We start from the raw sequence: 114,922 nt of genomic DNA, 5'->3' as shown, positions 1-114,922 counted from the left end.
CCGGTTTCAACAGCCAGGTTCACCAGCTTGCGCGGGTTCAGGTAACCCGCCAGTGGATCTTCACCGATGCTGTGCGCTTCGTCTGCACGCTTGACGTGCAGTGCATGGCGGTCGGCCTCGGAATAGATGGCGACCGAGCGGATGCCCATCTCGGCGCAAGCACGCACGATGCGGACGGCAATCTCACCACGGTTGGCGATCAGGATTTTCTTGATCACGGTTCGAATCCTCAGCGCAAAGCTGTCAGGGGCGGCGGCCAGTACGCCGAACGCCCCGCTAACCTAGCCGGCTAGACGAATTAACTAAAATCAATAATTATTTGATCAGCCATAAGCAATTACTTATAGATTGATCACAAGGGGACGAAATCGTGCGTAAAACCCTGCTGCGCATGACATTGCGCCAGCTGCAGGTGTTCCGCGCCGTATGCGAACACGGCTCCTATAGCCGCGCCGCAGACGAAATGGCGCTCACTCAGCCGGCCGTGAGCCTGCAAATTCGCCAGCTGGAAGAGCTGGTCGGTCAGCCGCTGTTCGAGTACGTCGGCAAGAAGCTCTACCTGACCGAAGCCGCCGAAGCCCTGCGTCGCGCCAGCAGCGACATATTCGGTCGCCTGGAAAGCCTGGACATGCAGCTGTCGGACTTGCAGGGGTCGCTGCAAGGCCAGCTCAATCTGTGCGTCGAATCCAGCGCCAAGTACTTCATTCCCCACCTGTTCGCCGAATTTCGCCAGCGTTACCCCGAAGTCAGCTTGAACCTCACGGTGGTCAATCACAGCCTGGTCGTACGCCGCCTGACCCTGAGCCGCGACGACCTGATGATCATGAGCCAGGTGCCACAGGACATGGCGCTGGACTTCCTGCCTTTTCTCAACAACCCGATCATAGCCGTCGCCTCGCCGGATCACCCGCTATGCGTGGAAGGAAGTCTGCAACTGCAGGATCTCACCAGTTACCCGCTGCTGATTCGCGAAACCGGCTCGGGCACCCGCCGTGCCTGCGAGGAATACTGCCATCAGAAGCGCGCGCACTTCCCACAGGTTCTGGAAATCGGCTCACTGGAATCCCAGCGCGAGGCCGTACTGGCAGGGCTTGGCCTGGCAATGCTGCCGCGTCATGCCGTGCGTCTGGAGTTACAACACGGCCTGCTGCGCGAGCTGCCAGTAGCTGAGCTGCCGCTGCAACGCAGCTGGTGCGTGGTGAATATCCGTGGACGGCGGCTATCACCCGTGGCGCAGGCATTCGTTGACTTCATTCGCAGCGAACGGGCAACTATCGCCGAGCTGGAAGCACGCTTCCAGAACGGCAGCACAGGATCGGGCAAGAATCTCGCAGGATCGGCCTAACCCTTCTTAACTGACATGCGGGACATTGCCACCCTGGGATCGCTCCAACAAAACCTGCCTGGGAGAAACCTATGCTGTCGGGAACCAGCGCCCTGCTCAGCGCCGTCACCGCGCTCGAACGCGAAAACGGCCAGGCCGTGCTCGCCACGGTGGTCAAGGTCGAAGGCTCGGCCTATCGCCGTCCCGGCGCGCGCATGCTGATCCCACTCTACGGCGGCACGGTGGGCACCATCAGCGGTGGCTGCCTGGAGTCAGAGGTGGCGAAGAAGGCCTGGTGGCTGACCGATAGCGGCGAAGCGGTGGTACGCCGCTACAGCACCGCGACCCAGGACGACGATGACGATCAGGACGCCGCACTGACCTTCGGCCTTGGCTGCAATGGCACCGTGCACGTACTGCTCGAGCGTCACAGCCCTGAAAAACCGCTGCCCGTACTCGACCTGCTACGCCAGGTGCGCGATAGCGGCCAGGCCGGCGCCGTGGCCACGGTGATCGCCAGCTACCGCAACGCACGCGTGCGGGTGGGCGATCGCCTGTCACTGCACCCGTCGCTGCACGACAGCGGCCGCTTGATCGAACCCGCGCTCGATGTACAGGTACGTACCGACCTGGCCGACACCTTGGCGCAGTGCCGCTCCTCGTTACGCACCTACCGCGACGAAAGGGGCGAGGTAGAAGTGTTCTGCGAATACCTGGCACCGCAGCGGCGCCTGGTGATCTTCGGCGCCGGTCACGATGCCCAGCCGCTGAGTCATATGGCCAAGCTGCTGGACTGGCATGTGACGGTGGTGGACGGTCGCGCCCATTTCGCCCGCGCCGAGCGCTTTCCGGACGCCGATCGGGTGTTGCAGGCCGATGCACGTCCGCCCTACGGGTTAAGTGATCTCACCGACGGCGCGATGGTGGCGATCATGAGCCATAGCTACAGCCAGGATCGTCACTGGCTGGGCAGTGTGCTGCAGGGCAAGCCCGCCTATATAGGCCAGCTGGGGCCACGCGATCGTACCGAACGCCTACTTGTCGAGATACGCCAGCAGACCACACAACTGCCAGCGCTGGAACGCCTGCACTACCCCATCGGCCTGGATATCGGCGGCGACACGCCGGAGAGCGTGGCCACAGCGATTCTCGCGGAGATGACGGCAGCACTGAATCAACGTAGTGGCGGCATGCTCAAGCATCGCCAGGCAGCGATCCATGCGCCGACCCCGCAAGACTCCAGCGAGCTCGAAACGATAGCGAGACTGACCGTCTCCTGAGCGCCCGGATTGCATCCGGATACAAACTTGCAGCGCGTAGGGTGGGCTGAAGCCCACCCTACGCGCTGGATTACACCCGGGATACTGCTCGCCACCTTCGTAGGAGCGGCTTCAGCCGCGATCCATCGCCAAAGCTCGCCGCTGAAGCGGCTCCTACATAAGAAAACGGCTGATCTACCCCTGTGGGAGGGGCTTTAGCAGCGACGCCGTTGCAGCAATCTCGCCGCTAAAGCGCTTCCCACAGCCCCCACAAACAAAGCGCCCGGGCAGTTGCCCGGGCGCTTTGTTTGCTGCAGCCAGCCTCAGGCCTTGATCTGCGCCGGGAACGGCAGCTTGCGCAGACGCACCCCGGTCGCCGCGAACAGGGCATTGGCCAGAGCCGGTGCCAGCGGCGGCACGCCCGGTTCACCCACACCGCTCGGGTTGGCAGCAGAAGGCACGATGTGCACTTCGACCTTGGGCATCTCGTTCATCCGCAGCACCTGGAAGTCGTGGAAGTTCGATTGCTCGACACGCCCCTCCTTCAAGGTGATCGCGCTATGCCGAGCCATCGCCAGGGCGAAGCCGATCCCACCTTCCATCTGCGCCTTGATCACGTCCGGGTTGATGGCGATGCCACAATCCACGGCGCACACCACGCGATCCAGGCGATAACTGCCATCGGCCTTCACCGTGACTTCGGCAACCTGCGCCACGAACGAGCCGAACGACTCGTGTACGGCGATACCACGGCCCCGTTTCTCGCCATCCGCACCGGCGGCCAGCGGTTTGTCCCAGCCGGCCTGCTCGGCAGCCAGCTTGAGCGCACCACGGTGGCGCGGATGCTTCTCCAGCAGCGCATCACGGAAGGCATAAGGGTCTTTGCCGGCGGCAACGGCGGCTTCGTCGATCATGGTCTCGGCGACGTAACCGGTATGGGTGTGGCCCACCGAACGCCACCACAGCACCGGCACCTTGATATTGGTCGGCGTGCTCAACTCCACCTGCAGGTTGGGCACCGCGTAGGACAGGTTGGAGACACCCTCGACCGAGGTATGGTCGATACCGTCGTGCACCAGCGCGGCCTCCAGTGAAGTACCGGCGATGATCGACTGGCCGACCAGGCGGTTATGCCAGGCTTGCAGGTTGCCCGCCTCGTCCAGCCCGATGCGCACACGGTGCAGATACAACGGTCGATAAGAACCGGCACGGGTATCGTCTTCGCGCGTCCAGACCAGTTTGACCGGCGCATCGACGCCCTTGCCACGCGCGGCCTTGGTGATCGCCACTGCCTCGAGCAGGTAATCCGACACCGAGCTGGCGCGACGACCGAAGCTGCCGCCGGCGTAGAGCTGATTCAGCGTGATCTTCTCCGGCGGCAGCCCCAGGTAAGCGCCGATGAGGTTCTGATCCACGGTCTGGAATTGCTCACCGTTCCAGATCTCGCAGCGGTCATCCGATAGTTTCACCAGGCAGTTCATCGGCTCCATCGCCGCATGCGCCAGGTAGGGGAATTCGTAGTCGGCTTCAACCACCTTCGCCGCCTTGGCCAACGCGGCTTCGGCGTCGCCATTGCGCGTCGCCGGCAAACCCGGCTTACCGGCACTCTCGCGGTATTGGGCAAGGATTTCCTCGCTGCCGAGGGTAAATGCCTGGCTTTCGTCCCAGTCGATCACCAGCGCATCACGGCCCTGACGCGCAGCCCAGGTGTTCTTCGCCAGTACGGCGACGCCGGTGCGGCCATGGGGCAGATCACGCAACTCCACCACGTCGACCACATCGCGCACGGCCTTGGCCTTGCTGCTATCGACCGAACGCGGCACGCCGCCAAAACGTGGCGGATAGGCAACCATCGCCACCAGCATGCCCGGCAGCTTGAAGTCCTGGGTGAAGACGGCGCTGCCATCGGTCTTGCCATGGCTGTCCTTGCGGCGCAGGTCGAGCTTGCCGATCAGCTTGAAGTCCTGCGGATCCTTCAGCTGCACCTGCTGCGGTACCGACAGTTGCGCAGCGGCATCCACCAGTTCGCCGAAGCCCGCCTGGCGTCCCGAACCGGCGTGGCTGACCACACCCTGGCTGACGCTGATCTCACTGGCCGGCACGCCCCAGCGCTGCGCCGCAGCGGCGACCAGCATGGCCTTTGCAGTAGCGCCAGCGTTGCGCATCTGCTCCCAGGAGTTGGCCATCGCGGTACTGCCGCCGGTGCCCTGCATCGGGCCGAAGGCCGTGTTGTTGTAAAGCTTGGCGTCGGCTGGCGCACCGTCCACCCGCACCTTGCTCCAATCGGCGTCCAACTCTTCGGCCAGCAGCGTGGCCAGGCCGGTGTAACTGCCCTGGCCCATTTCCAGATGCTTGGCCAACACGGTCACCATGCCATCACTATCGATGCGCACGAAGGCGTTGGGGCCGAATGGCTGGCTGGCGGTCGTCGCCAGCGCCTCGCCACCGCGCATCAAGGGCGCCAGGAAAAAGCCCAGCGCCAGACCGCCGGTACCCTTGAGCAGACTGCGACGACTGACGTTGAGAATGCCGCGAGCGGCGCTGTCGGGGGTTTCGATCTTGCCCATGATGACGTGCCTCCTCAGGCCAGTTGCCCAGCAGCTTCGTGGATGGCGGCACGAATCCGCACATAGGTGGCACAGCGGCAGATGTTGCCGCTCATGGCCGCGTCGATATCGGCATCGGTCGGCGCCTTGTTGCTGCTCAGCAGGGCCGTCGCCGCCATGATCTGACCGGACTGGCAATAGCCACACTGCACCACATCGAGCTGGCGCCAGGCCTCCTGCACCACCTTGCCCACGGCGTCCTCGCCAACGGCCTCGATAGTGGTGATGCGCTTGCCTGCCACTGCCGACACCGGCGTCACGCAGGAGCGGGTCGGTTGCCCCTCGACATTGACCGTGCAGGCGCCGCACAGCGCCATACCACAGCCGTACTTGGTTCCGGTGAGATTGGCAACGTCGCGCAAAGCCCAGAGCAGCGGCATGTCGCCGGCCACATCCAGCTCATGGTCGGTGCCATTGAGATTCAGGGTAATCATGATCTGCCCACCTTATTCCGATGGTGTCTGATGGTTCCGGCATGGCCTGCCGGCGCTCACGGTCGACCCCGCACACAGGGGCCAGACACTAACTGTAGTGGGCACGAAAGGTGCTGTCGCGGTGAGCCGGACAGATCAGCAGAAGCGGGCAATAAGTTCGTAGAATCGGGCAAGCGCACCGCCCTGCCAGTCGCGGAGCGGTGCTCGCCAATCAGGCAGCGTTGCGTTGCACTCGGTCGACAGCCTGCATACGGCCGGCAGAAATCAGCTCGGGATAGTCGGCCAGCTCACGCTGCAACTGGCATTGTTCGGCGTAGTCCTCAATGGCCCGTCGGTAGGCCATGCGCCGTTGATCCTGCAATTTGCGACGGGTCTTGGCATCAGGCTGATCATGCAATTGCGCGTCATCGAAGATACGAGGCATCTCGGTTCTCCCGGAACGAAAGGCTGGAGTCCCCAGCATCGCTCAGGCAGATGACGCTTTGGCGGCAGCGCTATGAAGCCTCGGTGACACCTGGTACCGCACTGGTTTCAGACTTTTTCTCCGAGTCGTCGCGATTGAGCAGACGCACCGTATCGACCGGTAGCAACAGCGTATCCAGTGCAACATCCACAGGTAGAGAAACCAGCACAATCGGACAAGCCAGAAAATACCAACACCACAGATCGCCAGTTAGCTCGAGTGCGGTATTGGTCGCTGGATACAGATCAGAAGGCCTATCCGGGCCCAACCTGGAGGCCACGGTACTGCATCCCATAACGAGCACGGTGAGCACAATCAGCGCTCCTTGTCTCACCATGTCTTTCATCCTTGAAAGCATCCGCTAATCGCTCTACTCAGTCTTCGCTGTTACGCAGCGACTTCGGCGACAGGCGCAGGCTACGCAAGCTGCGCTTGACGCTCTTGAGGTGGTTGACCAAGGTCGGGCCGCGCGCCATGGCGACCCCCATGGCCAGCACGTCGATCACTACCAGGTGGGCGATACGCGAGGTCAGCGGGGTATAGATCTCGGTATCTTCCTGCACGTCGATGGCCAGGTTGACGGTGGCCAGATCGGCCAATGGCGTCTGGCTCGGGCACAGGGTAATCAGGCTGGCACCGGCCTCACGCACCAGGTTGGCACTGATCAGCAGATCCTTGGAACGCCCGGACTGGGAAATGCAGATGGCCACATCACCCGGCTTCAGGGTCACGGCACTCATCGCCTGCATGTGCGGGTCGGAATACGCCGCCGCATTGAGCAACAGGCGGAAGAACTTGTGCTGGGCATCGGCCGCCACCGCACCGGAGGCGCCAAAACCGTAGAACTCGACGCGCTGCGCCTGCGCACAGGCAGCGATGGCACGTTGCAGTGCTTCGGGGTCGAGCTTCTCGCGCACCTCCATCAGGGTGTGCAACGTGGTGTCGAAGATCTTCAGGCTGAAGTCGGCGACCGAGTCGTCCTCATGGATGGCGAACTGGCCGAAGCTGGCGCCAGCGGCCAGGCTCTGCGCCAGTTTCAGCTTGAGATCCTGAAAACCGGTGCAGCCGATGGCACGGCAGAAGCGCACGATGGTCGGCTCGCTGATGCCAACGCTATGCGCCAACTCAGCCATGGAGCTGTGCATGACCGATGCAGGGTCAAGCAGGACGTGATCGGCCACCTTGAGTTCCGATTTGCGCAGCAGGTGGCGCGACTGGGCGATGTGTTGCAACAGATTCACTTAGATTGGCTCTATGCAGAAAAGGGTCTACCGCGGGCACTCGACTGACCATAGCTCGGTTATGATCAGCGGTCGGCGGTTGTAGTGACCTTGTAGTTATACTACATGGCTTGCATTCACGCACAGCCAACAGGCAGTTTAAAACCGATACGCGGTGGAAAAGACGCCCTGAAGCACCCAGCCAAGCGCAGCAGATGGATGCTGCCGGGCCGTTTCCCCATGATTGCAGCTAGCCTGCAAAAACGAGTCGGAGTGTTTCCCTTGAGTATTCCCTGCGACATGCTGGTCTTCGGTGGTACGGGCGACCTGGCCCTGCATAAGCTGCTGCCAGCGCTCTATCACCTGCACCGCGAAGGTCGCTTGCATAGCGATATGCGCATCCTCGCCCTGGCTCGCAGCAGCCACACCCGCGAGGCCTACCAGGCCCTGGCCGAGCGTCACTGCCGCGCTCAGGTCGCTCGCGCCGATTTCGCCACAGACACCTGGGCCAGCTTCGCCGAGCGCCTCGACTACTTCGCCATGGACGCCGCGCAAAGCGCCGACTTTGGCCGCCTGGCCAAACGCCTGGGGCGCGACGAAGGCCGCGTACGGGTCTACTACCTGGCCACCGCACCAAACCTGTTCGAAGATATCGCCGCCCACCTGGCCAACGCCGGCCTGGCCGGCCCCGAAGCGCGCATCGTGCTGGAAAAACCCATCGGCCATTCGCTGGAGTCGGCCCGCGCAATCAACGCCGCCATCGGTGCCGTATTCGATGAGGCACGGGTGTTCCGCATCGACCATTACCTGGGCAAGGAAACTGTGCAGAACCTTATGGCGCTGCGCTTCGCCAATGCCCTGTTCGAACCGGTGTGGCGCGCCGGGCATATCGACCATGTGCAGATCAGCGTCTGCGAAACCCTGGGCGTGGAAAACCGCGGCGCCTACTACGACAACGCCGGCGCCATGCGTGACATGATCCAGAACCACCTGCTGCAGTTGCTCTGCCTGGTGGCCATGGAGGCGCCGGTACGCTTCGACGCCGAGGCGGTGCGCAACGAGAAGGTGAAAATCCTCGAAGCGCTGAAACCCATCAGCGGCCTCGACGTGCAGGACAAGACCGTGCGCGGCCAGTACACCGCCGGCAAGATCGGCGGCCACGACGTGCCCGCCTACTACTTCGAGAAGAACGTCGACAACGACAGCGACACCGAAACCTTCGTCGCCGTGCAGGTGGAGATCGACAACTGGCGCTGGGCCGGCGTGCCGTTCTACCTGCGCACCGGCAAACGACTGGCGAAGAAGGCGTCGGAAATCCTCATCCAGTTCAAGCCGGTGCCGCATCGCCTGTTCAACGGTGGCGAAGCCAACCAGCTGCTGATCCGCCTGCAACCGGAAGAACGCATCAGCCTGCAATTGATGGCCAAGAACCCCGGCAAGGGCATGCACCTGAAACCGGTGGAACTGGATCTCAACCTGGCCAACGCCTTCAATCAGCAACGCCGCTGGGACGCCTACGAGCGCCTGCTGCTCGACGTGATCGAAGGCGACTCCACCCTGTTCATGCGCCGCGACGAAGTCGAAGCTGCCTGGCAATGGGTCGACCCGATCCTGCAGGGCTGGCACCAGCACTACCAGAGCCCGCGTCCCTACCCGGCCGGCAGCGATGGCCCGGAGCAACTGCAACACCTGCTGGAACGCCACGGTCGACACTGGGCCGAGTGATCGACCTGGCAAATTCTTGCGCAGAGCGCTGTGGATAAAACCGCGCTCAAGCGGGCACAAGCCAGGAAATACGCGCCATTCAGCACCCTGCGCAACAACCTGCACAGCACTGCGCAACTTGCTGCACAGTTTTGCGTGACCTAACACTCATCATGACCACCACCAGTCATCAGGTCACATCAACTCTTTGTTTTTATTGATCTTTAAATTTCTGGCATGCCGCTCGCTATAACCCTGGCTCCCGGATCGAACACGATCCATGACCCAGGCAAGGAGAGCACTCATGCCAACACCCGCGTATCTGTCCCTCGAAGGCACCAAGCAAGGTCTGATCACCGCTGGCACCTTCACCGAGGACTCGGTCGGCAACATTTTCCAGGAAGGTCATGAAGACCAGATTCTGGTTCAAGCCTACAACCACCAGGTCATCATCCCGCGTGACCCGCAGTCCGGCCAACCGACCGGCCAGCGCGTACACAAGCCGCTGATGATCACCAAGGTCTTCGACAAGTCCTCGCCGCTGATCTTCAACTCCCTGACCTCCGGTGAGCGTCTGAGCAAGTGCCGCCTGGAGTGGTACCGCACCTCCTCCACCGGTACCCAGGAGCACTACTTCACCATCGAACTGGAAGACGCCGTGATCGTCGACGTGCAGTCGCGCATGCCGAACTGCCAGGATCCGAACATGGCGCACTTCACCCACCTGGAAGACGTCTACTTCACCTACCGCAAGATCGTTTGGACCCACGAAGTCTCCGGTACTTCCGGCTCCGACGACTGGCGTACCCCGATCTCCGCGTAAGCCGGGATCGCGTCCGCGTCACCGCAGCGGCCAGGCATCGTCCTGGCCGCTGCGTTTCGGCAAGCAGCGCATAGAACGCGCCGGCAGATCGCCGAAAACCTCGACCGTTGCCAGCACGGCGCGGCCGATTCGGTTACAACCTGGAGCGCGCCACGCGCCCATCATGGAATGATCGAGAGGAACAACGAATGTTCGCCCAGGCCAACCAGACCCATTTCAGTCTCAGCATCGAAGGCGTCGAGCACGACCTGCAGGTGCTCGAGTTCAGCGGGCGCGAGGCGGTCAGCCAGCCTTACGCCTTCGACGTGGAACTGATCAGCGAACGTCCCGACCTCGACCTGGAAAGCCTGCTGCATCAGCGCGCCTTTCTCGCCTTCGACCAGAATGACACCGGTATCCACGGCCTGATCCACCGCATCGCACAAGGCGAGTCCGGCAAGCACATGACGCGCTACCGACTGACCCTGGTGCCGCAGCTGGCCTACCTGGCTCATCGCACCAACCAGCGCATCTTCCAGCATCTGACGGTGGAGAAGATCATCGGCCAGGTGCTCGAGGAACACGGCATCCAGGCCGACGCTTATCAATTCCAGCTCGGCTCGATCTATCCCGAGCGCGAGTATTGCGTGCAGTACGACGAGAGCGACCTGCACTTCATCCAGCGCCTGTGCGAGGAAGAAGGTATCCACTACCACTTCCAACACAGCAACGAGGGCCACGTGCTGACCTTCGGCGACGACCAGACCGCCTTCCCGCGCCTGGCACCGTTGGCCTACCAGCAGGACACCGGCCTGGTGGCCGACGACCCGGTGATCAAGCATTTCGGCGTACGCGTGGAAACCCGCACCAGCCAGGTGACACGCCGCGACTACGACTTCGAGAAGCCGCGCCTGCAACTGGAAGCCAAGGCCGAAGGCGACGCCCAACCCAAGCTGGAAGACTACGACTATCCCGGACGCTACACCGACCGCGAACGCGGCAAGCACTTGGCCAAGCGCGCTCTGGAACGGCACCGCCACGACTTCGAGTTGGCCCAGGGCGACGGCGACTCACCGACGCTGGTCAGTGGTCACTTCCTCGACCTGAGCGAACATCCACGCCAAGAGTGGAACCAGCTCTGGCTGCTCACCGAAGTCCTTCATGAAGGTAAACAGCCGCAGGTGCTGGAAGAGTCGGTGACCAGCGACACCCAGCCTGCCGACGGTTTCACCCAGGGCTACCGCAACCGTTTCACTGCCACGCCCTGGGACGTGCCCTATCGCCCATCCCTGGCCCACCCGAAACCGCGCATCCTCGGCAGCCAGAGCGCCGTAGTCACCGGCCCGGCTGGCGAAGAGATCCATTGCGACCAATACGGCCGGGTGAAGGTGCAGTTCTTCTGGGATCGCGAGGGCCAGGCGGATGAAAAAACCAGTTGCTGGTTACGCGTCAGCTCCAGCTGGGCGGGTGATCGCTACGGCGCCATCACCATCCCGCGTATCGGCATGGAAGTGCTGGTCACCTTCCTCGAAGGCGACCCCGACCAGCCCCTGGTCACCGGCTGCCTGTACCACGCCGAACACGTGGTGCCCTACGAGCTGCCGGCGAACAAGACCCGCAGCGTATTCAAGACCCTCAGCAGCCCCGGCGGTGGCGGCTACAACGAACTGCGCATCGAAGATCGCAAGGGCGTCGAGCAGATTTACGTGCATGCCCAGCGCGACTGGGACGAGAACATCGAGCACGACCAGAAAATCCGCGTCGGCAACGAGCGCCACGACACCGTCGAGGCCAACGCCTACAGCCACTTCAAGGCCGAAGAACACCGCACCACCCACGGCGACCGCAAGACCGAGATCAAAGCCAACGATCACGTCACCGTTGGCGACAGCCAGCACATCAAGCTCGGCAACGGTCAATTCATCAAGGCCGGCCAGGAAATCCACCTCTCCAGCGGCTTGAAAGTCGTGCTCGAAGCCGGCAGCGAACTGACCCTCAAAGGCGGCGGCAGCTTCATCAAACTCGACGGCGGCGGCGTGACCCTGGTGGGGCCGGTGATCAAGATCAACTCCGGCGGTGCGCCGGGCAACGGCTCGGGGGCAGCGCCCATCATGCCGGGCGCAGCGAAGCCAGCGGATGCGGATGTACCGGGAGCATTGCTCAAACAGCGCCTACGTGAAGAGTTGCCCATCGTCGAGCTATGCCAGAAGCCCAAGGGCGGCACCCCGCTGCAATGCCCGCTGTCCGACTGTCCCTGCCGTAAGGCCATGACTGCTGGAGCCAGCGCATGAACACTGGGCGTTGGCTGCTGCTGGAGCGCACGGAGCATTTGCTGCCTGAGCTTTACAAGCTGGGAGAAGACCCGAATCCGATACGCCTGTTCGACAATACCGAGCTGGTCGCCTGCGAGGAAGAAAGCCCCCTGCTGATCAATGCACAGGCCAATCCCTCATTGCTGGCCGCCATGCAGGGCGAACCACTCGCCTGGCCCGGCCTGCTCCTGGAAACCCCAGCCATTGCACAAGACCTGCTGGCCCACCTACGCCATATCCTGTTCATTCGTTTCGACCAGGAGCGCCGCGGTGTACTGCGCTACTCTCGGCCTCGCACAGCCAGTTACTTCTTCTCGGAGTGCAATGCCGAAACACTGGCCACCTGGCTTGGCCCCATACAACGCCTGAGCTGGTATGGCAGCACCTGGCAGCAACACGCCGATGGCCAGGCAGCCTGGCGACACGTCGAAAACCAGCAAGCAAGCCTCTGGCGTCCGGCAACTGGCACGCCTGAACTGCACTTGAGCGCCTCTCAGGAACAGGCTCTGCAACGCCAACAAGGTGAACACTTTCTTTACCAGTGGTGGGAACGCCAGCACGGTATTGGCTTCCAAACGGCCTGGGATTATCTGAGTGCTGGCATGCAGGCCGGCTTCGTGACGGCTGAATCGCTGAGCGCCTACCTCGACCTGCGCCACGCCAACCCTCACACGACAGCGCCAGACGCGCTGCCACCCGGCACCGATCAGGAGCGCCTTGATGCCCTCGCCAGGCACCTGACCCAAAATACGACCGACAAGGAAAGCAGCGTATGAGCAACAACGTATGCGCACTGAGCAAAGGCGCCGCCTGCGAGGCCGGCAAGCTCATCGTCCAGGTAGTGGGCAAGGATCACCCAACTACCCAGAAGCTGGTCATTTATGACGAAGCCAACGCCACTCAGCTGGAATGGTTGACGCAACAGGACAAACCGGAAACCCAGACCAGCGATAGCTTCAGCAGCGTGCTGCATGTGTGGGACTGGGAGAGCCAGCCCAAGCGCAACCTATGGCTGGAAATCGCGGCGAGCGAAGGCGGGCCTATTCGCGTTCCGCTACATGAAGAACTTCGCGCCACGCCACGCCAACCCGAGCATGGCATGCAATGGAACCAGATCGTGCCCGTGGTTCCCATGACCGCCTTGCCAGGTTGCAGAAGCGAACAAGATCTGGGGGCTCCTGTCTTAGTACGCGCCGGCTTTGTCTATGTCTTCTATCGCAACAAGCTTTGGCGTGAACTCGAGGTTCGACAAACAGATGGCAAGACCACCTATCACGATGTGAATGTCGCACGATACCGGGACGGGACGGGCTTTCGCACTGGACTACGCAGAGCCAGCGGCGTCGCGCTCGATGATATCTGGCTCCCCGTGCAGTGGAACAATAGACACACTGTCGATGTACAGATGTGCTTCTCCGAAATCCAGCTCAGCGCCGCACGCCTTCAACGCCTGGAGCAGGATAGCGGCCTGCGTCGCAGCCGCTGCCAGAGCTTTGACCTACGGGCCACACGGGAAAAACTCCAGAGCCTTTACCAAGGCAAGCCCAACGGCCAGGCCATGCTCGAGGCTTTCTCCCAGTACGACATTCACGATTACGCCAAAAAAGGGGCAGCAGAGCGGGCCACCCCTACACGCCGCAATCTTTCCCTACATGTATTTCCAGTTTCCCTGGCAGCGCAACAACGGGTGCGTCGTCCGGGTTACGAGTGGCTGCTGGATCACCCTGGTCGTTATGTCTGTGATCTCACCGGAAAAATGCCGGAAGAAGCGCAAAAAGTAGCTCAAGCGTTCTCCGACAGTTGCGAAAATGCCAATCCGAGCAAGCCGGATACGCTGCTGGAAAGCGCTACGCTTCAAGCCTGCGTCGAAAAGCATCTGCCCAGCTCCCCATTGGGGCCGGACAAAACGGCGGCGCAGCCTGCAGCAGAGCTCTGGCAGGCACAAGCCGCCGAGCCGGACGTGCTGCTGAGTGCTCGCACACGTCAGCTCTGTGCGGTATTGCTCGAAGACCCGTTCTACCGTCTACGTCATCTGAAAAAGTGTGTGGAGACCCAGCAACAGCTACTACAAACCTGCATCAACCGGGCATCCCAGCACCCCCACCATGGCAGCGCACTGCTGGTTCAACAGATGGTGATTCCTCCCACCGTAGGTGGCCAGAAGAACCCGCTGCACGAAAGCATCAAGAAAATCAGTGATCGCGGCAAACGTGATATCAACCACTTCACCGCAACCCCCGAACGCATGCTGACCTGGAGCAATCTGGAGTATTGCCAGCGATTGCTCAGCCGCTGCCTGGATATCCCCCTCCACCAACAAGCACTGGCCGACCACCTGAGCCTCGATGGTTTCGAGTACCTGGCCGAATTCCACTTTGCCAGCCAGTTGCTGCCATTGCTCGCTACATCGCCTACGCAATTGGATCCACTCGCGGCCAGTGGCTGCATTACCGACGCGGTCAATAACCGTATGGTTTTCGCTCCAAACGAGACGCCAGGCCAGAAGCTGATCAGCAAGATCGCCAATGAAACAGCGCACCCGCTGCATAGCATGTTCTGGCCGGAGGTCACACCGGAAAAACTGATGGCTCCCTACCAGAAGCCAGCCCAACCCCAGCCCAATTCGGGCGATGGGAAATTTCGCCCGGAGGAACTGGCGAAACTGGAGAATCAGGAGGCCCCTGGTAGCGAACCCGTCACCCTGAATGCGGCCCTGCTGGCTGGGTTGCTTAAGGGCGGTAGCCTGCAGAGTGCATTGGTGGCCAATGCCAAAGCCTGTGCCAATGCGCTGCACGAAATTTACGGCAACTTTGCTGGAGCGGTTGAGGCCGCAGAAAGCGCGCTCAGCCAGGCACAGGAAAAGCAACGCAATGCCGAGCAGGATCGACGCCATGCTCAGCAGACTCGCAGCGACAGCCGACGCGATCAGGCGCAGGCCAGGCAAGAGCGGCAGGCAGCCGAACAGAACCAGCAACAAGCAGAAACTGCTCAACGTCAGGCCAATACAGACGCCCAACGCAGGAACCAGGAACTGGGTCAGGCTCGCCAGGCAGAACAAAACCAGCGCGCAGCCTTGGGTAGCGAAGCACGCCCCGCCGCGATCCGCCTCCATGGCCAGAGCATCGAACAGCTACGGGGCATGATGCGCGACAGCTTCGGCGAGGCGGTTCTCATACGCCGTAGCGCATTTAACGCAGGGGCTCACTACCTGTTTGGCCTGGAGGAACTGCCCAATAATGGCCAGCGCCCCGTCCGTATGTATGGCGAATATCAGGACGGCCAGGGCAATCTACTCGCCTCCAGCAACCAGCGCACCGCCCGCAGTGCTGGTCTAGAACAGGTAACGGGCGATCACCTGGTGCTGGTCATGCCGCGTAACCATCGTACAGCCCAAGGCGTGAGCCGCCTGAACCAGGCCATACGCGACGTGATGCAGGCGGAGCACGCCCAACGCAGCGCCCAGGCGGCACAGCGCCAAGCCTCGACACGGGCCAGCAGTGCAGCCCAGGAAACGGCCAGAGCGCGCACAGTCGAAACAGCGCAGAACAATCGAGCGCAAAGTGCGAACAGCACAGCTAAGGCTGCACGGCAAGCAGGGATAGAGGCCAGAAGCGGCCTGCAAGAAGCCGTTAATAACCTGCAAGGTCAACAGGGCAACCTGTATTACCGAGCGCTCAATGGCAAGGTCTTTCCGGCGTCGGTGCTGATGTTGGAGCTGTATAACGTCCAACTTGAATTGAACGCTAGAGGTACGACATCAGTAGAGAAAGGTAAGGAGAGAATGCGCCTTGGCGTCACTGGAGCTGTTTTGGATTTGCTGGTTGCGATGGAGACTCTTGGTTATAAATTAGCTGGCAATAACTCAATACTAGCTACCGCGCGTATAACTCTTTTCTCTGTATCAGAGCGTACCGCTACCCGCTGGCTGGGTGCGAAGCTTGGCGAACGCTTTATCGGAGCCATTACTGCTCGTCTGATCACCCAAAGTGCTGCCGGACTGATAATGGTCGGCATCTGCTTGTACGACGCCTGGTATGCATGGCGCTGGAACGACGACGCCATGTGGGGCTACCTGCTGATGGCCGGTGGTGCAGCAATAGGCGTGGTCAGTGGTTTCTTCGCAGGAACTGCCACCCTGCTGGGCCCCGCAGGCTGGTTGGCTTTGCTGCTGATCGGCAGCGGGGCCGGTATCGTCTACTGGCTCAGCAGCACCCCTCTAGAGGACTGGCTGGGCAACGGCCCCTTCGGCGACAACCGTAAGCACCCTCATCTGCAGGAACCCAAAGAGGCCTTCTATCGCCTGTTGGGCCTGTTCGCTGGCCCTACGGTCAAGGTAGAAACTAATCCCGCGTACACCCCTGGCGCCAAACTGGACAATAGCGACCCAACACCCCATGTGGTCAGGACGGCCAATACCGTGATCCGCATCGAGACCCACCTGCCCGGTCTGCTCGGCACTCAGGAGGGCGGCAGCATCCGCGCTGAATGCCGTTTGCGTAGTACCGAAACACTGTACCAGCACGGCCCGACGATCATGGCACCGGACATAATGGAAACCGACCTGCCCACCACTCAAGCCGTTACCCCGCTCGCCCAGATTGCCTGGCCCGGCTCGCTGACGCTCTATGTACACACACCGGAATCGCGCCGCTGGACGGGCAACACCCGCGACAGCAGCCTGTACCATGAATGGGGCGTACGCATGCAGGCTACCCTGCAGTTACCAGACGATACCTGGATCTTTCCTGCACCTTCACCCAAGACGCCCCGGCGCGATACCGCCAGCCAGGCGTTCTCGGCTCAACCGGAAGTTTTCTACCCTATCAAACCTGCCCTGGAATTATGAAGACCGACACCTACGCCCCTACCGCCTATCGCCCGGATCGCATTCCCCGGCAACAGCCCTCTGCCGAGCGATCCTGGCTCGGCAAGTTCGCCAAGATGCGTTTGCCTTGGGGCAATACCCGGGAACTGGCGCCGGCCAGCTCCTTTTATCAAGACAGTCCTGAAAGGTTACGTTTCAGAGCACAGGTGGAACGGGAGGATGCAGAAAAAAAAGCCCAGGGTACTTATGAGCCACGTATCACCGAAACAGTGGACTTTCATTATGTATACGATCATCAGCGTCATCGTTTTGCCCAGCTATCCATGGGGGGGCGCTTCTGGATGAATCTTTATGCGTTTGGAAAGTGGGGAGCCATTATTGTAGTGCCCATATATCTTCTAATTTGCATACTTCTTGCACTCGAATCAGAAATTGGCTTTGCTTCTGAGATGATCGATAGCATTTCAAGTGGCGCTTATATATTTTCACCGCTATTAATTAGCTGGGCGGTTGGTGGAATTATCACCCATAAATTCCCCAAACTCTGGGTCAAACCTTCCCGCGGCCCGCTCTGGGAGTTCAATCGCCAGACCGGCATGGTCACCGTCTTCGATTACGACAACAACGGTGAGTACAAGAAGAACGGCACCATCGGCGAACTGACTGCACCATTCCATGAATTCGACGCCTACCTCAGCAGCAGTCCTGATCGCCAGGGTCTGCCCATGAACGTGCTGCACCTGGCACACCGCTATCGCGATATCCATTTCTCCCTGGCCCCACTGCTGCACCAGAGCGACGATGCCAACGAGCACTTCGCCCTCTGGGACTATCTGCAGAACTATATGGACGTCAGCCGCCCACTACCGGATATCCCTTATCTGGAACAATATCGCCATCTCGACCCCACCACCGCCGAGCATGACCAGCGCACGGGGCGCGACCCGCGCTACTGGATCGATATGGACGACGCCACCTTCAAGACCAAGGTCGACGACATCCTTACCGACATCCGCCGGATCGATACCCTGCGCCGGCCCAATCTGATGGCCCAGTACTGCCAGTACATCGACTGATGACCGAAACCTACGCCCCTACCGCCTATCGCCCGGATCGCATTCCCCGGCAACAGCCCTCTGCCGAGCGATCCTGGCTCGGCAAGTTCGCCAAGATGCGTTTGCCCTGGGGCAATACTCAGAAACTCAAGGTATGAGCAACGAGACTTACGGATCTGCTGCCTATCGTGGCCAGGCACTACCCGCACTGCCACCAGCGATTCGCGACAGACAAGGGCTGTTCGACACTGCCTTGAAATGGGGACATTGCGCCAACCTGGATTCGATATTCGAGATCGAAGGCCAACTGATGAGCGAAGCACATCTGGCCTATGAGAGGCAAACCAAGGAGAGGCGTAAACAGCAGATCTATTGTGATGCTCAGAGATGGAACTTTGAAAACAGTGGCAAAACACTGCATTTCTTATTCATATTGAAAATCCTGAGCGTAACGTTGTTCTGTTTGCCATGGACAATCGAGCTGGCCGTGATCTCTGATCATGGCAGCATTATCATCCCCATCGGAGTGATAGCCTCCATATCAGCATTATGCTTGCATGCCACTTCAAGACCTTGGCTGACCTATATATTGGGTGGTGTACTTGGCGTAATAACTGCCGGTGTCATTGCCTGGCATCAAGGTGCGCTCTGGGGATACTGGAGTGAGCAAACGGCCTTCTGGTTTGGTGCCGCTCTACTTTTCATGGCCATCATCGGCGTCGACCTGCTGATCGGCCTTTATTCCCTGATCTATAACCACGACGGCAGCGGCTTCAACCGACGTGACGGCATGGTGCGTATCGGCAGGCGCTTCCGCTCTCCCTTCATCGCACCCTTCTATGAATTCGATCCGGTCATGCAACTGCAGATCACGCCTCATGGTGGGCATGACTACGTGCTCTGGCTGCATCATCGCTACACCGATAACCAGGTCTGCCTGGGCATGAAGATGCACAGCCTGGGCCTCGACAAGGCCAACCTCTACGCCTTCTGGGATACCCTGCAGCGTTACATGGATGTCGAGCAGCCGCTGCCCGACCTGCCCGTGCTGGAACAGAGTCGCCACCTTGACCCCGTTACCGCCGCCCATGATGCCGCCATCGGTCGCCCCGAGCGTTACTGGCGCGATCGCACCTTCGAGGACTGGAAGCGCAGTTCCGCGTCCCGGAATCTGAAGGAGAAGCTGACCAGCCCCCCCTGGCAACAGCAACCTTGCACCCTGCGGAACAAGATCGACCCGGCCCTAAACATCGAGACCTACTACCGCCGCCAGGAAGCCAGGGGCACCCAGGTTCCACCAAAGGGTAGCGGGGTCAACGAGGCTCTTCAGGGCTCATAAGCTACGCGTAACACATCCACCACCTGCACGGGCATCAGTGACAACCAGGCCCCGTGCTTCCTTAATTGCTGTTGAATGCACCAGCAACGCCTGCTCTCCGGGCCCTTATCAGCCCTGAACACGGCGCCCATACCTCAGGACGACCACCAGCACCAACATCCCCACCCCACCCGCAACTACGAACAACCCCTCATACCCCAACGCCTTGGCCAGCACCCCGCTGCTGGCCCCGACGAAGCCTGACAGCAGCAGCTGCGCCGAAGCCTGTAGAGTGAAGTCGGCGCCTTCGTGTTCCGGGCGGCACATGCGCATCATGGCGGCGAACAGGGCGACGGTGGACATGCCATCAGCCACCTGTTCGAACAGGGTCACGGCATAGACCAGGCCGGTGTTGGCGCCTTGCCCCACTAGCAGCGCCAGGGCGGCGATGCCGATGGCCTGCAGGACGCCGAACAGGATCAGTGCACGCAGCACGCCGATGCGTGCGTAGAGCAGGCCACCGAGCAAGGCGCCGCCGATGCCGGCCAGGCTGCTGATCAGGGTCAGCTGGCCAAGCGCTGCGGTACTCCAACCCTGATCCACCAGCATCGGTTTGATCATCGGCGAGCCCAGCGAGTCGCCCAGCTTGAAGGTCAGCACTACCGCCAGCCACAGCAGCATGCCGGGCTGCGCCAGCAGTCCGCGGTAGTGACTCAGCAGCAGGCGCGGGCCGAGGGCGGTTTCCGCCAGGGCCGGCTGGAACGGCAACACCCGACGCTCGGGAAACAGCCAGATCGGCACGGTCATCAGCAGGATCAGGCCAGCCACCAGACCGACCGCCAGGTTCCAGCCCAACGGGTCGATCACCAGCAGCAGGCCGCTGCCACTGACGATCATGCCAACCTTGTAGCCGCCCACCTGCAGGCTATTGCCCAGGCCGCGCCAGCGCTCCGGAAGCAGGCGCACGGTAAGGCCGTCGGTAGCCACATCCTGAGTGGAGGCCAGCAGGTTGATCAGCAGCAGCAAGCCGAGCAGCCACCACAGACCTTCGCTAAACAACGTCTGTGGTGCCAGCAGCGCCAGTACGGTCACACAGACAATCACTCCGCTTTGCAGCGGCAGGATCCAGCCACGATGGTGGCCCAGGCGCCTTGATGCCAGGCGGTCGATCCAGGGCGCCCAGAACACTTTCAGCAGCCAGGGTAACGCCAGCAGTTTGAGCAGGCCGATCAGTGCCAGATCTACGCCATGCTGACGCAGCAAAACTGGCAACGAGTGAGCGATCAGCCCGGAAGGCAAGCCCTGAGCGCAGTACAACGACGCCAGCAGCACCAGCGTGGCGTTGGACGGGCGAGGTGCAGTTGGCGACATGGCGAGCGCTCGCGGCAAAAGCGCAAGCCTAGTGGTTTGCGCCCGCAAGCGGCAACGTGAGGATGGTTACAGTTCGTAGGCTGGCGTGCACCGACCGCTGTCTGCGGTGCGTATGGCGCACCCTACAGATTACTGAGGCACTGCGTCAGGCCGGAGGCCAGATTCTCCAGCAGTTGTTCGTACCCGGTGGCGTTGACCGGCAAGGTGCCGCCCAAGGCATCGAGTTCGGCCAGCTTGACCGGCAGACCGGCCGTAAGGGTTTCGGCCAGGCGCGGGCGCAGCGGCGGCTCACTGAATACGCAGCTCGGCCCGGCCTGCTGCAGGGTCTTGCGCATCGCAGCGACATGACGCGCGCCGGGTTGCACTTCGGTCAGCACGCTGAATACACCGGCATGCTTGAGGCCGTAGACGGCTTCGAAGTAATCAAACGCCTCGTGGAAGACGAAATATGGCTTGCCTTGCAAGGCAGTCAATTGTGGGCGGATGCGGCCATCGAGCGCGTCCAGACGCGCCTCGAAGGCTTTCAGGTTGGTGGCATAACGCGCAGCGTTGGCAGCATCCAGCTTAGCCAGATCGGCAGCCATGCGCGCCGCGATCACACGGGCATTGTCCGCAGCCAGCCACAGGTGGGCATCCAGGCTGCCGGGACGGTGGTCGTGGTCATGACCCAGCTCATCAGCAGCATGCGCGTGCTCATCGGCATGCTCGTCGTGATCATGCTCGTCATGGCTGTCGCCAAAGTGACGCAAGGTCATGCCAGGCAGATCCTGCACCGCCACCTGCGGCTTGTCGCGGCTGCCCAGCACACGCGGGAGGAAGGCTTCCATGTCCGGGCCAATCCAGTACAGCAGGTCGGCATCGCGCACGCGGCGCACATCGGACGGCCGCAGCGCGTAATGATGTGGCGAGGCGCCGGGCGGCAGCAGCACCTCGGGTTCGCCGACACCGTCCTGCACCGCTGCGGCGATCAGTTGCAGCGGCTTGATGCTGGTAAGCAGGCGCACCTCTGCCTGGGCATTGGCGACGAAAAACAGGGCAAGCAGACAGAAAAGACGCGACACGGGGCATACTCGGATTGGATTGAAAGGCACCTCTAAAAACGTAGGCGAGGCAGTCAGCGCAAGGCGCAACGACCAACGGGAGTAACAGCCAAAGGCTGGCCCGAAGGGTGAGCGCCAGCGAATCAAACAGACGAAAAAGCGGAGTTTACGAGCTGTAAATGAGCATTTTGAGTCTGTTTTTAACGCAGCGATGGCAACGCAGGTAGTTTTTAGAGGCGCCCTGAACGGGTAACATAATAACGTCTCTTCCCAGCGCCGTCCTTGCCCATGACCGACATGCCCCTGGCTTCACGTCCCCACGACCATTCCCGCTGCGTCAGCCATGCACTGGCCGAGGCCGAGGCCATCTGTACCCGTCAGGGCTTGCGCCTGACCGCCTTGCGCAAGCGTGTGCTGGAGCTGGTATGGGCCAGCCACAAACCACTGGGCGCATACGACATCCTCGGCGTGCTGAGTGACGAGGATGGTCGCCGCGCCGCGCCGCCGACGGTGTACCGCGCTCTAGACTTTCTTCTGGAAAACGGCCTGGTACACCGCATCGCCTCACTCAACGCCTTCGTCGGTTGCAGCCACCCGGAACATGCGCACCAGGGCCAGTTCCTGATCTGCCGCAGTTGCCATGCTGCCATCGAACTGGAACAGCCGGCCATCAGCCAGGCCATCGTCGACGGCGCTGCAGGCGTCGGTTTCAGCGTGGAGAGCCAGACCGTCGAAGTCGTCGGTCTCTGCGCCGGTTGCAAGGCAGCAGCATGAACGACGCCCTGATCCGTCTCGACGGAGTCGCGGTCAGCTTCAACGGCCAGGCTGTGCTCGACGACGTTCAGCTCAGCGTGCAACCGGGCGAGATCGTCACCCTGATCGGCCCCAACGGCGCCGGCAAGACCACCCTGGTGCGCGTGGTACTCGGCCTGCTGCAACCGGAACGCGGCAACGTACGCCGCGCACCGCGCCTGCGCATCGGCTACATGCCGCAGAAGCTGCATGTCGATGCCACCCTGCCGCTGTCGGTGCTGCGCTTCCTGCGCCTGGTGCCGGGGGTGGATCGCAAGCTCGCACTGGCAGCACTGGCCGAGGTCGGCGCCGAGCAGGTGATCGACAGCCCGCTGCAGAGCATTTCCGGTGGCGAGATGCAGCGCGTGCTGCTGGCCCGCGCCCTGCTGCGCGAACCGCAACTGCTGGTGCTCGACGAGCCGGTACAGGGCGTCGACGTCGCTGGTCAGGCCGAGTTGTACCGACTGATCTCGCGGCTACGCGAGCGCCACGGCTGCGGCGTGCTGATGGTGTCGCACGACCTGCACCTGGTGATGAGCGCCACCGATCAGGTGGTCTGCCTCAACCGCCATGTGTGCTGTTCCGGTCACCCGGAGCAGGTCAGCTTTGATCCCGCCTTCATCGAGCTGTTCGGTCAGGATGCCAAGAGCCTGGCCGTCTATCACCACCATCACGACCACGATCACGACCTGCATGGCGGCGTGGTCAAGCCCGGCCTGACCATCCACGGCCCGGCCCACGTTCACGGCCCTGGTTGCAAGCACTGATGCCCGATTTTCTTCTCAACGCCCTGCTCGCCGGCCTGACGCTGGCCCTGGTAGCCGGCCCACTCGGCTCCTTCGTCGTGTGGCGGCGCATGGCCTATTTTGGCGACACCCTGTCCCATGCCGCCCTGCTCGGCGTAGCGCTGGGCCTGATGCTCGACGTCAGCCCAACCCTCACCGTGACCGTCGGCTGCGTGCTGCTGGCTGTGCTGCTGGTGACCTTGCAGCAGCGCCAGCCGCTGGCCTCCGACACCCTGCTCGGTATCCTCGCCCACAGCACCCTGTCACTGGGCCTGGTGGCGTTGAGCTTCATGCACGACGTGCGCATCGACCTGATGAGCTATCTGTTCGGCGACCTGCTCGCCGTCAGCCCTACCGACCTGGCCTGGATCATGGGGGGGAGCGCGCTGGTGCTGGCAGTGCTGGCCTGGCTGTGGCGCCCCCTGCTGGCAATCACGGTGCATGAAGAGTTGGCGCGGGTCGAAGGCCTGCCGGTAGCAGCGATTCGCCTGGCGTTGATGCTGCTGATCGCCGTGGTGATCGCTGTGGCGATGAAGATCGTCGGCGTGCTGCTGATCACCTCGTTGCTGATCATCCCGGCCGCTGCTGCCCAGCGCCATGCGCGCACGCCGGAGCAGATGGCGATAGGCGCCAGCCTGCTCGGCCTGGTGGCCGTGTGTGCAGGGCTCAGCCTGTCCTGGTACCAGGACACACCCGCAGGTCCGTCCATCGTGGTCAGCGCAGCCGCGCTGTTTCTGGCCAGCTTCGCGTTGCCCAAGCGCAACACCTGATGGCGTGCTCTGCGTAGCCCGGATGCAATCCGGGCTACGGCGCGGCCGATCGAGGTGAAATCAGCGGTACGAACCTGTATGATTGCGCGTTTTTTGCACAATTCGAGACGCGTAGTCATGAAGTCGTTCGCTTTTCGTGGTCTTCCTCTTTTTCTGGTTCTGCTGCTGGTCGGCTGCCAGAACACGCCGTCGCCCAGCGTGCCGCCTGTCGATGATCTGGTCATCGCCTTCCGCCAGCTCGACCTGAGCCTGGCCGAAGAACGCCTTGACGATGCGCGCGGTCAGCTCAGCGCGCTGCAGCAACGCGCCAGCCGCGACACGCGCCTGGAGCAGTACCAGCGCCAACTGGCCGAAGCCTACATGCAGCAAGGCCAGGAAGCGCTGCAACAGGGTGATCTGGATCGCGCCGCGCAGGCGCTGGGCCAGGCTCGCAGCCTGATGCCGCAAGCCCCGGCCCTGAGCCATGACCTCAACCAGGCCATCGACAGCGCCCGCTCTGCCCGCCAGGCAGCAGCCGAGCAGCAGGCCCGCGAAGCGGCCGCCAAGCTCGATGCCGAGCGCATGGAACAACTGCGCCAGCAACGCCTGGCCAGTGAACGCCAGGCCGCGGCCAAGACAGCAACCGCTCCCACAGCTGCGAGCCAGCCGACACCCGTGGTCGAGAGCACACCCAAAGCACGCCTGATCGACCCGAGCGCCGCCACCAGCGTCGTGGCGTTGCCTATGCTGGACAGCCAGGACAACGAAAACCTGCGCCGGCTGCTCGACGGCGTGGCCGCCGATGTCGTGACCTTTCGCTGTGCGGTGCGCATCGAAGTACGCGAGGCCAAGGATTACCCCTGGGTCGCGGCGCTGCTCTCGGCGCGGATCAAGAAGCTCGACCCGAGCTTCCGTCCGCAGTTGAGCCAGAAGATCGCGCCACAACAGGTACCGCGCCTGCTGTTGAGCCCACAACGCAACTAAGGAAGGGCGCTCGCACTACCGCTGATCGGTAATGCCATTTTGTAATAAACATAGGCCTACAAAGATTTTCTCGGCCTAAACACTGCCGGGTAAACTAGCGCACTTTTGCGCCCTACCCGGCGCTCGATGGCCGGCTCGACAACCCTCTGGAGCCGGCGACTGAACACACCCAAAAGGTCGTTCGCGTGATCCAGTTTCAATCCGTCCACAAGGCCTACCGCGTCGCAGGCCGCGAGATTCCGGCACTGCAGCCCACCACGCTGCAGGTCGGCAGCGGCCAGGTGTTCGGCATCATCGGCCATTCCGGCGCCGGCAAGAGCACCCTGCTGCGCCTGATCAACCGCCTGGAGGAACCTTCCGGCGGTCGCATCGAGATCGACGGCATCGACGTCACCGCACTCGACGCAGGCGGCCTGCGCCGCTTCCGCCAACAGGTCGGGATGATCTTCCAGCACTTCAACCTGCTGTCGTCGAAGACCGTCGCTGACAACATCGCCATGCCGCTGCGCCTGGCCGGCGAGCTGAGCCGCGCCGAGATCGACGCCCGCGTCGCCGAGCTGCTGGCCCGCGTCGGCCTGCAGGATCACGCCAACAAATACCCAGCGCAGCTCTCCGGTGGGCAGAAGCAGCGCGTTGGCATCGCCCGTGCGCTGAGCACGCGGCCAAAGATCCTGCTGTGCGACGAGGCCACCAGCGCCCTCGACCCGCAAACCACTACTGCCGTGCTGCAGTTGCTGGCCGAGATCAACCGCGAGCTGGGCCTGACCATCGTACTGATCACCCACGAAATGGACGTGATTCGCCGCGTCTGCGACCGCGTGGCGGTGATGGATGCCGGCGTCATCGTCGAGGAAGGCCCGGTAGCCGAGGTGTTCCTGCACCCGAAGCACCCGACCACACGGCGCTTCGTGCAGGAGTCCGAGCACGTCGACGAGGCCGAACAGCGCGATGACTTCGCCCATGTCGAAGGCCGCATCCTACGCCTGACCTTCCAGGGCGACGCGACCTACGCGCCGCTGCTGGGCACCGTGGCCCGTGAAACCGGAGTGGACTACAGCATCCTCGCCGGGCGCATCGACCGCATCAAGGACACTCCCTACGGCCAGCTCACCCTGGCCCTGACCGGTGGCGACATCGACGCCGCGCTGGCGCGCTTCGGCGCCGCCGACGTGCATCTGGAGGTACTGCGCTGATGCTCGAACAACTGCTGCCCAACGTGTTCTGGCCGGAAATCTGGCAGGCCAGCCTCGACACCCTGAACATGCTGCTCGGCTCGATGCTGTTCACCGTGCTGCTCGGCCTGCCGCTTGGCGTGCTGCTGTTCCTCACCGGCCCGCGCCAGCTGTTCGAGCAGAAGGCCCTGTACGGCGCGCTGTCGCTGGTGGTGAACATCCTGCGCTCGGTACCCTTCGTCATCCTGCTGATCCTGATGATTCCCTTCACCGAGCTGTTGGTCGGCACCTCGCTGGGCGTCGCCGGCGCCATACCGCCACTGGTGGTTGGAGCCACGCCGTTCTTCGCGCGCCTGGTGGAAACCGCCCTGCGTGAAGTGGAACGCGGCATCATCGAGGCGACCCAGGCGATGGGCGCCACCACCTGGCAGATCATCACCCGCGCGCTGCTGCCCGAGGCGTTGCCCGGCCTGCTCGCGGCCACCACCGTCACCGCAATTACCCTGGTGTCCTACACCGCCATGAGCGGCCTGATCGGCGGCGGCGGCCTCGGCGACCTGGCGGTGCGCTACGGCTACCAGCGCTACCAACCGGACGTCATGGCCGTGACCGTGATCCTGCTGTTGATTCTGGTGCAGGTGTTGCAGATGGTCGGTGATCGACTGGTCGTACATTTTTCTCGTAAGTAATGATGAAAAGCGGCGACTCGCCACCCGCGAGACCCGCGCCAACCTTCCCAAAAGGAACCTTAATATGAAGAAACTGCTGACTGTCATCGCCGCCTGCGCGGCCTTCTCGGCCCAGGCCGAAACCCTCAACGTCGCCGCCACCCCGGTGCCGCACGCGGAGATCCTCGAGTTCGTCAAACCGGCCCTGGCCAAAGAAGGCGTGGAGCTGAAGGTGCGCGTGTTCACCGACTACGTGCAGCCCAACCTGCAAGTGCAGCAGAAGAACCTCGACGCCAACTTCTTCCAGCACCAGCCGTACCTGGACGAGTTCAATGCCAGCCGCAAGACCGACCTGGTCAGCGTTGCCGGCGTGCACGTCGAGCCCTTCGGCGCCTACTCCAGCAAGATCAAGAACCTGAGCGAGCTGCCGCAAGGCGCTACCGTGGCCATCCCCAACGATGCCACCAACGGCGGCCGCGCCCTGCTGCTGCTGCAGAAGGCCGGCGTGATCAAACTCAAGCCGGAAGCCGGCATCCTCGCCACGCCGAAAGACATCGTCGAGAACCCAAAGGCGATCAAGGTGCGTGAACTGGAAGCAGCCACCCTGCCGCGCGTACTGAGCCAGGTCGACCTCGCCCTGATCAACACCAACTACGCCCTGGAAGCCAAGCTGAACCCGACCAAGGACGCCCTGGCCATCGAAGGCAGCGACTCGCCGTACGTGAACATCCTGGTCACTCGCGCCGACAACAAGGACAGCGAGGCCGTGCAGAAGCTGGTCAAGGTCCTGCACAGCGCCGAGGTGAAGCAGTTCATCGAAGAGAAGTACCAGGGCGCCGTCGTACCGGCGTTCTGATCGCCGGCTAGCCAGCCTGTAGCACCCGATGCCGCGTAGCGTTCGACTACGCGGCATTTTTATTGGGCGAGATTTGCAGCAAGTAGGGAGTACCGAACGGCGATCCGATGGGACGTCGTGATGCCGGACTTGGCATGGCCCGGCGGACTGTTCGCTGGCGCTCCTGAGTCCGCCCTACGAGTTGCCCCCGATGCCGCGCCGCTGAAGAGCCGCGCGGCATTTTCATTTCTGCGTGATGAACAGGCCGCTCACGACGGGATAAAGCGCAGCACGCCGGCTTGCCGCGGCCCGGCGCCGGTAGGATCGTCACTGGGATGGGCGATGCCATCGCTGACCGGCACCTCAGCGAAGTCGAACGGGCTGATGCCCTCCAGGCAAGCCACATTGACGCCGTACTGATGGGGATTGGAGCGGCGCTGGTGGTGGGTGTAGATGCCGCAGCGCGAGCAGAAGAAGTGCTTCGCGCTGTGGGTGTTGAAACTATAGGTGGTCAGCAGGTCTTCGCCCTGCAGGATACGAAAACCGGCCAGCTCGGCCGAGACCGCCACCGCCCCACGCATCCGGCAGTAGGAGCAGTTGCAGCGCCGCGCAGTATGCAGGCCATCGCTCAAGGTCACGTGAAAGCGCACACCGCCGCAGTGACAGGCACCGTTGATCTCGCCGATATCCTTGTTCATCGCCATCCTCTCAGTTCGATCGGGCACGACAGCATAAGCCAAACATCGAGCGAACAGCCTTGGGCGCCGGGAGAGGCGACATTCGGCAGCGTCGCCCGTAGGGTGCGCCGTGCGCACCTTGCAGGCACCGCATATGCCCAGGTGCGCACGGCGCACCCTACCTCATCAATACCGCGGCTTCCTTGCCCAGCTCCTCCAGCAACCCCTCCAACGCATCACTGGCCCCTTCGTCTGGGCGCGTCAACGCATAGAACTTGACCGGCAACATAGGCCGCAACGCCCGAACCTGAATCGGCGCCCCCGGGCCATAACCGGTCAGCGGATCGACCACGGCCAGCCCCAGCCCTTCGGCGACCAGCGAGCGCGCCAGCAGCCAGGTCTGCACGCGCGCGACCACCCGTGGCGGCTGCGGCGTCTCGCCCAGGTGGTGATCGAGCAGGCTGCCCAGCGCGTCACGGGTGTCCAATGCCAGCAACGGCTCGCCGCCCAGTTCCTGGATATCCAGCGGCTCGTCCAGGCTGGACACAGGCCAGTGCCCGGGCGGCGCGATCACCACCATCTGCCCCTGCGCCAGGGTGCGCATGCTCAGGCCGGCATGCTTGGGATCCTGCAACGTCAGCGCCAGATCACTCTCGTGCAGTAACAGATTCTCCACCAGCTCCGGGGTGTGGTGAGTCGCCAGCTCGTATGGCACGCCCGGAAAACGCTTCATCCAGCGCGGAATAACCTTGGGTAATAGTGATTGTGCCAGGCTCGGCGTGGCCACCACCCGCAAGCTGCGCGCGCTCTGCTGACGCAGCCCACCGGCCAGGCGCCGGGCGCGCTGCAGCTCTTCGAATACCCGAGCCGTAGACTGCTCGAGGATTCGCGCTTCCGGGGTCGGCAATAGTTGACCACGCACCCGCTTGAACAGGGTAAAACCCAACTGCGCCTCGGCGTGCTGTAGCGCTTTGCTCGCCGCCGGCTGAGAGACATTGAGCAGGCTGGCGGCACCGGTCACCGAACCGGTCTGCAGGATCGCCTGGAAGATTTCGATATGGCGCAGGCGCACGGCGTAACCCTCAAGAACATAACCAAAGGTAATACTCTAGGGCCATCTATTCATTGGTTCCAGCCTGCGAGGCGCCGCTACAGTCCGACGCATGTTTCATTGGTCGAGGCTGTGACATGTCCAAGCAGGTTGCCATCATTGGCGGTGGCGTCATCGGGATGGCCAGTGCCTATGCACTGGTGCGCGCCGGGCATCAGGTAACCCTGATCGAGGCGCAGCCCCAACCTGGCCTGGAGACCAGCTTCGCCAATGGCGGCCAGCTCAGCTATCGCTACGTGTCGCCGCTGCCGGATGCCGGCGTGCCACTGAAAGCCATCGCCTGGATGTTGCAGGGCGCCAGCGCGCCCCTGCAGTTCCGCCCACGCCTGTCGACCGAACAGTGGCAGTGGTGCCTGAATTTTCTCGCCGCCTGCCGCAGCTCGGTGAACCGGCGCAATGGCAGCCACCTGCTGCGCCTGGCCCTTTACAGCCAGGCGATACTGCAACAGTGGCGAGAGCAGGATGGCCTCGACGGCTTCGCTTGGAAGCGCAACGGCAAGCTGGTGGTGTATCGCTCACCAGCCACCTTCGCTGCTGCCGCCAGCAAGATCGCAGAAGGCGACGAACAACGAGCGCTCTCGGTCGACGAATGCCTGGCGCTGGAGCCCGCGCTGGCCAATGTGGCCGGCAAGCTGGCTGGCGGCATCTTCAGCGCATCCGACGAGGCTGCCGACTGTTTCCTGTTCTGCCAGGCACTGGAGCAGAACCTGCAAGCCAGCGGTCGTTACTGGCGCCTGCGCGATCAGGTTACCGGCACCCGCCGCGAGGGTTCCCATATCCAGGCCCTGACTCTGGCCAACGGCTCGGAGCTGGAAGCGGACGAGTTCATCCTCGCCGCCGGCAATGGCAGCCAGGCGATCGCTGCACCGCTGGGTATCAAGCTGGGGCTCTATCCGCTCAAGGGCTACAGCCTGTCGCTGCCTGCCGCCAACGGCGATGGTTGCCCGCAGATCAGCGTCACCGATTTCGACCGCAAGACGGTCTACGCCCGCCTCGATGGCCAGCTTCGAGTGGCCGCCATGGTCGACATTGGCGCCCGTGACAACCAGGTCGACCCACGGCGCATGCAGGCGCTACGCGCCAATTGCGCAGAAACCTTTCCCCGCGCCGGTCGTTACGCCGAAGCGCGCGAGTGGGCCGGCCAGCGTCCGTCCACCGCCACCGGCACGCCGCTACTGGGTGCCACGCCTTACGACAACTTCTGGCTCAACGTCGGCCACGGCAGCCTCGGTTTCACTCTGGCCTGCGCCAGCGGCCAGATTCTCGCCGAACTGATCGGCGGCGCAGCCAGCCCCATCGACCTGACCGGCCTGAGCCCAAGGCATAGGCCGTAGGGTGGGCCGGGCGGCGATCCGCTTCAGCCCACCGAGTTGGCCTTGAAACGGTGGGCTGAAGCCCACCCTACTTCAACTTCCAGCATGAGGTAATCACATGAGCATCCAGCGTATCGACAGCAACCCTCGCCTCAGCGGCGCGGTGATCCACGGCGGGCTGGTCTACCTGTCCGGTCAGGTGCCAACCGACCGCAGCCAGGACTGCGCCGGACAGACCCGCGAAGTCCTGGCCAAGATCGACGATCTGCTGGCCCGCGCCGGCACCGACAAGACTCGTCTGCTCACTGCGCAGATCTGGCTGAAAGATATTGCGACAGACTTTTCGGCCATGAACGAGGTATGGGCTGCCTGGTTGCCGCAAAATAGCGCACCTGCCCGCGCCACCCTTCAGGCTCCGCTGGCATCCGAGGATGTACTGGTGGAAATCATGCTGACCGCCGCCCTCCCGGAGTGAGCCTGAGACTGTTCGGAATTTCGCGAGCCGAAGCCTGCTCCTGATGCAGCAGTGCTGAAGCGCAGCGAGCCTTGAACAGGGTTAAGTGGCGCGGTGATAGCCATTGGATAGGCAAGGCCTGCGGTTTGGGCCAAGCACAACAATCGACTAGAACAACAGGAAGCATCCCATGAAGAAATTCGCGATTTCCGGTGTATTCACCTCCGTGGCAGCGGCATTGGCCCTGTCCGCCACCAGCTCGCTCAGTCATGCGCAGGAGCGCTTCGTCACCATCGGCACCGGCGGCCAGACCGGCGTCTACTACGTTGCCGGGCAGTCCATCTGCCGTTTCGTCAACCGCCTGGGCACCGACCAGGGCGTGCGTTGCAACGCACCGTCCACCGCCGCCAGCGTGTACAACATCAACGCCCTGCGCACCGGTGAATTCAACTTCGGCTTCATCCAGTCCGACCACCAGTACAAGGCCATGAACGGCCTGGCGCCGTTCGACAAGCAAGGCCCGATGGAAGAGATGCGCAGCGTGCTGTCGATGCAGACCGAGGTGCTGACCATCCTCGCCAGCGTCGCCTCCGGCGTGGAAAGCTTCGATGACCTGGCCGGCAAGCGCGTCAACATCGGCGTACCGGGTTCGGGTAGCCGCGACACCTTCGAAGAAGTCATGGAAGCCAAGGGCTGGACGCGCTCCAGCTTCGCTCTGGCCGCTGAACTGCGTCCTGCCGAAATGGCCTCGGCCATGGCCGACAACCGCCTGGACGTGATGACCTATGTGGTTGGCCACCCCAACGGCGCGATCCAGGAAGGCCTGAGCGTGGTCTCCGGCAAACTGATCCCGGTGGAAGGCCCGGACATCGACAAATTCCTCGAAGAGAAAACCTACTACATCAAGACCGAAGTGCCTGGCGGCCTCTATCCGGGCGTCGACCAGCCGGTGCCGTCGCTGGGTGGCAAGGCGCTGCTGGCAGCCAGCAGCAAGACCGATCCGGAGCTGGTCTACCTGGTGGTCAAATCGATCTTCGAGAACTTCGACCGCTTCAAGCGCCTGCACCCGGCCTTCGCCAACCTCGAAGAGAAGGAGATGATCTCCGCCGGTCTGAGCGCCCCGCTGCATGAAGGTGCCGAGCGTTACTACAAGGAGCGTGGCTGGCTCTGACAGAGTCGCCACCCCGCCTGCTGCGGCCTGAGCCGGGCAAGCGGAGAGACCACTCGCGCACTGCCGCGAGTGGTGCTCGCGTCACCGAGATTACCGGCCGATCCTTCAGGATCGGCCGTTTGATTTGGAGCTGCACCCATGAATCAACAGAGCGCTGCCGAACTCGCGGCCCAGGAAACCGGTGCTCGATCCCCGAGCGGGGTGATGGCCGGGCTGATTGCCGCCCTAGCCCTGAGCTGGTCGCTGTTCCAGTTGTGGCTGGTTTCACCCCTGCCGTTCATTTTCAGTTTTGGCATCTTCAATGATGCCGAAGCCAGGGCCATCCACCTGGCCTTCGCCCTGACCCTGGCCTTTCTGGTCTACCCCGCCTTCAGTCGTTCACCGCGCAGCCACGTGCCCTGGCACGACCTGCTGTTCGCTCTGCTGGCTGGCGCGGCGGTGCTCTACCTGTTCATCTTCTACCGCGAACTCTCCAGCCGGCCAGGCACACCGACCAGCCTCGACCTGCTCACCGCGCTGATCGGCATCCCGCTGTTGCTGGAAGCCACGCGCCGCAGCCTCGGCCCTGCGCTGGCGGTGATCGCCCTGGTGTTTCTCGTCTACTCCGTCGCCGGCCCGTGGATGCCCGGCATGCTGTCGCACCGCGGCGTGTCCTGGGAGGCGCTGGCCAACCACCAGTGGCTGAGCAGCGAAGGTGTATTCGGCGTGGCGCTGGGCGTGTCCACGGCCTTCGTCTTTCTCTTCGTGCTGTTCGGCGCCATGCTCGACCGCGCCGGCGCCGGCCATTACTTCATCCAGCTGGCGTTCTCCATGCTCGGGCACATGCGTGGCGGCCCGGCCAAGGCCTCGGTGATCGGCTCGATGCTGACCAGCCTGATGTCCGGTTCGTCGATCGCCAACGTGGTCACCACCGGCCCCTTCACCATTCCGATGATGAAGAAGGTCGGCTACCCCGGCACCAAGGCCGCCGCCATCGAAGTGGCCGCCTCGACCAACGGCCAGATGATGCCGCCGGTGATGGGCGCTGCGGCCTTTCTGATGATCGAGTACGTCGGTATTCCCTATGTCGAGGTGCTCAAGCACGCCCTGCTGCCGGCGACCATTTCCTACATCACCCTGCTCTGGCTGGTGCACCTGGAAGCAGTCAAGCTGGGCATGACCGGCCTGCCACGGCCGACGCCGAAGCCCCTCCTGCTGCGCCTGATGACCCTGAGCTTCGGCATCGCCCTGGTCAGCGCCCTGGCCCTGGCCGTGTACTACGGCCTCGGCTGGCTCAAGCCGCTGTTCGGCAACAATGCCGGCTGGGTGATCGCCGGGCTGATCGCCGTTGCCTACCTGGTGCTGATCCGCATCTCCGCCGGGGTCGAACAGCTCGCGGCAGAAGACCCGGAGACCGCCCTGACCCAGTTGCCGGACACACGCAAGGTGTTCCTCTCCGGCCTGCACTTCCTGCTGCCGATGGTGATCCTGGTCTGGTGCCTGATGGTCGAGCGCCTGTCCCCCGGCCTGTCGGCCTTCTGGGGCGTGCTGTCGCTGATCGTCATCCTCATCACCCAGCGCCCGCTGCTCAACCTGATGCGCCGCGACCCGCTGCGTCGCGCCGGCACCCTGCGCAATGGTCTGCATGACCTGTACGCCGCGCTGCAGGCTGGTGCCCGCGGCATGATCGGTATCGGCGTGGCCACCGCCACCGCCGGCATCGTGGTCGGTGCCATCTCGCAGACTGGCGTCGGCATCGTTCTCGCTGACCTGGTGGAAACCCTGTCGATGGGTAACCTGCTGCTGATGCTGGTGCTCACCGGGGTGTTCTGTGTGGTGCTCGGCCTCGGCCTGCCTACCACTGCCAACTACATCGTGGTGTCGTCGCTGATGGCGCCGGTGATCGTCTCGCTCGGCCAGCAGCATGGTCTGGTGGTACCGCTGATCGCGGTGCACATGTTCGTCTTCTACTTCGGCCTGCTGGCCGACTCCACACCACCGGTGGGGCTGGCCTCGTTCGCCGCAGCGGCGATCGCCAAGGACGACCCGATCAAGACCGGTATCCAGGCCTTCATCTACGACGCGCGCAGCATCGTCTGGCCGTTCATGTTCATCTTCAACACCGACCTGTTGTTGATCGACGTGACCGTCACCCAGGGCATCATCACCTTCTTCAGCGCCACGCTGGCGATGCTGGTGTTCGCCTCGGCCACCCAAGGCTGGTTCATCACCCGCAACCGCTGGTTCGAACTGCCGCTGCTGCTACTGATCTCCTTCACCCTGTTCCGCCCGGACTTCTGGCTGGATCGCATCACCCCGCCCTACCACAGCGAACCACCGGCACGCTTCGCCGAAGCGCTGGAGCGGGCCGGACCCGGCGACGATCTACGCCTGGTGGTGCGTCAGGAGGAAGTGGATGGCAGCACCCGCGACCTGACGGTGATGTTCAAGGTGCCAGACAGCGTGCCCGAGGAACGCCTGGAGGCCCTGGGTCTGACGCTGTATGAAGAAGGCGAACGCACCCTGATCGACGCGGTGAGCTTCAGATCGGCAGCCGAACGCGCCGGCCTGCAGTTCGACCAGGAGATCCTCGAGCTGCAGATGGAAACCCACCGCCCTCCCAAGGAGATCATGTGGATTCCAGCGGTTCTCCTGCTCGGCCTGATGGGCTGGCTGCAACTGCGCCGGGCGCGAGCGCAGCAACTGCCACAGACCTTGTTCTGAACGAAAAAGGCGCTCCGCTGGAGCGCCTTTGGGTAGGGTGTGCCACCGCCGGTGCGCACGGCGCACCCTACGGAGCCACAGCCCTGTAGCCCGGATGCAATCCGTGGCATCGCGCCGGACCGTCCCGGATTGCATCCGGGCTACGGGATCTTGAAAACGCCCTACCCGGCCTTCGGTTTCTCCGGCCGCGTCCAGATGAACAGCGCACCGCAACTCATGCCGGCCGCGGCGAACAGCACCGACGGCAGGTGATCGACCGTCAGCAACAGGATGGTCAGGGCCACCAGCATGCTCAGGCTGGCCACCCACTTGGTGCGTCGGGCGATCAGGCCACCGTTCTTCCAGTCACGCAGCAGCGGGCCGAAGATACGATGGTTCTCCAGCCAGGCGGCCAACCGAGGTGAGCTGCGTGAAGCCGCCCAGGCGGCAAGCAGAACGAACTCGGTAGTGGGCAGCCCCGGCAGTATCACGCCGAGCATGGCCATGCCGATGCTCAGGTAGGCCACCAGCAACCACAACCAGCGCTGCCAGGCCGAACGCGCCAGCGTGGCTTCAGGCAAAACAACGTTCCAAGTGCACGGTGAAACGCTCGAAAGCGGCAATCGCCGCCGCCTCGGCCAGACGCTCCTGCTCGGCATCCAGCTCGACGCTATCGAGCACCGCCGTGAACGCTTTCCAGCCTTGTGCGCGACCACCTGCCGGCTCACCGAGATGACGCGCGCCGAAGGTTTCGCTCAGACCCAGCGCCGGCATGCGCTTGAGCAGGAAAGCTGCGCCCAACTTGGAACCTTCGGACACGAACAGCCAGGCCAATGCCTCGCCGGTGCCCATGGTCTTGTTGCGGATACTGTCATCACCCTCGGGCAAGGCGCGGTTCAGATCGGCCAGATCCAGCCTGGCCTGGTCGACGCGGCAACGCTGCGGCAGATCCGGCACCAGTTTGGTCAGCTCGGGGTCGTTGTAGAGTTTTTCCAGATCACGCTGGAACAGGTACTGGGCCGCCACGAAGTGGGAGAACCGCTCCGGGCTGCCGAACGGATCATGGCTCTTCACCAGATTGTCGAGCTTGCTGTGCGGCTCGTGAGTGACCTGGTTGAGGCGCTGCGAACGCAGCGGATGGGAAAGTTGCGAAGAAGCGTTCATGAAAAGCTCACTGATGACTGGCATGAAGTTAGACCGATCTGACGCCCTGAACAGCTGCGCGAGATGCGCAAGGCGTTCGACCACCACTGCCTTATAAAGACGAACGAACCTGCCCAGCTCCGTAAAAATAACGGTGAATTACAGCGAGGTATCGCTCGAACGACGCGCCATGGCCCCGCTCGCTAGTCGACCTTATTAAAAATGATTATTATTTATTTTGTAGTCGGCGAACCGAGCTTGCCAGTGACCATTTCCAACCTAGACAGCGTATTCATCAGCCAGCGCACCCCGCTGCTGCGTACCCTGGTGAAAATCGTGAAGAACGCCAGCATCGCCGAGGAGCTGGTGCAGGAAACCTACCTGCGGGTGGCCCGTAGCCTGCGCGAAAAACCGGTCGATCATCTCGAACCCTTTCTGTTCCAGACGGGGCGCAACCTGGCGCTCGACCACCTGCGCCGCGAACGCATGCAGTCGCGCACCATGCTCGATGACGTGCCGGACGCCATCATGCAGGCCGTCCCGGCACCAGGCTCATCCAGCGAGGACAGCCTGCATGCCGAGCGCCTCCTGCAGCGCCTGGGCAGTGCACTGGAGCAATTGAGCGAGCGCCAGCAACGCATCTTCATTCTCAGCCGCCTGCATGGCCAGGGCTATGCCGAGATCGCCGCCGAGCTGGGTGTTTCACCCAGCACGGTACAAAAAGAGCTCAAGTTGATCATGGCCTTGTGCATGACTCTGCTCGACCGCCTGAGCCCGCCGACATGAGCGACTATCGCTCACTCACACCTTCGGCCAGAATATTGCCCCCCGGTTTCGAGAACAGCCCGATGCATCAGCAGCAGGGATCACCCATCGACAGCGACACGCCGTTGAGCCAGGCGCTGGACTGGCTGCTCCTGCTGGAAAATGCCGACGACGATTGCCGGGCGCGATTCGCCGAGTGGCTGGCCGCCTCCCCGGCCAATGCCGAAGCGTTCGAACGCGCCCAGCGCTGCTGGCAAGCGCCCACACTGGTGACAGCCGCCGCTCGCCTGGAGCGCAGCAGACAGACAGCACCCAAGCGTGCGCGGCGTATCGGCAGAACCCTGGCGATTGCCGCCTCACTGTTGCTGGTAGTCGGTATCACCCTGCAAAGCGACCTGCTGCTGCGTTTGCGGGCCGACCATGTCACGGCCATCGGCCAGCGACAAAGCCTGGATCTGGCCGACGGCTCGCGCGTACTGCTCAACACAGGCAGTGCCTTCTCCAGCCAGATCGACGAGCACCAGCGCGTCACGCAACTGCTGCGTGGCGAAGCCTACTTCGACGTTGCCAAGGACAGCAGCCGCCCCTTCCAGGTTGCCGCCGGGCCCATTCTGATCTCGGTACGCGGCACCGCATTCTCCGTCCGCTATCTCGGCGACGAGGCCGAAGTCAGCGTCGAACGCGGCGAGATCGAGGTGCACACACGGGGTAACGACAGCCGCATCTACCTGGCCAGCGGCGACAGCATCCGGGTCGGCCCGGACGGTATCGGCAATCGTACCCACGGCGTCACGGCCAACCAGCTCGCCTGGGTTCAGGGCCGCCTGATCTTCGATGATCGCCCTCTGCACGAAGTGCTGGACGAGCTGCGCCGCTACTATCCCGGCTGGATCATCAGTGGCAATTCCCGCCTGGATGACCTGCGCATCACCGGAAACTACCGCCTGAGCGAACCCGCCGACATCGTGCGCTCGCTGGCACAGGTGACCTCGGCCCAGCTTCACGAATACCCGTCGCTACTGATTCTCAACTGAGAAGAATAATTTTTACGCTCTCGCAGGAGTCGTTCGTCTCGTCAGAACAATGCAAACAATTCGCATTAACTGACCGACGCACACAGAGAGCTTACCCATGTCCCTTCACACTCGACGCCAGCGTTCCCTGCGGCTGTCCAGCGCCAGCCTGTCGCTGCTGGCACTCTCCATTTCCTGCGCCAGCCTGCCACTGCTGGCTCAAGCCGCCGATGGCTCACTCGTCGCAGAACAGCAGAGTCAGAGCGGTTACCGCTTCGCCATCGAGCGCCAGCCCCTGGTTGCCGCGCTGAACGCATTCAGTGAAGTCACGGGTTGGCAAATTGGTCTGTCGGCGCAACTGGCCGACGGCATCGAGTCGCCCGGTACCAATGGCCGTCTGTCGCCAGAGCTGGCCCTGGCACGCCTGCTCGAAGGCACCGGCCTGAGCTACCGCAGCATTGGTGAGCGCAGTGTGGTGCTGGTGAAGAACCCGTCTCAATGGCTCGCCCTGCAAGCGATGACGGTCACCGCCACGCTTCACGCGCAGGATGTAAACGCCGTTCCCAGCACGGTCAGCGTGCGTGATCGAACCGTTCTGGATCGCAACAACATCAACACCATCAAGCAGCTGTTACGCGACGAGCCAGGCGTCTCCGTCGGCGGAACAGGTCAGCGCTCAGGCCTCACCGGCTACAACATCCGCGGTATCGATGGTAACCGGGTGCTGACTCAGGTCGACGGCGTCGAAATCCCTGCCAGCTTCTACTACGGCCCCTATGCCAATACCCAGCGCAACTATGTCGATCCGGAAATCATCAAGCGGGTGGAAATCCTCCGCGGCCCGGCCTCAGCGCTGTATGGCAGCAATGCCATTGGCGGGGCGGTCAGCTATTTCACACTCGACGCGAGCGACATCATCAAGGACGGCCGCGATGTCGGTGCCCGGCTGAAAAGCGGCTACAGCTCCGCAGACGAAAGCTGGCTGAATTCGGCGACCGTCGCAGGCCGCTATCAGAACTTCGATGCCCTGCTGCATCTGTCTCAGCGTAACGGCCACGAGACCGAGTCCTACGGCAATACCGGCGGTACAGGCCTGGGCCGCACCGAAGCCAACCCCGAGGACGTACGCACCACCAACGTTCTGGCCAAGCTGGGCTGGAACTACAACGACAGCGACCGCCTGCAACTGACCTACGAGAAGTACAAAGACGATCGCGACAGCAATCAACTCAGCGCCGTCGGCGGGCCGTTCAATGCCCCGACCATCGGTGTAGGACAGAACTACTACGCGGGCCGCAACGGCAACGACACAATCACCCGTGAGCGCTTCGGCCTGGAGCACAGCCTGGCCCTGGACAGCCTGCTGGCCGACAGCCTGAAATGGAGCCTGAACTACCAAATCGCCAAGACCGACCAGAGAACCCAGGAGCACTACACCGCCAGGAACTTCTTTACGCAGGCCATCACCCGCGACGTGATGCGCTATCGCAGCACCGACTACAAGGATCGCCAGTGGGTGTTCAACGCACAGTTGGACAAGGCCTTCGCCCTGGGTGAAACGGATCACCTGCTGACCTACGGTTTCAACATCAAGCACCAGGATGTGACCGGCCAGCGCAGCGGTTATGGTGTCTGCCTGCAGGCACTGGGCGCCAACTGCCCCAGCGTCGGGGCGATCAGCAACAACACGGGCGATACCCTCACCACCCAGAGCGATTTCCCAGACCCAACCGTCGATGTCTACGGCGTGTTTCTGCAGGACGAAATCCGCTGGAATCAGTGGACCTTCCTGCCAGGTCTGCGCTACGACCGCACCAAACTCAAGCCCGACCTGACCGACGAGTACCTTGCCAGCGCCCCGCCCACCAGCACCTTCGAGCCCACCGAGGCAAGCAAGACCTGGCAGCGCGTCTCGCCCAAACTCGGCGTGACCTATGCCTTCGATGAGCAATACACCGGCTTCGCCCAGTACGCAGAAGGCTTCCGTACGCCTACGGCCAAGGAGATGTATGGTCGCTTCCAGAACAACAACCCGCCCTACATCGTGGAACCCAACCCGAACCTCGACCCGGAAACCAGTCGCAGCCTGGAAGCTGGCCTGCGCGGTAACTTCGAAGGCGGCAACTTCAGCCTGGCGGTGTTCTACAACCGTTATCGCGACTTCATCGATGAAGATGCCGTAGGTGCCAATGGCGGCCAGACCATATTCCAAAGCCGCAACATCAGCCGCGCCACCATCCGCGGTGCCGAGGCCAAGGGTCGTTTGAATCTGGACAGCTTCGGCGCGCTGCCAGGTCTCTACACCCAGGGTTCGATTGCCTATGCCCGCGGTCGTGACGAAGAAAGCGGCGAGCCGCTGAACAGCGTCAACCCGCTGACCGGCGTATTCGGTCTGGGCTACGAGCAGGAGCGCTTCGGTGGCTTGCTGAACTGGACGCTGGTCAAGCGCAAGAGCCGTATCGACAACAGTGGATTCAACTCCCCGACCGGCGACGGCAGCCAGTTCGCCACGCCCGGCTACGGCATCCTCGACCTGACCGGTTACTACAAGCTGACCGACGATCTGACCATCAACGCCGGCCTGTACAACCTGACCGACAAACAGTACTGGCTGTGGGACGACGTACGCGGTTACGACGGCAATGGTGAGGCCGGTGTTACCGCTCCAGCCAACCTCGACCGCCTGAGCCAGCCCGGTCGCAACTTCGCGATCAACCTGGTCTGGGATATCTGACCTGCTCCACGCAGGGGCGACCGCAGTTGCGGCCGCTCCTGCCTAGCGGCCCACGATGCCCTGCTCGGGTACACCGAATTCAGCTTTCAATCTCGCAGCTCAAGACAACTCAACAAACAATCCAAAGCCGGCTGCCGCTGGGCCCGCCGCAACAGGGCGACCAACTCGCGGTGGAAGGTCAGCTCGCCCAGCTCGATCACCCGAAGTCTGCTTGGCCTTTGCAACCACAGCCCGGCGCGCGGCACCAGGGAGACGCCCATGCCGTTTTCCACCAGCCGCACGATAGCTTCGACCTCATCGAGTTCCAGCGCTTCACGCACGTTCAGGCGCTGCTCGCGGAGAAAGCGGCTGACCTGACGCCCACCGAACGAGGCACGGTCATAACGCACGAAGGGCTGTTCGGCGAGCAGGCGCAGCGGGTCATCACCGACCACCTCCAGCGGCGCTATCAGCACGAAAGGCTCGCGCGCCAGCGGCACTTCCAGCAGTTCCTTGGGCAAGGCGAAAGGCGGCTTGATCAGCAGGGCCAGATCCAGCTCGCCGGCATCCAGTTGGCTGAACAGCTGCAACGACACGCCCGGCACCAGTTTCAGCTCCACAAGCGGAGCCAGCTGGCGAAAACGCGGCAGTGCCTCGGCCAACAGCCCGGTTTGCAAGGTGGCGATGGCACCGACACGCAACTCCCCCTGCCACTGATCGGCCGCCTGCGGCAGCGCCATTTGTGCGTACAAGGCGAGCATCTGCTCGGCCAATGGCAGCGCATGCCGGCCCGCCGCGTTGAGCACGGCGGCCCGGCCGCTGCGGTCGAACAGGCGCACGCCGAGGTGCTGTTCCAGCACGCGCATCTGCGCACTGACCGCCGACTGGGTCAGGCCAACCTGCTGGCCGGCGGCGGCAAAAGTACCCAGGCGGGCGACGGTGATGAAGGTTTTCAGCTCGCGCAGCATCGACACCTCAATTGATCAAAAATATTTTAGCTTGCGAGCAAGGATATTCGCTTTCAATCAATTCTGCTGTTGTTAGGCTGGTGCGAAAAATCAACAGAGGTATGCCGTGATGTCCCTTGCTCCCTTTCACCTGGCGATTCCCGTCTACGACCTGGCTGCAGCGCGTTTTTTCTATGGCGAGGTGTTCGGTTGCGCCGAAGGCCGCAGCAGCGAGCACTGGGTGGACTTCGATTTCTTCGGCCACCAGTTGGTGATTCATGAAGCGCCGAAGATGGCCTATCAGGAATCCGCCGTCAGCAATCCAGTGGACGGCCACGACGTACCGGTACCGCACTTCGGCGTGGTGCTCGGCTGGAATGACTGGGAGGCCCTGGCCGAGCGCCTGCGCAGCCGCGAGACGAAGTTCGTCATCGAGCCCTACGTGCGCTTCAAGGGCCAGGTCGGCGAGCAGGCCACCATGTTCCTCCTCGACCCTTGCGGCAATGCCCTGGAGTTCAAGGCCTTCAAGGATATTGGCCAGCTGTTCGCCAAGTGAGCCACGCCCCTACAGCGCGGCCGTTTCCTGCACGCGCTCGGGCAACAGCTCGCGCAGTTCGTCGTTGGCCTCAAGCAGCAACGGCAACAGCGCGCGCAACACCGTAGGCTTGAGGTGGGCGCAAACATCGGCCTGGCGTGGCAGCGGCAGCCCACCGAGCACCCGCGCCGAGATAGCCACGTTGTCATCGGCGGCGGCGGCTTCGGTCAACCTGCACAGATACCCGGTGGAGAAGCTGCGCAGGCTCTGCACGATCAGGTCGATGTCGACGATATGCCGGGCGATCTGCAGCACGTGGTCGGCGTCGTTGATGCCGTAGATCAGCACCTTCACCTGTTTGGCCGACAGGCACTCGGCGTAGCGCGCAGCCGTGGCGAAGGCGCCGATCACGCAGAGCTGGCGGGCCACCTGTAGATGCACCTCGTCCGGCAGGGCAAGGTAGGCGTCGAGGATCAGTCGCGGATCGAGATGGGTGGTGACCTGGGCGAGAAACTCGATGGGCAGTTCGAGAATCAGCTCGCGCAACTGCTCTGCCGGCATATGTGGCGACAACTGCGCGGCCTGTACCGGGCCGAGCTTCTGCACCAGCGCCGCTTTCACCGCCACCGGCGCCATGCTCTGTGAGGCCAGCAGCAGACGCTGCGCCATGCTCAGGGAGGGGGCCTTGGCCATCGGGGTGCTCCTTCACGACAGGGGACGTGCAGCATCCCGCAGCGCATCAGAGCAGCGCAGCCATCTTTGCTCCGGTCAGCACCACGCGCGCGTCACGGGCTGGGTAGAGAGGAAACGCCGTCACCCCAGCGGGCGGTCGATCTGCGCGCGCAGCAGTTCGGCAAAGGCGCTGGCTTCGATCGGCCGGCTGATCAAAAAGCCCTGGATCTCGTCGCAGGCCTGGCTCTTGAGGAAATCCATCTGCGCCTGGGTCTCGACACCCTCGGCCACCACCTTGAGTTCCAGGCTGTGGGCCATGGCGATGATCGCGCGGGTGATGGCGGCATCCTCACCACCTGGCGACAGGTCGCGAATGAAGGTCTGATCGATCTTCACGTAGTCCACCGGGAAGCGCTTGAGGTAGCTGAGCGAGCTGTAACCGGTACCAAAGTCGTCGATGGCCAGTTTCACCCCGAGGTTGCGCAGTTGCTGGAAGGTGGCGATCACGCTGTCGACGTTGTCGAGCATCTGGCTCTCGGTCAGCTCCAGCTCCAGCCAGTGCGGCGCCAGGCCGGTCTCGTCGAGCACCTGACGCACCAGGCTGGCGAGGTTGCCCTGGCGTAGCTGATGCACCGACAGGTTGACCGAAACACGGATATTCGCCAGCCCCTGGCGCTGCCATTCGCAGGCCTGGTAGCAAGCCTGGCGCAGGACGAACTCGCCGATGGGCACGATCAACCCGGTTTCCTCGGCCAGGCCGATGAACTCGCCCGGCGCAATCAGCCCCTGCTCGGGGTGGCGCCAGCGCACCAGCGCCTCGGCGGCACTGAGACTGTCATCACGCAGATCCAGCTTGGGCTGGTAGAACACCTCCAGCTGGCCATCGTCGATGGCCTTGCGCAGGCGGTTCTCCAGTTGCAGGCGCTCCAGGGTGCAGGCCTGCAGGTTGTCGGTGAAGAACTGGAAGGTGTTGCCGCCCAGGTGCTTGGCATGTTGCACGGCCATGTTGGCCTGGCTGATCAGGGCGCTGATCTCACGGGCGTAATCCGGCAACAAGCTGATACCCAGCGAGGCGCTGACCACCAGTTCGTGGCCGCCGACGGTCATCGGCACGCGCAGTTTGGCCAGCAACCGACTGGCTACCCGCGCCAGGCTGGACAGGCTGCCGTAGGCGTCAAGGATGATGGCGAACTCATCGCCCGACAGCCGCGCGATGCAGTCCGCTTCCGGCACGGCCTGAGTCAGGCGGCGGCTCATCTGCCGCAGCAGCTGGTCGGCGACTTCATGGCCGAGGCTGTCGTTGAGCAGCTTGAAGCGGTCCAGGTCGATATGCACCAGGGCAATGCTGCGACCGCTCTGCCGTGCTCGCTGGCTGGCCTCGTGCAGGCGTTCCTTGAACAGGCTGCGGTTGGCCAGGCCGGTCAGTTCGTCGTAATGCGACAGGTAACGCAGGCGCTCTTCGGCCTCGCGCCGTGCGGTCAGATCGGCAAAGAAGCCGACGATATGGCTGGGCCGGCCGGCTGCATCACGAACCAGGTTGAGCTGCAGCCACTGCGGGTAGAGTTCGCCACTCTTGCGTGTCTCGATCAGTTCACCCTGCCAGGTGCCGCTGCTGTCCAGCTCCTGGCGGATCATCTGGTACTGCTGACGCATCTCACGGCTGCCGATCAGGCTGGTGACCCGGCGCCCGAGCACGTCCTCGCGGCTGTAGCCAGTCACTGCGCTGAACGCTCGGTTCACGGCGAGCAGGCGGTAGTCCGGATCGAGGATGCAGATACCCTCGCTGGCGGCTTCGAATACCGTCGCCGCCAGACGTTGCTGTTCTTCCTGCTGGCGGCGCACGCTGATGTCGCGTCGCGTACCGAGCATCCGCAGCACCCGACCATTGGCGTCGCGCTCGACTGCGCGGCCGCGGTCTTCTATCCACACCCAGTGGCCATCGGCATGCCGCACGCGGTACTCGATGTGGTAATCCTCGCTGCGCCCTTTCATGTGCGCCACCAGCGCCCGGCGCAGTGCCGGCAGATCGTCCGGGTGCAGCCGCGGGGTGAGATCGCGCAGCATCACCTGTACCTGCTCGGGCTCCAGGCCGAACAGCTCGCGCAGGTGCGAGTGATGCACCTGGTCGCTCTGCAGATCCCAGTCCCACAGCCCCAGTTCGCTGGCCTCGAGCGCCAGGCTCAGGCGCGCCTGGCTCTTGCCCAGGGCGTGGGTCGCCTCATCCAGTTCCAGGGTGCGCTCGGCGACACGCATCTCCAGTTCACCATGGGCGCCACGCAGCTCGCGCTCGGCACGGCGGCGCTGCTCCACCTCGCGTGCCAGCTCTTCGTTGAGGCCTTCGGCCTGCTGCTTGGCCTGCTGCAGATGGGCGATCAGCGCCAGGTTGTGGAAACGCCGCACCAGGCTGCGCTGCACCAGGCGGTTGACCTGCCAGGCCACCACCAGCAGCGCGAGAAAGAGGATGACGCTGAGCAAGCCCCAGCCGCGTTGCAGGCTGTTATCGCTCAGCAGTAGGAAGGCCGCCGATGGCACCAGGCATGGCAGGGCGAAGGTAAGGAAGGCCGAGAGGCTGACGGCGTAAGCCACACTGGCGGAGAGGATCGCCGCGGCGATCAGGCCGTAGACCAGTGCCTGCTGGTAGAACACATCGGCGGGCACCAGGGCGATCACGGCGAAGGCCAGGGTCAAGCCGGAGGCGCCGGCGCCGAACAGGAAGATACGCCGCCAGTAGGATTCGGCCTGACGGCTGGGCAAGGCCTCGCTGAACGCGTTCACCTGGGTCAGGCGCAGCAACACCAGCAGCACCACCCAGCCCAGCCATCCGGCCAGCAACGGCGTGCTCTGCTGATCCCACAGCAACAAGGTGCCCGCCAGCCCGACCAGCAGCATCAGCATGGTCGGCAGGCGCGAGCCCTGATAAAGCAGGCGGGTACGCTCGGCGGCAATATCCGTGGCGAACTGACGCTCGGCCAGCTGCGGATCCAGCGTCACCTCTTGTACTACGGCGCTAGGAGTGGCGGTCATAGGCGATGTTCTTGTAATGGTTGCCTGAGGGTCTGCGCCACGTTTTGGCAGCGGTCACAGCCCTGACGTGGCCGGAGAATACCCGAGACAGACGCGGTGCCCAACCAGCATGTGACCAATTTCACGGGTTGACGCCTAACTTTTGGCGCAATGATGGCCTTTCGCCTGCCTGCAGCCGCCATTTGCGGCCTGACCTGCCGGTCGTCGGCTGCTCGCCAGCGCTTTGCAGGTGTCGCTCGAACTGCCTGCGAGACGCTTGCGGCACCCCGGCAACAGCTCCTAGGATGGGCACCTTTCGCACTCAGGGACGAACGGCCCACTCCCCATGGACGACCTGCAACAACGCTGGCTTTTGGCCCTTTCCGCACCGATGGTGGCGATCAACGCCAACTCGGGCGCGCAATACGCGCTACCTAATTTCTATCCGGACAGCGAGTTCATCGATCTCAGCGAGTCCTGGGATATCGCTGACCGCCCCGCACTGCTGGCGATGATCCAGCGCATGACCGACGACGGCCATGCGCGCGACCTCAGCGGTGCCTACTGGGACAACGCGCGCCTGCTGCCGAGTGAATGGCAGGCGCTGGTCGACAGCCTGGACGCAAGCCAGCAGGTGGCTTATCGCTACGTTGCCGACACCATCCTGGTCTGCGGCTCGGGCGGCATCCGCGCCTGGGATCTGGGGCGCATGAGCTTTCTCGCCCGCATCGGGCAGCTCAACGGCTGGCTGAGCTTCGAGGAAAACCTCTGGCTGCACAGCCGCCTGAGCCTGCGCGCCCGCTACTACTACCAGGGCTGGCACAGCTACCTGGCCGGTTTTCTCATCGGCCGCTGCTACTGGAACTGCCTGGGCCACGAGCAACCAGACGAACAGGCGCTGTGCATCAGCCGCCAGGGCAGCGACCCGACGCACCGCGCCCTGGTGCGCGAACTGACACTGAACCCGGCCGCAGGCTTCGATGAACTGCCCTGGGACATGGAACTGGATCTGCCGGAAAAACCGGCATCGCTGGAGGCGTTCGACTGGTCATGAGTTGCTGGGAACGCCTCGGCATAGAGCCGACCGACGATCAGAACACCATCCGCAGCGCCTACCGCGCACGCCTGCCCGAGGTGCACCCGGAGCGCGACCCCGAGGGTTTCCAGGCGCTACGCAGTGCCTATGAAGACGCCCTGCGCCACGCCCGCGGTGAAGCATCCACCCCCCATGAGCAGGCCGCCCTGCCCAGCGCCAACGAGCAGGCCGTCCAACAGCTCGTCGAATTGCTGCAGGATGCCGCCCGACGCTTTCGCCCCGAGGCCTGGCAGGACTATTGCCGGATGCTCGACCAGTTGCCGCTGGACGTGCTGGAAAGCATCGACGGCCCGCTGCGCGGCCTGCTGCTGAGCAACGGCCCCCTGTCGCACCGCTGCGTGACCCTGCTTACCGAGCGCATGGCCTGGGCCAATCACCTGATGCAGCTGCCCTTCGAGGAGGCCGAGGCGCTCGACCAGTTTCTCCAGCGCATCGCCGAGCCCGACCCGTTCGACCTCGCCACGCTGTCCGAATGGCCGGGCGTCGCCCAGGTGGAAAACCTCTGGTACGTACGCACCCTGGAGCACCTGTTCAACAATCGGCCGCTGCAGGAATTTCGTGGCTGGTGCTCGCTCGATCTGTGCCTGCCGATGCCAGCCGACCCGGCCTACTACCCACGCCTGTATCGCCAGTGCACCCTGGCCGGCGTGGCACTCGGCGATGCGCTGGATTACTACCAGGCCCAGCATGACGCCACCCCGGACGATCTCGACACGCAGTACCTGCTGGCCTTGCAGAAGCAGCACCATGACCAGGATGCCCTCGACCTGTGGAGTCGCCTGTGGCAGGAACGCGAGATGCCCGAGGCCGCCGCCTGGTTGCTGGCCTGGTGCGCACACCACTCGCCTGAGCGCCTGCCGCTGTTGATCCTGGCATTCAACCGCAGCCAGAGCGCGCTCGGCCATCAGCACCCGCTCGACGCCTATCATCTGGCCGATGGCGAACCGGCGCAGAACCCGCAGACCCTGGCGCGCTGGCAACGCGCCGCCAAGACCGAGCTAACGCCACTGGCGCGCACCTTCGTCGCCTGGCAACTGGGCGACAGTGAATGGCCCTTTCTCGCCGAACTGCTTGGTGCAGCGGACGAACCGCTCACCCGCCTCTACCGCCAGGCCTGGCTGCTGCAACGTGGTGACGACGCCGATCTCGAGCCGCTGTTGAACCTGCAAGCCGGCGACCATCCGCTCGATGCCGTACTGGTACACGGGCTGCAGCACCAGGCCCGGCAACAGCGCCAGTGGCTAAGCGAGTCGCCCGCCTTGCAGGCGCTGCAGCAGGCACTGAGCACGCCAGGCGCCGTGTTGCCAGAAGCTCTGCGCGACAACACCGTGGCCCGCGCGCAGATGTTGCGCGGGCTCAGACGCTTGCGCCGATATGACCAAGCGACGCTGCAACGCCTGGGCGAGTTGCTCGCGCCGCTGCCCAGTTGGCTGCTACCGTCCTGCCTGCAGTTGCAACTGACCCTGCAGCGTAGCGCCCGCAGCCTGCCAGCGATTCCTGACGATGCCGCTGCCCGCTGGCACTGGCAGCGCCAGACACTGTTGCTGCTGGGCCTGCTGGAGCAGCCTGAACAATGGCTGGAGCAACTGGAGCAAACCCTCGCCGAGCTGCCGACCGATACCGAGCACCCGGCACATACGGCCAAGGCCCAATTGCTGGCAGCGGCCACCACGCCACGTCGCTGGATACTGAATCTCGATGAAGGCGATCCGCTGCAAGGCCTGATCGCGGCCGGGCAGGTCAGCCCGGATATTCTCCTCGACAGCCAACGCCTGCCATCGGTCGCACGTCTCGAGGCCTGCGCCCAGCAATACAGTGACGAGCTGACCAGCGACCCGTTCGGCCAGATGCTGCTCGACGCCCTGCTTCATCACGATCCGGATCTGCCGCAGGAACAGCGTAGCCAGGCCTTGCAACGGCTCCTGGCGTTCACCTGCCCAGGCACCTGGTTCGAACCGTTTCGCGAGGGACTGGTCAAGGGACGGCCGCAGAACCTGGCGCAATCGATCTGCACGGACAACGGCCTGGTGTTCGCCACCATGCAGGCGATCTTCGATGGCATGCGCGACCTGCTTGGCAACACCAAGCCGCATTTGCCCGCGACCAGCCTGCTGCGCAAGTTGCAGAAAGCCAAGGACTCCAGCGCCACACCGCCGGCAGTGCGCCTGGCCATCACCCTGCTGCTGTCGCGCTGCGAGCGCCTGCTGCCCGAGCACGCGCCGACGACCTGGCGGTCGCAGTGGCAGTTCTGGCGCCTTGGCGGCCGGCTGAACCGGATCAACTTCAGCCTGCAGGCGGTTGCCGTGGTGGGGGCGGCGCTGCCCCTGACCTTGCTCGCGGACAAACTGAGCAGCAACCTGGCACTGGCGGTGCTCGGCGGCGCCTTCCTCGTCCTGGTCACCTGCCTGCTGCGCCGCCTGCATGACATGAGCCGGGGCATCGGCACCCTGCTGATGTTGCTGCTGGGCAGTTTCCTGCTGCCCTACATGTTGCTGACCCTGTTCTTCTGGCCAGGCGATCCGCTGCCCAACCGTTACGGCCCAGCAGGTGGCAAGGCGAAGACCGCCACGCAGGGCTTGCAGGCGAGCTTGCGCCACCTGAACGGGGTTCGGGACTGATACCCAGGCCGTGCGCGCCGGTTTTGCGGTGCGCGCGGCGCACCCTACCCGCTCGCGTCAGAAGCGCAGCGCGTCCAGTTGCTGCTCCAGGCGCTGACGCGCGGCGGCGATCGGTTGCTCCTGCTGGGCACCGAGCACGCTCTGGAACTCGTCCAGCCACAGGCCGATCTGCTCGCGTTCCGCACCCAGAGTCTGCATCCAGGCACGCTCCAGACGCGCCAGCAGGGTACGGTTGGGCAAGGTATCGCGCGGGTGGATCTTCAGCCCGGCCAGGCGCGCCTGACTGGTGGCACGGGCCTCGGCGCTCAGGCCAGTGGGACTGCGGTCGATCACGTGACCATGACGCTGGCCACTCTCCAGGGTCACGTCCACTTCCAGCAGGCCGTTGATGTCGTAGCTGAAACGCACGTCCAGCGCCTGCACCTGACCGGTCTGCGCCAGCTTCACTTCGAAGGCATCGACGAAGATGTTGTCACGCACCCACGGACGCTCGCCCTGGTAGACCTCGATACGGATGTATTCCTGCTGCGCATGGGTGGTGTAGTAGCGCTGCACGCGCGACGCCGGGATCACCGTGTTGCGCTCGATGATCGGTGAGAAGGCGCCGGGCTGCTCGTCGCTGCGCCGCGAGGAAATACCCAGCGTATAAGGGCAGACGTCGGTGAGGATGAGTTCCTCGATGGCCTGGTCACGCGCCTTGCAGGCGGCCTGCGCGGCAGCGCCGAGGGCGACGATGGTGTCCGGGTCGAGGTGGCGGTAGGGCAGACGACCAAACAGGGTGGCGACCAGTTGCTGCACCGCGCTCATCCGCGTGGCGCCGCCGACCAGCACCAGGCTGTCGAGATCGCGCGGGTTGAGCCGGGCGTCACGCAAGGCCTGCTCGATCGGCTGGCGCAGGCGAGTCAGCAGCGGCGTCCAGATCTGCTGCGCGCGGGCGTCATCTAGTTGCCACTGGCGCCCGTTCCAGTCGAGGGTCTGCGGCCCTTCGGCGAGACGCCGCTTGAGCTGCTCCAGGGCGTCTTCGAGACTGGCCAGTTCCTGGCCTTCCAGCTCGCTACGCGACAGTCCCCAGTCGCTCAGGCAGGCCTTGAGCAGAGCTTCGGTGAAGTCCTCGCCGCCGAGGAAGTTGTCGCCGGTGGAGGCGTGCACCTCGATCAGCGGCAGGGCGTATTCCAGCACGGTCACGTCGAAGGTACCGCCGCCCAGGTCGAAAATCAGCGAGCGCTGCAGCGGTTGCTCGTGCAGGCCATAGGCCATGGCGGCAGCAGTCGGCTCGTTGATCAGGCGCTCGACACTGAGCCCAGCCAGCTCGGCGGCGAATACCGTGCGTTTGCGCTGCTCGTCGCTGAAATAGGCCGGAACCGAGATCACCGCAGTCGTCACCGGCACACCGAGATACGCCTCGGCATCGGCCTTGAGCGACCCCAGCACCAGCGCCGAGAGCTCTTCGGGGGTGAACTGGCGATCACCCAGGGTGAAGCGCTTGTCACTGCCCATGAAGCGCTTGAAGGCGGCCACGCTGCGCAGCGGGTGGGTGGTCAGGCGCGCTCGGGCGGCAGCGCCGACGAGAATGCTGCCGTCTTCGTCCAGGCTCACTGCCGAGGGCGTGAGCACATCGCCAAGGGCGTTGGGGATGAGTTCGGCGCGGCCCTCACGCCAGACGGCGATCAGGCTGTTGGTGGTGCCCAGGTCAATGCCCAGCAGCGGGCTGTGCGTGGCGAGGGTAACGGTCGACATCGACTGTGCGGCTCTCTCAAATCCATTGAAGGGCGCAGTCTACCCCGCGCACAGGCCCCGGCAAACCGCCTCGTCGACGCGACTTCAGGGCAATCGGATGAGCACTCCGAATCCGGAGAGCATCGTCATTCCCGCGCAGGCGAGAATCCAGTGAGAACGGTGACACCGAACACCTGGATCCCCGCCTGCGCGGGGACGACGGGAAACCTCTGCGATGCGCCCATGGCTCCAGGCCTTTCGCTTGATCCTGTTTCAGACGACAACCCTGAGCGCGGTTTGCCCTCCCCTGTCCGGCCCCCTAGAATGCCGCGATGCAAAACGACCTCGAACAGAAACTCAAGACTCTCAATCCAGCCCAGTACCACGCGGTCACCACACCGCCGGGCCATCAACTGGTGCTGGCCGGTGCCGGCTCGGGCAAGACCCGCGTGCTGGTGCACCGCATCGCCTTCCTGATCCAGAGCCTGAATGTCTCGCCGCACAGCATTCTGTCGGTGACCTTCACCAACAAGGCCGCCGCCGAGATGCGCCATCGCATCGAGGACATGCTCGGGCAGAACCCGGCCGGCATGTGGGTCGGTACGTTCCACGGCCTGGCCCACCGCCTGCTGCGCGCACACTGGCAGGAGGCGAAGCTGGCGGAGAACTTCCAGATTCTCGACTCCGATGACCAGCAACGCCTGATCAAGCGGGTGATACGCGAGCTGGGCCTGGACGAGCAACGCTGGCCAGCCAAGCAGGCGCAGTGGTTCATCAACGAGCAGAAGGACGAAGGCATCCGTCCGCAAGGCATCCAGGCCAGCGGCGACCTGTTCCTGGCCACCATGCGCAGCATCTATGAAGCCTACGAGGCGGCCTGCGCACGCACCGGGGTGATCGACTTCGCCGAGCTGCTGCTGCGCGCGCTCGACCTGTGGCGCGACAATGCCGGCCTGCTGGCGCATTACCAGAAGCGCTTCCGCCATATCCTGGTCGACGAATTCCAGGACACCAACGCCGTGCAGTACGCCTGGCTGCGCTTTCTCGCCAAGGGCGGCGAGAGCCTGATGGTGGTGGGTGACGACGACCAGTCGATCTACGGCTGGCGCGGCGCGAAAATCGAGAACATCCAGCAGTTCGACAGTGATTTCGCCGATGCCGAGATCATTCGCCTGGAGCAGAACTACCGCTCCACGGCCAATATCCTCAACGCGGCCAACGCCCTGATCGCCAACAACCAGGGGCGTCTTGGCAAGGAGCTGCGTACCGACGTAGGCGATGGCGAGCTGTTGAGCCTGTATTCCGCCTTCAACGAACACGATGAAGCGCGCTACGTGGTCGAGACGATCGAGGACGCCCTGCGCAAGGACGGCCTCAAGCGCAGCGAAATCGCCATTCTGTATCGCTCCAACGCCCAGTCGCGGGTGCTGGAAGAGGCGCTGCTGCGCGAGAAGATTCCCTACCGTATCTACGGCGGCCAGCGCTTCTTCGAGCGCGCCGAGATCAAGAACGCCATGGCCTACCTGCGCCTGCTCGACGGCCGCGGCAACGATGCGGCGCTGGAGCGCATCATCAACGTGCCAACGCGCGGGATTGGCGAGAAGACCATCGAGACCATCCGCGAGTACGCCCGCGCCCATGATGTACACATGTGGGAGGCGATCCGCCTGATGCTGGCGGTCAAGGCCCTGCCGGGTCGGGCGTCCGGCGCACTGGCCGGTTTCATCGAGCTGATCGAGAACCTGGCCGAGCAGGTGCTGGCCATGCCGCTGCACCAGATGACCCAGGTGGTCATCGAGAAAAGCGGCCTGCTCGCCTATCACGAAGCGGAAAAGGGCGAGAAGGGCCAGGCCCGAGTAGAGAACCTTGAGGAACTGGTCAGCGCCGCGCGTACCTTCGAGAACGACGAAGACGACGAGCTGACCCCGCTGCAGGCCTTCCTCACCCACGCCTCGCTGGAGGCCGGTGATACCCAGGCCGCCGAGAACGAGGACAGCATTCAACTGATGACCCTGCACAGCGCCAAAGGCCTGGAGTTCCCTCTGGTGTTCCTGGTTGGCATGGAAGAGGGTCTGTTCCCGCACAAGATGAGCCTGGAAGAACCGGGCCGACTGGAAGAAGAACGCCGCCTGGCCTATGTCGGCATTACCCGTGCCATGCAGAAGCTGGTGATCAGTTACGCCGAGACCCGGCGTCTCTACGGTAGCGAGACCTACAACAAGGTCTCGCGCTTTGTCCGCGAAATTCCCGCGCCGCTGATTCAGGAAGTGCGTCTCTCCAACAGCGTCAGCCGCCCCATGAGCAACAGCTCGATGAGTGGCAGCAGCCTGTTCGCCGGCAGCGCCGTGCCAGAGACACCCTTCAGCCTGGGCCAGCGCGTCTCGCACAGCCTGTTCGGCGAGGGCACCATTCTCAATTTCGAGGGTGCCGGCGCACAGGCAAGGGTGCAGGTGAATTTCGAAAGCGAAGGCAGTAAATGGCTGATGCTGGCATATGCCAAGCTGCAAGCCCTGTAGGGCCCATTCCAAGTAACGACACGACCGCATCTGGAGAATATTGATGAATCGCCGCAACCTGTTCGGCGCTGCCCTGGCCCTGATGGCCGCCATTGGCCTGGTCGGCTGCAAGGACGACAAGGCAGGCAGTGAACCAGCCGCCGCCAGCGCAGCCCCGGCGCAGACTTTCCACTGGAAAATGGTCACCGCCTGGCCGAAGAACTACCCGGGCCTCGGCACCGCAGCCGAACGCCTGGCCGACCGTATAAACGCCATGAGCGCCGGGCGCCTGACCGTCAAGGTCTATGCCGCCGGTGAACTGGTTCCCGCCCTCGAAGTGTTCGACGCGGTCTCCCGCGGCACCGCCGAGATGGGCCACGGCACCCCCTACTACTGGAAGGGCAAGGTACCGGCCGCGCAATTCTTCAGCAGCGTGCCGTTCGGCCTCTCCACCCTGGAAATGAACGCCTGGCTCAGCCACGGCGGCGGCCAGGCCCTGTGGGACGAGACCTACGCGCCGTTCGGCGTGAAGCCGCTGTCGGCCGGCAACACCACCATGCAGATGGGTGGCTGGTTCAACAAGGAAATCAACACCCTGGCCGATATCCAGGGCCTGAAGATTCGCATGCCGGGCCTCGGCGGCGAAGTCTGGAGCAAGCTGGGTGCGATCACCGTCAACCTGCCCGGCGGTGAAATCTTCACCTCGCTGCAGACCGGTGCCATCGACGCCACCGACTGGGTCAGCCCCTACAACGACTTGGCTTTCGGCCTGCACCAGGCGGCCAAGTACTACTACTTCCCGGGCTGGCAGGAGCCGCAGGCAGTGGTCGAGTCCATGGTCAACCAGAAGGCCTTCGACGCCCTGCCAGCCGACCTGCAGGCCATCGTCGTCGAAGCCGCCCGCGCCTCGACTCTGGACATGATGGACGACTACGTCTTCAACAACGCCAAGGCGCTGCAGAACCTCAAGGATCACGGCGTGCAGTTCAAGCGCTTCCCTGACGACGTGCTGCAGGCCATGCGTCAGCAGTCCGAAGAGGTGCTCGATGCCCTGGCAGCCGAGAACGACCTCAACGCGCGCATCCTGGCCTCGCAACGAGCCTTCCTGAAAGAAGCCAGTGCCATGCACGAGCTCTCCGAGAAAGAGCTGTACAACTGGCGTTGATCGCCTTGCTACGGGGCCGCTCTGGCCCCGTTTTTCTTTGTGGAAATACTGCCCATGCGCCTGACTGCCCTGCTGCTTCTGCCCCTGCTCGCCTTCGGCCTGATCGGCTGCAAGGATGACGCGAAACCCGCCACGGCGGCCGCCGCGCCTGCGCAGAGCTTCCACTGGAAAATGGTTACCACCTGGCCGAAGAACGCGCCGGGTACCGGCATGGCCGCCGAGCGGCTGGCCGAGCGCATCAACGCCATGAGCGCTGGTCGCCTGACCGTCAAGATCTACGCTGCTGGCGAACTGGTACCGGCCCTCGAAGTGTTCGATGCCGTATCGCGCGGCACCGCCGAGCTCGGCCACGGCACCCCCTATTACTGGAAAGGCAAAGTGCCCGCCGCGCAGTTCTTCGGCGCCGTGCCCTTCGGCCTGTCCACCCTGGAAATGAACGCCTGGCTCAGCCACGGCGGTGGTCAGGCCCTGTGGGACGAGGCCTACGCGCCCTTCGGCCTCAAGCCGCTGACCGCCGGCAACAGCACCATGCAGATGGGCGGCTGGTTCAACAAGGAAATCAACAGCCTGGATGACATCAAGGGCTTGAAGATCCGCATGCCGGGCCTGGGCGGCGAAGTCTGGAGCCGACTTGGCGCCACCACCGTGGTGCTGCCGGGCGGCGAAATCTTCACCTCGTTGCAAAGCGGCGCCATCGACGCCACCGACTGGGTCAGCCCCTACAACGACCTGGCCTTCGGCCTGCACAAGGCAGCCAAGTATTACTACTACCCCGGCTGGCAGGAGCCGCAGTCGGTGCTGGAACTGCTGATCAACCAGAAGGCCTTCGACGCCCTGCCGGCCGACCTGCAGGCCATCGTCACCGAAGCGGCGCGCGCGGCCACCCTCGACATGATGGATGACTATGTCTTTCACAATGCCCTGGCGCTGGACGAGCTGAAGAAGAGCGGCACGCTGCTCAAGCGCTTCCCCGACGAAGTGCTGCAGGCCATGCAGCGCGAAACCGATCAGGTACTGGGCGACCTGGCCGCGCAGAGCGAATTGAACGGTCGTATCTGGGCCTCGATGAAAGCCTTCCAGGCGCTCGCCACCTCGATGCACGCCTTGTCCGAGAAAGAGCTGTACGACTGGCGCTGAGCCTGACGGCTCGCGACATTGGCGGTGCGCACGGCGCACCCTACGCCAATACCCCATGCATACGGAGCCTTCAGGCTCCGTTTGTCGTTCAGGCCTGCAGTTCAGGCCCTGGCGACCATACTTCCCGGATGAAGAAAAAGCCGACCGACCCCGCCCATATCCTCGATACCGCCCTGCAACTGGCCGACATCTGCGGCTGGGAGCGCCTTCATCTGTTCGACGTGGCCGCTGCCCTGGAAATTGGCCTCGACGATATCGCCCGCCACTACCGCGACAAGGATGACCTCGTCGAGGCCTGGTTCGACCGTGCCGACCTGGCCATGCTCAGCCACGCCAGAAATCCCGAGCTGAAAGCCCTGAACGCCGAACAACGCCTGGAAAGCTGCCTACTGGCCTGGCTCGACAGCCTCGCAACGCATCGCGCCGTCACCGGGCAGATGCTGTTGTACAAGCTCGAGCCTGGTCACATTCACCTGCAGGTACTCGGCCTGATGCGTGTCAGCCGCACCGTGCAGTGGTGGCGCGAAGCCGCCGGAAGGCAATCCCTGCACCTGCGCCGCATCGCCGAAGAAACCTTGCTGACCAGCGCCTATCTGCGCAGCTTCGTACACTGGCTGCGCCATCCCGAAGAAGCGCATGCCGACTTCCGTGCCTACCTGCGCCGCCAACTGCGCTGCGGCCCTCTACCCCTGCTGCTGCAACGCCCGTAAGGTGCGCCATGCGCAGCGGAGGCTACGTCAGTATTAAACCGGTGCGCACGGCGCACCCTACTGCGGGCAAAAGCTGGAAACATTCTGTCACTGGTCATGCCTGCCCATGACGGGCAAGATGCCGACCAAGCTTTTCCACAAGAGAGAAAACCGTGATGCAGCGTTTCCTCAGTATCGCCATGGTTCTGTGCCTGGCACTGACCTTCAGTTTCGAAGCCCACGCCAAACGTTTTGGCGGTGGCAAATCCTTCGGTTCCGCCCCCAGCCACCAAACCCGCCAGGCCACTCCGCCGGCGCAATCGGCTGCTCAGGCTCCTGGTCGTCAACCTGCCGCTGCCGCCAGCGGTGCTTCGCGCTGGCTCGGCCCACTGGCTGGCCTGGCTGCCGGTGGTCTGCTGGCTTCCATGTTCATGGGTGACGGCTTCGAAGGCCTGCAGATCATGGACATGCTGATCTTCGGCCTGATCGCCTTCCTGCTGTTCCGCTTCCTCGCCGCCCGTCGTGCCCGCCAGCAGCCGCAAGCCGCAGCCGCCGGCGGCGCTCCGTACCAGCGTGAAATGCCGAGCGCAGCCAACGCTCCGGCAGCTGGCAGCAATATCTTCGGTGGTCGCCTGGCTTCGGCCGCTCCGGTGATCAACGCGCCGGCCTGGTTCAACGAGCAGAGCTTCCTGGCCGCTGGCCGTGAGCACTTCATGAACCTGCAGCAACACTGGGACGCGAACGAGATGGACAAGATCGCCGAGTTCGTCACCCCGCAGCTGCTGGACTTCCTCAAGCGCGAGCGCGCTGAACTGGGTGATGGCTTCCAGTCCACCTACGTCGATGACCTCGACGTGCAACTGGATGGTGTCGACGATAACGCCGAGAAGACCATCGCCACCCTGACTTTCAGCGGCGTATCGAAGACCTCGCGCTTCGACCAAGGCGAGCCGTTCAGCGAAAGCTGGCGCCTGGAGCGTGCCCAGGGCGACAACCAGCCTTGGCTGATCGCGGGTATTCGCCAGAACTGATCGCACCGCGCACCAACGAAAACCCTGGGCTTGCCCGGGGTTTTTCATTTCTGCCGCTCAGCCATCAGGTGGTGCGCTCGGCCGCACGGCGCATGCCGACATGCGGGATGTCGTCCTCCAGGTAGACCTCGGTCACCGCGGCGAAGCCATAGCGCTCGTAGTAGCCCTGCAGGTGCGCCTGCGCCGACAGGTAGACCGGCACACCCGGCCAGCGCTGACGGCACTCGGCCAACGCACGCTCCATCAACTGGTGGCCCAGACCAGTACCCCGCGCCACCTCGGCGACCAGCACGCGGCCGATCACCACCTCGCCCTCCATGCGCTGCGGGTCGAGCAGGCGCAGGTAGGCCACCAGGCCACGCTCGTCACGCGCCAGCAAATGATGGGTATCCCCGAGCAGATCCTGCCCGTCGGTTTCCAGATAAGGGCAATGCTGCTCCACCACGAACACCTGGGTACGCAGCGCCAGCAGCTCATACAGCGTGGCGGTATCCAGTTCGCGGTGATGCAGGCAGCGCCAGACGATAGACATGGGGAACTCCACAAAAGCCTCAGTATGCGGTGGCGGCAACATGTTTTCATTCTGCCGGCCAGCTACTGTATAAAGCCGATCCCATGCCATGAGGAGCCAACGCCGTGGAAGAAGTCATCGAACAGCTGCGCGAACTCAACGAGCCGGTACCGGTGCCGCTGGAGCTGCCGGACGAGGAAACCCTGGTGGAAATTCAGGAGCAGATTCTCATCCACCTGCCCTTCGAACTGCGTGAATTTCTGCTCAAGGTCAGCGACGTGGTCTACGGCCGCCTGGAGCCGGTGACCGCCACCGACCCGCATTCGCACACCTACCTGCCGGAAGTGGCCTCGGTGGCCTGGGATCTCGGCCTGCCCCGCGACCTGGTGCCGCTGTGCCAGGACGGCCGCGACTATTACGCCGTCGACGTGGAAGGCCAGGTCTGGCTGTGGGACGGCGACGAAGGTGAACTGACCGACGAGAGCTGGGACTCGGTCTGGCACTGGTGCCGCGACGTCTGGCTGGAAAGCTGAGCGCGCGCCTGAAACCTGGTGGGGTGACGTCGCCAGGTTTCAGGGCAGATAGATGCGAAACTCGCCACCGCCGAGCGGGCCGCCGTTGCTCAGTTCGACGCGCCCGCGACGGCCATCGCGCTGGTGCAATTGGGCAATGCGTGCGGCGAAATACAGGCCCAGCCCGGTGCTGCCACTGCTCTGGCTGAGGCCGAGGATGTAGTCGCCCTGGCGCTTGAGCATTTGCTGGGGATAACCGGCACCATCATCGTTGACGTACAGCAGCAACTCGCCGTCCTGTTCGCTGGCGCTGATCAGCAGGGCGCTACGCGCATAGCGAATGGCATTGGCGATCACGTTGCCCAGCACCGAGCCCAGCAGCTCCTGATCGAAGAAGCCCATCAGATCGAACTCGCTCACCTCGCCGCGCGCCTGGATGCCACGGCTGTCGAGCACGTCGCGATGGCGCGCCAGCTGCGCCTGGATGAAGTCGTCCAGCTCATGATGGGCCGGGTACAGCGGCAGCTGGTTGACCTCCAGCTTGTACAGCCCGAGCAACTGCACCAGCATGCCGTTCAGACGGGCTGTTTCGTACTCGATCACGCCGCGCTCGGTTGTATGTTGCAGCTCGTCCGGCAGTTGCGAAAGCCAGCGCGCGTGGGCCTGGCCCAACTGCGCCAGAGAGTTCTTCATGTCATGCACGGTGGAGGCGATGATGGTGCTGAGGTCGAGCCCGCTCATGTGTCGAATACCCTGCGTCGCAGTTGCTGGTAGCGCGTGTAGCGTGCATCGCTGGGGGCGATCATGCGCACGCCATCGAGACAGCTACGCGCCTCCTCGCGCCATTCGGACGACGGCTGCTCAGTGCCCAGACGCAACAGCGACTGAGCCGCATTGAGGGCGATGCTGATGTTCTTCGGTTGCAGGCCCAGCGCCCGGCGGAACAACACCAGCGCCTCGCCAACCTGCCCCTGCTTGTAGGCCTGCACGCCCCGGCGGTTGAAGTCGGTCGCCTCCTTGCTGGCAGCGAAGACACTCGGGTCGTCGGTCAGGCGGCTGATCGATTCGAGAATCTTGGCGTCGTCACCGTAGACCTCCAGGCAATCCTTGAGCAACTGGGTGCCGGCTTCCTTCTGGCCCAGTTGCTGGAGCTGTCCGACCAGGGTCAGGGCCACCTCGGCCGGAAGGAACTCGCCGAGATTCTGCAGTTCCGCCGCCGCGTCTGCTGCAATCTGCGCGGCACGCGCCGGCTCGGCGGATTTCTGCAGGCTGCTCGCCTGCATCAGGCGACGGCGTACCTGGATGGCCTTGTCCGCCGCATACTGCTGGCCCAGCTCGCTGAGCACCTGGGTGATTTCCAGTTGCGCCCGCTTGCCCAGGGTTTCTTCGCCCGAGCTGGCCATCAGCGCCTGACTCAGCGCCAGGTAGTTTTCCGGGCTCTTCAGACGTGAATTCTTGCCCTGCTCCACCGCGCTGCGATAGGCCTTGGTGGCGCCCTCGAAGTCTTCGTTGTGCATCGCCAGCTTGCCCAGTTGCATCTGCCGGCGCATGGCCAGCGGCGAGATGCGCACGGCATCTTCGAGCACCTGCTGTGCACGCTTGGCCTCACCCTGCTGTTCCAGCACGGCGGACAAGCCGTCGTACAAGCCGGGTTGCATGGGGAACGCCTTGAGGCCTTGCTCGTAGATTTCGCGAGCCCGCAGCAGATCGCCACGCTCGTGCAGCAGAGCACCCAGCGCCTGGAAGGCCCAGGGCATGGCACGATCGGCCAGCACCGCCTGCAGCAATTGTTCGAGTTCCTGGTGCCGGGCCAAGTCGCGCAACGCGCCCGCCTTGTACTTCAGACACAACGGCTGCAGGCGCTTGTCCTGTTTGGACAGCACCTCGCAGGCACTGAGCACCTCGGCCGGATTGCGCTTGTCGAGCGCCTGCAACACAGGCTTGAGCAACGTCTTGCGTTCCACCAGCTTGTCCAGGCGCTGAGCCAGGCTGGCCAGGTTGAAGGGTTTGGTCAGGTAGGCATCCGGCTCGTGCTCGAGCAGGCTCAGCACCATGGCCTGGCTGCTCTCGGCGGTGACCATGACGAAGATGCACTGATTGCTGATCAGGCGCGCGGCATGCAGCTCCTCCAGCGTCTGCAGGCCGTTCTTGCCGGCCCCCAGGTTGTAATCGTGGAGAATTATGTCGTAGCGCTTGTGCCGGCACATGGCGATGGCCTGTTCGCCACGATCGGCCATGTCCACGTCTCTGACACCCATCTCGCGCAGCATTGCTTTGACCGAATTACGAAAGTCGGAAAAGTCGTCGACGATCAAAAACCGCTTGGCGCTGTAATCCGACATGAAGCCATCCATTAGTTAGCTAGCAGCGAATTATAAGGCAGCCAGCAAGTACAGCGAGATAGCCACTTGCTATCTCGCCTGCTCCAGCTCCAGCAAGTTGAGCAAGAAGCGCGCGAAGTACACGAGATCCTGCTCCATGGCATGGCGAGCTGCCTTGGCATCGCCGGCCTCGATGGCGGCGAAGGCGTCCTCATGAAAGTCGTTGAGCCGCAGCGACAGGTCGGCGCCGGTGAACAAGCGGTTGAAGAACGGGCCGATCTGCAACCATAACGACTCGATCGAACGCAGCAATACCGGGTTGCCGCACGCGCCGTACAGATGCAGGTGGAATTGGCTGTTGGCGTTGAGGTAGTCCTGCACCTGGCGTTGCTCGATGGCCACATCCATGCGTCGCACGCAATCACGCAGCAGCGCCAGGTCATCGCTGCCCAGGCGTGGCGTGGCCAGTTCGACCGCCAGCCCTTCCAGCGCCAGGCGAACCTGGAAAATGTTTTCGTAACGTTCACGGGTCATCGAGGGGACGCGTACCGAGCGCTGCTGCTCGCCTTCCAGCGCGCCTTCGGCAACCAGGCGCTGCAACGCAGCCCGCACCGGCATCGGGCTGGTGCCCCACTGCGCGGCAAGGTCACGGATCTTCAAGGCCTGCCCAGGCTGGAAACGGCCCGCCAGCAGGCCCTCACGAATGCGTTGATACAGCTGTTCCTGCAGGTTGTCACTCATGGGGTTCAACGTCCTTGTGGCGGTGCAGGCAGTTGGGACAGGGTGAGCAGACAGTCGCGCATGGCGTTCTCCAGTAGGTGTCGAGCGATGGCTTTCGGTGATATTCATCCGACTATGTCGATATTATGTGATCACAAAAAACAAGAAATACACACTAATTTTGCGAATACCCAGATAACTTGTAATTTCTGTGATCACAAAATACCATGTGTGGAAATTCGAACGAGGTGTTCAAGATGACTGCCAGTGGTATCGCCCCAACCGCCGTGGAAACCTTCGCTGCCCGTGAGCGCGCCCGCTTCCTCGAACGCAACCCGAAGTCGGTGGCCCTGGCCGAGCGTGCCCGCCACTCCTTGTATGGCGGCGTACCGATGCACTGGATGGCGGACTGGTCGACGCCAGTGCCGCTGTTCGTCGAGCGTGCCAAGGGTGCGCGCTTCTTCGACGTCGACGGTCATGAATATGTCGATTTCTGCCTGGGTGACACCGGCACCATGTTCGGCCACTCCCCCGCCCCGGTGGCGCGCGCCCTCGCCGAGCAGGCAAACAATGGCCTGACCACCATGCTCCCAGGCGAGGACGCCGTGGTCTGCGGCGAGCTGCTGGCCCAACGTTTCGGCCTGCCCTACTGGCAGGTGACCGCCACCGCCACCGACTCCAACCGGTATGTGCTGCGCTGGGCGCGCGCCATCACGCAGCGCAAGACCCTGCTGGTGTTCGACGGCTGCTACCACGGCACCGTCGACGACGTGATGGTGCGTCATCGCGACGGCAAGACCGTGCACCGCTCGGGTCTGATTGGCCAGGCTTACGACCTGACCGAGCACAGCCGCGCCATTCCCTTCAACGATGTCGATGCACTGGAAGCTGCGCTGGCGCAAGGTGACGTCTGCGCCCTGCTCTGCGAGCCGGCGATGACCAACATCGGCATGGTGCTGCCCGATCCCGGCTTCATGCAGAAATGCCGCGAGCTGACCCGTAAATACGGCAGCCTGCTGATCATCGACGAAACCCACACCATCTCCACCGATATCGGCGGCTGCACCCGTCTGTGGGGCCTCGACCCGGACTTCTTCGTGGTCGGCAAGCCGATCGCCGGCGGCGTGCCGTGCGGCATCTTCGGTTGCAGCGCAGCGATGGCCGACGCCATGACCCAGGCGCGCCAACGCGCCAGCGAGGGCAGCCATGGCCACGGCCACAGCGGCATGGGCACCACCCTGTCGGCCAACGCCCTGGCCATGCACTGCATGCGCGCCAACCTGGAGCAGGTGATGACCCAGGCTGCCTACGACCACATGCTGCCGTTGGCCGCACGCCTGGCCGAAGGCTTCCGCCACTTGATCGACAAGCACGGCCTGAAGTGGTCGGTGACCGAGCTGGGCGCGCGCTGCGAATTCCAGTTCTGTGCCACCCCGCCGCGCACTGGCGCCGAGGCCGAGGCTGCCTTCCATGACGAGCTGCAGATGGCCCTGCACCTGTACCTGATCAACCGCGGCATCCTGATCACCCCATTCCACAACATGACCCTGTGCTGCCCGAGCACCACGGCCGCGGATGTGGACAAGCTGATCGCCATGCTCGACCAGGCGCTCACCGAGCTGCTGGCCATCCCCGGCGCCCGCGAGTAAGCCCAAAAGGATGCCTGTGGGAGGGGCTTTAGCCGCGATAGTCGCCGCTGAAGCGCCTCCCACGGAATCAGCTACGCCCCCTTTTTGCGAGAACCACCATGCAATTCGCCAACCCCCAAGAAGCGCGCGACTTTCTCGAACGCCACCCCGAGGTACGCAGCATCGAGCTGATGTTGATCGACGCCAACGGCATCCCGCGCGGCAAGCTGCTGCACCGCGACGAACTGCTGGCGATCTACGAGAACGGCCGACCGCTGCCCAGCTCGATCCTGTCGCTGACCATCCAGGGCGAAGACGTCGAGGAAAGCGGCCTGGTCTGGGAAGTCGCCGATGCCGACTGCTGGACCTACCCGCTGCCCGGCAGCCTGACGCTGCAACCCTGGCGCGCGGTGCCTACCGGCCAGCTACAGGTGAGCATGCACCCGACTGAAGGCATGCCAGCCACACCTGGCGATCCCCGCCATGTACTGATCCGTGCCATCGAGGCGCTCAAGGCCGATGGCTACCACCCGGTAATGGCGGTGGAGCTGGAGTTCTACCTGCTGGACAAGCAGCGCGACGCCAATGGCCGGCCGGAGCCGGCCGTGCAGATGAATGGCGTGCGCCCGCAGGCACCGCAGGTCTATGGCGTGTACGAGCTGGAGCAGGTGCAGCCGTTTCTCGACGACCTCTACGCCGCCTGCGAAACGCAGGGCCTGCCGGTGCGCACGGCGATCTCCGAATATGCGCCCGGCCAGCTGGAACTGACCCTGGAGCACCGCTTCGATGCGCTGCAGGCGGTGGACGAAGGTGTGCGCTACAAGCGCCTGGTCAAGGGCGTGGCCAACAAGCACGGGCTGCAGGCCTGCTTCATGGCCAAGCCGTTCGGCGACCAGGCTGGCAGCGGCCTGCACATGCACGTGTCGCTGGCCGACGCCGACGGCAACAACCTGATGGCTTCCGAAGACCCGCACGGTACGCCGCTGCTGCGTCACTCCATCGGCGGCATGATGGCCACACTCAACGACGCGCTGGTGATCTTCTGCCCCAACGCCAACTCCTTCCGCCGCTTCCAGGCCAACAGCTACGCGCCGCTGGCCAAGAGCTGGGGGGTGAACAACCGCACCGTGTCGTTCCGTGTGCCGGGCGGGCCAGCCAAGAGCCGTCACGTCGAGCACCGCATCTGCGGCGCCGACGCCAACCCCTACCTGGCCGCGGCAGCGATCCTTGCCGGCATCCACAAGGGCATCCGCGAGCAGATCGATCCGGGCGCAGCCATCGTCGGCAATGGCTACGAGCAGGCCCGCGAAACCCTGCCCACCGACTGGCTCACCGCGCTGCGCAACCTGGAAGGTTCGAGCTGGGCGCGCGAAGCACTGGGCGAGGATTTCCTCAAGGTGTTCCTGGCGATCAAATGGGCCGAGTACCGTCAGTTCATGGGCGAAGTCGGCGAACAGGACTGGCGTTGGTATCTCAATCACGCCTGATGGGGCTGTGGGCTAATCTGTAGCCAGCGAGGAGGCGGAGAACGACTCATGAAATGCTGGCTACTGCTGGCCCTGCTGATGGTGGCTGCGCTGGCGCAGGGCGAAACCCTGCGCGTCGGCATCGAGCAGCATGACTACTACCCCTACTACCGCGCCACACTCGAAAGCCCGCCCGAAGGCTACTGCCTGGACTTGCTGGAAGCCTTCGCCAAGCACGAAGGTCTGACGCTGGAGTTGCTGCCACAACCGCTCAACCGGCTGTATCGCAACATGCTCGACGAGCAGAGCCTCGACCTGCTGTTCCCCGACAACCCCACCTGGGCGCGCCAGGCCAAGACCGATCACCCGCTGTACTACAGCGAGGCAGCGATTCAGATCGTCGACGGCACCCTGGTGCTGGCCAGCCGTCGCGGCCAGGGCCTGAACAACATTCACCACCTGGGCACGGTGCGAGGCTTCACCGCCCAGGCCTGGCAACCCCTGCTCGACAAGGGTGACGTACGTCTGGTGGAAACCCCGGATATCCACAGCCTGATCCGCATGGTCGCGCGCGGGCGTATCGATGCGCTCTACGCCAATCCGCAGGTGGTGCGCTACCAGCTCGGCCAACTGGGCATGGCCGGCGACTACCTGCAGCTGGATCAACAACTGCCGCTGATCTACACCAGCTTCCACCTCAGCAGCGCCCGACGCCCTGACCTGATCGAACGCTTCGATGCCTTCCTGCTGGAGGAGCAGGACAACGTGCAACAACTCAAGGCCCACTACGGATTATGAGGCTCAGGGACTTACCTTGATGTAGCGTCCACCCACGCTGATGCCCATGCCGCCATAGTCCTGGCAGCCGTCGGCGAACACCTCCAGTACCTGCATGTGAATGCCCTCGCGCAGCAGTTGCACCGCACAGTCGCTGCCCAGCCCGGCATCTTCGAGGCCCATCTGCACCTCGTCACCGACCAGTTTTCCAGCCAACTCGCCAATCGCGGCCGGGCCGTATTCCTCGACACGACCACCCGCACGCAGAGGGGCAAAACTGGCGAGATAAGCGCCTCTGCCATCTTCGCTGATCTGCAACTCGCTCCACACGGCCTGGCCGCTGTAACGCAGATAGCGCCCCACCGGGCTGGCGCTCAGCGCCGAGTAATCCAGCGCCTGCGTGACCTTGGCCAGATTGTGACGAGTCGCCGAGCCGGACAGGTTGCTGTCCAGCGCCAGCTCCAGCCAGGCCCGCGCCTTGCCGGCATCGCCCGCGCGCAGGTTAGCCAGCATCAGGTTGTTCAAAGCCAGCTCGAGCCCGACAACATCGTCACGCTCGACACGGCGTAACTGCCGCTCGAATGCCTCGATGGCCTCGTCGAAACGTCCCGCCTGATAGGCTGCCGTACCAGCCTGGTTGCATTGAGCCGCAGTGGCGCAGCTCTCCTCGGCCAGCGCCGGCAGGGCAAGCAGGCTCAATAGCAGAGGCGGAATGTGGCGCATCGGCATCATCTGGCATCCTAGGAAAGCAAAAGCCCATCTTAGCCGGGCTGCAGCCAGCGCTGCAGCGCACAGCCCCAATTCGGAGTCACCATGGAAGCCGGAACTGCGCAACTGACGATGACCGTACTGATGACACCGGATATGGCCAATTTCTCCGGCAATGTCCACGGCGGCACCCTGCTCAAGTACCTCGACGAAGTCGCCTACGCTTGCGCCAGCCGCTATGCCGGTTGCTACGTGGTGACCCTGTCGGTGGATCAGGTGATGTTCCGCGAGCCGGTGCACGTCGGCGAGCTGGTCACTTTCCTCGCCTCGGTCAACCATACCGGACGCACCTCGATGGAGATCGGCATCAAGGTGATCACCGAAAACATCCGCGAACGCTCGGTGCGCCACACCAACAGCTGCTTCTTCACCATGGTCGCGGTCGATGCCAATGGCCGTCCGGCGCCGATTCCGGAATTGCAGCCGGATACCCCCGACGGCCTACGCCGCCAGCGCCAGGCCAAACAGCGCCGGCAGATCCGCGAAGAGCTGCAGCAGCGCTACCAGGCGCTGAGCGAGGAGAAGAACGCCTGAGGCGTCAGGCCAGCGAGAGTGCCACCGTAAAGGACTGCTGGCCGCCCACCTTCTCCCAGGGCGGCCTGTGGAAGACCTCGAAAGCACCGTTGTTGATCGGCAACAATCGCTCCCCGGAATTCGGCAGCCAGGCCATGGCCACGCTGCTCAGGGTATTGACGATGCCCGGCAGATAGGCGCCCTCGCAGCGCAGCGTGGCATAGCGGCCAGCCCGCAGAGCCTGCCCCGTCAGCGCCGTTCCCGTGGCATCGAAACCAGGGTCGAGCACCGCACAGTCGTAGCGGATCTGCTCGGTCGGCGTCACTAGCGAGCCATCGAGGGAAATACCGAACAGTTGCGCTCCTTGCAGGGGAAAACCGATCTGCTGCAGGTAGGCCCCGAATACGCGCCAGTACTCCTCGCGATCCGTGTAGGAGCCATGAAAGCGCATGGCGAGCAGAGGCTGCGGCCTCAGCACCTGCACCCGCACGCAAGTTGCCTGTTCACGCTGCAACGGGGTTGGTAGCGGCCGGCGGGCCTGGGCAAACTGACGGTACTGCGTGGGCACCATGCCGAAGCGCCGCTGGAACGCACGGATGAACGCCTCGTGGCTGGCATAGCCGGCGTCCAGAGCGGTCGACATCACCGACTCCGCGCCCATCAGCAGGTTCATCGCCGCCCGATCCAGCCGGGTGCGACGCAAATAGGCACTGGGCGACTCGCCCATCACCTCCTGAAAATAGCGCTGGAAATGAAAGGGACTGAGGCCGACATGCTCGGCGACCTCATCAAGCCCGAGGGGCGCTGCCGGAATCCCCTCCAGCAGACGAACGGCGCAGGCGATACGTGGATCGTCCAGGCACCTGGGTGGTGGCTGGCGGCGTGGCGCGGGCGTGAGAGGCGCGACAGGAGGCGGCTGCGGAATCTGCGCCAACTCCCAGTCGATCGTGGGCCGAGTGGACAGTGCCAAATCGCCACCAAAGCACTCCCCATCCATTTTTTCTACCTGTAAGCTAGCCCGGCGCAAATTCTATCAAGCGTCTATTCTGCCATCGGTTTAAATTTCGCGACTCTCCCCCGCACGAAGACCGCCTCTACAGGCTGCTCTCACCAGTGCGTGGCAGGGAGAAGCCTCTATAACAATTGCCAATCACAGGAAGGCTGCCATGAACCGTGCCTACGCCCTCGTCTGGAACCCTCGCACCGGCGGCTGGAGCGTCGCCGACGAACACGCCAGACGGCACGGCAAAGGCGCCGGTGCAATACTGGCAGCCAGCTTACTGCTGGCTGGCCCGGTATGGGCCGCCGACCTGCCTACCGGTGGCCAGGTGGTGTCCGGCAGCGGCAGCATCAGCCAGCCCAATGCCCAACAGATGGTCATCGATCAGGCCAGCAACAAGCTCGCCATCGACTGGCAGAGCTTCGACATCGGCGCCGGTAACAAGGTGACCTTCAACCAGCCTGGTCGCGATTCCATCGCCCTGAATCGGGTGATCGGCAGCGACGGCTCGAAGATCATGGGGCAACTGGATGCCAACGGCAGGGTCTTCCTGGTCAACCCCAACGGCGTGCTGTTCGGCAATGGCGCCAGCGTCAATGTCGGCGGGTTGGTGGCCTCTAGCCTGGATCTGTCGGTCGAGGACTTCGACAAGGGCCAGTACCGTTTTCAGGGCGACGGCAGCCCAGCGGCAGTGGTCAACCAAGGCAACATCCGCGCAGATGGCGGCGCCGTGGCGCTGCTCGGCGGCACAGTCAGCAACAATGGTGTGATCGTCGCCAATCGGGGCTCGGTCACCCTGGCGGCCGGCAATGCGATGACCCTGGACTTCGCCGGCGATGGCCTGCTCAACGTGCAGGTGGATGAAGCGGCAGTCGATGCCCTGGTGGAAAACCACCAGTTGATCAAGGCCGATGGCGGCCAGGTGGTGCTGACTGCCAATGCCGGTGATGCGCTGCTCAAGACGGTGGTCAACAACACCGGCGTGATCGAGGCCCGCACCCTGGGCGAGAAAAACGGCAAGATTCTGCTACTGGGGGATTTCGACGGCGGTGTGGTGAATGTCGCCGGCACCCTCGACGCCAGCGCACCGACTGGCGGCGATGGCGGCTTCATCGACACCAGCGGCGCCCATGTGAAAATCGCCGACGACGTCAAGGTCACCACCCTGGCGCCCAAGGGCAAGACCGGCGAGTGGCTGATCGATCCCTACAACGTCACCATTTCCAACGCCCCCAGCTCCGGCATGGGCGGCTTCAACGGTAACGCCAACGACAGCGTGCTCAACGTCACGACCCTCACCAACGCCCTGGCCAGCACCGGGGTCACGGTGACCACCGGTGTCGGTGGCAGCCAGGCCGGCAACATCACGGTGGACGCGGCGATCAGCTGGAGCGCCAACACGGTGCTGGCACTCAACGCCGCCGGCAGCATCATCATCAACAAGGACATCACCGCCACCGGCAACAACGCCGGGCTGTCCATGTCCTACAGCGGCAGCTACAGCCTGAACAAGGGCGCCCGCGTGACCCTGTCCGGCAGCAATGCCAGCCTCAGCCTGGCGGGCACCGGCTACGTCCTGATCCATGACATCGGCGCGTTGCAGAACATCACCAGCACGGGCTTCTACGCCCTGGGCAACGACATCGACGCCAGCGCCACCGCGGGCTGGAACGGTGGCGCCGGCTTCAACCCGCTGGATGGGGCGAGCACCAACTTCGCCGGCCTTGGCCACAGCATCGACAAGCTGACCATCAACCGCGGGTCGGAGAGCGACGTCGGGCTGTTCCGCACCGTGAGCGGCAACGTCCGTGACCTGACCCTGTCGAATGCCCGCATCACCGGCCAGATGAACGTCGGCGGTATCGCCGCCACCCTCGGCGGCACCCTCAGCAACGTCCACATGACCGGCAGCGTGTCCGGCTCCGGGGCCTTCGTCGGCGGCCTGGCCGGCACGGTGAACAACGGCATCATCCGCTACTCGTCCTCTGCCGCCGACGTGACCGGCCTGACCGTGGTGGGCGGACTGGCGGGCAGCGTGCAGAGCATTGCCATGGCCGACTCCTATGCCACCGGCTCGGTCACCGCCACGGTCAGCAACACCAGTGCGTTTGCGGGCGGGCTGCTAGGCGAGGTGATCTCCAGCGCGACGCTGACCAACACCTACGCCAGCGGCAAGGTCACCGGCTACACCACCACGGGCGGCCTGATCGGTGGCGGCTACCTGCCCACCATCACCGTCAACACCAGCTACTGGGACATCAACAGCACCGGCCAGTCCAGCTCCCTGGGTGGCGGTACCGGCCTGACCAGCGCCGTGCGCAACCAGTCGGCCTACACCGGCTTCGACTTCACCAACATGTGGGTGATGTTCGAAGGCGATACCCGGCCGATGCTACGCAACGAATACTCCACGACCATATTCACGCCCCATGCACTGCAGCTGATGGGGCTGGATCTGTCCGCCAGATACCGCCTGGGCACCGATCTGAGCCTAACCAGCGCCATGGCCGCCAGTGGCGGCTACTACGGCGAGGTGTGGGGCGCGTCGGGCTTGCGCCCGATCGGCAACAACGCCCAGCAGTTCACCGGCAGCTTCGACGGGCAGGGACACAGTATCAGTGGCCTGACCATCGACCGGGCAGCGACCAACTACGTTGGGCTGTTCGGTTACACCTACGGTGCGTCCCTGGCCAACGTGAAGCTGATTGGAGGCAACGTAACTGGCAACGACGGCGTCGGTGCCCTGGTCGGTTATATGCTGGGCGGCACCCTCGGCAACGCGTCGGCCAGCGCCACGGTCAGCGGCGCCAGCACGGGCGAGAGCAACACCGGCGGGCTGGTGGGCACCAACGACGGCGGTGCCATCGCCGATGCCTCCGCCAGCGGCAATGTCACCGGCGCCGGCTACCAGATCGGCGGCCTGGTCGGCTTCAATGTCAACGGCGGCAGCATTACCCGCTCCTATGCCACCGGTAGCGTGACCGGTACCAACTCGAGCGCCGGCGTCGGTTACGTCGGCGGCCTGGTGGGCGCCAACGGCTACAGCTTCGATGGCGGTTCCATCAGCCAGTCCTACGCCACCGGCACGGTGAGGGCGTCGTCGGGGCCGGTCGGGGGCTTCGTCGGCCACAACGAGGGCAGCATCACCGACTCCTATGCCACCGGCGCGGTGATCGGGCAGGGCTCCGCCAGCAACATCGGCGGCTTTGTCGGCGTCAACTTCGTAAACGGCACCATCGGCAACAGCTACTCCACCGGCTACGTCAGCGGCCCCAGCCAGGTCGGTGGCTTCGTCGGCTTCAACAACGGCTCGAACGGCGCCATCAGCAACACCTACTGGAACACCCAGACCAGCGGCCAGGTGCAAGGTACCTCTGGCGGGCTGGCGGGCGGCATGACCGGGCGCACCACCGCGCAGCTACAAGGTGGGCTGCCTTCCGGCTTTTCGTCATCGATCTGGGGCAGTGGCGCCAATCTCTACTCGTACTTCACCTGGCGCTACAACACCACCCCCGTGGCCATCAGCGGCCATGTCCTGGCCAATGCCGGCGGCAACGCCCTCGCAGGCGCCACCCTGACCGCCGTGTCCGGCGGCACGGCAATCGGCAGCGCCAGCAGCGGTGCCGACGGCTACTACTACATTCTCAGTGACGCCAGCGGCCTCGACAGCAATGGCGCCATCGCCTACCTGGACGGCAATGCCACGGCCGGCGCCGCCTTTGCCGACGTGATCGGTACCAACGGCATCCAGGGGCTGGATGTCTACGGCGATGCCGCGCATCTGGTGACGGGCCAGGGCAGCCTCACGGCCACCCGCAACCGCTACCTGGCCGCGCGGGGCAGCTACACGGACACCGATCTGGCCTTCCTCTCGTCAAGCAATTTCGCCGCCCTCACCAGCAGCGGCTACGGTCTGCAACTGACCGCCAGCGCCACCAGCTACAGCCTGGACACCAACCTCGGCTCCGGCGGCCTGCTCAGCCTCGACAGCGGCGGTGCCTTCGGCATCAGCGGCACCCGCCAGCTGTCGGCAGGCGGCAACCTCAACGTGGCCGACCGCCTGACCTGGGGCGACAACGCCGGGCTGACCCTCAGCACCAGCAATGGCGGCAACGTCCTGCTGGGGGATGGCATCGACGCCGCCAACGGCAGCCTGACCCTCTCTGCTGCCGGCACCGCAACCAGCAACGGTGGTGTCAACCTGGGCGTACTGAGCCTCGCCAGCGGCACCTGGAATCAGGTAGCCGCCAGCCTGCCCAGCTTCAGCGTCACCGATTTCCGCCTCAGCCCCGGTGCCACCTTCATCCGCGCTGTGGGCGGTGACGGCAGTGTCGCCACGCCATACCGCATCACCGACGTCTACGGCCTGCAGGGCCTGGCGTCCAACAGCCTGGCGGGGAGTCGCTTCGTCCTGGCCGGGGACATCAATGCCTCGGGTACGGCGCTGTGGAACAGCGGCACCGGCTTCCTCTCCATCGGCAGCCTCGCCACCCCATTCGCCGGCAGCCTCGACGGGCAGGGGCACCGCATCAGCGGCCTGGCCATCAACCGCCCCGGCAGCACCTACAGCGGCCTGTTCGGCTACAACGCCGGTTACGTCGGCAACCTCAACCTGGTGGGCGGCAGCGTGGCTGGCGGCACCTACGCCGGTGCCCTGGTGGGCTACAACGCCGCCGGCGGGGTGGTCGAGCGGGTCAGCAGCAACACCACCGTCACCGGCACGGGCAACGTCGGCGCCCTGGTCGGCACCAACGCCGGGATCCTCAGCGAGTCCCTGGCCACGGGCAGCGCCAGCGGCGGCCTGAATGGCGGCGGCCTGGCCGGCAGCAACGCCAGCACCGGCACTATCCGCGACAGCTACGCCACCGGCAGCGCCCAGGGCAGCGCCACGGCAGGCGGCCTGGTCGGGTTCAACGATGGCAGCCTGCTGCGTGTCTATGCCACGGGCACGGCCAGCTCCAGCGTCGGCGCGGTCGGCGGCCTGGTGGGCAGCAATGTCGGCACCGCCACCGGCAGCTTCTGGAACACCACCAGCAGCGGCCTGGCCCAGGGCGTCGGGGCCGGCACCGCCACCGGCATCTCCGGGTTGACCAGCGCCCAGCTCACCACCCTGGCGCCCTTCGTGGCCGCCGGCTGGAACATCGACGACGCCGGCGGCACCGGTGCCACCTGGCGCATGTACGAGGGCCACAGCGCGCCGCTGCTGCGCAGCTTCATGACCGCCCTCAGCGTCAACGTCGGCAACGCCAACAAGACCTACGACGGCAGCGCCACCAGCAGCACCGGCGCCCTGGTATTCCCCATCGGCTACGACCCGGCCCTGGTTGCCGGCAGCGCCTTCTACAATGCCAGCAGTGCCAATGCCGGCACCTACAGTGGTTCCGACCTGCGCCTCGGCGGGCTCTACTCCAGCCAGTTCGGTTATGACATCGAGATGCTCGCCGGCACCCTGACCATCGACAAGGCTGCGCTGACCATCACCGCTGGCAATGCCAGCAAGAACGTCGGCCAGACTGCCACTCTCAATGGTTTCACCAGCGCCGGGCTGGTGGCAGGTGATCAGGTCAGTGGCGTGAGTCTGGCCAGTGCAGGGGCAGCGGCCAGCGCCGGTGCCGGCAACTACGCCATCGTCGCCAGCAACGCCCAGGGCAACGGCCTGAGCAACTACGACATCACTTATGTGGACGGTGTGCTGAGCGTCACCGGCAGCATCCCCCTGCCCAGCCTCGTCGACCCTCGTCTCGTCGCTGCCCAACTGGCGGCCAGCCAAACCGATGAGCAGCCCAGCCGGCCCCTGATGATAACGACCCCGAAACTGTTCGACGCAACGACCTACAGCCCACAACTGAACCTCGTCGATAACGGCATTCGCCTACCAGAAGGAATCTGAAGTTGCGTTCGACCTCCATGCTGGCGGGCCTTACCGCCTCTCTGATCACGCTGTCCGCTGCAGCAGCCACTGCGCCGGATGCCGGCCAGACACAACAAGGTATCGACCAGGCACCGCTGCAATTGCCCGAGCGGCAACGCCTCGAGCTCAACCTGCCCGATGCCCCGGCCGATCCAGCCGCCGAAGCAGGCCCGCGCCTGCAGGTTAACGGTTTCATCCTCGACGGTAACCAGGCGTTGTCCGATGAGGTGCTGCTCACTCAACTCGCCGATCTCTCGGGACGCGAGCTGACCGTCGGCCAGTTGCAGGGCGCTGCCAACCGCATCACCCGCCTCTATCGCGAAAGCGGCTATCCACTAGCCCGCGCCTACCTGCCAGCCCAGGAAATCGAAGGCGGCATGGTGAAGATCGCCGTGCTCGAAGGTCGCTATGGCGAGATTCAGGTCAAGGATCAGGCCACCCTGCGCGGCAGCGCCCTAGCCCCCCTCGCGACTCTGCAGGCAGGCGACGCGGTGCAGGGCAAGTCGCTGGAGCGCAGCCTGCTGTTACTGCAGGACACCCCCGGCGTAGAGGTGAAATCCACCCTGCGGCCAGGCACGAGCACCGGCACCACGGATCTGCTGGTCGACGTACAGCGCGCGCCGCTGGTGTCCGGCTCGGTGGATGCCGACAACTACGGTAACCGCTTCGTCGGTGAGTACCGTCTGGGCGGCACCCTCAACCTCAACAACCCACTCGGCTTCGGCGACCGCCTGACCCTGCGCGCCATGGGTTCCGAGGAAGACCAGCGCTACGGGCGCATCGCCTATCAGTTGCCAGTCGGCCCCTGGGCGACCCAGGTCGGCGTGGCCTATTCGGATATGGACTACCAGCTGGGCAAGGACTTCGAAGATCTCGATGCACACGGCAATGCGCGCATCGCCAGCGTCTTCGCCCTGCAGCCACTGGTACGCTCACGCGATTTCAGCCTCTATGGCCAGCTGCAGTTCGATGACAAACGCCTCAAGGACGACATCGACCTGTTCGACCAGAAGAGCGACAAACGGGCCCGCGTGACCATCCTGTCGCTAACCGGCAACAGCCGCGACACGCTGCTTGGCGGCGGCGTCAACAGCTTCGCCCTGGCCTGGAGCCAGGGCAGCCTGAACATCGACGGCGCGCCCGCCAAGCGCGTTGACGACCTTACCGCCGGCACCCGCGGCCAGTTCCACAAGCTCAACCCCAGCCTGGTACGCCTGCAGCGCCTGAGCGATCGTTTCAGCCTCTACACCCAGCTACAGGGGCAATGGGCCGACGGCAACCTGGACAGTTCCGAGAAGCTCTACCTCGGCGGAGCCTATGGCGTACGCGCCTACCCGCAAGGCGAAGCCTCGGGCGACCAGGGCTGGCTGGCCAACGTCGAACTGCGCTACGCCCTGAACGAGGCCTGGCAGCTGTCCACCTTCGTCGACCATGGCCAGGTTCGCCTGAACAAGAACACCTGGGCCGATGAGGACAATCATCGCAGCCTCTCCGGCGCTGGTGTCGGCGCTCGCTGGGCCGCCCATGGTTGGCAGATCAGCACCGTCGCCGCCTGGCGCCTCGGCAATGCCGATGCCGAAAGCGACGTGTCGCGTACGCCACGCGTCTGGGCACAGGTGGTTCGGGCCTTCTAACTTTCGCCGGAACCGACCGACGAGCGGGAAAAAGCTGACCGACGCGACGACATCGCAGGACACTGGCAGAATGCCGCAATCGTCCTGCCGGTCGGCCTGGGTCATGGAAACGCTCTACTTCTCCCCACTGTTGCTGGGCATCAACCTGATGCTCGGCTGCGCTATCGCCAGCACCGCCCTGTGGTACTTCGCTCGCCCCTATTGCGGCCCGGGCGTGTGGATGAGCGGCGCCTGGACGCTCAACCTCGGCATCTGGCTGTTCATCGGCTACATGGCCAGCGGCAACCCGCTGCTGAACATCGCCGGCAACAGCCTGCAACTGGCCGGCGAAGCCTTGCTGATGGTCGGCGTGTTCCGTTTCCTGGGGCTGCCGCCGCCGTGGTGGACGGTACCGGCCAGTGCCGGTGCGATGAGCCTGGTGATGAGCTGGCACTGGTTCGTGGCGCCGATCAACACCGAATTCGTCGTCACCTTCTATGCGCTGATCGGCGGTCTGCTACCGATCCAGGCCTGCCGCGCCCTGTGGGTCGCCCGCGAGGAACCGGAGCTGCGTGGCGTACGCCGTTTCGTCGCACTGGCCTTCGCCGGTTTCGCCCTGATTACCCTGCTGCGTGCCCTGCTCGGCCTGATCGATGGCCTGCAGGGCATCGAACACGTCGACGTGACCCGTTCGGTGCCCTACCTGCTGCCCTACAACTTCGGCATCCCGCTGTGGGTGATCGGCCTGGTCGGCCTGGCGCTGATGACCATGCGTCGCATCCTCGCCGACAGCCGCCGCCACGCCGAGCAGGCAGAGGACAGCGCCGAGCGTTTCGAGCGACTGATGCGCATCACCCAGGCCGGCGTGGTGGTGCTGGAGCGCGGCCGCATCGTCGACGCCAACCCGATGCTCGAGACGCTGTTCGCCCGCTCTCGCGAGCATCTGCTCAGCGCGGATCTGCACAGCCTGTTCGCCCCCGCCGAGCAGACGCGCATCGAAGAGCTGCTGGGCCGTGCCGACGGCCAGCCGCATGACCTTGAAGCCCTGCGCGACGCCGTGCCCTTCGCTGCCGAAATCAGCATCGCCCAGTTGCGTGAGGACGGCCGACAGGTCGCCGAGATCCGCGATGTCAGTCGGCGCAAGGCACTCGAGCAACAGTTGCTGCACCTGGCCACCACCGACCCGCTGACCCAGGCGCTGAACCGCCGTGCATTCGAAGAGCGTGCCGGCCAGGCACTGCAACGTAGCCAACGGCAGGACCTGCCGCTGTGCCTGGCAATGCTCGATCTGGATCACTTCAAACAGGTCAACGACCGCCACGGCCACACCACCGGCGACGCGGTACTGCGCGAGTTCAGCCTGCTCTGCAGGCATCAGGCGCGCGCCACCGACCTGTTCGCCCGCGTCGGCGGCGAGGAATTCATTCTGCTCTTGCCGGATAGCGACCTGGACGCTGCTGCCCAGGGTCTGGAGCGCCTGCGCACGAATCTGGCCGAGAGCAATCTGCAAGGGCTGCGGATCAGTGTCAGCATCGGCCTGGCCGAGTGGCGCCCTGATGAAACCCTGGAGCAGTTACAGCAACGCGCCGACACGGCACTCTACGCCGCCAAGGTCGCGGGCCGTGATCGCCTGATGCGGGCGACCTGAGCCGACGCGGGTGAAACGCCCTCAGTCGTGGCCGATGTAGAACAACAACTCACGCCGCTGCGGATGATCCTTGAGCCAGGCGCGGATCTCGTCGGCACGGGCGATGGCCTCTTCGCCGGCGATACGGCTGAAGCGATCGCGCCGCGCCTCCTCACTGGCCTGCTGACGCACCTGACGCTGCCAGGCTTCGGTGAAGATCGCCGGCATGCGCTGGCTCAGCTCCAGGGCCTTGAGCAATTGCCATTCACCGCCGTCCAGCCAGGCTTCGTCGCAGGTGCCGCAGAGATCCAGGCGGTTGGCGCGCGTACCGCTGATCTGGAACTTGCCCATCAGCTTGGCGCATTTGGGGCAGCTCAGGGCGTGACTGGTTTCACCCACTTCGGCTTGCGCAGCCAGCTCCGTTGGCGTTTCCTGCGCCGGCTGACGCTCGGCCCAATCGCGGTAGTGCAGCAGGCTGACCAGGGTGCCCGAGCACTGCGGGCAGCCATGGCCAAGCAGGCCATCTTCGAGTTTTGCCGGTTGCAGGCGAGTCGTACGGCAGGCGGGGCAATGCATGGTGACGTCCTTTTCATGTGAAGTGGGCGAACGCTAATGCAGAGCCGACGCATGGGCAAGCTACTGTGCTGAGAAGCGCGTGGCAGATAAGCTAAGCTCTGTCTCCCGGAGCTGGAGTCACCATGATCAACCTGTTCGATGTGTTCCTGCTGATGCTCTTCGCCGCCGCCTGTGCCTGGCTGTGGCGTGGCCATGGCATTCGCGAGCGTGCGCTGGCATTCGCCAAACAGCACTGTGCCAAGTTCGATGTCGAGTTGCTCGACGGCGCCGTGGCATTGCGGCGCCTGGCCATCCTGCGCGACGGCAAGGGCTATCGACGCCTGGCGCGGCTCTACGATTTCGAATTCACCGTCACTGGCGAGCAGCGCCTGCGCGGTCATCTGAGCATGTTCGGCCCGCACCTGGGGCACATCGAGCTGGAACCGCACCCGGTGCTGGAGCCGCAGCCCGAGCCGGTTTCGGTGCAGAGTTCAGGTAACGTCATCCGCCTGGAAGACTGGCGGCGCAAGGCCTAAGCCTCTGCTGCCATGGCAGTGGGGCGTACCCGCCCTACCCGCCCTACCCGCGCTGCAGCAGAAAATCGCTCACCCGCGCGGCGCTGTCGGCTGGCTGCTCCTGCATGAAGCAGTGCCCGCCCGGCACCACCTGCCCACACACATGCGCATTGCTGGCGCACCAGCGCGCCACGGACTTGGCGACGAAGGGGTAAGTGCGCGCACCGTGGATCACCTCGGTAGGCGTCGTCACCCTGGCCAACGACGGCCACAGGCGGCGCGGGAAGGAACCGAAGATATCCGCCTCGCGGCTCGGCCGGCACTTGAGCTCGACGCCACCGTCGACATCCCTCAGCGCATGCTCGATATAGGCATCGAAGGCTGCCTCGTCCCAACCCCGGAACATGCCACGGCCATGCAGTGCGGCATGCGCGCTGGCCCGATCCGACCATTGCCGACGGCGCTTCTGCGCTTTCTTCGCCATGCCGGTGCGCTGCGCCAGACCAACCACGTCGGACAGCGCCATCACCCCGATCATCGCCGGGCTGAACAGCACCGGGTCGAGTAGTACGGCACGCCGGAACAGCTCGGGATGGCGCGCCAGGATCAGGCTGGTGAGCACGCCACCGAAGCTATGCCCGAGGGCGAAGCGTGGCACCTCGCCGAACGCCCCGCGCAAGGCCTCGAAGGCCTCCACCGCCAATTCGGCACTGCGGTTCCAGCCGTGAAAACGACCGCCATGATCACTGTCGCCATGGCCCTGCACATCGCACAACCAGAGGTCGAAGTCCTCGGCCAGCAGGGCCAGCATCGGCGTGTAGACACGTCCGCAATAGCCATTGCCGTGCAGGAAATGCAGCAGCGGCTTGCCTGACGGCGGCGTGTGCCAGCCGCGCAGGGTGAAGCCGGCAGAGGTGTCATGAGACCAGGGCAGCAGGTGCATGAAGGTTATCCACAGCAACAGGGGCGCGGCGAGTGTATCAGCCGGCCGGGGGAATCCGGCAGGCAGCGAACGCGGCACTCAGTGCTTCGGCGTCCTGCGCCTGATCGAAAATCAGCTCCAGTCGTGAATCCTTGCGCCATTCACTCGCGGCCCAGGCCTCCAGCGCCTGCCCTTGCAGGGCGTTCAGCGAGCGCCAACCTTCGGCGCCGTGCAGTACGGCCTTGGCCCTGCGCCACGCCACGCCCTGCAGCCACCGGCTGACCTGCACGAGATCGAAACGCTGGCTCGGGTGCCAGCGCCAACCGATGCTCCAGCCTTCGGGCTGATCCTGCACCTGGCAGATCGGCTCGGCGGTATTGCGCCAGATCTGCGCCAGACCGGGCGTGGCTGTAGGTAACTCGGCGCTCACTGCGATCGGTGAAGCCTGCACCGCAAGGCCCGGCAACAACGCCAGGTCGAGCCGCCCCTGCTCGATCCAATGCAGCGGCACAGGCGGCAGGTTTGCGGCAATTCGCGCACGGCTCGCATCGTCCAGGGACTCGCTCTTGTTCAGCAGCAACAGACCGGCGTCATCCAGCGCCTGACGCTGCACATCGGGCAGCGACTGACCGCTGGCCAGCGCGGCGGCATCCAGCACCACCAGCGCCGGCTGCACGGCCAGTACGCCGAGCCAGGGCGGCTGACGCAGCTGCTCCAACAACTGCACCGGATGCCCCAGGCCGGACGGCTCGATCAGCAGGCGGTCAGGCCTGGCCTCGCGCAGCAGTCGGCCGAGGCCCACCTGAAACGGCGCGCCGTTGACACAGCACAGGCAACCGCCGGCGACCTCGGCCATGGCGATACCGTCGTCGCCCCGCTCGAGCAGGGCTGCGTCCAGGCCGATCTGGCCGAACTCGTTGATCAGCACCGCCCAGCGCTCGCCCGCCGGCTTTTGCGCGAGTAGGTGGCGGATCAGGCTGGTCTTGCCAGCACCCAGGGGGCCGGCGATGAGGTGAGTGGGGATTTGACTGAGCATGGGTTTATGGTCGGTGGTTCGCCAGACAAGTGCCAGCACAGACTGCGATTAAGCAGCATGTTAGATTCGCCGGCAGTTTTTCGGGAGTCGAAACGATGCGTGCATGGCTGTTGCTGTTCTCTCTGCTACCGGGCCTGGCCCTGGCCGAAGCCTGCGTGGTGCACAGCCAGGCCGAGCGACTGGACGTGAAGGTCTGCCAGGAGAATCGCAACATCCCCGCCACACTGTTCCGCGACGGCTTCTGCCAGCCGCAGCTGCAAGGGCAGACGGTCGAGGTGGAGTTCGTCGAACAGTGCCCGCAGGGCGCCTATGGCGTCTGCCAGAACGCGCGGGCCGGCAGCGACCTGTACCTGCAGGACATCCACTACTACGGCGTGGCCAGCGACGCGCTGTACCTGGAGCCCGCCTGCACCAGCCAGTATCAGGGCAAGTGGATCAAGCCCTGAGCCAGGGGTGTAGGGCGGGTGCAACCCGCCAGGCTGCAAATGGCGGGTTGCACCCGCCCTACGCGGAAACGCAGCGACCCTGACATCAAAACGTCACCCAACGAGCGCCTAATGGAAACGGGTACCTCACATGACCCGCATGTCGAATCACGCCTCGACATGATCTCTTGGTGCTTAAGGCCGGGGCAGTCGCTCCGGCCTATTTTTTTTGCGGGGTATCCGAGCCTCGAGCGAAACGTAGGGTTTCGCGCGGCTCAAGCCAACCAATCCAGGGTCAGCAGCAAGCGCCGCTGTCCGGCCGTCGGCTGCGGCGAGCGGTGGATCAACCCGCGTCCCTCATTGCCGTGCCATTTCTCGCCCTTGGCCAGCGCCACATGGCCGGCCTCCAGGCGCTGGATCAACGCCTCGTCCTGCGGCTCTGCCCCGGGTTGGCCGAGCCGGCTGCGCGGCATGACGCCCTCCTCCAGCCAGTCGCTGCCCACGCCGGCATAGCTGGTAATCAGCCGCAGCGGCACATGGTCGACGTGAAACCTCGGGCACATGGCCTTGTCCAGCGCACGCAGGCGCAGGCCGATACGCCGGGCATCGAGCAGGCAGGCATAGGCCCGTACCAGCCAGGCCACGTCGGCGAGAAAGGCCGCCTGGCCCGGTAGATCGGCGTACGGCGCCACCAGGCCGTCGAGGTTCGGCTCGCTGTCTGCCTGCGCCAGCTCCAGGGTCATGGACTGCGCCAGCGGCTCACCCTGGGCCAGCAGCGTCTCGGCGAAGTCGGCGATCTGCGCTGGCAGGCGGCGCTGCCAGACAGCCAGGTTGACCCCGTCGTGCAGCACCTCGCCGAGCACCTCAATGTCCTCACCCAACACCTGCCGAGCCGGGTTTGGCAACTGCAGGGCAAACATCAGGCGGCCTCCTGTTGCCAGGCGCCGAACGGGTCGGGCAACAGGCGCCAGGCCTCGGGGCCGCCGGCCATTTCCGCGTCGGTCAGCAGGCAATCGTCCAGCTCACGCACCAGTTGTGGGAAATCAATGTTCTGGCCGATGAACACCAGTTCCTGGCGACAGTCGCCGACCTCGGCGCTCCAGTGCTTCATGATCGCCTGCAGGCCTTCTTCATCCTGCGGCCAGTGCTCCTTGGGCACGAAGCGCCACCAGCGCCCGGCCAGGCCGTGGCGCATCAGCCCGCCGGCCTGCGACCAGCTGCCGGCTTCCTGGTACTTGCTGGCCAGCCAGAAGAAGCCCTTGGAGCGCAGCAAGCGGCCGTTGCGCCACTCCTGCGAGAGGAAGTCGAAGAAGCGCTGCGGATGGAACGGCCGGCGCGCGCGGTAGGCGCTGGAGGCGATGCCGTACTCCTCGGTTTCCGGCACGTGCTCGCCGCGCAGTTCCTTGAGCCAGCCCGGCGCCTGCGAGGCGCGGTCGAAGTCGAAACGGCCGGTGTCGAGGATCTTCTCCAGAGCGATCTGGCCCATGCTCATGGCCTGGATGTCGGCATGGGTGTTGAGCCCCCGGAGGATGGCCATCAGCTCTTCGCGCTCAGCCTGGCTGATCAGGTCGATCTTGCTGATGAGGATGACGTCGGCGAACTCCACCTGTTCGATCAGCAGGTCGGTGATCGAACGCTCGTCCTCTTCGCCGAGGGTTTCGCCACGGCTGGCCAGGCTTTCCGCCGCGTGGAAGTCACGCAGGAAGTTCACCCCATCGACCACCGTGACCATGGTGTCGAGCCGCGCCAGGTCGGACAGGCTGCGGCCCTGCTCGTCGCGGAAGGTGAAGGTTTCGGCCACCGGTAGCGGCTCGCTGATGCCAGTGGACTCGATCAGCAGGTAGTCGAAGCGCCCGTCGCTGGCCAGGCGGGCCACCTCTTCGAGCAGGTCTTCGCGCAGGGTGCAGCAGATGCAGCCATTGCTCATCTCCACCAGCTTTTCTTCGGCACGGTTGAGGCTGACGTCGCGCTGCACTTCGCTGCCGTCGATGTTGATTTCGCTCATGTCGTTGACGATCACCGCGACCTTGAGGCCGTCGCGGTTCTTCAGCACATGATTGAGCAGGGTGCTCTTGCCGGCGCCAAGAAAGCCGGACAGCACGGTAACGGGTAGACGCGGGTTCATGGGGTGTTCCTCGTTCAGTCACGGTCACGCTGATGTTTTTCGCGCTGCTCCTGGCGCTCCTTGGCTTCGATGCACAGGGTCGCCGTCGGGCGCAGCAGCAGGCGTTTCAGGCCAATGGGCTCGCCGGTCTCGGCGCACCAGCCGTATTCGCCACGCGCCAGGCGTTCGAGCGCCTGGTCGATCTTGTCCAGCAGCTTCTTCTCCCGCTCCAGCAGGCGCAGCTGCCACTGCCGCTGTTCCTCGGCGGCGCCGATATCGGCGACGTCGCTGCTGATCTCGGGTTGGCGCAGCTCGGTGAATTCCTCATCGATGCGCGCCTGCAACTCGGCACGCTGGGCCAGCAGCAGCTCGCGGAAGAACTGCTGCTGGACATCGTTCATGTAGTCATCGGCTGGCAGGGCCAGCAGCTCGGCTTCGGTAGTCGCGGTCAGGGTCATGGCAAATCGGCTGGCTTGTTTTAAGTGTTATAACATAACATTTATTTCTGACCGCTACCCACGGATTTGCGATGAACGAACAGCCTCTGCCGGATATTGCCGCCCAAGCCACCCACCACGACCTGCCGCTGGACTGGGTCGGCATGGCCGGCATCGCCCTGCCCATTCGCCTGGCGGACGCCGCCGTGACCGCCACTGCCGACATCGGCGTGAGCCTCGACGATGCCGGCGCACGCGGCATCCACATGTCGCGCCTGTACCTGGCAGCGCAGCGCCTGGTGCATCAGGAATTGAACGTCCCGGCGCTGCTGCAGGTGCTGGACGAGTGCCTGGGCAGCCATCAGGCACTGTCCGACAGCGCCACCCTGACCCTGCGCGGCGAGGTGCCGCTCAAACGGCCGGCGCTGGTCAGCCCGCTGCACGGCTGGAAGACCTATCCCTTCGAACTGCACGCCCGGCAGGATGGCCGTGGCGTGAGCATCGAGTTGCAGGTCGAGGTCACCTACTCGTCCACCTGCCCCTGCTCCGCAGCGCTGGCGCGGCAGCTGATCCAGCAGCGCTTCGCCGACACCTTCGCGACGCAACCCATGGACTACCTGGAGGTGCTCGACTGGCTCGGCTCGACCCAGGGCATCGTCGCCACACCACACAGCCAGCGCAGCACGGCGAACCTGCGACTGCGCCTGGCGCCAGGCTGCGTCGACCTGCCATTGCTGGCGTTGATCGACAACGCCGAGCAGGCCCTCGGCACACCGGTGCAGACGGCGGTGAAGCGCGCCGACGAACAGGCCTTCGCCCTGGCCAACGGGCAGAACCTGATGTTCTGCGAGGACGCCGCCCGCCGCCTGCACCGAGCCCTGCGCCAGTTGCCGCAAGCCAGTGCCTTCCGCCTCAAGGTCGTACACGCGGAAAGCCTGCACGCCCACGACGCGGTGGCAGAAAGCCGCTGGAACTGGAGTTGAGGCATGGCTGCCGACGCCTTCTGGTTGCAGCTGGAATCCGCCGAAGCCGGCCACGCCGTGGCGCTGAACGAGGCCCTGGCGGCCATCGCCTGGAACGACGCCGGGCTGATTCCGGTGATCGCCCAGCGCCACGATAACGGCGAGGTGCTGATGCTGGCCTGGATGAATCGCAGCGCGCTGCAGGAAACCCTGGCCGGCGGCCAGGTCTGCTACTGGTCGCGCTCGCGCCAGCAGTTGTGGCGCAAGGGCGAAACCAGCGGCCATCGCCAGCGCCTGCTCAGTGCACACCTCGATTGCGACGGCGACGCCCTGCTGCTCAAGGTCGAGCAGCTCGGCCCGGCCTGCCATACCGGCCGCCCCAACTGCTTCTACAACGACCTCGACGGCGAGCGGCTGCGCGTGGCCGTGAGCCGCCCCTCATGAAGCGTCTGGCCATCGCCCTGGTGCGTTTCTACCAGTACCTGATCAGCCCGCTGCTCGGGCCGCGCTGCCGCTTTCACCCCAGTTGCTCGCACTACGCCGTCGAGGCGCTGGACAAGCATGGCCTGCTGCTCGGCCTGTGGCTGAGCCTGCGCCGGCTACTGCGCTGTCACCCCTGGCATCCGGGCGGCTACGACCCGGTGCCCGAACCCTCACCCAAGGAGCGACCATGATCCGCAAGAATCCGTCCGGCCACCTGCCGGTCATCGCCGAGTCCGCCTACGTCGACAAGACCGCGATCATCTGCGGCAAGGTGATCATCCACGACAACGTCTTCGTCGGCCCCTACGCGGTGATCCGCGCCGACGAGGTGGACGCGAGCGGCGATATGCAGCCCATCGTCATTGGCGCCAACTCCAACATCCAGGACGGCGTGGTGATCCACTCCAAGTCCGGCGCGGCAGTGAGCATCGGCGAGCACACGTCCATCGCCCATCGCTCGATCATCCACGGCCCGTGCAGCGTCGGTAACCGCGTGTTCATCGGTTTCAACAGCGTGCTGTTCAATTGCGCGGTCGGTGACGGCTGCGTGGTACGGCACAACGCCGTGGTCGACGGCTGCGACCTGCCGGCGGGCTTCCACGTCACCTCCACCCAGCGCATCGGGCCGAAGACCGACCTGGCCAGCCTGCCGCGCGTCAGCGTCTCGGCCAGCGAGTTCTCCGAGGACGTGGCACGCACCAACATCGACCTGGTGCGGGGCTACAAAGCCCTGCAGAACGAGTTCTGAGCGTGCTGATCCGTAACGCCCGCCTGGTCAACGAGGGCCGCGTGTTCGAGGCCGACCTGCGTATCCGCCACGGCCGCATCGACGCCATCGCCAGCAGCCTCGCGCACCTGCCCGGGGAGGGCCTGCTCGACGCCGCTGGGCAGTACCTGCTGCCAGGCATGATCGATGACCAGGTGCACTTTCGCGACCCCGGCGCGCCGCACAAGGGCAGCTTCGCCACGGAATCGCGGGCGGCGGTGGCCGGCGGCATCACCAGCGTCATGGACATGCCCAACACCCAGCCGCCGACCCTGACGCTGGAGGCGCTGCAAGCCAAGGAGCAGCGCGCCGCCCGGTGCTCGCGGGTCAACTACGGCTTTCACTTCGGCGTCAGCCACGACAACCTCGACACCGTCGCCGCGCTCGACCCCAGCCGCGTCGCGGCGGTGAAGGTGTTCATGGGTGCCAGCACCGGCAACATGCTGGTCGACGACCTGCCGGCGCTGGAGCGACTGTTCCGCGACTGCCCGACGCTGCTGCTGACGCATTGCGAGCACACCCCGCGCATTCGTGAGCACGAGGCGCAGTGGCAGGCGCGCTTCGGCGACGCCATCCCCGCCGGCGAGCACCCGGCGATCCGCGACGCCGAGGCCTGCTACCAATCCTCCAGCCTGGCGGTGAGCCTGGCGCGCCGCTACGGCACGCGCCTGCACGTGCTGCACATCACCAGCGCGCGCGAGCTGGGCCTGTTCCAGCCAGGCGCGATAACCGGTAAGGCGATCACCGCCGAAGTCTGCGCCCACCACCTATATTTCGACGAGCGCGACTACGCGCAGCTCGGCCACCTGATCAAATGCAACCCGGCGATCAAGACCCAGGCCGACCGTGACGCCCTGCGCCAAGCGCTGTTGTGCGGGCGGCTGGACATTATCGGTACCGACCATGCGCCGCACAGCTGGGACGAGAAGCAGCGCCCCTACCTGCAGGCGCCATCCGGTCTGCCGCTGGTGCAGCACGCACTGCCGGCACTGCTGGAGCTGGTGGCCGACAGCCTACTGCCGCTGCCCATGCTGGTGGAAAAGACCAGCCACGCCGTGGCCGAGCGCTTCGCCATCGAGCAGCGCGGCTACCTGCGCGAAGGCTACTGGGCCGATCTGACCCTGGTCGAACGCCTGGCCGAGCCGCGCCCGGTGGCGGCCGACCCGATCCTCGCCCACTGTGGCTGGACGCCGTTCCAGGGCCGCGCCTTCCGCCATGCCGTGCGCAGCACCTTCGTCTCCGGACAACTGGCCTGGCACGCCGGCCAGGTGCAGGAAGATTGCCAGGGGCTGCCGCTGCGCTACCGGCGCGGCTGAACGCCGCAATCGAGCATTTGCAGGAGCGGATTTATCCGCCAATCAATCCGCCATACCAATCGGGTCGTTCATGATGGTCAGATACAGCGGCTGAGTGCTCGCCAAGGCGATGGGCAACCCGGACGGCAGGTTGCTCAGGCCGTCGCGCACCGGGCGCGCCAGATCGTCACCGCCGGGTGTGGTCAGCGGCGCCGTCAACAGCAAACGCCCATCGACATACTGGATGGCGTAGTTGTCGGCGCTCAGCCCACTCACGCTCAAGACGTAGGTGCCGGCCCGCGAGGCGCCCTGGGCACTGCCGCCATAACTCCGGCTGCCATTGAGTACGCCCAGGCCTTCGCCGTTGACGAAACCCTGATACGTCAAGCCATTGCCGCCACTGTAAGCCTGGCTCGATACGCTTCGGCGGTCATCATTGGCTTTTACCGTCAGTGTCTTGCGGTCGACGACCCAGGTGCCATCGCTGGTCTGGGTCACCATGTAGTTGCCATTGGTCATGGCTGCCGACATTCGTCGTGTTGTCGATGCCGAAGCTGTTGGACAAGCCCATCAGCACCGCAATAGTTTCACCATTGACCAGCCCGGTGGCGCTGATACCCGGATTGAGCAGGCCGTTATCCCCATAGGTGGAGCTACCACCGTTAGCCGTTACGGTGATGCTGGCCTTGTCGATGGTGCTGCTCGTGTTGTCGGCGTAGGTCACGGCGTAGTTGCCGTCGTTGTTGCCCATTTAACCGTTACCCCGCTGCACCTCTCCCCCTTTGTGCGCTGCGCTAGCGACGCCCCTGAAGTGCAGGTTGGCCTTACCAACCCCCGCCGCCACCGCCCCCTCCACCACCGCCGGAGGAGCCGCCACCGGATGATCCGCCCCCGCTCGAAGAACTGCTCGACGGCGGCGTCGATGCCAATGCGGCGACGCTACTGAGACCAGCGGCCAGCGCACCGCTCAGCGCCTGTGGCGAGCTGTAGCTGCTGCGGCTGTGGTACCAGGTCGGTTGATAGTCGCGCTGCGTCGGGTCGATCAGGCCGCTGGCCAGGGCCTCACTGAAACGCGCACTCCATTTGTCTTCCACGCCGAGCGCCATGGCGAAGGGCAGGTGGCGCTCGTACAGGGCGATGCTCATTGCCGGGGCGTCGGCCGCCAGCGCCAGGGCGTCCTGTTCCGCCAGTTGCAGGTAGTTGCGATAGCCTTCCAGCGCATCGAGCAAACGTCGCCCGTCCAGGGTCGGCGCCGGCATCAGGTAATAGAAAACCACCACCAGCGCGACATACAGCACGATCAGCAGCAAGGCCGGCAGGGACGCGGCCTCGGCAATCATCAACAGCCCCACCGGCACCGGCCAGACGAACATCAGCGCCACCAGCCCCAGACTGATCTTCTTGCCAAAGCTGGCTTGGCGCCGAGCCGTATTGATGAACAGCAGCGAAGGCACGCCGAACCCCAGGCTGAATACCAGGCCGGCCAACCCGGTGGCCAAGTCGTCACCATGGGCACTCATCGCCAGCATCACCACACAGCCGAGCACCGCCCAGAGCAAGCCAAAACTCCAGATGCCGCGGTTATTGCTGAACCAGGCCTTACCCTGCTGCTGCAACTGGCTCTCCAGCCCGCTCAGCGTATCGGCCAGGCGTGGCTCGTATTTCTTGCCGATGGCGATCGAATCGCCGTCCTTGCCAGCCTTGAAAAGGCGGTCGCTCAGCTCGCGATCCGACACGCTCAGCTCGCCTTGAGCAGCGCCAGCGCGTGACAGGATGAACCCACTGCGCGGCCTGTCCGCGATCTGCAGATGCTTGTGGATGGCCATGTCGGTCAGCCATACACCGAATGCCCGCGCCGCCGGAAAGCCTCCACGCAGCCCGCGATGCCAGAGGTAGCCGGCCTGCACCGCGCTCATGCCCTGCGGGCCCTCGAACAACGGGATGATCACGCCCTTTTGTGGATCGCGGCCAACGCGATTCCAGGCACTCAGATAGAACAGCAGCAGGCCGATCAGCAGCAGCGCGCCGATGCCCACGCCCAGGTTGTCCAGCAGCGCACGCGTGGCGTTGTCCGTGGCACTTGGCCGCGGCACCAGCCCGGCCTGCCAATCCACGGCTATCGTCAGGCCGTGGTGGGCAGGCAGCTCCGCAGTGGTGGCCAGACGCAGGTAATCATCGCCGCGTTCGACTACCTGGAAGTCCTGCCCCTGATCGCCCTGAGCGCCGGTATAAGCGGCCAGCTGACCGATATGCGCGCCCGCCGGCAGACGCACGTCGACTGACGCCTGGCGGATCGGAAAAATCCAGCCGTTGCCGGTGACGTTCCAGTACAGCTCGTCCGTGTCGGCGTGATGCAGCAGCGCGCGCCCGACCCGATAGCGCAGCTCGTAGCGATAGCGACCAGGGTCGAGCAGCGTGTCCGCCGAGCCCAGGTAGAAGCGCACCCAGGCGCCGTTACGCTCGCTGTGCACGGCCTCTTCACGACCATCGCGGGTCACGCCCAACAGGGTGATCGGGCTGCTCTGCTCCAGCCCCATCGGCAGTGCGTAGCTGACCGGCAGATCGCGGTAGATGCCGCGACGAATATTGTCGCCTTCGGCGCGCACGGTGATGCGCTCGGTCACCAGCAGGTTGCCGTCAGCCTCGACCTGCAGGCTGACGGAAAAATCTTCGATGGCCTCCTGCGCCAGCACCAGACCCGGCAGCAGACAGCCAATCAGCAACAGCCCACGCAACCATCCCTGCATGCTCAGAACTCCATCTTCGGCGATTGGCCGTCACGCGAATCATCCAGCGTGAAGTACTCGGCCTGGGTAAAGGCGAACAGACGCGCCACCAGATTGCTCGGCACCGACTCCACCAGCACGTTCAGCTCGCGCACCGCGCCGTTGTAGTAACGCCGGGCCATCTGGATATGGTTCTCGACCTCGCTGATGTTGCTCTGCAGCTCGCGAAACTGGCTGTCAGCCTTGAGATCCGGATAGGCCTCGACCAACGCGAACAGTTGCCGCAACTGACTGCTCAACTGCGCCTCCACCGGCGCGCGCTGGCCCAGCGGCGAATCGGCCAGTTGCACCGCGCGCATGCGCTCCTGCACCAGCGCCTCGAGCGTGCTCTGCTCGTAGCCCATGTACTGCCGCACGCATTCCACCAACGCGGGAATCAGGCTGGAGCGGCGCTTGAGTTGCACGTCGATGCCGCTGGCGGCTTCAGCCACGCGATGGCGGTTGAACACCAGGCGGTTGTAGTAGAAAACCGTCGCGCCGCCGAGCACCAGCAGCACGCCCACACCCCACCAAAGCCCCGAACCCTGCATAACCTCTCCTTCAATTGCCGACGGCCAGCCGCTTTGCACTGACATCCTGGCAGCCCGTATCCTGTAGGGCCAGCCAGTCAGCGAGGCCCGCATGCAGATCGAGTTGATCGAGATCCGCGACCACCTGAATCGCTTCGCCCCTTTCGACAACCTGCCGGAGCAGACTCTCGACGAGATCGCCCGCCAGGTGCAAGTGGGCTACTTCAAGGCCGGTAGCGAAATCCTCGCCGTCGGTGCACCGATCCATGAACTGCACTACGTGCGCAGCGGCGCGGTGGAAGTGCACCGGCGCAATGGCGAGCTGCACAACCGCCTCACCGAAGGCGACATCTTCGGCCAGGCCGGCCTGCTGCGTGGCAACAAGGTGCGCCTCGGCGCTGCAGCGCTGGAAGATTGCCTGATCTACTTCATCCCCGGTGTGCTGTTCCATCAGCTCTGCGAGCAGTTCGACAGCTTTGCCGACTTCGTCGAGGCCGAAGGCCAGTCGCGGCTCAAGTCCGCCCTGGAAGACAGCCACGGCAAGGCCAGCGAACTGATGAAGATCAAGGTGCGCAAGCTGATCTCGCGCGGAGCCGTCAGCGTGCCTCTGGATACGCCGATCCAGCAGGTGGCGCAGGTGATGACCGAGCACAGCGTGTCCTCGGTGATCGTCGTCGACCCCGGCACGCAGTGGCCCGACCCGAATCAGGTGCAAGTGGCCGAGCAGCAGAGCCAGGTGATGGCCGGCATCCTCACCGACCGCGACCTGCGCACCCGCGTGGTCGCCGCCGGCTTGCCCAGTGACACCCCGGTCAGCCAGATCATGACGCCCAACCCCATCACCCTGCAGGCCGACGACTCGGTGTTCGAGGCCATGCTGTGCATGTTGCGCAACAACATCCATCACCTGCCGATCCTCCATCGCCGACGCCCGGTGGGCGTGGTGGCGCTGGCCGACATCATCCGCTACGAGTCGCGCAGCAGCCTCTATCTGGTCAACGGCATCTTCAACAAGACCTCGGTGGACGGCCTCAAGAGCCTGCTGCCGGACTTGCGCGCCACCTTCGTGCGCATGGTCGCCGACGACGCCAGCGCACACATGGTCGGCAGCGCCATGAGCGGTATCGGCCGCGCCTTCAGCCAGCGCCTGCTGGAGTTGGCCGAACAGAAACTCGGCCCGCCGCCGGTGCCCTACTGCTTCATGGCCGCCGGCTCCATGGCCCGCGACGAGCAACTGTTGCTCACCGACCAGGACAACGCCCTGGTGCTCGACGATAGCTTCGACCCCGACGAACACGACGCCTACTTCGCCGAACTGGCGCAGTTCGTCAGCGACGGCCTGGCCGCCTGCGGCTACAGCTACTGCAAGGGCGGCATCATGGCCAGCAACCCCAAGTGGCGGCAGCCGCTGAAGGTATGGCGGCAGTATTTCAGCGAGTGGATCGAACGGCCCAACCCGGAAACCCTGCTCAACGCCAGCATCTTCTTCGACCTAGACGGTCTCTACGGCGAAACCGAGCTGGTGGAAAGCCTCAAGGATCTGCTGGCGCAGAAGGCCAGCACCAGCCCGGCCTTCCTTGCCGCGCTGGCGCGCAATGCACTCAACCGCACGCCGCCGCTGGGTTTCTTCCGCACCTTCGTGATGGAAACCGACGGCCGCCACCGCAACATCATCAACCTCAAGGGCCGGGGCACCGCGCCGCTCACCGACCTGATCCGCGTGCACGCCCTGGCCTGCGGCTCCAAGGCGCAGAACTCGCTGGATCGTCTCGACGCCATCGCCGCCACCAAGCTGCTGCCCAAGGAGGCGCTGGAGCACCTGCGTTACGCCTTCGAGTTCCTCAGCCTGGTACGCGTACGGCACCAGGCGCGTGAAGTCGAGGCCGGCAACGCGCCGAGCAACTACATCGAGCCGGAACAGTTCAGCGCCAGCGAACGCCAGCACCTCAAGGAAGCCTTCCAGGTGATCAGCAACGCGCAGAAATTCCTGCGCTTTCGCTACCCGGCGCAACCGACGAGCCGCCCGCGATGAGCGAGCGCGCCGCACAGGACTGGCCGCAATTGTTCGCCAGCCTCGCCGAAAGCAGCCGCGACTCGCGCCTGCGCGCCTACTACGGCGCCGGCTGCGTGGCGGCCGATACGCCGCTGCAGGATGTCCCGCTGGTGGCGCTGGACGTGGAAACCACCGGTCTCGACCCGCGTGAGCACGCCATCGTCAGCCTCGGCCTGGTACCGCTGAGCCTGCAACGCATCCGCTGTGCGGAGTCGCGCTACTGGGTGGTCAAACCCACTGGCGAGCTGAGCGCCGAGTCGGTCACCTTCCACCACATCACCCACAGCGATATCCGCCACGCCCCACGTCTGGCCAGCGTGCTCGAAGAGTTGCTGGAAGCCCTGGCTGGCAAGGTCGTGGTCGTGCACTACCGCAATATCGAACGCAGCTTCCTTGACCAGGCCGTGCGCCAGCACCTGGGCGAAGGGCTGATCTTCCCCATCATCGACACCATGGAACTGGAGGCCCGCCTGCATCCCAAACGCAGGGTGAGCTGGTGGGATCGCCTGCGCGGCCGCGAGCCCATCTCCATCCGCCTGGCCGACAGCCGTTTGCGTTATGGCCTGCCGCTGTACTCGGCTCATCATGCGCTGACCGATGCCCTGGCTTGTGGCGAGCTGCTGCAGGCGCAGGTGGCGACGCATTACTCAGGGGATACGCCGATCAGCGCTCTCTGGAGCTGACTGCCAGCCCCCACCCTGTAGGAGCGGCTTCAGCCGCGAAGCTTTTGGTGTTGATCGCTCCCAAGCTCTGCCTAGTAAGGCAGTCCAAGACTGCTCTACACCGGTTAAGATTCGCGCAGATTTAGCCCCGCCAAGCACAACGCAGACCCACGCCCATGAATCGCCGTAAAAAGATCAAGCAACTACTCGAAGCCCACGCCAAGAAGGCCAATGCCAAACTCGCGCCCAAAAGCAATAAACCCAAGTACATCAGCAAAGCTGACAGGGCGAAGTTGGAGACAGAAGCGGCTCAAGAGTCCGTTACGGCCATGCCCGCAGAGTAGAACTCCGAAGACGAGCTTGATGGTTGATTGATCGTTACCACGCTCTGCGTGGCAACGCAGCCAGGACGCTCTGCGTTCATTACAGCCCCTCCAGGCAAGACGCGGAGCCGCGCAAGCTCTCGATGTCCACGCAACGCGTGAGTACCAGCAAAAACACCCTCTCCCATGAATGGGAGAGGGGAGCAAAAGCTTCGCGGCTGAAGCCGCTCCTGTAGCCGTTCCTACGCGGTGCTTTGCGGTTGGCCGAGGACTTTATCGGCGGTGTACACCGCCTCGTCGAGAAACACATTCACCGCCGGGTGATCGCGTTCGCCCTTGCGGTAGGCGAGGAAGACGCCGCGCTGGATACCCGGCAGCAGGCGGACGGCGGTGACGCCATGCAGTGGGTGCACCAGGCGCAAGCCGGAGACGACGGAGATGGAGTTGCCCGAGGCGACCATCGCCGCGACCATCTCGAAGCCGGCGCAGTGGGCGTTGATCCGCGGCGCGTAGCCCGAGCGGCGGCACAGGTTGGTGATGAATTCACCGAACGAGCTGCTGGTCGAATCCAGCGCCCAGGCCTCGTCGCGCAGGTCGGCGATGGTCAGGCCGTCGCGTGCCGCCAGCGGATGGTCAGTGGGCAGCAGCACATGCAACAGATCCTGGGTCAGCGGGATCTGTGCATAGTTCTCGTGTTTCTCGTTCAACTCCACGGCCAGGTCATCGATCACCGCCACATCGATCTGCCAGGCGGCCAGGGCGCCCAGACTTTCCTGCGGCTCCAGCTCCACCACCACCACTTCCAGCCGTGGATAGGCCGCACGCAGAGCGCGCACGGTTTCCGCCACCACGGCCACGGCAATCGAGGGAAACGCCGCGACGCGCAGTTCGCCGGCGATCTCACCGCGCATCTGCGCCAGTTCCGAGCGCGCTTCGTCGAGCACCATCAGGATACGTTCGACGTGTCCCACAAGGCGCTCGCCCGCCGGGGTCAGTACCACACCGCGTCCGCGTCGTTCGATCAGCGCCACTTCGGCTTCTCGTTCGAGCTGGGCGACCTGCTGTGAAACCGCAGAGGGCGTGAGGTGCAGCGACTCGGCAGTGGCTGCCATGGTGCCGCAGCGGGCCAGTTCACGCAGGGTGCGAAGGCGGGTGATGTCCATAAGGAAATCTCAATAGGTAAGTGATGCTAATGAATACGTTAAAAATAAATCAGTATACATAATGATAAAGCCGTTCTTAGATAGGGTTATCCACACGTGCGTGCCGGGCACGTGGTTCACCCACATAAGGGTTCTCTGAAACGCGCGTAGCTCGCCAGGTTTCAGAAGCGCCCATAAAAGAAGAACTCTCGCCATGGCTATCAGCGTTTTCGACCTGTTCAAGGTAGGCATAGGCCCTTCCAGTTCCCACACCGTCGGCCCGATGCGTGCCGCCGTGCTGTTCACCAATGCCCTGGACAACCACGGCTACATGCCGCAGGTGACCCGCGTGGCGGCCGAGCTGTATGGCTCGCTGGGTGCCACCGGCAAGGGCCATGGCAGTGATAAGGCGGTGCTGCTCGGCCTTAGCGGCTATGAGCCGGACACCGTCGATGTCGACCAGGTGCCTGGCTATATCGAAGCCATTCGTCGCGATAAACGCATTGTCCTGGCCGGCAAGCATGCCGTCGCCTTCGACGAAAAAGCCGACCTGAAAATGTTCCGCAAGGCGCTGCCGCTGCACGCCAACGGCCTGCGCTTCGCCGCCTTCGATGCCGCGGGTATCCAGGTGCACGAGGCCACCTACTACTCGGTGGGCGGCGGTTTCGTGGTCAGCGAGGCGATTCTCGCCGACGGCTCCAAACACAAGGTCATCGCCCCGGACGCCACCAGCCTGCCGCTACCGTTTCGCAGCGGTGCCGATCTGCTGCGCCTGAGCCGTGAACACGGCATCGGCATCGCCGAGATCATGCGTCGCAACGAGCGCCACTGGCGTACCGATGACGAAACCGATGCCGGTCTGCTGGAAATCTGGAAGGTGATGCAAGCCTGCGTCGACCGTGGCTGCCGCACCGAGGGCATCCTGCCCGGCGGCTTCAAGGTGCGTCGCCGCGCGGCGATCCTGGCGCGCAAGCTGGGCGGCTTCCAGCGCAGCTCCCTGGAAGATCCGCTGCGCATGCTCGACTGGGTCAACCTCTGGGCCCTGGCGGTCAACGAAGAGAACGCCGCCGGTGGCCGCGTGGTCACCGCGCCGACCAACGGCGCCGCCGGCATCATCCCGGCAGTGCTGCACTACTACGCCAACGCCATTTCCGGCGCCAGTGAGCGTGGTGTCATCGATTTCCTGCTGACCGCTGGTGCGATCGGCATCCTGTACAAGGAAAACGCCTCGATCAGCGGCGCCGAAGTGGGCTGCCAGGGCGAGGTCGGCGTGGCCTGTTCGATGGCGGCCGGCGCGCTGTGCGCGGTGCTCGGCGGAACCCCGGAACAGGTCGAGAACGCCGCCGAGATCGGCATGGAACACCACCTGGGCCTGACCTGCGATCCGGTCGGCGGACTGGTGCAGATCCCCTGCATCGAGCGCAACGCCATCGCCTCGGTCAAGGCCATCAACGCCGCGCGCATGGCGCTGTACGGCGACGGTTCGCACTACGTGAGCCTGGACAAGGTGATCAAGACCATGCGCGAAACCGGCGCCGACATGCTGACCAAATACAAGGAAACCGCCCGTGGCGGCCTGGCGGTAAATATCGTCGAGTGCTGATCACGCCGGAGGGCACGGGTGGGAAGCGCGTCAGTCGTCGCTGAAGCGCTTCAACTCCAAGCCCATGCGGCAGGCGGTGCGCACGGCCTAGGAGGCCATGCGACACCCCACGGATTCACCTGCACGACCCAGCTTCACCGGCCACAAGCCAAAAAACCGTAAAAACAAGAATAAGCGAGCCCCTGCCATGACCCTCGAACCTACATAAGTCACCACGCTTTTCCTCTCATCCCTATAATCACGCCCCCGCCATGCAGCGACCCCGTTCTGCGCGCACCTTCCTGCGCGGCAGCGGGAGCGTTTTTGCCAGGCGCCAAGAATCGAATACGGAAAGCGTAAGACTCATGAATGCCCTTAAACTTCTAGCTGCCTATTACTCCAACGCCAGCCTGGTGCTGCGCATTTTCATCGGCCTGGTACTCGGCACCCTGCTGGCCTGGATCGCACCTGCCGCAGCGCTCAAGGTCGGCCTGTTCGGCGAGCTGTTCATCCTCGCCCTGAAGGCCGTGGCGCCGATCCTGGTGCTGGTGCTGGTGACCGCCTCGCTGGCATCGCGCCAGAGCAATCAACCCACCCATATCCGTCCGGTGCTGATGATGTACCTGATCAGCACCTTCAGCGCCGCAGCGCTGGCGGTATGCGCCAGCTTCCTGTTCCCGACCGTGCTGACTCTGGATGTCAGCAGCGCCGAGGGTAACCCGCCCGGCAGCATCATCGAGGTGCTGCACAACCTGCTGACCAGCATCTTCGTCGGCCCCGTACAGGCACTGAACACCTCCAACTACATCGCCATCCTGGCCTGGGCCGTGCTGCTGGGCGTGTTCCTGCGCCATGCCGCACCGAGCACCCGCACCATGCTGACCGACGTCTCCAATGCCTTCACCAAGGCCGTGCAGTTCGTCATCAACCTGGCGCCCATCGGTATCTTCGGCCTGGTCGCCAGCACCCTGGCAGATTCCGGTTTCGAAGCGTTAATCACCTACGCTCGCCTGCTGATCGTGATGGTGAGCTGCATGTTGATCGTGACCTTCGTGATCAACCCGCTGATCGCCTACATCAAGATGCGTCGCAACCCCTATCCGCTGCTGATGACCGTTCTGCGCGAGAGCGCGGTGACCGCCTTCTTCACCCGTAGCTCGGCGGCCAACATCCCGGTCAACCTGCGTCTGTGCGAGAAGCTCAAGCTGGATCGCGACACCTACTCGATCACCATCCCGCTGGGCGCCACCATCAACATGGCCGGTGCGGCCGTGACCATCTCCGTGATGGCGCTGGCTGCGACCCACACCCTGGGCATTCCGGTGGATCTGCCGACCGCGCTGCTGCTGTGCGTGGTGTCCTCGCTGGCCGCTGCTGGCGTATCCGGTGTAGCCGGTGGCTCGCTGCTGCTGATTCCGATGGCTACCAGCCTGTTCGGCATCGATGCCGAGATCGCCATGCAGGTGGTCAGCATCGGCTTCGTCATCAGCGTGGTGCAGGACTCCTTCGAGACCGCGCTGAACTCGCACACCGACGTGGTATTCACTGCGGCCGTGTCCTACGCCAACCAGGCGCAGGAAGCAGGCAGTGCAGTGCCGGCACAGAGCAATGCTGCGCAGGCTGACGTCAGCGTCTGATGCGTCTGCTGCACTCATGAGAAAGCGCGCCTCAGGGCGCGCTTTTTCGTTTCAGGGCGACTACACAGCTGTCTGGTGGGCTGAAGCCCACCCTACCCGCTGGTCACCCAAGCCAGACATTGCCCCATAAAAAAACGCGCCCGAGGGCGCGTTCTTTTGCGGCATGAGCCAGACGGCTAGCGCGGCTCGCTCATCAGCCCGCGCACCACCGAGATACAACCCACCAGCAACACCAGGGCAAACGGCAGGCCGGTGGACACAGCCATCGCCTGCAACGCCACCAGGCCGCCGCCGAGCAGCAGGGCGATGGCGATCACCCCTTCGATGCTGGCCCAGAACACCCGCTGAACCACGGGCGCATTGACCTTGCCGCCGGCGGTGATGGTGTCGATCACCAGCGAGCCGGAGTCCGACGAGGTGATGAAGAACAGGATCACCAGAACCACGGCGAGGAACGACATGATGCCGCTCAGCGGCAGCTCGGCAAGCAGGGCGAACAGTTTCAGCTCCAGCGCCGCATCGGCGACCTCACCCAGGCCCGCGCCGATCTGGGTGAAAGCACTACCACCGAAGGTGGTCATCCACAGCACCGACACCAGCGACGGTACCAGCAGCACCGCGATAAGGAACTCACGCACGCTACGGCCACGGCTGATGCGGGCGATGAACATGCCCACGAACGGCGACCAACTGATCCACCAGGCCCAGTAGAAGGCCGTCCAGCCCTGGGTGAAGTTGACGTCTTCACGCCCAACCGGGTTGGACAGCGCCGGCAGGTGCGTCAGGTAGGCACCGAGGTTCTCGAAGAAACCGAGGGCGATGGCCAGTGTCGGCCCGGTGATGACGACGAAGGCGAGCAACAGGAAGGCCAGGAAGATGTTGATCTCGGAAAGACGACGCACGCCCTTCTCCAGCCCGGAAACCACCGACCACAGCGCCACCAGGGTGATGGCGATGATCAGCAATACCTTGCTGGCGTTGCTGGCCTCGATGCCGAACAGATGCTCGATACCACCGGCAGCCTGCTCAGCGCCGATACCCAGCGAGGTGACCAGACCGAACAGGGTGGCGAACACCGCGAGGATGTCGATCACATGGCCCGGCCAACCCCACACGCGCTCACCGAGAACCGGGTAGAAGATCGAGCGGATCGCCAGCGGCAAGCCCTTGTTGAAGGAGAAGATCGCCAGCGCCAGGGCGACGATGGCGTAGATCGCCCAGGGGTGCAGACCCCAGTGGAAGATGGTCGCGGCCATGGCCAGGCGCTGCGCCTCAGCAGCATCGCCGGCGGCACCGCCAAGGGGGGCCCAGTCGGTACGCACGCCATTCTCCACGGTCACGCCACCGAGGGCAGCGGTGTAATGCGACACCGGCTCGGCCACGCCGTAGAACATCAGGCCGATGCCCATGCCGGCGGCGAACAGCATGGCGAACCAGGTCAGGTAGGAAAAGTCCGGCGTCGCGTCCCTGCCGCCGATACGCACCCGGCCCAGCGGCGAGACGATCAGACCAAGACAGAGCAGCACGAAGATGTTGGCAACGCCGAGGAAGAACCACGCCATATGGTGCGTGAGCCAGTCACGCAATGCGGTGAACAGAGGCTCGACTTCGGTCTGCAGCGCGAGGGTGAGGATGACGAAGATGACCGCGACCAGCGCGGAGATGGTGAAAACTTTGCCGTGGATGTCGAGGGCGAAGACGAACTGCCCTTTGATGTTGTCCTGGCCGATGACGTAGTCGGTGTCGATCAGATTGGCTTCACCGGACGGTGCTGGAATGCCGTCTGCGGCTTCCACAGGGGATGGCGGGGTCGTGTCATGCGAAGGGACGTTTCCCATACGTGGCGTGCTCCTTGATGCGTTTTTTACTCGCTAGACGAGCGTGAACAGGACGGATGCCCTCCTCCAATTAAAGACGACCCACAAACGGGTCGAACCGGGGAGGGTAACACATGAATTCCGCTCACTCAGATCTCAAGACACGTGAAGCCCCCGAATAATTCCCCAGGGCATGGCAATTTGCCCGCCACTGCCATTCCCTGGGTAGCCGTGGCAGGATGGTCGGCGAACACCGCGCAAAGCCCGTGGTCAGCTGCACACAGCCCATGCGAAGGACGCCCCTGCATGCCTGCGGATTTCGGCATTCCCCACCTGTTCGCCTACCTGATCGCCACCATTCACGCGCTCGGCACGCTTGCGGCCATCCATGCCGTGCTCACCGTGCGTACCGCCCAGGGCGCGCTGGCCTGGGGCCTGTCGCTGTTCTTCATGCCGTACCTGACCTTGCTGCCGTACCTGATCTTCGGCCGCAGCCGCTTCGACGCCTACGTCAAGGCGCGCCGCGAGGCGGACACGGAGATGCACCACGCCATGGCCGCACAGGACTGGCGCCCCTGGGTCGAAGAAGCCAAGGCCGCGCACCTGTCACCAGCCTATGATCGCCTGCGCGCCCTGCCCCGGCTGTCGCACCTGCCCGGCCTGACCGGTAACCGCGCCGAGTTGCTGATCGATGGCGAGGCCACCTTCGCCGCCCTCTTCGAAGCCCTGGCCAGCGCCCAGCAGGTGATCCTGCTGCAGTTCTTCATCATCCGCGATGACAGTCTCGGCCGGCGCCTGCACGACATCCTGCTGGAGCGGGCGGCCGCCGGGGTGAAGGTGCATGTGCTGTACGACGGCGTCGGTAGCCACTCGCTGTCCAACGCCTTCATCGACCGCTTGCGTCGTGGCGGCGCACAGGTGCACGCCTTCCCCACCCGCTCCGGACTGTTCAACCGCTTCCAGCTGAACTTCCGCAACCACCGCAAGATCGTCGTGGTCGATGGCGAAATCGGCTTTCTCGGCGGCCTCAATGTCGGCATCGAATACCTCGGCCAGAAACCGCCGCTCTCGCCCTGGCGCGATACCCACGTGGAAGTCCGCGGGCCGGTGGTGGCCAGCCTGCAGGAGGCGTTCGCCGAAGACTGGTACTGGGCCTGCCAACAGTTGCCACCGCTCTTGATGCCGAGCAAGCAGGATGAACCCGGCCTGCTCTGCCAGGTGATCGCCAGTGGCCCGGCCGACCCGCAGGAAACCTGCTCGCTGCTGTTCGTCGAGGCGATTCATGCGGCGCGTGAACGGGTCTGGCTGAGCAGCCCGTACTTCGTGCCCGACGAAGCGCTGTTCGCCGCGCTGCGCCTGGCGGTGATGCGCGGCGTCGACGTACGCCTGCTGCTGCCAGCGCGCCCGGATCATCGCATCGTCTACGCCGCTTCCAGCCTGTATGCCTTCGAGGCGTTGCGCGCCGGCGTGCGGGTGTTCCGCTACCAACCCGGGTTCCTGCACCAGAAGGCCTTGCTGATCGACCACGACGCCTGCGTATTGGGCAGCGCCAACCTGGACAATCGCTCGTTCCGCTTGAATTTCGAGGTCAGCCTGCTGACCTTCGACGAAGGCTTCAACACCCAGGTCGCCGACATGCTGGAAGAGGACTTCAGCCGCTCGCGCGAACTGGTCAATGCCGACCGGCGCAACGTGCATCGTCTGCAGCAACTGGGCATGCGCGTGGCGCGACTGATCTCGCCCATCCTCTGAGCTATGGTTAAGGGGCCGCTCCGCAGTCGGTCGCGCCTTCATGAAGAGATTGTTCATCCTGCTCTGTCTCAGCCTGCACGCCTGGCCCGTCCTGGCGCAGGAGGAGCTTCGCGTCGGCGTCGAGTTGCAGCCCTATCAACCGTATTCCGACGTGCAGAATGGCGAGTACCGCGGCTACGCACGCGATCTGCTGGATGCCTTCGCCGAGGAGTACGGCTACCACTTCGTCTACACGCCGCTGCCGGTGCGACGGCTGCTCAGTGATTTTCTCTCTGGGCGGGTCGATCTCAAGTTTCCGGATCACCCGCAATGGAACGCGAACCAGAAAGCCGGCCATGACATTCACTACAGCCAGCCGGCCGCGCCCTACATCGACGGCATTCTGCTCAAGCCGAACTACCTGGGGTTGGGCAAGGGGCACATCAGGCTGCTCGGCACGCAGAACGGCTTCACCCCCTGGCCCTACCTGGCAGACGTTCGCTCCGGGCGCATCAGGCTGATCCAGGCCAACCAGATCGACTCGCTGTTGCGCATGGCCGTCAGTGACCGTGTCGATGCCGTCTACCTCAACCCGCAGGTGGTCGCCCACCAACTGCGCAAGATGCGCCTGCCGGCCGATGTCCTGGTCTTCGATCCCGAGCTGGATCACGTGCGCGATCACTATTACCTGTCGAGCATCAACCACCCGCAGGTGATCGCGGCCTTCGACCGTTTTCTCCAGGAGCGCGCCGAACTGGTCGCGGCGCTGCGCCTACGCCATGGCCTGTGACGCAGCGCGGCTGCGCTGATCGGCCAGCACCCGCGAGCGCCGCTTCTTCGCCCAGATCACCAGCCCGGTCAATGACAGCCCCGCCACCACCAGCCCCAGCAACGACACCAGGATGCGCCCTGGCAGACCGATGATGCGCCCGGAGTGCAGCGGGAACTGCGCCTGCAGGAAGATATCGCCGGCGCTGCCGGTGCCCGGCACGTGCGCGCCCGCCAGTTCGCCGCTGCGGCTGTCGACGTAGATCCACGGGTTGCCCAGGCCGGCACTGCCATGATCATCGCCCGGCGCATAGAAGCCGACGCCATAGACACCGAATTCGGCCGAGTGGAACAACCCACCGGGCGGCGCCTGCCAGCCAAGACGCCGGGCTTCGGCCGAGGCGACGGCGATGGCCTGGCGCCGGTCGAGTTGCGGCACGATCTGCTCGTCCAGAGTCACCGGCGTGCGGCTGGCGAAGGGGCTCGGCGTCAGCGGCGAGAACAGCTCCACCAGCGGGCGAACCACCTGGCGTTCGAGGTTCATCGATACCGAGGTGACAGCGAGGATCAGCAGCAACAGCCAGACCCAGACGCCGCCCGAGCGATGCAGATCGAAGTTCAGCTTGTAGCCACCCTGGCGCCAGCGAAAGGCGAACGACTTGCGCCAGCTGCGCAGGTTGGGGAACGACAGCCACAGCGCCACCAAGCAATCCAGGCACCAGACGATGGCGACGATGCCGAAGAACAGCACGCCCAGCTCGATGCCGAAACCCTCGGGAATATGCAGGCTGTAATGCAGCTTGTAGAGAAACGGCAGCAGGTTCTCCCGGCTCAGGGAAATCGCGCCCCACTCACGCTGCCCCTGGATATCGCCGGTTACCGGATCGACCCCGAGTTGGTTGAAGCCCAGCTTGTACGCCTTGCCCGTCGCAGGATCGATACGCGGGTCGACGAAGATCCCCAGCGCATGGCCCGGCTCCAGCGCCAGCGGCATGAAGCTCACCTGCAGGCGCGGGTCGCGTGCCTCCAGCGCATCGACCAATTGCAGCGGATCCTGGGCCGGGCCGGCGCTCTGCGCGTCGAACAAGTGTGGATTGAGCCACTCGTCCAGTTCGTGATCCCAGGAAATGACGGCGCCGGTCAAACCGGCGGTAAACAGGAACAGGGCGATGAACAGGCCGCACCAGCGGTGCAGCAATACCAGAATCGGACGCATGAGATTTTCTCGTCAACCAGCAGGGCGGCCCGAGGGCCGCCCTTCCAGTCAGTACTTCCAGGTCAGGGTGGCACTGACGTTACGCGGTGCGCCGTAATAGGCCTGAGTCCAGTACAGGCTGCTCAGGTACTTCTCGTCGGTGAGGTTGTTGAGGTTGGCCGACACGCTCCAGTTCGGGTCGATGTCGTAGCTGGCCATCAGGTCGACTACGGCGTAGGCCTTCTGCGTGACGTCGGCACTGCCGATGGAAGTGCGGCCATCATCGGCCGTCAACGGTACTGCGGTTTTTATGCTGTCCTGCCAGCGCACGGCAGCGCCCACCTTGAGTTTTTCCAGACCTGGCACGCGATAGGTAGCCGCAGCCTTGACCATGTGCTTCGGCGAGTAGGTCACGGCATGCGCGTCATCGGCATCGGTGATGTCGACGAAGGTGTAGCCGGCGCTGAGCTGCAACCCATCCAGCGGTTCGCCGGAAAACTCCAGCTCGTAGCCTTCGCTGGTCAGGCCTTCGATGGCGCGGTAGTAGGCCACGCCTCCGATGACACCGGCCTGCTCGGCAAAGTTGTCCTGCTCGGTGCGAAATACCGACAAGGCAACGTTGACCTTGTCGTCGAACAGCTCACCCTTGATACCGGCCTCATAGTTGACACCCTCTACCGGCGCCAGACGTGAGCCGGTGATATCGACCTTGGTCTGTGGATCGAAGATCTCGGTATAGCTGGCGTACAGCGAGTACTGTTCGGTGAGGTCGTAGACCACGCCAGCATAGGGTACGACCTTGCCACTGTTCTTCGAGGACTTGGCCAGGCTGTAGTTGATGCCGTTGCTCCTCACGTCGATCACGCGGGCACCGGTGATCAGGCTCAGATCGTCGGTCAGGCTCCAGCGTGCCGCAGCGTAGGCACTCTTCATGCGGTCGGTGAAATCGCTGCCGGCGCTGCCGTTGTCATTGCGCGGTTTCGCGTAATCGCCGCTCCAGTCCTCCAGTGGCGGCAGCATGGTGCCGGTAGTCGAGTCGTACCAGGAACGATCCTCGAGTTCGGAGCGCGACCAACTGGCACCCAGCGTCGCCTCATGCTCGCGTCCGGCCAGGCTGAAGGGGCCGCTGGCCTGCAGGTCGGCGATCAGCTGGGTGTTCTTTTCCTTGTACTCGGAAGGGTAGGAATACAGACCGGCGCCGGTCGCACGATTGGGCGTGCCGTAGATGTAGAACATCGAACCGTCGCTCTTCTTCTCCACACGCGTGAGCACGGTCTTGGCCTGCCAGCCGTTGGCGAAGGTATGCGCCAGTTCGGCGAAGGTGCGGTTTTCCTGATTGTCCCAATAGGCCCAGTCAGTGGCGGTGCTGGTGGAGCGCGAATAGTTGGTCTTACCACCATCCTGATAGACCAGCGGCAGCGCCCCCCACATCGGCGAGTTGGCATCGCTGGTCTGCAGGGTGTGGCCGAGGGTGAAGATCGTGCTGTCGTTCAGATCGAACTCCAGCACGCCATGGAACATGTTCTTCTCGCGCGAATAGCGGTCGAGGTAGGAGTTCTTGTTCTCGTTGGCGTACACCACACGCCCGCGCAACGTGCCGGCGTCATTGAGTGCGCCGGAGAGGTCGGTATCGATGCGGCGTTTGTCCCAGGAGCCGGCGGTCAGGTCGACCCGTGCCTGCGGGATTGCCGTCGGGCGTTTGCGCACGAAGTTGACGGTCGCCGAAGGGTTGCCGGTGCCGGAGATCAGGCCGTTGGCACCGCGAATCACCTCGACCCGTTCGTACATGGCGGTATCCAGATCACCCTCGACGTTGCCATAGACGAACGGCACGGAGATGCCGTCGTACTGGAAGTTGGTGATGTCGAAACCACGGGCGGTGTAGTAGGTGCGATCCGTCTCGACTTCCTGCACCTGCACGCCCGGCACGGCCTTGAGCGCGTCGTTGACGCTGGTGAGATTGAAGTCGCGCAATTGTGCGCCGCTGAGGGTGGAAACCGCCTGCGGCGTCTGCCGTGGGGTCAGATCCAGTTTGGTCGCGGCACTGCTCGATTGCGCGCGGTAGCTGTCGCGATCAGCGGCGGCACTGCTGCCGACGACGGTCTGGGCGTCCAGTTCCAGCTGGTTGGTTTCCTCGGCCATGGCCTGGGTAAAGCTGCAAGCAGCCGCGATGGCCACAGCCAGGTGGGTCTTTTTGCTGAACAAAGGGGTGTACTCCTGATGCGCTGTCGATAGCCGCGGATAGTCCCTTTGCAGCTGGGTGCCTCACTGGCGCACTCGCACATTGCAAATGCTAATAATTATCGACAAAATTCTCGCAACAAGCCGTTACACCCGTCAATACAAATAAATTACATCTGCAAATCAATATCAGTTTTATTTAAGCGCCGCACAATCCGCCCCGATCCAACGCGCCTGACTCTCCATGCTGCTTGGCTGACCTTTGTAGGTACCTTTGACCTGGGTGGTGAATTCCTTGTCGCTGATGAAACGTGTCTCCCCTTCACCCTGAGCCTGCGGGCAGGTGAAACGGAATTTCCACAGGTTGCCGCTGCGTTCGGTGATCTGCTGGTTACAACCGGAGTTGGGATCCTGCAGGGGAATGTCCTGCGCCTTGATCTGCTCTTCGGTCAGGCAGATTTGCACCCCGCCGGCACCGAGTTTCACGCCGCGCTCGGCCATCATGCCTTCCATCATCTAGCGCTGCTCCGGCGGCAGGTTCTTCATCTGCGCGAGGATCTGATCCATGCCCGGCATCGCCTGACCGCCGACTTGCATGTTGTGCGCGCTGACCTCCCAGACACCGGGCTGCAGCTGTACGGCACTGGCCAGTGCTGGGGCCAGGGCGAAGGTGAGAAACAAGGCGCAACGGGTGTGACGACGCATGGTGGTGCTCCAGTGCAAGGGTCTGAAAGAGCTTAGAGTCTGTTCAAAGTCTCGCGAGCTAGAGCCATGCAAGGCAAAAACAGGCGAGGACGCGGAGTTTACGAGCTGTAAATGAGCAGTCCGAGCCTGTTTTTAACGCGGCAGGGCCGACGCGCAGCAGCCTTTGAACAGACTCTTAGACAGCATAAAGAACAAAACCCCCACTGGCTCACGCCAATGGGGGTTCTCTTCTTTTCCGCCGACGCTTGTGGCGCCGGGAGCCTGGTTCGTGCTCAAACCTATTCCACGTCAGACGAAGCGGAGCCCAGCTCGCAGCTCCAGAGTTCCAGCGTTGGCTGACTCGCTTGTGGCGGGCCGAGCCAGTCGCTCATCGGGCGACAACGCTGGTCAAAACACAGTTGGTAATCCCCGGCTTCGGGCGTACGCCCCACTCGCAGGGGTTGCAAAGGCGGTAGCTGACGCTGGTAGTGCCAGCTGCCATTGCGCAGTTCGGCGCCATCGGGAATCTCCATACCGGCGCCGGAACCCTTGACCCGCGCCTCACCGAGAACCAGGCCTTCGGCAGTGACGCGGTAATCCTCTTCCCAGCGAATCTTCTCGATGGTGTGCGTCCAGGCCAGGGTGAAGGCCGGCACGGGCAGTTCTGCCCAGACCACCCCGGCCAACCCCAGACACAATCCGATCACGCGGCCGCCGGCGCCAACTGGCGACGAGCGCGCAGCACGTGCAGGGCGATGACCACCGCCGCGACCAGGAAGCCGATTTCATCGGTGGTCACGCTGTACAGACCCAGCAGGTCGTAGCTGAACACCGAGGCCGGGATCACCAGCGAGGCACCGGCGGCGAAGATCAGCAGGCGCTCCCACGCGCGTAGCGGCGCCGAGAAGTAGCCCACCACCGCCATGCCCCACAGGCCCACGGCAAACACCGACTTGAGCAACATGTAGATGATCGCGCCCCAGTCGTCGCCCTGCATCAGCAGCGCCGGGTCATACACCGCCATGAACGGCACGACGAAGCCGCAAGCGGCGATGCGCACCGACCACAGGCTGATCTTCAGGCCGTTTTCCTTGGCGATCGAACCCGCAGCGAAGCAGGCCAGTGCCACCGGCGGCGTCAGGTCGGCCATCAGGCCGAAGTAGAAGACGAACATGTGCGAGACGATCAGCGGCACGCCCAGTTCCAGCAGCGCCGGCGCGGCAATGGCGCTGGTGATGATGTAGTTGGGAATGGTCGGGATACCCATACCCAGCACCAGGCAGGTGAGCATGGTCAGTACCAGCGACAGGAACAGATTGTTCTCGCCGATGGCCATGATGTAACCGGCGAAGGTGGTGGCGATGCCGGTCAGCGACACCACGCCGATGATCACACCCACCAGGATGCACGCGACGGCTACCGGTACCGCATGGCGCGCGCCATCGGCCAGCGCCCAGACGCAGGCGCGCAGGGTTTCACGGCCGCCCTTGACGTAGAAGCAGCCGGCAACCAGCAGGCCGATCACACCGAACACCACGCCGATGCCGTACTTGAGGAAGCCGGAGCTGACCAGACCCAGGGCGATCCAGAAGGCGATCTTCAGCCACAGGTTGCTGGCGCGCATGGCGATGGCCGTGCCCAGGATCACGATGGCGGTCAGGGCCAGACCCACGGTGCCGGAGAACATCGGGGTGAAACCGGCGAACAGCAGGTACACCAGCACGCCCAGCGGAATTAGCAGGTACCAGCGCTCCTTGATGGCCGCGAACGGATCCGGGCACTCTTCTTTCGGCAGGCCGGTGAGCTTCAGGCGCTGGGCTTCCAGGTGCACGGTCCAGAAGATCGAGCCGAACCACAGCAGGGCCGGGATCAGTGCCGCCTTGGCGATCTCCACGTACGGCACGTTGATGGTCTCGGCCATGATGAACGCCACGGCGCCCATGATCGGCGGCATGATCTGGCTGCCCATGCTGGCCGAAGCCTCCACGGCAGCGGCAAAGGTGCCCTTGTAGCCGAAACGCTTCATCAGCGGGATGGTGAACTGGCCGGTGGTAACCACGTTGGCCACCCCCGAACCGGTGATGGTGCCCATCAGGGCCGACGTCACTACCGACACCTTGGCCGGGCCGCCGGTCTTGTGACCGAACATGCCCATGGCGAAATCGGTGAACAGCTTGATCATCCCGGCCTGCTCGAGGAAGGCGCCGAACAGGATGAACAGGAAGATGTAGGTACCCGACACATAGGTCGGCGTGCCATAGAGCCCTTCGGTACCGAAGGACAGCTGGTTGATGATCTGGTCGAGGTCGTAGCCACGGTGCGCCAGGTCGCCCGGCAAGTACTCGCCGAACAGTCCATACGCCAGGAAGCCACCGCAGATGATCGGCAACGCCAGGCCCATGACCCGCCGCGCCGCTTCGAACACCAGCACCAGCAAGGTGATGCCGACCACCATGTCGAAGGTGGTGAGGTCACCCGAGCGCTGGATCAGATCCGCCTCGAAGTACCACTGGTAGAGCGCCGTACCCATACCCGCAAGGCCCAGAGCCCAGGCCACCGGTGCCCACGGCCGCCCTTGCCCGTGCGACGGGAAGCACAGGTACACCATCAGCAGCACGAAGCCGACGTGCCCGGCACGCAGCACCTGACTGGAGAACGGATGGAACGCGGCCCCGATGATCTGATAGACCGAAAACAGGATCGCGACGTAAAACACGGCCTTGGGCCACTGACTGGGGTTACCGGTCAGACCTGGATGATCGCTCATGGATAGACTCTCGATGCAGCTGGAATAACAGCGGGCCGTTACCGCAAAGGCTGGGCCGAACGCCGATTCGATAAATGGGGAGCAAGGCGAGCGCCCTGCCCCCGTTTATCCGTATTACTTGAGAACCCCGGCTTCCTTGTAGAAGCGCTCGGCGCCCGGGTGCAGCGGGATCGGCAGCGCCTCGGTGGCCGCTTCCAGGCTGATGTCGTTGGACGCGGAGTGGGCGGTGCGCAGACGCGGGAGGTTGTCGAACAGCAGCTTGGTCATCTGGTAGGCGACGTCGTCGGAGACTTTCTCGTGGCTCACCAGCAGGTTGACGATGGCCGCAGTCGGCACGTCCTGATCCTGGCCGTCGTAGGTACCGGCCGGGATGACCTTGGCCTGGTAGGCCTGGCTGTCGATCTTGGCCACGACTTCTTCAGGGATGGCGACGAAGGTGATTGGCACCATCGACGCGAGGTCACGGATGGCCGCCATGCCCAGGCCGGACGACTGCAGGGTGGCGTCCAGCTGACGGTTCTTGATCAGCTCGACCGACTCGGCGTAGGGCATGAACTCCACACGGCCCATGTCCTTGTAGCTCAGGCCAGCGGCCTTGAAGATCGCCCGGGCGTTGAGCTCGGTACCCGACTTCGGCGCGCCCACGGAGATGCGCTTGCCTTTCAGGTCTTCCAGGGTCTTGATCCCGGATTCCTTGCTGGCAACGATCTGGATGTAGTTCGGGTAGGTAGCGGCGATGGCACGGATGCGCGTCAGCGGCGCCTTGAAGCCAGCGTCTTCCACGCCGTTCCAGGCGTCTTCCACCGAATCGCCCAGAGCAAAGGCGATTTCGCCACGGCCGGACTGCAGCAGGTTGAGGTTTTCCACCGAGGCCTTGGTCGCCTGTACCGAGGTTTTCGCGCCCTCGATGTTGTTGCCATAGATCTGCGACATGGCCACGCCAATCGGGTAGTAGACCCCGCTGGTGCCGCCGGTGAGAACGTTGATGAAGGTGGGAGCGGCAATGGCCGCAGTGCTGGCAGTGATGGCCGCGGCAGCGGCGAACAGACTCAGACGCTTGGTCAGTCGCATGGGGGAAAATCTCCGTTGTTGTTATGGTTGCCGGCTCAGACATGAACCCAGGCACACAGAGCCTTTTGCAGGCCTCATGCCAGAACCGGAAACCCCCGGGCCAGAGGGGTTTCAACAAAGAACACGGAGAGAGGTGCGCAAGATTCCGCCGACCTCGAACGCGGCCATAGGCAAAATTCCGCTTATGGCAGAGGCTCCCGTAGGGTGCGCCATGCGCACCGAGCAAACACCGCGATATTCATGGTGCGCACACCCAGAATGGCTGCGCGACAGCCCCTACACTTCCTCGCCGCCAGGCAGGTAGTCGCTGCGGCTCAGACCATGACGCTGCATCTTCTCGTTGAGGGTGCGCCGTGGCAGTTGCAGCATCTCCATCACCGCCGCGATGTTGCCCTGGCATTGCAGCAGGGCGTTGCGCAGGCATTGCGCCTCGAAGGTCTCCATCTGCTGCGCCAGTGACTGATCCACCACCTGCTCGTTCGAGGACGGATTGGAAAGCCCCAGCGCATGACGCTCGGCGGCGTTGGCCAGCTCGCGCACGTTGCCAGGCCAGTCATGACTGAGCAGCCGCGCCAGCTCGCTCGGTGGCAACGGCGGCGCCTCACGCTCATGACGCAGCGCCGCTTCGGCGGCGAAGTGCTCGAACAGCAGCGGAATGTCTTCACGACGATCACGCAGCGGCGGAATGTGCAGGGTGGCGACGTTGAGGCGATAGAGCAGATCCTCACGGAAACGCCCGGCGCGCACCTCGTCCTGCAGATCCGGTTTGACCGCGCTGATCACCCGCAGGTCGACCTTGATGCTCTTGTTCGAGCCCAGGCGCTCCAGGGTCTTTTCCTGCAGCACGCGCAGCAGCTTGACCTGCTGCGCCAGTGGCAGGCTCTCCACCTCATCGAGGAACAGCGTGCCGCCGTCGGCATGCTCGATACGCCCGATGCGCCGGCCCTGGGCACCGGTAAAGGCGCCGCTCTCGTGGCCGAACAGCTCGCTCTCGAAAATGGTTTCCGGAATCGCTGCGCAGTTGAGCGCGGCAAAGGCCTTGCCGGCACGCGGGCTGAAGTCGTGCAGGCAACGCGCGACGCGCTCCTTGCCGCTACCGGTTTCACCGCGAATCAGCACGTTGACCGAGGTGCCAGCCAGTTCGAGGATCTGCCGGCGCAGATTTTCCATCGGCCGGGAAATGCCGATCAGCTGGTTTTCGATGCGGCCCTTGTCGGCCACCTGGCGACGCAGCTGGCGGTTCTCACAGACCAGGCGGCGCTTGTCCAGCGCACGCCGCACGCTATCGAGCAAACGCTCGGGGGTGAAGGGTTTCTCGATGAAATCGTAAGCCCCCTGACGCAGCGCCTGCACTGCCATCGGCACGTCGCCATGGCCCGTGACCAGAATCACCGGCAGGTCGGCATCCACTTGCAGCAGCTTGTCCAGCAGTTGCAGGCCATCGCTGCCCGGCATGCGCACATCGCTGACGACGATACCGGGGTAGTCACGGTCGACCAGCGCCAACGCCTCTCTGGCACTGCTACAGGTGCGCACCTCGAAGCCAGAAAGCTCCAGCCACTGCTGAACCGCTTCGCGAATCGCCGCTTCGTCATCGACCACTATCACCTGATCGCTCATGGCACCTCCCCGTTATGAACCGCGGCAGTGTAGCCCGGATGAATTCCAGGGGAGCAACCCCGGGTGTGACGAGCGTCACCCTCGGCGCAACGGCGACAGACCGTAGGGTGCACTGCGCGCACCGGTAACCCATGGCACATCGATGGCTGCGGTGTGCACGGCGCACCCTACGGTGCGGCCGGCAGACTCAGGGTGAATACCGCGCCGTGCTCGCTATTGGCTGCGCTCAACGTACCGCCCAATTCCCGCACGATGCCATAGGACACCGCCAGGCCCAGGCCCAGGCCCTGGCCGACCGGCTTGGTGGTGAAGAAGGGTTCGAACACGTGCCCCAGAGTCTCTTCGGCAATCCCGCCGCCGCTGTCCTCGACCATCAACCGACACTCGTCACCCTCACGCAGGATGCGCACGTCGAGGATGCGCCGCTCACTCTCGACCATCGCATCCAGCGCGTTGTGCAGCAGGTTGAGCAGCACCTGTTCCAGGCGAATGGCATCGCCCAAGACCAACGCATCGGCAGCCACCTCGACGTGCAGCTCCACCTGCTCGCTGCGGATGCGCGGCGCCAGCAATTGCAGCGCCTGCTCCAGCACGTCGCCCAGGCGCAGGCGTTCACTGAGGCCGGCCGGGGTCTTGCGGGCGAACGTCTTCAAGTGCCCGGTCAACGCCGCCATGCGTTGCAACAAGCCATCCATGCGCTGCAGACCCTCGCGCATGACCTCGGGCCGCCCGCTTTCGAGCAACAGCCGCTGGCTGCCCAGCTGCATCTGCAAGGCGGTCAGCGGCTGGTTGATCTCATGCGCCATGGCCGCTGACATCTGCCCCAGCGCCGCCATCTTGGCCGCATGCACCAAGCCCTCCTGGGCCTGGCGCAGCTCGGCGGTACGCAACTCCACTTCGCGCTCCAGGCGTTCACGAATGTTCGCCTGCAGGCGCTGGTTCTTGCGCCGCTGGGCGAGGAACAGCAGCAGGAAGGTCAGTGCCAGCCAGGCACCGGCCGCCGCCAGGCTGTAGCTGAGGCGAGCATCGGCCAGGTTGCTGGGATCGCTGAGCAGATGCAGCGTCCAGCCTTCATCGGGCAACGTCATCCGCTGCCAGAGGTAATCACGCGGCCCATCGGGGCCGTCCAGGCGCGTCCAGGCCGTCTCGTCGTCGATGTAGCGATGAACACGGCTGGGTAATGGCTTGAGCGCCTGCTCGGCATATTTGCGCACGTCGATCAGCTCGGCGCGCGCCTGGTCGTCCAGGGCCTGCAAGGTGCGAAAGCGCCAGGCTGGACGATTGCTGAGGATCGCCACTTGGTGACTGTCGGCCACCAGCAGCACGCCGGGCTGATCGACCCATTCGCGCTGCAGTTCCTCCAGCTCCAGCTTGACCACCAATACGCCGATCAGGCTGCCGTCGTCGTCACGAACCACATGGGAAAGGAAGTAGCCGGGAATGCCGGTGGTCACACCGACGGCGAAGTAACGGGCCCCACCTTCGCGCAGGGCATTCTGGAAATAGGGACGGAAGGCGTAGTTGTTGCCGACGAAGCTGCTCCAGTCGCGCCAGTTGCTGGCCGACAGCGTCTCACCCTGGGTGTCGAGCAGATACAGAACGGTAGAGCCGGCCGCCTTGTTCAGTCGCTCCAGACGCAGGTTGAGCGCCATGCGCAGGTGGCGATCCTCGGGCGCACGCAGCAAGCTGCGGATATCGCTGTCCAGCGACAGCACCTCCGGCACCGAGTTGAAGCGCTCGACCAACGTGCGAATCGACTGCGCATAGAGTTGCAGCTGACCGCGCGCCTCCAGGCTGCGTTCTGTCCATGCACGCTGCTCGGCATAACGCCCGGCGAACCACACGCTCAGCACCAGCCCGACCAGAATCGGCAGGACGGTGAAAAGCACGCGATGGCGTTGCAGCACAGTGGGCATGGGCAGCTCGATGGCGAGGACTGCCGCATGTTACCCCATCAGCGATAGAGGTCAGCGCGGCTCCATGGCAGGTCGTGATGGCCGTCCGCGTAGGGTTTCACCGCGAGAATCTGGTGCAGGTTCATCCAGCCATGCTGGAAGCCGTAGGCGCAGCCAGCCAGGTACAGGCGCCAGATGCGCAGCGACTTTTCCGGCACCCACTGCGCGGCAGCCTGCAGCTGTCGCTCCAGCCCCTGGCTCCACAAGTGCAGCGTGCGTGCGTAATGCAAACGCAGACTCTCGACATCGACGACCTCCAGCCCGGCCTCGCTGATCGCCTTGGCGATGGTCGCCAGATGGGGCAGCTCGCCCTGGGGAAAGACGTAGCGATCGATGAACTCGCCCGCACCACGCCCCACCGGGCGACCGTCGGTGAAGCGCGAGGTGATGCCGTGGTTCATCACCAGGCCACCGGGTCTGACCGCACCGAACAGACGCTCGCAATACAGCGACAGGTTGGCGTGGCCGACGTGCTCGAACATGCCGACGCTGACCACCTTGTCGAAGCGTCCGTCCTGCGGCAGGTCGCGGTAATCCAGCAGTTCCAGGGTGACGCGCTCGCTCAGACCCTCCTCGGCCACACGCTGCAAACCCAGCTCCAGCTGCGCCTTGCTCAGGGTGATGCCATGCACCTCGGCGCCGAACTCGCGCGCGGCGAAACGCGCCAGGCCACCCCAGCCACAACCGACGTCGAGCAATCTGTCGCCTGGCTGCAGGCGCAGCTTGCGGCACAGATGACGCAACTTGGCCTGCTGGGCCTGGTCGAGGTCTTCCTGTCCGGTTTCGAAATAGGCGCAGGAGTAGACCATGTCGCTATCCAGCCACAACCGATAGAACTCGTTGGACAGGTCGTAGTGGTAACTGATGGCGGCAGCGTCACTGCCTTTGTCATGGACGGTGTACAACTCGGTGGACGTGGATTGATCACCGAGCAGCGCCGTGCTCAGCGCGTCACCGACCTCGATGGCCTCTTCGATGGAGCCTTCCAGATCCACCCGGCCTTCGACATAGGCCGCGCCCAGCGCATCCAGGCTGGGGTGAGCCAGTTGCGTGACCAGCGTGGGATCTTTCACCACCAGCGTCACCCTGGGTTTCGGCCCCAGGTCGATCTGCTTGCCGTCCCATAACCTCAGGCGCAGCGGTAGTTGCAGATCACGAAATGCGGCGGGCAATTGCGCGAGCATGGTCATCCCTCCTGGCCAGGTTTCATGGAACCTGAAGCAGATGACCTGACCAGCTTGGCCAGGTTCGCTCAGGGCGACTAACGGCTCGAACAGCGGTGGCAGTGCGCGACGGCAAGTGACTTCTGCGCCTCAATTGATGCACTAAACAAAACAAAGCACGTGAAAAATGCATTGGATGGATTTATAGCGCCCTGCCATAGTCCCAAGCACCCTCGTGCCACCTGCCAGGTTCTCGCACAGGCTCAGATTTACGTCCTAGCCCAATAAAACGGCGCCGATCAGCCATTCGAGCTGCCGAAAAGAACAACGGCCACCCATGACTTTCTCTCGTTGCCTGCCTTCGCAAAACCTCCACCTCGCCATGCACCGGTGGTTCCCGATCGAAGGGGAGCCGAACCGCGGCATGCCTGCCCCTGAACGCGCAGCGCGTTGCACGAGACGTCCCACCCCCCTCACGAATCAGGAGTGCGTCCTATGTATCGCTGGCTTGCCAATCTGAGTGTCGGCAGAAAACTGATGACGGG

The 114,922-nt window shown here is 64.1% G+C and carries 97 protein-coding genes and 1 pseudogene (2 of these 98 only partly in view); 55 read left to right on the top strand and 43 right to left on the bottom strand.

The features are described 5' to 3' along the window. Positions 1-218: the beginning of an acetyl-CoA carboxylase biotin carboxylase subunit gene (locus C7A17_RS11255; protein WP_106738122.1), read on the bottom strand. It extends 1,198 nt beyond the left edge of the window; the window shows 218 of its 1,416 coding nt (coding positions 1-218); the start codon lies at positions 216-218; the stop codon falls past the left edge of the window. Between the two features lie 152 nt (positions 219-370). Between C7A17_RS11255 and C7A17_RS11250 the strand changes: the two genes are divergently transcribed. Both C7A17_RS11250 and C7A17_RS11245 read left to right on the top strand, forming a co-directional pair. Then, positions 371-1,345: a LysR family transcriptional regulator gene (locus C7A17_RS11250; protein WP_106738121.1), complete on the top strand. Its 975-nt coding sequence runs from the start codon at positions 371-373 to the stop codon at positions 1,343-1,345. A gap of 71 nt (positions 1,346-1,416) precedes the next feature. Continuing rightward, positions 1,417-2,604 (top strand): XdhC family protein, encoded by a 1,188-nt coding sequence (locus tag C7A17_RS11245; RefSeq protein ID WP_106738120.1) that lies wholly within the window; start codon positions 1,417-1,419, stop codon positions 2,602-2,604. A 302-nt stretch (positions 2,605-2,906) separates the two neighbouring features. Here C7A17_RS11245 and C7A17_RS11240 read toward each other — a convergent pair whose 3' ends face one another. The 5 genes from C7A17_RS11240 to hexR form a co-directional block, all read right to left on the bottom strand. Next, positions 2,907-5,150: a xanthine dehydrogenase family protein molybdopterin-binding subunit gene (locus C7A17_RS11240; RefSeq protein ID WP_106738119.1), complete on the bottom strand. Its 2,244-nt coding sequence runs from the start codon at positions 5,148-5,150 to the stop codon at positions 2,907-2,909. A gap of 14 nt (positions 5,151-5,164) precedes the next feature. After that, positions 5,165-5,623: a (2Fe-2S)-binding protein gene (locus C7A17_RS11235; protein WP_106738118.1), complete on the bottom strand. Its 459-nt coding sequence runs from the start codon at positions 5,621-5,623 to the stop codon at positions 5,165-5,167. Between the two features lie 211 nt (positions 5,624-5,834). Further along, positions 5,835-6,047: a PA3496 family putative envelope integrity protein gene (locus tag C7A17_RS11230; protein ID WP_106738117.1), complete on the bottom strand. Its 213-nt coding sequence runs from the start codon at positions 6,045-6,047 to the stop codon at positions 5,835-5,837. A 70-nt stretch (positions 6,048-6,117) separates the two neighbouring features. Continuing rightward, positions 6,118-6,432, bottom strand: a complete 315-nt coding sequence (locus C7A17_RS11225; protein WP_199796420.1) for a YceK/YidQ family lipoprotein — start codon at positions 6,430-6,432, stop codon at positions 6,118-6,120. A 28-nt stretch (positions 6,433-6,460) separates the two neighbouring features. After that, positions 6,461-7,327, bottom strand: a complete 867-nt coding sequence (hexR, locus tag C7A17_RS11220; RefSeq protein ID WP_106738115.1) for a transcriptional regulator HexR — start codon at positions 7,325-7,327, stop codon at positions 6,461-6,463. A 261-nt stretch (positions 7,328-7,588) separates the two neighbouring features. Between hexR and zwf the strand changes: the two genes are divergently transcribed. The 8 genes from zwf to C7A17_RS27330 all read left to right on the top strand — a co-directional run bounded on the left by zwf (position 7,589) and on the right by C7A17_RS27330 (position 19,343). Beyond that, entirely contained in the window at positions 7,589-9,031 is a 1,443-nt protein-coding gene (gene zwf / locus C7A17_RS11215; RefSeq protein ID WP_106742865.1) for a glucose-6-phosphate dehydrogenase, read from the top strand. Positions 9,032-9,314: 283 nt separating this feature from the next. After that, positions 9,315-9,833, top strand: a complete 519-nt coding sequence (locus C7A17_RS11210) for an Hcp family type VI secretion system effector (RefSeq protein ID WP_106738114.1) — start codon at positions 9,315-9,317, stop codon at positions 9,831-9,833. Between the two features lie 188 nt (positions 9,834-10,021). Beyond that, on the top strand, positions 10,022-12,103 hold the full coding sequence (locus tag C7A17_RS11205) for a type VI secretion system Vgr family protein (protein ID WP_106738113.1): 2,082 nt from the start codon (positions 10,022-10,024) through the stop codon (positions 12,101-12,103). After that, the gene (locus C7A17_RS11200; RefSeq protein WP_106738112.1) at positions 12,100-12,900 is read left to right on the top strand and encodes a DUF4123 domain-containing protein; all 801 of its coding nucleotides are present in this window, start codon (positions 12,100-12,102) and stop codon (positions 12,898-12,900) included. Before C7A17_RS11205 ends, C7A17_RS11200 begins: the two co-directional genes overlap by 4 nt. Next, the gene (locus C7A17_RS11195) at positions 12,897-16,970 is read left to right on the top strand and encodes a toxin VasX (protein WP_106738111.1); all 4,074 of its coding nucleotides are present in this window, start codon (positions 12,897-12,899) and stop codon (positions 16,968-16,970) included. Before C7A17_RS11200 ends, C7A17_RS11195 begins: the two co-directional genes overlap by 4 nt. Beyond that, the gene (locus C7A17_RS26750) at positions 16,967-18,025 is read left to right on the top strand and encodes a hypothetical protein (RefSeq protein ID WP_158704656.1); all 1,059 of its coding nucleotides are present in this window, start codon (positions 16,967-16,969) and stop codon (positions 18,023-18,025) included. Before C7A17_RS11195 ends, C7A17_RS26750 begins: the two co-directional genes overlap by 4 nt. Then, the gene (locus C7A17_RS26745; RefSeq protein ID WP_158704655.1) at positions 18,025-18,162 is read left to right on the top strand and encodes a hypothetical protein; all 138 of its coding nucleotides are present in this window, start codon (positions 18,025-18,027) and stop codon (positions 18,160-18,162) included. Before C7A17_RS26750 ends, C7A17_RS26745 begins: the two co-directional genes overlap by 1 nt. After that, entirely contained in the window at positions 18,159-19,343 is a 1,185-nt protein-coding gene (locus C7A17_RS27330; protein ID WP_234035907.1) for a hypothetical protein, read from the top strand. Before C7A17_RS26745 ends, C7A17_RS27330 begins: the two co-directional genes overlap by 4 nt. 108 nt (positions 19,344-19,451) lie before the next feature. Here the strand turns inward: C7A17_RS27330 and C7A17_RS11175 are convergent, their stop codons facing one another. Together C7A17_RS11175 and znuA are read right to left on the bottom strand one after the other, a co-directional pair. Further along, positions 19,452-20,693 carry an MFS transporter gene (locus C7A17_RS11175; protein ID WP_106738107.1) on the bottom strand — a complete coding sequence of 414 codons (1,242 nt, stop codon included), beginning with the start codon at positions 20,691-20,693 and terminating at the stop codon, positions 19,452-19,454. A gap of 122 nt (positions 20,694-20,815) precedes the next feature. Beyond that, positions 20,816-21,754: a zinc ABC transporter substrate-binding protein ZnuA gene (gene znuA, locus C7A17_RS11170; protein ID WP_106738106.1), complete on the bottom strand. Its 939-nt coding sequence runs from the start codon at positions 21,752-21,754 to the stop codon at positions 20,816-20,818. A 267-nt stretch (positions 21,755-22,021) separates the two neighbouring features. Between znuA and zur the strand changes: the two genes are divergently transcribed. The 7 genes from zur (at position 22,022) to C7A17_RS11130 (ending at position 27,739) form a co-directional block, all read left to right on the top strand. Further along, complete coding sequence (gene zur, locus C7A17_RS11160; protein WP_106738105.1) at positions 22,022-22,507, top strand: zinc uptake transcriptional repressor Zur; 486 nt, start codon at positions 22,022-22,024, stop codon at positions 22,505-22,507. After that, positions 22,504-23,292, top strand: coding sequence for a zinc ABC transporter ATP-binding protein ZnuC (gene znuC, locus C7A17_RS11155; RefSeq protein ID WP_106738104.1), 789 nt, complete (start codon positions 22,504-22,506; stop codon positions 23,290-23,292). The genes zur and znuC overlap by 4 nt, the downstream gene beginning before the upstream one ends. Next, the gene (gene znuB / locus C7A17_RS11150; protein ID WP_106738103.1) at positions 23,292-24,080 is read left to right on the top strand and encodes a zinc ABC transporter permease subunit ZnuB; all 789 of its coding nucleotides are present in this window, start codon (positions 23,292-23,294) and stop codon (positions 24,078-24,080) included. The genes znuC and znuB overlap by 1 nt, the downstream gene beginning before the upstream one ends. Before the next feature lie 117 nt (positions 24,081-24,197). Continuing rightward, entirely contained in the window at positions 24,198-25,043 is an 846-nt protein-coding gene (locus tag C7A17_RS11145; protein WP_106738102.1) for a PA5502 family lipoprotein, read from the top strand. A gap of 185 nt (positions 25,044-25,228) precedes the next feature. Continuing rightward, complete coding sequence (locus C7A17_RS11140) at positions 25,229-26,236, top strand: methionine ABC transporter ATP-binding protein (RefSeq protein ID WP_106738101.1); 1,008 nt, start codon at positions 25,229-25,231, stop codon at positions 26,234-26,236. Continuing rightward, a complete protein-coding gene (locus tag C7A17_RS11135; RefSeq protein WP_012020239.1) occupies positions 26,236-26,904 on the top strand; it encodes a methionine ABC transporter permease in 669 nt (222 codons plus the stop codon). Before C7A17_RS11140 ends, C7A17_RS11135 begins: the two co-directional genes overlap by 1 nt. A 64-nt stretch (positions 26,905-26,968) precedes the next feature. Further along, positions 26,969-27,739 carry a MetQ/NlpA family ABC transporter substrate-binding protein gene (locus tag C7A17_RS11130; protein WP_106738100.1) on the top strand — a complete coding sequence of 257 codons (771 nt, stop codon included), beginning with the start codon at positions 26,969-26,971 and terminating at the stop codon, positions 27,737-27,739. Positions 27,740-27,987: 248 nt separating this feature from the next. On the opposite strand, the gene C7A17_RS11125 is transcribed toward C7A17_RS11130, so the two are convergent. Continuing rightward, on the bottom strand, positions 27,988-28,416 hold the full coding sequence (locus C7A17_RS11125; RefSeq protein WP_106738099.1) for a GFA family protein: 429 nt from the start codon (positions 28,414-28,416) through the stop codon (positions 27,988-27,990). A 157-nt stretch (positions 28,417-28,573) separates the two neighbouring features. Next, positions 28,574-29,467, bottom strand: coding sequence for a LysR family transcriptional regulator (locus tag C7A17_RS11120; protein ID WP_106738098.1), 894 nt, complete (start codon positions 29,465-29,467; stop codon positions 28,574-28,576). 116 nt (positions 29,468-29,583) lie between these two features. Here C7A17_RS11120 and C7A17_RS11115 point away from each other — a divergent pair, with 116 nt between their 5' ends. The 4 genes from C7A17_RS11115 to C7A17_RS11100 all read left to right on the top strand — a co-directional run bounded on the left by C7A17_RS11115 (position 29,584) and on the right by C7A17_RS11100 (position 35,147). Beyond that, positions 29,584-30,840, top strand: a complete 1,257-nt coding sequence (locus C7A17_RS11115) for a D-amino acid dehydrogenase (protein ID WP_106738097.1) — start codon at positions 29,584-29,586, stop codon at positions 30,838-30,840. Between the two features lie 97 nt (positions 30,841-30,937). Next, positions 30,938-31,294 (top strand): RidA family protein, encoded by a 357-nt coding sequence (locus C7A17_RS11110; RefSeq protein ID WP_106738096.1) that lies wholly within the window; start codon positions 30,938-30,940, stop codon positions 31,292-31,294. A gap of 169 nt (positions 31,295-31,463) precedes the next feature. Next, complete coding sequence (locus C7A17_RS11105) at positions 31,464-32,444, top strand: TAXI family TRAP transporter solute-binding subunit (RefSeq protein ID WP_106738095.1); 981 nt, start codon at positions 31,464-31,466, stop codon at positions 32,442-32,444. Between the two features lie 138 nt (positions 32,445-32,582). After that, positions 32,583-35,147, top strand: coding sequence for a TRAP transporter permease (locus tag C7A17_RS11100; protein WP_106738094.1), 2,565 nt, complete (start codon positions 32,583-32,585; stop codon positions 35,145-35,147). A 161-nt stretch (positions 35,148-35,308) separates the two neighbouring features. Here the strand turns inward: C7A17_RS11100 and C7A17_RS11095 are convergent, their stop codons facing one another. Together C7A17_RS11095 and C7A17_RS11090 are read right to left on the bottom strand one after the other, a co-directional pair. After that, complete coding sequence (locus C7A17_RS11095) at positions 35,309-35,707, bottom strand: YbaN family protein (protein ID WP_106738093.1); 399 nt, start codon at positions 35,705-35,707, stop codon at positions 35,309-35,311. Continuing rightward, complete coding sequence (locus C7A17_RS11090; protein ID WP_199796418.1) at positions 35,700-36,290, bottom strand: biliverdin-producing heme oxygenase; 591 nt, start codon at positions 36,288-36,290, stop codon at positions 35,700-35,702. Before C7A17_RS11090 ends, C7A17_RS11095 begins: the two co-directional genes overlap by 8 nt. 243 nt (positions 36,291-36,533) lie before the next feature. Between C7A17_RS11090 and C7A17_RS11085 the strand changes: the two genes are divergently transcribed. The 3 genes from C7A17_RS11085 (at position 36,534) to C7A17_RS11075 (ending at position 40,781) form a co-directional block, all read left to right on the top strand. Further along, entirely contained in the window at positions 36,534-37,055 is a 522-nt protein-coding gene (locus C7A17_RS11085) for an RNA polymerase sigma factor (protein WP_106738092.1), read from the top strand. A 62-nt stretch (positions 37,056-37,117) separates the two neighbouring features. After that, the gene (locus tag C7A17_RS11080) at positions 37,118-38,068 is read left to right on the top strand and encodes a FecR family protein (RefSeq protein ID WP_234035940.1); all 951 of its coding nucleotides are present in this window, start codon (positions 37,118-37,120) and stop codon (positions 38,066-38,068) included. A 97-nt stretch (positions 38,069-38,165) separates the two neighbouring features. Next, a complete protein-coding gene (locus C7A17_RS11075; RefSeq protein ID WP_106738090.1) occupies positions 38,166-40,781 on the top strand; it encodes a TonB-dependent receptor in 2,616 nt (871 codons plus the stop codon). Positions 40,782-40,867: 86 nt separating this feature from the next. On the opposite strand, the gene C7A17_RS11070 is transcribed toward C7A17_RS11075, so the two are convergent. Further along, positions 40,868-41,728 (bottom strand): LysR family transcriptional regulator, encoded by an 861-nt coding sequence (locus C7A17_RS11070; protein WP_106738089.1) that lies wholly within the window; start codon positions 41,726-41,728, stop codon positions 40,868-40,870. A gap of 109 nt (positions 41,729-41,837) precedes the next feature. On the opposite strand from C7A17_RS11070, the gene C7A17_RS11065 reads away from it, so the two are divergent. Beyond that, on the top strand, positions 41,838-42,263 hold the full coding sequence (locus C7A17_RS11065; RefSeq protein WP_106738088.1) for a VOC family protein: 426 nt from the start codon (positions 41,838-41,840) through the stop codon (positions 42,261-42,263). Positions 42,264-42,272: 9 nt separating this feature from the next. On the opposite strand, the gene C7A17_RS11060 is transcribed toward C7A17_RS11065, so the two are convergent. Both C7A17_RS11060 and C7A17_RS11055 read right to left on the bottom strand, forming a co-directional pair. Next, the gene (locus tag C7A17_RS11060; RefSeq protein WP_106738087.1) at positions 42,273-42,935 is read right to left on the bottom strand and encodes a hypothetical protein; all 663 of its coding nucleotides are present in this window, start codon (positions 42,933-42,935) and stop codon (positions 42,273-42,275) included. A 120-nt stretch (positions 42,936-43,055) separates the two neighbouring features. Next, the gene (locus C7A17_RS11055; RefSeq protein ID WP_106738086.1) at positions 43,056-45,938 is read right to left on the bottom strand and encodes an EAL domain-containing protein; all 2,883 of its coding nucleotides are present in this window, start codon (positions 45,936-45,938) and stop codon (positions 43,056-43,058) included. Positions 45,939-46,263: 325 nt separating this feature from the next. Between C7A17_RS11055 and C7A17_RS11050 the strand changes: the two genes are divergently transcribed. Further along, on the top strand, positions 46,264-46,971 hold the full coding sequence (locus C7A17_RS11050) for a DUF1266 domain-containing protein (protein WP_106738085.1): 708 nt from the start codon (positions 46,264-46,266) through the stop codon (positions 46,969-46,971). Then, entirely contained in the window at positions 46,968-49,631 is a 2,664-nt protein-coding gene (locus tag C7A17_RS11045) for a DUF805 domain-containing protein (protein ID WP_106738084.1), read from the top strand. The genes C7A17_RS11050 and C7A17_RS11045 overlap by 4 nt, the downstream gene beginning before the upstream one ends. A 57-nt stretch (positions 49,632-49,688) precedes the next feature. Here the strand turns inward: C7A17_RS11045 and C7A17_RS11040 are convergent, their stop codons facing one another. Further along, complete coding sequence (locus C7A17_RS11040; protein WP_106738083.1) at positions 49,689-51,368, bottom strand: molecular chaperone HscC; 1,680 nt, start codon at positions 51,366-51,368, stop codon at positions 49,689-49,691. 311 nt (positions 51,369-51,679) lie between these two features. On the opposite strand from C7A17_RS11040, the gene uvrD reads away from it, so the two are divergent. The 5 genes from uvrD to C7A17_RS11015 all read left to right on the top strand — a co-directional run bounded on the left by uvrD (position 51,680) and on the right by C7A17_RS11015 (position 57,864). After that, the gene (uvrD, locus tag C7A17_RS11035) at positions 51,680-53,863 is read left to right on the top strand and encodes a DNA helicase II (protein WP_106738082.1); all 2,184 of its coding nucleotides are present in this window, start codon (positions 51,680-51,682) and stop codon (positions 53,861-53,863) included. Positions 53,864-53,906: 43 nt separating this feature from the next. Further along, a complete protein-coding gene (locus C7A17_RS11030) occupies positions 53,907-55,007 on the top strand; it encodes a TRAP transporter substrate-binding protein (protein ID WP_106738081.1) in 1,101 nt (366 codons plus the stop codon). A gap of 54 nt (positions 55,008-55,061) precedes the next feature. Next, complete coding sequence (locus tag C7A17_RS11025) at positions 55,062-56,144, top strand: TRAP transporter substrate-binding protein (RefSeq protein ID WP_106738080.1); 1,083 nt, start codon at positions 55,062-55,064, stop codon at positions 56,142-56,144. A 128-nt stretch (positions 56,145-56,272) separates the two neighbouring features. Further along, positions 56,273-56,854, top strand: a complete 582-nt coding sequence (locus C7A17_RS11020; RefSeq protein WP_106738079.1) for a TetR family transcriptional regulator — start codon at positions 56,273-56,275, stop codon at positions 56,852-56,854. A gap of 155 nt (positions 56,855-57,009) precedes the next feature. Continuing rightward, positions 57,010-57,864: a Tim44 domain-containing protein gene (locus C7A17_RS11015; RefSeq protein WP_106738078.1), complete on the top strand. Its 855-nt coding sequence runs from the start codon at positions 57,010-57,012 to the stop codon at positions 57,862-57,864. A 64-nt stretch (positions 57,865-57,928) separates the two neighbouring features. Here the strand turns inward: C7A17_RS11015 and C7A17_RS11010 are convergent, their stop codons facing one another. Then, complete coding sequence (locus tag C7A17_RS11010) at positions 57,929-58,396, bottom strand: GNAT family N-acetyltransferase (RefSeq protein ID WP_106738077.1); 468 nt, start codon at positions 58,394-58,396, stop codon at positions 57,929-57,931. A 104-nt stretch (positions 58,397-58,500) separates the two neighbouring features. On the opposite strand from C7A17_RS11010, the gene C7A17_RS11005 reads away from it, so the two are divergent. Further along, on the top strand, positions 58,501-58,908 hold the full coding sequence (locus C7A17_RS11005) for an SMI1/KNR4 family protein (RefSeq protein ID WP_106738076.1): 408 nt from the start codon (positions 58,501-58,503) through the stop codon (positions 58,906-58,908). A 39-nt stretch (positions 58,909-58,947) separates the two neighbouring features. Here the strand turns inward: C7A17_RS11005 and C7A17_RS11000 are convergent, their stop codons facing one another. The 3 genes from C7A17_RS11000 to C7A17_RS10990 all read right to left on the bottom strand — a co-directional run bounded on the left by C7A17_RS11000 (position 58,948) and on the right by C7A17_RS10990 (position 61,949). Then, positions 58,948-59,628 carry a sensor histidine kinase gene (locus C7A17_RS11000; RefSeq protein ID WP_106738075.1) on the bottom strand — a complete coding sequence of 227 codons (681 nt, stop codon included), beginning with the start codon at positions 59,626-59,628 and terminating at the stop codon, positions 58,948-58,950. Beyond that, the gene (locus tag C7A17_RS10995) at positions 59,625-61,229 is read right to left on the bottom strand and encodes a tetratricopeptide repeat-containing response regulator (RefSeq protein WP_106738074.1); all 1,605 of its coding nucleotides are present in this window, start codon (positions 61,227-61,229) and stop codon (positions 59,625-59,627) included. The genes C7A17_RS11000 and C7A17_RS10995 overlap by 4 nt, the downstream gene beginning before the upstream one ends. Positions 61,230-61,298: 69 nt before the next feature. After that, the gene (locus tag C7A17_RS10990) at positions 61,299-61,949 is read right to left on the bottom strand and encodes a GntR family transcriptional regulator (RefSeq protein WP_106738073.1); all 651 of its coding nucleotides are present in this window, start codon (positions 61,947-61,949) and stop codon (positions 61,299-61,301) included. A gap of 236 nt (positions 61,950-62,185) precedes the next feature. On the opposite strand from C7A17_RS10990, the gene C7A17_RS10985 reads away from it, so the two are divergent. From C7A17_RS10985 to C7A17_RS10975, 3 genes are all read left to right on the top strand, one after another. Continuing rightward, entirely contained in the window at positions 62,186-63,577 is a 1,392-nt protein-coding gene (locus C7A17_RS10985) for an aspartate aminotransferase family protein (protein ID WP_106738072.1), read from the top strand. A 98-nt stretch (positions 63,578-63,675) separates the two neighbouring features. Beyond that, entirely contained in the window at positions 63,676-65,043 is a 1,368-nt protein-coding gene (locus C7A17_RS10980; RefSeq protein ID WP_106738071.1) for a glutamine synthetase family protein, read from the top strand. A gap of 48 nt (positions 65,044-65,091) precedes the next feature. Next, complete coding sequence (locus C7A17_RS10975; RefSeq protein WP_106738070.1) at positions 65,092-65,820, top strand: substrate-binding periplasmic protein; 729 nt, start codon at positions 65,092-65,094, stop codon at positions 65,818-65,820. Positions 65,821-65,823: 3 nt separating this feature from the next. Here C7A17_RS10975 and C7A17_RS10970 read toward each other — a convergent pair whose 3' ends face one another. Then, a complete protein-coding gene (locus C7A17_RS10970) occupies positions 65,824-66,531 on the bottom strand; it encodes a tetratricopeptide repeat protein (RefSeq protein WP_106738069.1) in 708 nt (235 codons plus the stop codon). An 81-nt stretch (positions 66,532-66,612) separates the two neighbouring features. Between C7A17_RS10970 and C7A17_RS10965 the strand changes: the two genes are divergently transcribed. Continuing rightward, positions 66,613-67,101, top strand: a complete 489-nt coding sequence (locus C7A17_RS10965) for an acyl-CoA thioesterase (protein ID WP_106738068.1) — start codon at positions 66,613-66,615, stop codon at positions 67,099-67,101. A 4-nt stretch (positions 67,102-67,105) separates the two neighbouring features. Here C7A17_RS10965 and C7A17_RS10960 read toward each other — a convergent pair whose 3' ends face one another. Then, positions 67,106-68,050, bottom strand: coding sequence for an AraC family transcriptional regulator (locus C7A17_RS10960; protein WP_199796417.1), 945 nt, complete (start codon positions 68,048-68,050; stop codon positions 67,106-67,108). A gap of 196 nt (positions 68,051-68,246) precedes the next feature. Here C7A17_RS10960 and C7A17_RS10955 point away from each other — a divergent pair, with 196 nt between their 5' ends. The 3 genes from C7A17_RS10955 to C7A17_RS10945 all read left to right on the top strand — a co-directional run bounded on the left by C7A17_RS10955 (position 68,247) and on the right by C7A17_RS10945 (position 77,252). Further along, a complete protein-coding gene (locus tag C7A17_RS10955; RefSeq protein WP_106738066.1) occupies positions 68,247-73,970 on the top strand; it encodes a two-partner secretion domain-containing protein in 5,724 nt (1,907 codons plus the stop codon). Between the two features lie 17 nt (positions 73,971-73,987). Beyond that, the gene (locus C7A17_RS10950) at positions 73,988-75,625 is read left to right on the top strand and encodes a ShlB/FhaC/HecB family hemolysin secretion/activation protein (RefSeq protein WP_106742859.1); all 1,638 of its coding nucleotides are present in this window, start codon (positions 73,988-73,990) and stop codon (positions 75,623-75,625) included. Between the two features lie 70 nt (positions 75,626-75,695). Next, complete coding sequence (locus C7A17_RS10945) at positions 75,696-77,252, top strand: diguanylate cyclase (protein ID WP_158704654.1); 1,557 nt, start codon at positions 75,696-75,698, stop codon at positions 77,250-77,252. A gap of 21 nt (positions 77,253-77,273) precedes the next feature. Here C7A17_RS10945 and C7A17_RS10940 read toward each other — a convergent pair whose 3' ends face one another. Continuing rightward, positions 77,274-77,807: a zf-TFIIB domain-containing protein gene (locus tag C7A17_RS10940; protein ID WP_106738064.1), complete on the bottom strand. Its 534-nt coding sequence runs from the start codon at positions 77,805-77,807 to the stop codon at positions 77,274-77,276. A 122-nt stretch (positions 77,808-77,929) separates the two neighbouring features. Here C7A17_RS10940 and C7A17_RS10935 point away from each other — a divergent pair, with 122 nt between their 5' ends. Next, entirely contained in the window at positions 77,930-78,322 is a 393-nt protein-coding gene (locus tag C7A17_RS10935) for a DUF3301 domain-containing protein (RefSeq protein WP_106738063.1), read from the top strand. Positions 78,323-78,365: 43 nt separating this feature from the next. Here the strand turns inward: C7A17_RS10935 and C7A17_RS10930 are convergent, their stop codons facing one another. Both C7A17_RS10930 and C7A17_RS10925 read right to left on the bottom strand, forming a co-directional pair. Beyond that, on the bottom strand, positions 78,366-79,244 hold the full coding sequence (locus C7A17_RS10930) for an alpha/beta fold hydrolase (protein WP_106738062.1): 879 nt from the start codon (positions 79,242-79,244) through the stop codon (positions 78,366-78,368). Between the two features lie 37 nt (positions 79,245-79,281). Continuing rightward, the gene (locus tag C7A17_RS10925) at positions 79,282-80,259 is read right to left on the bottom strand and encodes a CobW family GTP-binding protein (RefSeq protein ID WP_106738061.1); all 978 of its coding nucleotides are present in this window, start codon (positions 80,257-80,259) and stop codon (positions 79,282-79,284) included. A gap of 95 nt (positions 80,260-80,354) precedes the next feature. On the opposite strand from C7A17_RS10925, the gene C7A17_RS10920 reads away from it, so the two are divergent. Next, complete coding sequence (locus C7A17_RS10920) at positions 80,355-80,705, top strand: NADH:ubiquinone oxidoreductase (protein ID WP_106738060.1); 351 nt, start codon at positions 80,355-80,357, stop codon at positions 80,703-80,705. A 254-nt stretch (positions 80,706-80,959) separates the two neighbouring features. On the opposite strand, the gene C7A17_RS10915 is transcribed toward C7A17_RS10920, so the two are convergent. From C7A17_RS10915 to dksA, 3 genes are read right to left on the bottom strand one after another with little or no spacing between them, the layout of a single operon-like run. After that, positions 80,960-81,604 (bottom strand): DUF1826 domain-containing protein, encoded by a 645-nt coding sequence (locus tag C7A17_RS10915; protein ID WP_106738059.1) that lies wholly within the window; start codon positions 81,602-81,604, stop codon positions 80,960-80,962. Beyond that, entirely contained in the window at positions 81,604-82,809 is a 1,206-nt protein-coding gene (gene zigA / locus C7A17_RS10910; protein WP_106738058.1) for a zinc metallochaperone GTPase ZigA, read from the bottom strand. Before zigA ends, C7A17_RS10915 begins: the two co-directional genes overlap by 1 nt. Positions 82,810-82,823: 14 nt before the next feature. Then, a complete protein-coding gene (dksA, locus tag C7A17_RS10905) occupies positions 82,824-83,246 on the bottom strand; it encodes an RNA polymerase-binding protein DksA (protein WP_106738057.1) in 423 nt (140 codons plus the stop codon). A 71-nt stretch (positions 83,247-83,317) separates the two neighbouring features. Between dksA and folE2 the strand changes: the two genes are divergently transcribed. From folE2 to C7A17_RS10880, 5 genes are read left to right on the top strand one after another with little or no spacing between them, the layout of a single operon-like run. Further along, positions 83,318-84,208, top strand: a complete 891-nt coding sequence (gene folE2, locus C7A17_RS10900; RefSeq protein WP_106738056.1) for a GTP cyclohydrolase FolE2 — start codon at positions 83,318-83,320, stop codon at positions 84,206-84,208. Positions 84,209-84,211: 3 nt separating this feature from the next. After that, positions 84,212-84,631 (top strand): phosphoribosyl-AMP cyclohydrolase, encoded by a 420-nt coding sequence (gene hisI, locus C7A17_RS10895; RefSeq protein WP_106738055.1) that lies wholly within the window; start codon positions 84,212-84,214, stop codon positions 84,629-84,631. Then, the gene (gene yidD, locus C7A17_RS10890; protein WP_106738054.1) at positions 84,628-84,861 is read left to right on the top strand and encodes a membrane protein insertion efficiency factor YidD; all 234 of its coding nucleotides are present in this window, start codon (positions 84,628-84,630) and stop codon (positions 84,859-84,861) included. The genes hisI and yidD overlap by 4 nt, the downstream gene beginning before the upstream one ends. After that, positions 84,858-85,418, top strand: coding sequence for a gamma carbonic anhydrase family protein (locus C7A17_RS10885; protein ID WP_106738053.1), 561 nt, complete (start codon positions 84,858-84,860; stop codon positions 85,416-85,418). The genes yidD and C7A17_RS10885 overlap by 4 nt, the downstream gene beginning before the upstream one ends. Continuing rightward, positions 85,415-86,752: a dihydroorotase gene (locus C7A17_RS10880; protein WP_106738052.1), complete on the top strand. Its 1,338-nt coding sequence runs from the start codon at positions 85,415-85,417 to the stop codon at positions 86,750-86,752. The genes C7A17_RS10885 and C7A17_RS10880 overlap by 4 nt, the downstream gene beginning before the upstream one ends. A 42-nt stretch (positions 86,753-86,794) precedes the next feature. Here C7A17_RS10880 and C7A17_RS10875 read toward each other — a convergent pair whose 3' ends face one another. From C7A17_RS10875 to C7A17_RS10860, 4 genes are all read right to left on the bottom strand, one after another. Next, on the bottom strand, positions 86,795-87,250 hold the full coding sequence (locus C7A17_RS10875; RefSeq protein WP_158704653.1) for an MBG domain-containing protein: 456 nt from the start codon (positions 87,248-87,250) through the stop codon (positions 86,795-86,797). After that, on the bottom strand, positions 87,165-87,482 hold the full coding sequence (locus C7A17_RS10870; protein WP_106738050.1) for an MBG domain-containing protein: 318 nt from the start codon (positions 87,480-87,482) through the stop codon (positions 87,165-87,167). The genes C7A17_RS10875 and C7A17_RS10870 overlap by 86 nt, the downstream gene beginning before the upstream one ends. 73 nt (positions 87,483-87,555) lie before the next feature. Continuing rightward, a complete protein-coding gene (locus C7A17_RS10865) occupies positions 87,556-89,478 on the bottom strand; it encodes a DUF2207 domain-containing protein (RefSeq protein ID WP_106738049.1) in 1,923 nt (640 codons plus the stop codon). A gap of 2 nt (positions 89,479-89,480) precedes the next feature. Beyond that, on the bottom strand, positions 89,481-90,047 hold the full coding sequence (locus C7A17_RS10860; RefSeq protein ID WP_106738048.1) for a LemA family protein: 567 nt from the start codon (positions 90,045-90,047) through the stop codon (positions 89,481-89,483). Between the two features lie 91 nt (positions 90,048-90,138). Here C7A17_RS10860 and C7A17_RS10855 point away from each other — a divergent pair, with 91 nt between their 5' ends. The 3 genes from C7A17_RS10855 (at position 90,139) to C7A17_RS10845 (ending at position 93,085) form a co-directional block, all read left to right on the top strand. Beyond that, positions 90,139-92,058, top strand: coding sequence for a DUF294 nucleotidyltransferase-like domain-containing protein (locus C7A17_RS10855; protein ID WP_106738047.1), 1,920 nt, complete (start codon positions 90,139-90,141; stop codon positions 92,056-92,058). Next, on the top strand, positions 92,055-92,762 hold the full coding sequence (locus tag C7A17_RS10850) for a 3'-5' exonuclease (RefSeq protein ID WP_106738046.1): 708 nt from the start codon (positions 92,055-92,057) through the stop codon (positions 92,760-92,762). The genes C7A17_RS10855 and C7A17_RS10850 overlap by 4 nt, the downstream gene beginning before the upstream one ends. Before the next feature lie 155 nt (positions 92,763-92,917). Beyond that, positions 92,918-93,085, top strand: coding sequence for a DUF2986 domain-containing protein (locus C7A17_RS10845; RefSeq protein ID WP_106738045.1), 168 nt, complete (start codon positions 92,918-92,920; stop codon positions 93,083-93,085). Between the two features lie 221 nt (positions 93,086-93,306). On the opposite strand, the gene C7A17_RS10840 is transcribed toward C7A17_RS10845, so the two are convergent. Continuing rightward, positions 93,307-94,227, bottom strand: a complete 921-nt coding sequence (locus C7A17_RS10840) for a LysR family transcriptional regulator (protein ID WP_106738044.1) — start codon at positions 94,225-94,227, stop codon at positions 93,307-93,309. Between the two features lie 193 nt (positions 94,228-94,420). On the opposite strand from C7A17_RS10840, the gene C7A17_RS10835 reads away from it, so the two are divergent. Together C7A17_RS10835 and sstT are read left to right on the top strand one after the other, a co-directional pair. Beyond that, positions 94,421-95,809, top strand: coding sequence for an L-serine ammonia-lyase (locus C7A17_RS10835; RefSeq protein ID WP_106738043.1), 1,389 nt, complete (start codon positions 94,421-94,423; stop codon positions 95,807-95,809). A gap of 344 nt (positions 95,810-96,153) precedes the next feature. Beyond that, positions 96,154-97,425, top strand: a complete 1,272-nt coding sequence (gene sstT, locus C7A17_RS10830) for a serine/threonine transporter SstT (RefSeq protein ID WP_106738042.1) — start codon at positions 96,154-96,156, stop codon at positions 97,423-97,425. Between the two features lie 176 nt (positions 97,426-97,601). Here the strand turns inward: sstT and C7A17_RS10825 are convergent, their stop codons facing one another. Next, complete coding sequence (locus C7A17_RS10825) at positions 97,602-99,263, bottom strand: BCCT family transporter (protein ID WP_106738041.1); 1,662 nt, start codon at positions 99,261-99,263, stop codon at positions 97,602-97,604. Positions 99,264-99,548: 285 nt separating this feature from the next. Here C7A17_RS10825 and cls point away from each other — a divergent pair, with 285 nt between their 5' ends. Then, positions 99,549-100,994, top strand: a complete 1,446-nt coding sequence (cls, locus tag C7A17_RS10820; RefSeq protein ID WP_106738040.1) for a cardiolipin synthase — start codon at positions 99,549-99,551, stop codon at positions 100,992-100,994. Between the two features lie 40 nt (positions 100,995-101,034). Further along, on the top strand, positions 101,035-101,763 hold the full coding sequence (locus C7A17_RS10815; protein WP_106738039.1) for a substrate-binding periplasmic protein: 729 nt from the start codon (positions 101,035-101,037) through the stop codon (positions 101,761-101,763). Here the strand turns inward: C7A17_RS10815 and C7A17_RS10810 are convergent. From C7A17_RS10810 to cfaB, 9 genes and pseudogenes are all read right to left on the bottom strand, one after another. Beyond that, a complete protein-coding gene (locus tag C7A17_RS10810; protein WP_106738038.1) occupies positions 101,746-102,957 on the bottom strand; it encodes a PepSY-associated TM helix domain-containing protein in 1,212 nt (403 codons plus the stop codon). The genes C7A17_RS10815 and C7A17_RS10810 overlap by 18 nt on opposite strands. A 48-nt stretch (positions 102,958-103,005) precedes the next feature. Then, a complete protein-coding gene (locus tag C7A17_RS10805; RefSeq protein ID WP_106738037.1) occupies positions 103,006-105,141 on the bottom strand; it encodes a TonB-dependent siderophore receptor in 2,136 nt (711 codons plus the stop codon). A 171-nt stretch (positions 105,142-105,312) separates the two neighbouring features. Further along, positions 105,313-105,822: pseudogene (locus tag C7A17_RS10800) on the bottom strand (DUF3617 domain-containing protein). A 278-nt stretch (positions 105,823-106,100) separates the two neighbouring features. Beyond that, on the bottom strand, positions 106,101-106,508 hold the full coding sequence (locus tag C7A17_RS10795) for a DUF1850 domain-containing protein (protein WP_106738036.1): 408 nt from the start codon (positions 106,506-106,508) through the stop codon (positions 106,101-106,103). Beyond that, positions 106,505-108,568, bottom strand: a complete 2,064-nt coding sequence (locus tag C7A17_RS10790) for a TRAP transporter permease (protein WP_106738035.1) — start codon at positions 108,566-108,568, stop codon at positions 106,505-106,507. Before C7A17_RS10790 ends, C7A17_RS10795 begins: the two co-directional genes overlap by 4 nt. Positions 108,569-108,682: 114 nt before the next feature. Continuing rightward, positions 108,683-109,639, bottom strand: a complete 957-nt coding sequence (locus C7A17_RS10785) for a TAXI family TRAP transporter solute-binding subunit (RefSeq protein ID WP_106738034.1) — start codon at positions 109,637-109,639, stop codon at positions 108,683-108,685. Between the two features lie 276 nt (positions 109,640-109,915). Then, on the bottom strand, positions 109,916-111,259 hold the full coding sequence (locus C7A17_RS10780; protein ID WP_106738033.1) for a sigma-54-dependent transcriptional regulator: 1,344 nt from the start codon (positions 111,257-111,259) through the stop codon (positions 109,916-109,918). Between the two features lie 167 nt (positions 111,260-111,426). Further along, positions 111,427-113,175 carry a sensor histidine kinase gene (locus C7A17_RS10775; RefSeq protein WP_106738032.1) on the bottom strand — a complete coding sequence of 583 codons (1,749 nt, stop codon included), beginning with the start codon at positions 113,173-113,175 and terminating at the stop codon, positions 111,427-111,429. 38 nt (positions 113,176-113,213) lie between these two features. Further along, positions 113,214-114,398, bottom strand: coding sequence for a C17 cyclopropane fatty acid synthase CfaB (cfaB, locus tag C7A17_RS10770; protein ID WP_106738031.1), 1,185 nt, complete (start codon positions 114,396-114,398; stop codon positions 113,214-113,216). A gap of 474 nt (positions 114,399-114,872) precedes the next feature. Here cfaB and C7A17_RS10765 point away from each other — a divergent pair, with 474 nt between their 5' ends. Next, a protein-coding gene (locus tag C7A17_RS10765) for a methyl-accepting chemotaxis protein (protein ID WP_106738030.1) crosses the window boundary here: on the top strand, positions 114,873-114,922 show its 5' portion. The gene runs 1,873 nt beyond the window's last position; the window shows 50 of its 1,923 coding nt (coding positions 1-50); it begins with the start codon at positions 114,873-114,875; the stop codon falls past the right edge of the window.

Source organism: Pseudomonas mendocina (assembly GCF_003008615.1).
Classification (GTDB): domain Bacteria; phylum Pseudomonadota; class Gammaproteobacteria; order Pseudomonadales; family Pseudomonadaceae; genus Aquipseudomonas; species Aquipseudomonas mendocina_C.
Note: the sequence above shows the minus strand (reverse complement) of the source record. Positions and strands in the feature narration are given on the sequence as shown.

What these genes read in the sequence shown, in the direction of transcription:
- C7A17_RS11245 (WP_106738120.1), top strand. Translation starts at nt 1,417, where the DNA reads ATGCTGTCGGGAACCAGCGCCCTGCTCAGCGCCGTCACCGCGCTCGAA.
- C7A17_RS11240 (WP_106738119.1), bottom strand. Translation starts at nt 5,150, where the DNA reads ATGGGCAAGATCGAAACCCCCGACAGCGCCGCTCGCGGCATTCTCAAC.
- C7A17_RS11235 (WP_106738118.1), bottom strand. Translation starts at nt 5,623, where the DNA reads ATGATTACCCTGAATCTCAATGGCACCGACCATGAGCTGGATGTGGCC.
- C7A17_RS11230 (WP_106738117.1), bottom strand. Translation starts at nt 6,047, where the DNA reads ATGCCTCGTATCTTCGATGACGCGCAATTGCATGATCAGCCTGATGCC.
- C7A17_RS11225 (WP_199796420.1), bottom strand. Translation starts at nt 6,432, where the DNA reads ATGAAAGACATGGTGAGACAAGGAGCGCTGATTGTGCTCACCGTGCTC.
- C7A17_RS11210 (WP_106738114.1), top strand. Translation starts at nt 9,315, where the DNA reads ATGCCAACACCCGCGTATCTGTCCCTCGAAGGCACCAAGCAAGGTCTG.
- C7A17_RS11205 (WP_106738113.1), top strand. Translation starts at nt 10,022, where the DNA reads ATGTTCGCCCAGGCCAACCAGACCCATTTCAGTCTCAGCATCGAAGGC.
- C7A17_RS11200 (WP_106738112.1), top strand. Translation starts at nt 12,100, where the DNA reads ATGAACACTGGGCGTTGGCTGCTGCTGGAGCGCACGGAGCATTTGCTG.
- C7A17_RS11195 (WP_106738111.1), top strand. Translation starts at nt 12,897, where the DNA reads ATGAGCAACAACGTATGCGCACTGAGCAAAGGCGCCGCCTGCGAGGCC.
- C7A17_RS26750 (WP_158704656.1), top strand. Translation starts at nt 16,967, where the DNA reads ATGAAGACCGACACCTACGCCCCTACCGCCTATCGCCCGGATCGCATT.
- C7A17_RS26745 (WP_158704655.1), top strand. Translation starts at nt 18,025, where the DNA reads ATGACCGAAACCTACGCCCCTACCGCCTATCGCCCGGATCGCATTCCC.
- C7A17_RS27330 (WP_234035907.1), top strand. Translation starts at nt 18,159, where the DNA reads ATGAGCAACGAGACTTACGGATCTGCTGCCTATCGTGGCCAGGCACTA.
- C7A17_RS11175 (WP_106738107.1), bottom strand. Translation starts at nt 20,693, where the DNA reads ATGTCGCCAACTGCACCTCGCCCGTCCAACGCCACGCTGGTGCTGCTG.
- zur (WP_106738105.1), top strand. Translation starts at nt 22,022, where the DNA reads ATGACCGACATGCCCCTGGCTTCACGTCCCCACGACCATTCCCGCTGC.
- znuC (WP_106738104.1), top strand. Translation starts at nt 22,504, where the DNA reads ATGAACGACGCCCTGATCCGTCTCGACGGAGTCGCGGTCAGCTTCAAC.
- znuB (WP_106738103.1), top strand. Translation starts at nt 23,292, where the DNA reads ATGCCCGATTTTCTTCTCAACGCCCTGCTCGCCGGCCTGACGCTGGCC.
- C7A17_RS11145 (WP_106738102.1), top strand. Translation starts at nt 24,198, where the DNA reads ATGAAGTCGTTCGCTTTTCGTGGTCTTCCTCTTTTTCTGGTTCTGCTG.
- C7A17_RS11135 (WP_012020239.1), top strand. Translation starts at nt 26,236, where the DNA reads ATGCTCGAACAACTGCTGCCCAACGTGTTCTGGCCGGAAATCTGGCAG.
- C7A17_RS11130 (WP_106738100.1), top strand. Translation starts at nt 26,969, where the DNA reads ATGAAGAAACTGCTGACTGTCATCGCCGCCTGCGCGGCCTTCTCGGCC.
- C7A17_RS11125 (WP_106738099.1), bottom strand. Translation starts at nt 28,416, where the DNA reads ATGAACAAGGATATCGGCGAGATCAACGGTGCCTGTCACTGCGGCGGT.
- C7A17_RS11115 (WP_106738097.1), top strand. Translation starts at nt 29,584, where the DNA reads ATGTCCAAGCAGGTTGCCATCATTGGCGGTGGCGTCATCGGGATGGCC.
- C7A17_RS11110 (WP_106738096.1), top strand. Translation starts at nt 30,938, where the DNA reads ATGAGCATCCAGCGTATCGACAGCAACCCTCGCCTCAGCGGCGCGGTG.
- C7A17_RS11105 (WP_106738095.1), top strand. Translation starts at nt 31,464, where the DNA reads ATGAAGAAATTCGCGATTTCCGGTGTATTCACCTCCGTGGCAGCGGCA.
- C7A17_RS11100 (WP_106738094.1), top strand. Translation starts at nt 32,583, where the DNA reads ATGAATCAACAGAGCGCTGCCGAACTCGCGGCCCAGGAAACCGGTGCT.
- C7A17_RS11090 (WP_199796418.1), bottom strand. Translation starts at nt 36,290, where the DNA reads ATGAACGCTTCTTCGCAACTTTCCCATCCGCTGCGTTCGCAGCGCCTC.
- C7A17_RS11080 (WP_234035940.1), top strand. Translation starts at nt 37,118, where the DNA reads ATGCATCAGCAGCAGGGATCACCCATCGACAGCGACACGCCGTTGAGC.
- C7A17_RS11075 (WP_106738090.1), top strand. Translation starts at nt 38,166, where the DNA reads ATGTCCCTTCACACTCGACGCCAGCGTTCCCTGCGGCTGTCCAGCGCC.
- C7A17_RS11070 (WP_106738089.1), bottom strand. Translation starts at nt 41,728, where the DNA reads ATGCTGCGCGAGCTGAAAACCTTCATCACCGTCGCCCGCCTGGGTACT.
- C7A17_RS11065 (WP_106738088.1), top strand. Translation starts at nt 41,838, where the DNA reads ATGTCCCTTGCTCCCTTTCACCTGGCGATTCCCGTCTACGACCTGGCT.
- C7A17_RS11060 (WP_106738087.1), bottom strand. Translation starts at nt 42,935, where the DNA reads ATGGCCAAGGCCCCCTCCCTGAGCATGGCGCAGCGTCTGCTGCTGGCC.
- C7A17_RS11055 (WP_106738086.1), bottom strand. Translation starts at nt 45,938, where the DNA reads ATGACCGCCACTCCTAGCGCCGTAGTACAAGAGGTGACGCTGGATCCG.
- C7A17_RS11050 (WP_106738085.1), top strand. Translation starts at nt 46,264, where the DNA reads ATGGACGACCTGCAACAACGCTGGCTTTTGGCCCTTTCCGCACCGATG.
- C7A17_RS11045 (WP_106738084.1), top strand. Translation starts at nt 46,968, where the DNA reads ATGAGTTGCTGGGAACGCCTCGGCATAGAGCCGACCGACGATCAGAAC.
- C7A17_RS11040 (WP_106738083.1), bottom strand. Translation starts at nt 51,368, where the DNA reads ATGTCGACCGTTACCCTCGCCACGCACAGCCCGCTGCTGGGCATTGAC.
- uvrD (WP_106738082.1), top strand. Translation starts at nt 51,680, where the DNA reads ATGCAAAACGACCTCGAACAGAAACTCAAGACTCTCAATCCAGCCCAG.
- C7A17_RS11030 (WP_106738081.1), top strand. Translation starts at nt 53,907, where the DNA reads ATGAATCGCCGCAACCTGTTCGGCGCTGCCCTGGCCCTGATGGCCGCC.
- C7A17_RS11025 (WP_106738080.1), top strand. Translation starts at nt 55,062, where the DNA reads ATGCGCCTGACTGCCCTGCTGCTTCTGCCCCTGCTCGCCTTCGGCCTG.
- C7A17_RS11020 (WP_106738079.1), top strand. Translation starts at nt 56,273, where the DNA reads ATGAAGAAAAAGCCGACCGACCCCGCCCATATCCTCGATACCGCCCTG.
- C7A17_RS11015 (WP_106738078.1), top strand. Translation starts at nt 57,010, where the DNA reads ATGCAGCGTTTCCTCAGTATCGCCATGGTTCTGTGCCTGGCACTGACC.
- C7A17_RS11010 (WP_106738077.1), bottom strand. Translation starts at nt 58,396, where the DNA reads ATGTCTATCGTCTGGCGCTGCCTGCATCACCGCGAACTGGATACCGCC.
- C7A17_RS11000 (WP_106738075.1), bottom strand. Translation starts at nt 59,628, where the DNA reads ATGAGCGGGCTCGACCTCAGCACCATCATCGCCTCCACCGTGCATGAC.
- C7A17_RS10995 (WP_106738074.1), bottom strand. Translation starts at nt 61,229, where the DNA reads ATGTCGGATTACAGCGCCAAGCGGTTTTTGATCGTCGACGACTTTTCC.
- C7A17_RS10990 (WP_106738073.1), bottom strand. Translation starts at nt 61,949, where the DNA reads ATGAGTGACAACCTGCAGGAACAGCTGTATCAACGCATTCGTGAGGGC.
- C7A17_RS10985 (WP_106738072.1), top strand. Translation starts at nt 62,186, where the DNA reads ATGACTGCCAGTGGTATCGCCCCAACCGCCGTGGAAACCTTCGCTGCC.
- C7A17_RS10980 (WP_106738071.1), top strand. Translation starts at nt 63,676, where the DNA reads ATGCAATTCGCCAACCCCCAAGAAGCGCGCGACTTTCTCGAACGCCAC.
- C7A17_RS10975 (WP_106738070.1), top strand. Translation starts at nt 65,092, where the DNA reads ATGAAATGCTGGCTACTGCTGGCCCTGCTGATGGTGGCTGCGCTGGCG.
- C7A17_RS10970 (WP_106738069.1), bottom strand. Translation starts at nt 66,531, where the DNA reads ATGATGCCGATGCGCCACATTCCGCCTCTGCTATTGAGCCTGCTTGCC.
- C7A17_RS10965 (WP_106738068.1), top strand. Translation starts at nt 66,613, where the DNA reads ATGGAAGCCGGAACTGCGCAACTGACGATGACCGTACTGATGACACCG.
- C7A17_RS10955 (WP_106738066.1), top strand. Translation starts at nt 68,247, where the DNA reads ATGAACCGTGCCTACGCCCTCGTCTGGAACCCTCGCACCGGCGGCTGG.
- C7A17_RS10950 (WP_106742859.1), top strand. Translation starts at nt 73,988, where the DNA reads ATGCTGGCGGGCCTTACCGCCTCTCTGATCACGCTGTCCGCTGCAGCA.
- C7A17_RS10945 (WP_158704654.1), top strand. Translation starts at nt 75,696, where the DNA reads ATGCCGCAATCGTCCTGCCGGTCGGCCTGGGTCATGGAAACGCTCTAC.
- C7A17_RS10940 (WP_106738064.1), bottom strand. Translation starts at nt 77,807, where the DNA reads ATGCATTGCCCCGCCTGCCGTACGACTCGCCTGCAACCGGCAAAACTC.
- C7A17_RS10935 (WP_106738063.1), top strand. Translation starts at nt 77,930, where the DNA reads ATGATCAACCTGTTCGATGTGTTCCTGCTGATGCTCTTCGCCGCCGCC.
- C7A17_RS10930 (WP_106738062.1), bottom strand. Translation starts at nt 79,244, where the DNA reads ATGCACCTGCTGCCCTGGTCTCATGACACCTCTGCCGGCTTCACCCTG.
- C7A17_RS10925 (WP_106738061.1), bottom strand. Translation starts at nt 80,259, where the DNA reads ATGCTCAGTCAAATCCCCACTCACCTCATCGCCGGCCCCCTGGGTGCT.
- C7A17_RS10920 (WP_106738060.1), top strand. Translation starts at nt 80,355, where the DNA reads ATGCGTGCATGGCTGTTGCTGTTCTCTCTGCTACCGGGCCTGGCCCTG.
- C7A17_RS10915 (WP_106738059.1), bottom strand. Translation starts at nt 81,604, where the DNA reads ATGTTTGCCCTGCAGTTGCCAAACCCGGCTCGGCAGGTGTTGGGTGAG.
- zigA (WP_106738058.1), bottom strand. Translation starts at nt 82,809, where the DNA reads ATGAACCCGCGTCTACCCGTTACCGTGCTGTCCGGCTTTCTTGGCGCC.
- dksA (WP_106738057.1), bottom strand. Translation starts at nt 83,246, where the DNA reads ATGACCCTGACCGCGACTACCGAAGCCGAGCTGCTGGCCCTGCCAGCC.
- folE2 (WP_106738056.1), top strand. Translation starts at nt 83,318, where the DNA reads ATGAACGAACAGCCTCTGCCGGATATTGCCGCCCAAGCCACCCACCAC.
- hisI (WP_106738055.1), top strand. Translation starts at nt 84,212, where the DNA reads ATGGCTGCCGACGCCTTCTGGTTGCAGCTGGAATCCGCCGAAGCCGGC.
- yidD (WP_106738054.1), top strand. Translation starts at nt 84,628, where the DNA reads ATGAAGCGTCTGGCCATCGCCCTGGTGCGTTTCTACCAGTACCTGATC.
- C7A17_RS10885 (WP_106738053.1), top strand. Translation starts at nt 84,858, where the DNA reads ATGATCCGCAAGAATCCGTCCGGCCACCTGCCGGTCATCGCCGAGTCC.
- C7A17_RS10875 (WP_158704653.1), bottom strand. Translation starts at nt 87,250, where the DNA reads ATGACCAATGGCAACTACATGGTGACCCAGACCAGCGATGGCACCTGG.
- C7A17_RS10870 (WP_106738050.1), bottom strand. Translation starts at nt 87,482, where the DNA reads ATGGGCAACAACGACGGCAACTACGCCGTGACCTACGCCGACAACACG.
- C7A17_RS10865 (WP_106738049.1), bottom strand. Translation starts at nt 89,478, where the DNA reads ATGCAGGGATGGTTGCGTGGGCTGTTGCTGATTGGCTGTCTGCTGCCG.
- C7A17_RS10860 (WP_106738048.1), bottom strand. Translation starts at nt 90,047, where the DNA reads ATGCAGGGTTCGGGGCTTTGGTGGGGTGTGGGCGTGCTGCTGGTGCTC.
- C7A17_RS10855 (WP_106738047.1), top strand. Translation starts at nt 90,139, where the DNA reads ATGCAGATCGAGTTGATCGAGATCCGCGACCACCTGAATCGCTTCGCC.
- C7A17_RS10850 (WP_106738046.1), top strand. Translation starts at nt 92,055, where the DNA reads ATGAGCGAGCGCGCCGCACAGGACTGGCCGCAATTGTTCGCCAGCCTC.
- C7A17_RS10845 (WP_106738045.1), top strand. Translation starts at nt 92,918, where the DNA reads ATGAATCGCCGTAAAAAGATCAAGCAACTACTCGAAGCCCACGCCAAG.
- C7A17_RS10840 (WP_106738044.1), bottom strand. Translation starts at nt 94,227, where the DNA reads ATGGACATCACCCGCCTTCGCACCCTGCGTGAACTGGCCCGCTGCGGC.
- C7A17_RS10835 (WP_106738043.1), top strand. Translation starts at nt 94,421, where the DNA reads ATGGCTATCAGCGTTTTCGACCTGTTCAAGGTAGGCATAGGCCCTTCC.
- sstT (WP_106738042.1), top strand. Translation starts at nt 96,154, where the DNA reads ATGAATGCCCTTAAACTTCTAGCTGCCTATTACTCCAACGCCAGCCTG.
- C7A17_RS10825 (WP_106738041.1), bottom strand. Translation starts at nt 99,263, where the DNA reads ATGGGAAACGTCCCTTCGCATGACACGACCCCGCCATCCCCTGTGGAA.
- cls (WP_106738040.1), top strand. Translation starts at nt 99,549, where the DNA reads ATGCCTGCGGATTTCGGCATTCCCCACCTGTTCGCCTACCTGATCGCC.
- C7A17_RS10815 (WP_106738039.1), top strand. Translation starts at nt 101,035, where the DNA reads ATGAAGAGATTGTTCATCCTGCTCTGTCTCAGCCTGCACGCCTGGCCC.
- C7A17_RS10810 (WP_106738038.1), bottom strand. Translation starts at nt 102,957, where the DNA reads ATGCGTCCGATTCTGGTATTGCTGCACCGCTGGTGCGGCCTGTTCATC.
- C7A17_RS10790 (WP_106738035.1), bottom strand. Translation starts at nt 108,568, where the DNA reads ATGAGCGATCATCCAGGTCTGACCGGTAACCCCAGTCAGTGGCCCAAG.
- C7A17_RS10785 (WP_106738034.1), bottom strand. Translation starts at nt 109,639, where the DNA reads ATGCGACTGACCAAGCGTCTGAGTCTGTTCGCCGCTGCCGCGGCCATC.
- C7A17_RS10780 (WP_106738033.1), bottom strand. Translation starts at nt 111,259, where the DNA reads ATGAGCGATCAGGTGATAGTGGTCGATGACGAAGCGGCGATTCGCGAA.
- C7A17_RS10775 (WP_106738032.1), bottom strand. Translation starts at nt 113,175, where the DNA reads ATGCCCACTGTGCTGCAACGCCATCGCGTGCTTTTCACCGTCCTGCCG.
- cfaB (WP_106738031.1), bottom strand. Translation starts at nt 114,398, where the DNA reads ATGCTCGCGCAATTGCCCGCCGCATTTCGTGATCTGCAACTACCGCTG.